Source organism: Bradyrhizobium sp. P3_C3, assembly GCF_056402655.1.
This window is the reverse complement of the sequence record NZ_JBFUGY010000006.1, coordinates 114,389-229,731: the sequence shown is the minus strand read 5'-3', so window position 1 is coordinate 229,731 and position 115,343 is coordinate 114,389. Positions and strand designations below refer to the sequence as shown.

Here is a 115,343-nt window from a genome sequence, read left to right as displayed (position 1 = left end):
TGGTGCGCTGATCATGCCCGGCCGTCTCGACATCACCTGGCTCGTGCTGATCGGCCTCGCGCTCGCGACGATCCTGCTTCCGCCGCTAATGCCGCGTCCGCTGCTCGCCAATGCACTTCTCCTGGTCCTTGCCGCCATCAAGGGCCACCGAATCGCGCTCGATTTCATGGACCTTCGGGCGGTGCCGGCGCTCTGGCGCGGTCTGGTGAGCGCATGGATCCTCATCGTGGTGCTGGTTGCCTGGCTCGCCTCCGCCGCCATCGCATTGATCTGACGCCGCCAACGCAGCGTTGATTGCGCCCGGACAAAGACCCGTCCGCGCCATCAAGCAAAATACAGCATCACTGCTTCCTCACGACTGGACTCACAACGGAAAGGACTGGCAATGGCTGAACGCCTGACCAAGTCGGCGGCTCGAAACGTCTTCTACGGCGGCTCGGCCTTCTTCTTCGCCATCTTCATCGGGCTGACGGCGCACAGCCATTACTATATGGCGACGACCTCGACGGATGCGGCGACGCTGACATCGTCGGTCGCGCGCGGCAAGCATGTCTGGGAGAAGAACTCCTGCATCAACTGCCACACTTTGCTGGGCGAGGGCGCCTATTTCGCCCCCGAAGTCGGCAATGTCTGGGATCGCTGGGGCGGCAATGAGGATCCGGCCGGTGCGCGCGAGACGTTGAAGGCCTGGATGCAATCGCAGCCCTCGGGCGCGGAGGGCCGGCGCCAGATGCCGCAGTTCAACCTCACTGACCAGGAACTGAACGATCTCGCCGACTTCCTGCAATGGACCAGCAAGATCAAGCGCCAGGAGTGGCCGCCGAACAAGGCCGGCTGACGCCTTCCTCTTTCAGGGCCTTGCCTCCTTCAAGGCCTTGCCTCTTTCAAGACAGAGAGAACCCGAAATGAAATATCAGACCCAGAAAGTCGCGATGCTGTATTTCTACGGCGCGCTGACCCTGTTCCTGGCGCAGGTCCTGTTCGGCCTCCTCGCCGGGACCATCTACGTCCTGCCCAACACGCTGTCGGTGCTGCTGCCGTTCAACATCGTCAGGATGATTCACACCAACGCGCTGATCGTGTGGTCGCTGATCGGCTTCATGGGCGCGACCTACTTCCTGCTGCCCGAGGAAACCGAGACCGAGCTTTACAGCCCGCTGCTCGCAAAGATCCAGTTCTGGATGTTCTTCGGCGCAGCCGGTGTGGCCGTGGTCTGCTATCTCTTCCACTACCACGAAGGCCGCGAGTTCCTCGAGCAGCCCTTCATCATCAAGGTCGGCATCGTGGTCGTCTGCCTGATGTTCCTGTTCAACGTGACGATGACGGCGCTTAGGGGACGCAAGACGACGGTCACCAACATCCTGTTGTTCGGCCTGTGGGGTGTTGCGATCTTCTTCCTGTTCGCCTTCTACAATCCGGCCAATCTCGCGGTCGACAAGATGTACTGGTGGTATGTCGTTCATCTCTGGGTCGAGGGCGTCTGGGAGCTGATCATGGCGTCCGTGCTCGCCTATCTGATGATCAAACTCAACGGCATCGACCGCGAGGTGGTCGAGAAGTGGCTCTACGTCATCATCGGCCTTGCGCTGTTCTCGGGCATTCTCGGCACCGGCCACCATTTCTACTGGATCGGCGCGCCCGGTTACTGGCAGTGGATCGGCTCGCTGTTCTCCACGCTCGAGGTCGCGCCCTTCTTCACCATGGTGATCTTCACGGTGCAGATGACCTGGAAGGCCGGCCGCAAGCATCCGAACCGCGCCGCGCTGCTGTGGTCGGTCGGCTGCTCTGTGATGGCGTTCCTCGGCGCCGGCGTCTGGGGCTTCCTGCACACGCTGTCCTCGGTGAACTACTACACCCACGGCACGCAGGTCACCGCCGCACATGGCCATCTCGCCTTCTTCGGCGCCTATGTGATGCTGAACCTGTCGGTGATGGCTTATGCGATCCCGCAGATCAAGGGACGTGCGCCCTATAACCAGTGGCTCAGCATGACCAGCTTCTGGATCATGTGCACGGCGATGATGACCATGACTTTCGCGTTGACCTTTGCCGGCGTGATTCAGGTCCATCTCCAGCGCGTACTTGGCCAGAGTTACATGGACGTGCAGGACCAGCTTGCCTTCTTCTACTGGGTGCGGCTCGGCTCCGGCGTGTTCGTCGCGATCTCGGCATTGATGTTCGTCTGGGCGGTACTGGTGCCCGGCCGCGAGAAGCAGGCGACTGTCCCAGGCGCCCTGCAACCGGCCGAATAAACACAAGGCGGCCGCGCAAGTCGCGGCCGCCTTTCCAGAATGATTTCCGGAGAAGAACCATGACAGCAGCACTTCACGCCTTGTCGGCACCCGCGCTCGTGCTCCCGGCTTACGTTCCGAGCGGCAACGAATGCGCGCTGTTCGAGCACGCCTGGCGGCATCAGCTGCCGGTCCTGTTGAAGGGACCGACCGGCTGCGGCAAGACGCGCTTCGTCGCCCACATGGCAGCACGGCTAGGACTGCCGCTTCACACCGTCGCCTGCCACGACGATCTCACCGCCGCCGATCTTACCGGCCGCTACCTGCTGAGGGGCGGCGACACCGTATGGACCGACGGTCCGCTGACACGGGCAGTGAGGGAAGGCGGCATCTGCTATCTCGACGAGGTCGTGGAGGCACGCAAGGACGTCACGGTGGTGCTGCATCCGCTCACCGACGACCGCCGTATCCTGCCGCTGGAGCGGACCGGCGAGGAGCTGGTCGCGCCGAAGAGCTTCATGCTGGTGGTCTCCTACAATCCCGGTTACCAGACGTTGCTGAAGGCTTTGAAGCCGTCGACGCGCCAGCGCTTCGTTGCCATCGAGTTCGGCTTCCTGCCGCCGGAGCAGGAGATCGCGGTGGTGGCGGCCGAGAGCGGGCTGGCACCCGACTATGTGCGGCCGCTGGTCCTGCTGGCCGGCCGGCTGCGCGCGCTGAAGGGGCACGACCTGGAGGAGGGCGTTTCGACCCGTCTCGTGGTCTATTGCGCCACCCTGATTGCGGCCGGAGCCTCAATTACGGATGCGGTGCTGGCCGGCATGATCGAACCGCTCACCGATGACGCAGACGTCAAGGCGGCGCTGCTCGACGTCGCGCGCGCCGTGATGTCCTGAGGGTGATCCGATGCTCGATTTCCTCGAGCTTGAAGAAACCGTCGGCCGTGCCTGGCATCGCCTGGTTGGGGGTACCGCGAGCTATCCGGCCTATGCAGAACACGCGGTGTCGCTCGCGGAGGTGCGCAGCCGGATCGCGATTATGTTCCGCGCGCTTGGTGGGGAGACGGGCGTGCAGATCGCGAGCGCGAGTGCCCGCCGGACTGGGCATCGGCTTGGATGGCGGCAGCGCATCGGGCTCGGCGACGAGCGGCTCGCGCAACCCGGGCGCGATGCCGCGACGATCTTCCTGCCCGACAGCATCGCGATCTTCGCCGATCGCGGGCTGAATGCTGCGCTGTACCGGTGGCTGGCCGCGTGGTTTGCCTTTGCACCGGTCGACGCGATCGCCGAGGCCGATCCGTTGCGGCGCGATCTGTTGATGCTGCGGCGGGCCAGCGAGATCGCGGTGCTTGTGCTGACGGAATGTCCCGGCCTTGCCGAGGACTACGCCCGGCTGGCCGCGGCCACGGCCATGGCGCGGCCGCACCGGCCATTGTCGCGCATCGAGCAGGACATGGAGCAGATCGTGCTTGCTCTGCTCGGCGCCGATACGCCGCCGGTGGGAAAGCTGTGGCCGGCGATGATGGGGACGGGGCCACTGCCGGACAAGGCGCCGCCCGGCTATCGTTCGATCCTGCCATGCCCGCTCTGGGGCGATTGCTGGACGCGCGAGCTGTCGCCCGCACATGCGGGCGACGACGCGTGCGTGCCGACCGCCGCGCCAGCGCCATCAGACGATCGCAAGCGTTTCGCCGTCCGTGAGCGCGAAGACGGTACCAATCGCCGTGATCCTTTCGTACTCAATCGCTTTGAAAAGATCCTCGCGATGGCCGAGATGATCAATGTCGACCGCCCGGCTGACGACAGTGAGGACGAGGATGCGCAGAAGGCAGCCGACGATCTCGAGGAGATCACGCTCAGCCGCCGCAGCGGCAAGCCGGCGAGCCGGCTCAAGTTCGATCTCGACCTGCCGCCGGAAGCCCTCGATGCCTCGCCATTGAACGCGGACCTAAGCTATCCCGAATGGGATTATCGCAGCGGCTCCTATCTGCCCGATCATTGCCGCGTGCTCGCGGGTGCGGCCTCCGAGCTGGGTGAGGGCTGGAGGCCTGATGACGCCATGCGTCGACACATCCGCCAGGTGCGCCGCCGCTTCGAGGTGTTGCGGCCGCGTCATGAATTAATGCGCGCCCAAGCCGATGGGCACGACCTCGACCTCGACGCACTCGTGCGCGCGCGGTGCGATCTCCGCGCCGGAAGTGGCGGGGGCGGTCTCGATCGGGTCCATGTGGCGATGCGACCGCGAGGGGACGATCTTGCCGTCACGCTGCTCGTGGACGTCTCGCTCTCGACGGACGCCTGGGTCGACGGTTATCGGGTGCTCGACGTCGAGAAGGAGGCGTTGCTGGTGCTTGCGCACGGCCTGTCGGCCTGCGGCGATCACCACAGTATCCTCACCTTCACCTCACGCCGGCATTCCTGGGTGCGGCTCGAAACGGTCAAGGCCTTCGGCGAGCCGATGAGTGGCGCGATCGAGCGCCGGATCGGCGCGCTGAAGCCGGGCTATTACACACGGATCGGTGCGGCGGTACGTCACGCCTCGGCCGAGCTGGCGCGCCAGCCGCAGCGCAAGAAGCTGCTGCTCGTTCTCACCGACGGCAAGCCGAACGACGTCGATCATTACGAGGGGCGCTTTGCGGTCGAGGACACCCGCAAATCCGTGCAGGAGGCGCGGCGGCTCGGCATCGCGGTCTTCGGCGTGACGGTCGATGCGACGGCGCAATCCTACGTCCCGACGCTGTTCGGCCGCAGCGGCTACGCCATCGTCGGCAACATCCGCCGACTGCCTGCGGCGCTGCCGGCGATCTATCGACAGGTCGCCCATTGACCCCGGAGAACCCGCATATGTCCTCCACCGGGTGAACTATTGCTCAAAGCATGGGTATATGATCGAATGGCCGGATGGACCGAAGCCGGCAAAGGCCCGATCTCGTCATCTTCGACTGCGACGGTGTGCTCGTCGACAGCGAACTCTTGAGCTGCCAGTGCTTGGTAGACGAGCTGTCCGGATTTGGGATATCGCTGACACTCGCGCAGGCGCTAGAGCTGTTTCTCGGACGAAGCACGAACGCGGTCACGCAGCATTATCGCGAACTCGGCCAGGCGGTGCCGGCCGATTTTCCCGTCCGGCTGAAGTCGCGCGTACTGATCGCCTTCGAGAAGGCGCTCCATCCGATTCCCGATACCGATACCGTCCTGTCCGGCCTGCGCGTGCCGAATTGCGTGGCCTCGTCGAGTGATCTCGACCGCGTCGCGCTGTCGCTGAGGGTGACCGGTCTCGCGCCCCATTTCGGCGACCGGATCTACACGGCGCAGATGGTCACGCACGGCAAGCCCGCGCCGGATCTCTTTCTCCACGCGACGGAGAAAATGGGCGCGCGACCTGCGCGCACGCTGGTGATCGAGGACAGCGTCAGTGGCGTGCTGGCCGCGAAGGCTGCCGGCATGACCGTCTGGGGATTTGTCGGCGGCAGCCATTATCGCGGGCGCGACGGCCAGGCTATATTGTCCGGCGCCGGGGCCGATCGGGTCTTCGCGCGCATGAGCGATTTCTGGGAGGCATAGGCCGCCATGGCCGTCGAGAACGAAAAGTCCAGACTCGACGATGCCGCGCGTGCCGGCTGGCTTTATTTCATTGCCGGTCACACCCAGGACGAGATCGCAAAGATGCTCCAGGTCTCGCGGGCCTCCGCGCAGCGGCTGGTCTCGCTGTGCCTCGCCGAGCGTCTCATCACCTTCCGTCTCGAACATCCCATCGCCGCCTGCATGGAACTGGCGGCACGCCTGAAGGCGCGCTTCGACCTCAGCCATTGCGAGGTGGTGCCGGCCGATCCTGCCGCGCCGCAGGCCACGGCAGGCATCGCCGAACGCTGCGCCAATCTGCTGGATTCGACGTTGCGTTCGGAAACGCCCGTCATCGTCGCGCTCGGCACGGGCAGGGCGGTGCGCGCCGCGGTCGAGCGCGTGACGCCGATCGACCGGCCCAACCACCAGATCGTCTCGCTGGTCGGCAACATCTCCGCCGACGGTTCGGCGAGCTTCTACGACACCGTCGGCCGGCTCGCCGACCGCACCGGCGCGCGGCACTATCCGATGCCGCTGCCGTTCCTGATGTCGTCGGAAGACGAGCGCAACAAGATGGTGCGGATCGAGCCGATCGCGAAGGTCAAGGCGGTCGCGGCCAAGGCTGACTTGCGCCTCGTCGGCATCGGTCAGATGGACCAGAAGGCGCAAATCCACATCGACGGCTTCGTCACCCGCGACGAACTGTTCGAGATGATGCGGCAGGGCGCGATCGGCGAAATCACCGGCTGGGCCTATGATTCCAAGGGCCGCTTGCTCAAGGCCGGCACCAACAAGCGCCTCACCAGCATTCCGCCGGAGGTGCCGGCGAAGACCACGACGATCGGCGCCGCGGTCGGTGCGGCCAAGGTGCCCGCGATCGCGGCCGCGCTGAACGGGCACCTGATCAACGGCCTGATCACGGACGAGGCGACGGCAAGGGCGATTTTGGAGCGGTAGGGCGCTACGGCCACTTGCGCCAATGTCATCATCCGCGAAAGCGGATGATCCAGTACGCCGCGGCCTATCCGGTGCGAAACCAACTCACGACACGGCGTACTGGATGCCCCGCTTTCGCGGGGCATGACAGCTCCACGTGGGGGGACAGATCCTCCCGCACCGCAGCACTCATAAGTTGCGGGAACGTCCGCGCGCCTGCTTGACAAGCGCTGCACCTCGTCCGAACATACGCCCAACGCGTGGGCATATGCTCAGAAGCGCGACCCTAGGGAGGTCACCGTGAAACACGTCCTCGGCGCCGTCTGCGGCGCGTCTTGCCTGTTGCTGGCCGTCCCTGTGATGGCCGAAACGACCCTGACCATCGCCACCGTCAACAATGGCGACATGATCCGCATGCAGGGGCTGACCAGCGAATTCACCAAGAAAAATCCAGACATCACCGTCAAATGGGTGACGCTGGAGGAGAACGTGCTGCGCCAGCGCGTCACCACGGACATCGCCACCAAGGGCGGCCAGTTCGACGTCCTCACCATCGGCACTTACGAGGTGCCGATCTGGGCCAAGAAGGGCTGGCTGGTGCCGCTTGCCAATCTCGGCGCCGATTACGACGTCGCCGACCTGCTGCCGAAGATCAGGGACGCGGTCTCCGTCGACGGCAAGCTCTACGCCGCGCCGTTCTATGGCGAGAGCTCGATGGTGATGTATCGCACCGACCTGTTCGAGAAGGCCGGCCTGAAGATGCCGGAAAAGCCGACCTGGGATTTCGTCATCGATGCCGCCAAGAAGCTCACGGACAAGAGCGCCGGCACCTACGGCATCTGTCTCCGCGGCAAAGCCGGGTGGGGCGAGAACATGGCGTTCCTGTCGGCCATGGCCAATTCCTACGGCGCGCGCTGGTTCGACGAGAAGTGGGAGCCGCAGTTCAACACGCCGGAATGGAAGACGACGCTCACGACCTACGTCAATCTGATGAAGGAGGCCGGCCCGCCCGGCGCGAGCTCGAACGGCTTCAACGAGAATCTGGCGCTGTTCAACGCCGGCAAGTGCGCGATGTGGATCGACGCCACGGTCGCGGCGTCCTTCGTCACCAATCCGAAGGAGTCCAAGGTCGCCGACAAGGTCGGCTTTGCGCTAGCGCCGAACACTGGGCTCGGCAAGAACGCCAACTGGCTGTGGGCCTGGAGCCTCGCGATCCCCGCCGGCTCCAAGAAGACGGAAGCCGCCGAAAAGTTCATCGCCTGGGCCACCAGCAAGGACTACACCAAGCTCGTGGCGTCGAAGGAGGGCTGGGCCAACGTGCCGCCGGGCACACGGACCTCGCTCTACCAGAACGAGGACTATCTGAAAGTCGCGCCGTTCGCGAAGCTGACGCTGGCCTCGATTGATGCTGCCGACCCGAACAAGCCCACCGTGAAGCCGGTGCCTTACGTCGGCGTGCAATACGCGGCGATCCCCGAATTCCAGGGCATCGGCACGCAGGTGGGCCAGCAATTCTCCGCCGCGCTCGCGGGATCGATGACGGTCGATGCCGCGCTTACCGCGGCGCAGTCCGCCACCGAGCGCGAGATGAAGCGCGCCGGCTACATCAAGTGAACCCGAGCTCTCCCTCCTGAGCTCAAACTGGCGGCCATCCACCAGCCAGCCCCGAATGGATGGCCGCCTTCTTCCTCCCAGCGGAGACGCCAAGGATGGCAACCCGGCAGACGCAGTTTCTTGCGCGCTCGCTCCTGACGCCTGCGGTCGGGCTGCTCTTCATCTGGATGATCGTTCCGCTGGCGCTGACGATCTATTTCTCGACCCTGCATTACAGCCTGCTCGATCCCGGCTCCGAGGCGTTCGTCGGCCTGGAAAATTTCCGCTACTTCCTCACCGATCCCGCCTTCCTCGCCTCGCTCCAGAACACGCTGGTGCTGGTCGGCTCGGTGCTGGCGCTGACGATCCTGCTCGGCATCCCCCTGGCGCTGCTGATGGATCAGCCCGTGATCGGCCGCAACATCGTGCGGCTGATGGTGATCGCGCCGTTCTTCGTGATGCCGACGGTGAGCGCGCTGGTCTGGAAGAACCTGTTGATGCACCCGGTGTCCGGCCTGTTCGCCTGGCTCGCCAAGCTGGTCGGATTGACACCGATCGACTGGTTCACCGACGCGCCGCTGTTCGCGGTGATCCTGATCGTCGCCTGGCAATGGCTGCCCTTCGCGACGCTCATTTTGCTGACCGCACTGCAATCGCTCGACGAGGAGCAGAAGGAGGCGGCCGAGATGGATGGCGCCAGCGCGGTCTCCGCCTTCATCTACATCACGCTGCCGCACCTGGCGCGTCCCATCACCGTGGTGATCCTGATCGAGACCATCTTCCTGCTCACGGTGTTCGCGGAGATCTTCGTCACCACCGGTGGCGGACCGGGCCTGCAAACCACCAACATCGCCTTCCTGATCTATTCGCAGGCGCTGATCCAGTTCGACGTCGGCAGCGCCTCCGCAGGCGGCCTCGTTGCGGTCGTGATCGCCAACGTTGTCGCTTTCTTCCTCGTCCGCATCGTCGGCCGCAATCTGGAGGCTTGAAACATGGCGCGGATGGCGACGACGCAGCGGGTGGTGGTCTCGACGATCGGAGCGTGGTTCTTCGGCTTCCTGATCTTCTTCCCGATCCTCTGGATGGTGCTGGCGAGCTTCAAGACCGAGTTAGAGGCCTTCGCCATTCCACCGTCCTTCCTGTTCTTCCACTGGACCACGGAAAACTACGCGACCGTGCAGGAGCGCAGCGATTATTTCCACCACGCGATGAACTCGATCATCATCGCCGGCGGCTCGACCTTGATCGCGCTGCTGATCGCAATCCCCGCGGCCTGGTCGATGGCGTTCGCACCGACCAAGCGCACCAAGGACATTCTGCTCTGGATGCTCTCGACCAAGATGATGCCGCCGGTCGGCGTGCTGGTGCCGATCTACCTCATCTTCAAGACCTTCGGTCTGCTCGATTCCCGCATCGGCCTCGTCTTCATCCTGTGTCTTGGCAATCTGCCCATCGTGATCTGGATGCTGTTCACCTATTTCAAGGAGATCCCGCGCGACATCCTCGAAGCCGCGCGCATGGACGGCGCCACCATCGGCCGCGAGCTCGTCTATGTGCTGACGCCGATGGCGATCCCGGGCCTCGCCTCGACCATGCTGCTCAATCTGATCCTCGCCTGGAACGAGGCGTTCTGGACGCTCAACCTGACGACCTCGAACGCCGCGCCGCTCACCACGTTCATCGCCTCCTATTCGAGCCCGGAAGGGCTGTTCTGGGCAAAACTGTCGGCGGCCTCGACGTTGGCGATCGCGCCCATTCTCGTCCTCGGTTGGTTCAGCCAGAAGCAGCTCGTGCGCGGGCTCACCTTCGGCGCGGTAAAGTAAGAAGGGCTGCCGGATCATGGGTCAGATCACACTTCAGGACGTGCAGAAATCCTTCGGTCCCGTGCACATCATCAAGGGCGCCGATCTCGACATCGCCGACGGCTCCTTCGTGGTGTTCGTAGGTCCCTCAGGCTGCGGCAAGACCACGCTGCTGCGGTTGATCGCCGGGCTCGAGGATGTCAGCGGCGGCAAGATCCTGATCGACGGCAAGAACGTCGTCGACACGCCGCCGGCCAAGCGCGGGCTCTCGATGGTGTTCCAGTCCTACGCGCTCTATCCGCATATGAGCGTGCGCGGCAATATCGGCTTCGGCCTGAAGATGGCGGGTCTTTCCAAGGACGAGACCAACCGCAAGGTCGAGGCGGCGGCGGCGACGCTGAACCTCACGCCCTATCTCGACCGCAAGCCGCGCGAGCTCTCTGGCGGCCAGCGCCAGCGCGTCGCGATCGGCCGTGCCATCGTCCGCGAGCCCAAGGCGTTCCTGTTCGACGAGCCGCTGTCCAACCTGGACGCGGCCTTGCGCGTGCAGATGCGGATAGAAGTCACGCGGCTCCAGAAGCAGCTCGGCACTACCGCGATCTACGTCACGCACGATCAGGTCGAGGCCATGACCATGGCAGACAAGATCGTCGTGCTCAACGGCGGCAAGATCGAGCAATATGGCTCGCCACTGGAGCTCTATGAGCGGCCCGCCAATCTCTTCGTCGCCGGCTTCATCGGCTCGCCGAAGATGAACTTTGTCACTGGAGAGCACGCCTTGCAGAAGGGTGCGGCGACGATCGGCGTGCGGCCGGAGCATCTCAAGATCGAGCGCGACGGCGCCGGCGGCTGGCAGGGAACGATCGCGGTCGCCGAGCATCTGGGCAGCGACACCTTCCTTTATGTCGATGCCGGACCGCTCGGCATGCTGACGGCGCGCTACATCGGCGAATTGAGCCTGCATGCCGGCGACCACGTGTCGCTGGTGCCGGATCCCGCGCGCATCCATCGCTTCGACGAGAGCGGCAACGCACTTCGGGGCTGACAAGAAACGGCAAGAAACGGAAAAACCACCATGTACCTCGAAAAATTCAAGCTGAGCGGCAAGACCGCGTTCATCACCGGCGGCGGGCAAGGCATTGGCCTCGCCTGCGCGGAAGCGCTGGCCGAGGCCGGCGCGAAGGTCATCATCGGCGATCGCGACAGCAAGGTTGCTGACAGCGCGAAGGCCAGTCTGAAGGCGAAGGGTTTTGACGTCGAGACGGCGATCATGGATGTCACCGACACGAAGCGTGTGGCGGAGGTCGCGGCCGACCTCGTCGCCCGCCACGGCAAGGTCGACATCCTCGTCAACAATGCCGGCATCGCCCGCAGCGAGACGCCGGCCGAGACCGTCACCGATGAGCACTGGCTCAACGTCATCGACGTCAATCTCAACGGCACCTTCTGGTGCTGCCGCGAATTCGGCAAGCACATGCTGAAGGCCAAGAGCGGCGCCATCGTCAATGTCGGCTCGATGTCGGGCTTTATCGTCAACAAGCCGCAGGAGCAGTGCTTTTACAACGCCTCCAAGGCCGGCGTGCACCATTTGACCAAGTCGCTGGCCGCCGAATGGGGCGCGCGCGGCATCCGCGTCAACGCGGTGGCGCCGACCTATATCGACACGCCGCTCAATGCTTTCGTGAAAAGCACCCCGAAAATGTATGACGCCTGGATCGGCGGAACCCCGATGGCGCGGATGGGGCAGGTCGAGGAGATCGCCTCCGTCGTGCTGTTCCTGGCCTCGGAGGCCGCGAGCCTGATGACCGGCAGCATCGTGCTGGTGGATGGCGGCTACACTTGCTGGTAGGCTTGCGTCAAAACTGACGAGAGCGACCGGGAGCGACAATGCCGCGAGCGTATATCGGCGTCGACGTGGGGACCACGAGCACGCGGGCAGGGGTGTTTGACGAGGCGGGCACCCTCCTTGCCACCGCCAGGCATCCGATCCGGATCTGGCACGAGGCCGGCGACATCGTCGAGCAATCGTCGTCAGACATATGGGACGCCTGCGTAAAGTCGGTGCGGGCGGCGATGGCGGAAGCTGCCATCGCGCCCGACAGCGTCGGCGGCATCGGTTTCGACGCCACCTGTTCGCTGGTCGTCCTCGATCGGCAAGGCGAGCCGGTCACCGTCAGTGCCTCCGGCGACCGCCAGCGCAATGTCATCGTCTGGATGGACCATCGCGCTACGGCCGAGGCACGGCTGATCAACGAGACCGGGGACGCGGTGCTGCGCTATGTCGGCGGTTCGATCTCGCCCGAGATGGAGATGCCGAAGTTGCTGTGGCTGAAGCGGCACATGCGCGCGAGCTTCGATGCCGCCGGTCATTTCTTCGATCTGGCAGATTATCTGACCTGGCGCGCGACCGGGTCGCTGCAGCGCTCGACCTGCACGGTCACCTGCAAGTGGAACTACCTCGCACACGACGGCGGCGGCTGGAGCGCGCCGTTCTTCAAGCGCATCGGCCTCTCCGATTTCGTCAGCGAGAAATACGCCCGCATCGGCACCGAGATCGTCGCGCCCGGCACGCGGCTCGGCGAAGGCCTCACCCGAGCTGCGGCTGCGGAGCTCGGCCTGTCGCCGGGCACGCCGGTCGGCGCCTCGCTGATCGATGCCCATGCCGGCGGCATCGGCGCGATCGGCGGACGCGACGGATCGGGCGGAACGAGCGATGTCAGTGACCGTCTCGCCTACATCATGGGGACGTCGGCCTGCATCATGGCGACGACGAAGGAGCCGTGTTTCGTGCCCGGCGTATGGGGCCCTTATTATTCCGGCATGGTACCTGACTTCTGGCTCAACGAAGGCGGCCAGTCGGCTGCGGGCGCGGCGATCGACCATCTCCTCAAGTCGCATCCCGGCCATGTCGAGGCGAGCGCGGCGGCGCGGAGCGAGGGCGTCGACCTCATCGAGTACCTCGAGCGGCGCATCATCGCGCGCGCCGGTGACGCCAGCCGTGCCGCGCTGCTCGCCCGCGACGTCCATGTGCTTCCCGAATTCATCGGCAACCGCTCGCCCTACGCCGACCCCGACACCCGCGCGGTGATCGCGGGCCTCGATCTCGACAGCGACGTTGGTGCAATGGAGCGGCTGTTCGTCGCCGGCCTCTGCGGTCTGGCTTATGGCCTCGCCGAGGTGATCGAGGCCTTTGCCGCGCACGGCGTCCATTCCAGCATCATGATCATGGGCGGCGGCGCGAGCCGCAGCCCGCTGGTGCGGCAGATCATGGCGGACACCACCGGTCTCACCGTCGCGCTGCCGCAAACGAAAGAACCCGTGCTGCTGGGCGCCGCGATGCTCGGCGCGGTGGCCGGCGGTGCCTATGCCTCGATCGGCGAGACCATGGCGAAGATGTCGGCGCTGGGACGGAAGAGCGAGCCGACCGCGCCCGGCATGGCCGCGTTTCATGCCCGCAAGCGCGAGGTCTACAAGCTGCTGCGCGAGGTCGATCGCGGCAGCCGTGCCGCAATGCGCGACATCGCCAGAGGTTGAAACGGATGCTGATTTCCTGCGGCGATGCGCTGATCGATTTCGTGCCGACGCGAAACATCGAGGGACGCGAGGCAGTGATGCCGGCGGTCGGCGGCTCCTGCCTCAATGTCGCGATCGGCATGGCGCGGCTGGGCGCGCCCACCGGTTTTATCGGCGGCGTCTCGAACGACATGTTCGGGCGCATGATCGCCGACCACGCCACAGCCTCTCACGTCGAGTTGGGTCTCGCCACCCGCAGCGATCACCAAACCACGCTCGCCTTCGTGCGCATCGTCGCGGGCGAGTCTCACTATGCGTTCTATGACGCGGAGACCGCGACACGAAACTGGACCTACCGGCGCGGCACAATTCCGTTCGCGACGGTCGAGGCCGTCCATGTCGGGTCGACCACGCTGGTGAACGACCAGGGCGCCGCCGAGACGAAAGCCCTGATCGCGGACGCGCGCGCGTCGTCGACGATCTCCTTCGATCCGAACTGCCGCCCCAATCTGGTCAAGAACAAGCCGGCCTATCTCGCGCGCATGGCCGAGTTCGCAGGCCAAGCTGATCTCATCAAGATGTCGGATGTCGATTTCGCGTATCTCTTCGGCGAGGAGCCCCACGAGCAGCGCGCGAAGGTGCTGTTGGGGCAGGGCACGAGCCTCGTCGTCATCACCCGCGGCAACAACGGAGCCATTGCCTGGCACGCGAGCGCAGGGCAGGTCGAAGTTCAGGCGCCGAAGGTCGAGATCGCCGACACCATCGGCGCCGGCGACAGTTTTCAGGCTGCGCTCCTGTTCGCCCTGCACAAGCAGGGCCGCATCAGCCGGCAGCAGCTGAAAGACATCGGCGTGGACGAGCTTCGCCGCGCGCTGTCCTTTGCCGCCAATTGCGCCGGCATGACCTGTACCCGCCCAGGTGCCGATCCGCCGTGGAGCCATGAAGTCACGTGGGACGTCTAGCGCGGCTGCGCATCACAGCCGTGCCACGACCTTCTCGGCGCATTTGAGGAAGGTGCGGATCAGCGGGCTCTGCGAATCCCGCCGCCAGCACACGGCGATATCGATGGAGTCGGCGGCATCCCGCAGCGGCCTGAACACGATGCCCTGCGGCGCGCCGAGCTTCGCGCAGGCCGGCAGGATCGCAAGCCCTTCGCCGGCGAGAACGAGGCTCATCGCCGAATGCACCGTCTCCACCCGGCTCGCGATCGGCATCACGATCTGATGCCGCCGCAGCAAGGCCGCGACCGCGGAGGACGCGGGGTCTTGCTCCGGCGGCGGCAGCGCGATCAGCGGGCGGCCCTGGAGTCGCGCCATCGGCACGGCGCTCAGGCGCGCAAGCGGCGAGCGCTTCGGCATCGCCAACATGAACGGCTGTGCGCCGATCCGCGCCACCTGGATCTCGGGATGGTGGATCGCCGGCATGCACAGCGCGACGGTGACGCTGCGGTCGAGCAGACGCGACTCGCGCGTCGAGGCGCTGAGCTCGGCGAAGTCGAGGTCGACGCCGGGAATGGATCGCCGCAGCTCGGGGATCAGGCGCGGCAGCATGGCGTTCGCCAGCACGAACATGTATCCGACCGAAATCCGCCCGCGGCTGCCGGCCGCGACCGCCCGCGCGGCTTCGACCCCGTCGGCCGCAAGCGCCAGCGCCTCGCCGGCGCGCACCAGCAGGGCCTGGCCGGCTTCAGTCAGGTCCATGCCGCGCGTGCCGCGGCGGAACAGCGGCGCGCCAACCTCGGCCTCTAACTTGCGGATCTGGACCGACAGCGGCGGCTGTGCCATCCGCAGCCGTTCGGCGGCCTTGCCGACGCTGCGCGCCTCGGCCACGGCGACGAAATAGCGAAGCCGGTGAAGATCCATTGGCATACCGAAAACGTATGGGTTGACCATCAAAATGGTATTGGACGCTGAGTTAACAGAAGTGTCATTCTCGCTGTCAATGCCATCGGCCAACGAGGGCCGGCTTCGGAGCGATGATTTGACGATGAACGGCGATCCCTGCTTGCTGTCCGCAACCGAGCTGCGCGGCCTCATTGCCACGAAGAAGATTTCGCCCGTCGAGATCACCCGTGCCGTGCTCGCGCGCGCCGAGGCGCTTCAGCCCGAGCTGAACTGTTTCATCACGCTCTGCGGCGACGAGGCGATGGCGCAGGCGCGCGCGGCCGAGCGCAAGGTGATGGCGGGCGAGCCGCTCGGCCTGCTGCATGGCCTTCCCGTCACCGTCAAGGACATCGTCAACACTGGCGGCGTGAAGACCACTTTCGGCGCCATTCCTTACAAGGACAATGTGCCGGCCGAGGATGCCGTTGCGGTCGCAAAACTCCGCGCGGAAGGCGCGATCCTGATCGGCAAGACCACGACCCCCGAATTCGGCAGCAAATGCCTGACCGACTCGCCCTTGTTCGGCCGCACCCGCAATGCGTGGAGTGCAGAGCGGTCCTCCGGCGGCTCCAGCGGCGGCGCGGCCGTGGCGGTGGCGAGCGGCATCGCGCCCCTTGCGATCGCGACCGATGGCGGTGGCTCGACGCGAATTCCTGCCGCCTGCAACGGCGTGGTCGGGCTGAAGCAGAGCAACGGCGTGATCGCGCACAGCCAGGCGCTCGACGCCTTCGGCAACCAGACCTATGTCACGCCGACCACGCGCACCGTCGCCGATACCGCGCTGATGATGCAGGCGATGGCCGGCGAGGACTCCTGCGATCCCTGGTCGATCGGCGTGCCCGTGCCCGATTTCATCGGCACCGCCGCGCCGCGCGGCGATCTGCGCGGGCAAAGGATCTTGTTCTGTGCGTCGCCGCCCGGCCGCCCGGTGTCGTCTGATGTCGCGGCCAGCTTCAAGGCGAGCCTCGACCGGCTGGCCGGTCTCGGTGCCGAGCTCGAGGAGTTCTCCGGCGAGGGGTTTGACATCGAGCCGATCTGGCGCGCCATCAACCACACCGTCTGGCGTACGCGTTTCGCCAAGCTGGTGGCCGAGCACGGCGATGTCCTCAGCGAGGCCTTCGTCAAGCAGGTCGCGCTCGCGACCAATGTCAGCGGCGTCGCCTATCAGGAGGCGATGTTCGCGCGCACCGCGCTGTTCCGCCGCGTGCAATCCCTGCTTGCGCACGGGCATCTTTTGGCGATGCCGACCCTTACCCGCACCGCGCTGCCGATCGACCAGGACCTGTTCGGCACCATCGAAATCGACGGCAAGCACTTCGACAGCGTCCGGCCGCACTGGTTCCCGTGGACCATGCCGTTCAACATGACCGGGCACCCCGCGATCAGTCTTCCCAGCGGCTTCGGCCGCGACGGGCTGCCGATCGGGCTTCAGCTCGTCGGGCGCTTCCGTGCCGATGCCGAATTGCTGCGGGTGAGCGCGCTGTTCGAGGCCTCGCACGATCTTCTGTCCCGCCGGCCCGGCTGAGGTGAGGCACATGCCGCAAAGGACTTGCCTCCGGCGCCCGGACATGTTGATCGTGCGGCGGATGAGCCCTGAAGCCGAGCGCGCATGAGCGTATTCTTTCTTCGACGTCTGCTGACCTTGCTGGCGACGCTGGTTGGCGCATCCGTGATCATTTTCCTGGTGCTGGACGCTCTTCCGGGCAACGCGGCGCAGATGCTGATGGGCGCCGATGCCTCGGCCGACGCGGTGCGTGCGCTCACCGTCAAGCTCGGGCTCGACCAGCCGCTGGCGGTTCGGTATCTGCAATGGATCAAGGGCCTCCTCGTCGGCGATCTCGGCAACAGCTATGTCTATGGCACGCCGGTCGCGAGCCTGATCGCGGAGCGGCTGGTGCTGACCGTTCCGCTCGCGATCATGTCGATGCTGATCACGGTGACGCTGGCGCTCTCGGCCGGCATCTACACCGCGGCCAACCACAACAAGCTCGGCGACGTCGGCGTGATGTCGTTGACGCAAGTGGGCATCGCGCTGCCGAACTTCTGGTTCGCGATCCTGCTGGTCCTGCTGTTCTCGGTGCGGCTGCAATGGCTCTCGGCGGGCGGCTTTCCCGGCTGGGAGGATGGCATCTGGCTCGGCATCAAGTCGCTGCTGCTGCCGGCGATCTCGCTCGCCGTGGTGCAGGCCGCGATCCTCGCGCGCGTCACGCGCTCGGCCGTGCTCGAAGTGCTGCGCGAAGACTTCGTTCGCACGGCGCGCGCGAAGGGTCTCGGCAAGCGCGAGGTGCTGTGGAGCCACGTGCTGCGCAACGCCATGATCCCCGTGATGACGGTGATGGGGCTGCAATTCGCCAATCTGCTCGCCGGCACCATCGTGATTGAGAACGTGTTCTACCTGCCGGGCCTCGGCCGCCTGATCTTCCAGTCGATCGCCAACCGCGACCTGATCGTGGTGCGCAATTGCGTGATGCTGCTTGCGACCATGGTCGTCATCGTGAATTTCGTGGTCGACGTGCTCTACGCCTTCATCGATCCCCGCATCAAGGTCCACGATTTGTGAGCGCGCCACTGACCACTTCGGTCGACGCCCCGATCGCAACGCGTCCGCTGCCGGCCCGCACCTTCTGGGCCCGCGCGCTGCGTCACCGCAGCTTTGTGCTGGGCGGAGCGCTGAGCCTGCTGGTACTCGCCTCGGCGCTGCTGTCGCTGGTGTGGACGCCGTGGTCGCCCTACGAGATCGACATCGCCTCGAAACTCCGGCCGCCGTCGGCGGCGCACTGGCTCGGCACCGATTCCTTCGGCCGCGATATCGTCTCGCTGCTGCTAGCGGGCGCGCGCTCGACCATTCTGGTCGGCATCATCGCCGTGAGCATCGGTCTCACCTTCGGTGTCTGCCTCGGCCTGATCGCGTCGGCCAAGCGCGGCTGGACCGAAGAGATCATCATGCGCTTCTCCGATTTCACCTTCGCCTTTCCGGCGGTGCTCTCCGCAATCATGCTAGCCGCGGTCGTCGGGCCGGGCATGGTGACCTCGATCATCGCGATCGGCATCTTCCAGATCCCGACGTTGACCCGGCTGACGCGCGGCTCGGCCAACGCGATCTGGGCGCGCGAATTCGTGCTGGCCGCGCGCGCCTCGGGGAAGGGCAAATTCCGCATCACCATCGAGCATGTGCTGCCCAACATCCTGTCGATCCTGATCGTGCAGGTCACCATCCAGTTCGCGCTCGCGATCCTGGCGGAAGCCGCGCTGTCCTATCTCGGCCTCGGCACGCAGCCGCCGCAACCGTCCTGGGGCCGCATGCTGAACGATGCGCAGACGCTGCTGTTCCAGTCGCCGATGCTCGCGGTCTATCCGGGCGCGGCGATCGCCATCGCGGTGCTCGGGCTCAATCTGCTCGGCGACGGACTGCGCGATCTGCTCGATCCGCGACTGGCGCGGGAGCGATGACGATGGGGGAGCGCTCAACCCTGCCGCTGATCGAGGTCGCCAATCTCGGCGTTCGCCTCAACACCAGCCGCGGACCCGCGCGGGCCGTGCGCGGCGTCAGCTTCACCCTCAAGCGCGGCGAGACGCTGGGTCTCGTCGGCGAATCCGGCTGCGGCAAGTCGGTGACGGCGCTGTCGCTGATGGGCCTCTTGCCGGACAGTGCTGTCGTGACCGGCAGTATCAGGCTTGACGGCAGCGAGCTCGCCGGTCTGTCGGATGCGGATTATTGCAAGCTGCGCGGCAACCGCATCAGCATGATCTTCCAGGAGCCGATGACCGCGCTCAACCCGATGCACACGATCGGCCATCAGGTTGCCGAGCCGCTGCGGCGTCACAAGAAATATTCGGCGGCGCAGGCGCGGCGTGAAGCGATCGCCTTGCTCGACCGCGTCGGATTGCCCGACCCCGCAAGGCGGATCGACGCCTATCCGCACCAGTTCTCCGGCGGTCAGCGCCAGCGCGTCACCATCGCCATGGCGCTGGCCTGCGAGCCCGACCTCCTGATCGCGGATGAGCCGACCACGGCGCTCGACGTCACCATCCAGGGCCAGATCCTCGATCTCATCGCCGATCTCGTCGAGGAGCGCGGCATGTCGATGATCCTGATCTCGCACGATCTCGGCGTCATCGCCGAGAACGTGCAGCGCATGATGGTGATGTATGGCGGCACGGTCGTCGAGAGCGGGCCGACCGACGAGGTGTTCCGCCGCATGGGCCATCCCTATACGCAAGGCCTGTTCCGCGCCCGGCCGAAGCTCGGTGCGCGCAAGGGGACGCGGTTGACGACGATTTCGGGGACGGTGCCCGAACTTGCGGACTTGCCTGCCGGCTGCACTTTCGGCGACCGTTGTCCGCTGGTCGAGGACAAGTGCCGCGTGGCGCTGCCGCCGATGGTCGAAGTCGGTCCCGGTCACGGCGTGCGCTGTGTGCGCACCGATGTCTCCATGGCCGCGAATGTCGGAGCGCTGCCCGCATGACCGCAGCACCGCTTCTCGATGTCAAAAATCTCGAGCAGCGCTACACGCTGCCGCGCGAAAGCCTGTTCCGCCCGCCGGGCCAGGTGCGCGCGCTTAACGGCGTCAGCGTGCGGGTCGATGCCGGCAAGAGCCTCGGCGTCGTCGGCGAGTCCGGTTCGGGCAAGTCGACCTTCGCGCGGGTGGTGATGGCGCTGGAGCGGCCGACGTCGGGGCAGGTCGCGCTGCTCGGGCGCGATCTCAACCGCATCTCGCCCGATGAGCTGCGCCGCGCGCGCCGCGATTTCCAGATGGTGTTCCAGGATCCTTACGGATCGCTCGATCCGCGCCAGACCATCGCGCGCATCGTCGCCGAGCCGCTCACCGTGCTGGAAGATGCCGACCGCACCACGTTCCGCGCCCGCGTCTCCGCGGTGCTCCGGCAGGTCGGCCTGCGCGACGCCGACATGGATAAATATCCGCACGAATTTTCCGGCGGCCAGCGCCAGCGCATCGCGATCGCGCGCGCGCTGATCACCCAGCCCAAGCTGATCGTCGCCGACGAGCCGGTTTCCGCGCTCGACGTCTCCGTGCAGGCGCAGGTGCTCAATTTGATGCAGGACCTCCAGGAGCAGTTCGGCCTGAGCTACATCCTGATCAGCCACGACCTCGCCGTGGTCGACTATCTCTGCGACGAGGTCGCGGTGATGTATCTCGGCCGGATCGTCGAGCAGGGCAGGCCGGAGGACCTGTTCGAGCGCTGTGCCCATCCCTATACGCGGGCGCTATTGGATGCCGTGCCGCGGGCGCGTGCCGGCGGCGGCCGGCGCCGGCGCGGGGCCCAGGCGATCGCCTCGCAATCGGTGACTGCTGCCGGATGCCCCTATGTCGCGCGCTGTCCGCTGGCCGACCAGCATTGCCGCGAGGTTCCGCCCTTGCTACGCAAGGTCGGCGATGCCCATCTCGCCGCCTGCCACAAGGCGGAGGCCGTGATGGCATTGCCGCACGCGGCCATGGAAGGTTAGTGTCCCCCATGGAATTGGCGTAGGCTGAGACAAGAGAAGGCCGGGGAGTTACGCATGTTCAGGAAATTATCGATCGTCGCGTTTGCCGCTGCGCTTGTTGCAGCACCGCTGCCGGTGCAGGCGCAGAGCAAGAAGGACAGCGTCGTGATGGCGATGGCGCTGGAGCCGCCGGGGCTCGATCCCACCATCGCCGCCGCGGCCGCGATCGCCGAAGTAACGCTCTACAACATCTATGAGACGCTGACCAAGATCAACGAGGACGRCTCCGTCTCGCCCTTGCTGGCCGAGAGCTGGACGGCCTCGCCGGACCTGAAGACCTACACGTTCAAGCTGCGCAAGGGCGTTAAATTCCAGAACGGCGAGGCCTTCGATTCCGCGGCGGTGAAGTTCTCGTTCGAGCGCAACGCGATCGCGACCAGCACCAACAAGGACAAGAGCCTGTTCCAGGCTTTCGAGAAGGTCGACGCGCCCGACGCCGACACCGTCGTGATCACGGTGAAGTATTCCGAGCCGAACCTGCCGTTCCTGCTCGGACAGGCGAGCGGTTCGATCGTCGAGCCGAAGAGTGCAGCCACCAACGGCACGCAGCCGGTCGGGACCGGGCCCTATCAGCTCGGGGCCTGGGCCAAGGGCTCCTCGATCACCCTGACCAAATGGGCCGACTATCGCAACGCTGCCGCGATCAAGCTGTCGAAGGTGACGATCCGCTTCATCTCCGATCCGGCGGCGCAGACCGCGGCGCTGCTCTCGGGCGACGTCGATGCGTTCCCGCGCGTTGCGGCAGCGCGCGCCATCGGACAGTTCAAGGCCGATCCGCGCTTCAACGTCATGGTCGGCGGCTCCCGTGCCAAGACCATCGTCGGCATCAACGAGCGCAAGAAGCCGCTCGACGACGTCCGCGTGCGCCGTGCCATCCTCGCCGCGATCGACCGCAAGGCGATGGTCGACGGCGCGGCTGATGGTTTCGGCACGCCGATCGGCAGCTTCTACGTGCCCGGCGCGCTCGGCTTCGTCGACACCACCGGCATCAACCCCTACGATCCCGAGAAGGCCAAGAAGCTGCTGGCGGAAGCCGGCGTCACCACGCCGCTCGAACTGTCGCTGAAGCTGCCGCCGCCGTCCTATGCGCGGCAGGGCGGCGAGATCCTCGCGGCGCAACTCGCCAAGGTCGGCATCATCGCCAAGATCGAGAACGTCGAATGGGCGCAGTGGCTGTCGCAGGTGTTCGCCGGCAACGGCCCGCACAATTTCGACCTCACCATCGTCAGCCATGTCGAGCCGTTCGACCTCGTCAAGATCACCGAGCCGGACTACTACCTCGGCTACAACAACGAGGCCTTCAACGCGCTCTACAAGCAGATTGTGTCGACGCCTGACGAGGCCGGCCGCGCAAAGCTGCTCGGCGATGCCCAGCGCATGCTGGCCACCGACGCGGTCGCAGGCTTCCTGTACCAGCCGCAGCTCATCACCATCACTAACAAGAAGCTGAAGGGCGTCTGGAAGGACGTCCCACAATACGAGAACGATTTTTCGACCTGGTCCTGGGAGTAGGGGCCGTTCGATCAAGTCGAACCTGTCGCTTCAACGTTGACCTCTCCCCATCGGGGAGAGGTCAATCTTTTTTGGCGGCTCAAAACAAAAACCTGAAAAACAACCCCATGCACAGTAGCCGGGGTTAGATATTTCAATGGCTTGCGCGGTCCGCTCGATGGCTTGCTGAGCCATGCGATGCGGTTGACCCGTCGGGCAAAACACCGGCAATATACGACCATCGCGGCGTCATGGTTCGGGACGCGCCGTCAGGCGAGGCACGCCATGAAGAAGCCATCCCGCCGCGATGCTGGCATCGCCGCGGCTGCCGTCAGCGCTGAAGCACCGATCACCCTGAAGCTCGACAATGCGCCGATGAGCGATATCGCTCATGCGCTGGCCGGCGGGCAGGTCACTGCCACGGCGCTGACCAAAGCTTACCTCGCGCGCATCGAAGCCTATGACCGCAACGGGCCCGCGCTCAACTCCGTGCGCGCGCTCAATCCCGACGCGCTTGGGATCGCGGGCAAGCTCGACGACACAAAACCATCGGCCAGGCGGCCGTTGGCGGGCATCCCGATCCTGGTGAAGGACAACATCGCGACCGGCGACAAGCAGCCGACGACGGCGGGCTCGCTCGCGCTGGAGGGCGCGCGCGCCAGGAGAGACGCCACAATCGTCAAGCTGTTGCGAAAGGCCGGCGCGGTGATCCTGGGCAAGGCGAACCTGACGGAGTTCGCCAACATTATCGCGACCGACATGCCCTCGGGCTATTCGTCGCTCGGCGGCCAGGTGAAGAACCCTTACGCGCCGGCGCTGATGGGCGATCACGGCATTCCGGTCGTGCAGCCGGGCGGATCAAGCGCGGGTTCGGCGGTCGCGGTGGCCGCCGGTCTGTGCGCGGCCTCGATCGGTACCGAGACCTCCGGCTCGCTGCTGTATCCCGCCAGCCAAAACGGCCTCGTCACCGTGAAGCCGACCGTTGGGCTGGTCAGCTGCGCTGGCATCCTGCCGATCTCGCACAGCCAGGACACTGCAGGGCCGATGGCGCGCACGGTGCGCGACGCGGCGATGCTGTTGAACGTGCTGGCAGCCGAAGACCCACTCGACCCCGCGACCGAGCGGCAGCGGCGGCCGGTCGACTACACCGCCGACCTCGCGACCGACGCGATGAAGGGCGCGCGCATCGGCGTGCCGAGCGACCCGGCCGATCCGCTGAACGATCGCTACTACGGCAAGTTGCCGCCCAGATCGGCCAAGGTGATGGTCGACGCGATCAAGGTGCTGGAGGATCTGGGCGCCATCATCGTGCGTGCCAACATGCCAACATCTGGCTGGATCGGCGGGCCGGGTACGAGCATGAACGTGCTCAATCGCAATCCCCTGAGCCGCAATAGGGGTAATCCGGCGACGCCGCCGATCGTCTTCCTCTACGAGCTGAAGCACGATCTCAATCTCTACCTCAGCGATTGGGCGACGAACACAGAGATGAAGACCATGGCCGACATCGTGGCCTTCAACGAGGCGAACGCTGAGACGGCGCTGCGGTTCGGCCAGGACCTGTTCCTCGCCGCCAACATGACCAGAGGCGATCTCAGCGAGCGCGAGTACAAATCGGCGCGGGCCATGGACCTGCTCTCCGCCAAGACGCGCGGTATGGACGCCTACATGAACCAGCACAAGCTCGACGCGGTGCTGTTTCCCGGCGCCGCAGGCTGCGTGATATCAGCGAAGGCGGGCTATCCCAGCGTCATGGTGCCGGGCGGTTTCATTTCGGGAGCAGACGACAAGGACACGCCTGACTATCCGCTCGGCGTTACCTTCGCAGGCCGTGCCTGGAGCGAGCACAAGCTGCTGCGTCTGGCCTACGCCTATGAGCAGGCGACCAACATGCGCAAGCCGCCGCCCGGCTTGCCCGCGCTTTAGATGTCACTGGCCGAGAGGATCAGGCGGAGAGCCCTGCTCGCGTCGGACCGCGTCTCCGGCTAGTTCCGAAAGTTCAGAGTGACAAATTGCGCGACATGCCCAAGGCGTCGACAAGAAAATCGATGAACAGGCGGGCTCGCAGGGGGAGTTGTCGTCCGAATGCGTGCAGGACGTAGACCGGTGTAGTGAACATCGGTATGTCCGGCAGCACGACATTCAATCGTCCGGCGGTGAGCTCGTCCTCGATTGCGATGCGCATGAACTGCGTGATGCCAACGCCTTTTATGACCGCCTCGATCAACGACTGGGCATCGTCGCTATCGAAGGGGCCATCGGGGATGACCCGTGTGCCGTCCGCAAAAGTAAATGCTTGCGGCCGGCCGCCAAGCAGATGGCGAAGGCAGGCATGCTGTGTGAGATCGTCGATCGACTGCGGGATTCCTCTCCGCTGAAGGTATTCCGGCGACGCGCCCAGAACATATTGCAGGACACCTAACGATCGGCCGATCAAGTTTGTGTCTTCCAATTCGCCAATTCTGACAGCGAGGTCGAAACCCTCGCGGATGAGATCGACACGGCGATCCGTGACGCTGAGATCAAGCTTGATGTCCGGATAGCGCTCCAGGAACGAGCCCGCCCATGCGGAAATCAACGGGCGTCCAAATGTACTCGGCACAGTGACCCGAAGCACGCCGCGGACGTTTCCTGGAACCTGCACGACGTCGTCGGCTTCCTCTATCGCGCGCAGATGGGGAGCGACGTGCTCGTAGTAAGCGGCGCCTTCGGACGTTGGGCTGAGTGTGCGCGTTGAGCGCTGCAGCAAGCGCACGCCGAGGCGTTGTTCGAGGCGCGAAACGCTTTTCGATACCGCCGAGGGGCTGGCGCCGATCGATCGCGCGGCGCCGGCGAAAGAACCCGCGTCAACCGTCCGCACGAAGGCCAGCAGACCGGCCGTTCTTTCTAGAATCGTTGTCATTCAGGACTTTTGATCGCGAAAGAACCGAACGAAAGACGGCTAATCGGCCATTTATGAACGAATAGTCTGACTTTCGCAATGGGGGCCCCGGCAACCGAGTTGGTCTTCCAATGCCCTCCATCGCTGAAGTTCGTGCAAAAAAGGAAAAGCAGTATGTCTGCGCAAACCAAGCCAACGATCGTTTTCTGTCACGGCATTTGGGCCGATGGCTCCTGTTTCAGCAAAGTCATTCCAGCATTGCAGGCCGACGGGTACGAAGTGATCGCCGTTCAATATGGCCTGGACTCCTACGAGGAGGACCTGGCGACGGTGAAGCGCACACTCAATCGTGTTGGCAGCCCGGTCCTTCTCGTCGGCCATTCCTATGGCGGCGCCACCATCACGGGCTCGGGCACCGATGAACGCGTGGTCGGTCTCGTCTACATTGCAGCGGTCGCTCCGGATGCCGGCGAGACCGTACAGGACCAGCTCGACAAGTATCCGTCGGATATCTTCTCACGCGTCGAGGTCGCCGATGGGCGTGCCTGGATGCTTCCGAGCGGCACCGAGTTCTTCGCAGGAGACCTCTCCGCGGAAGACCAGAAGCTGGTTTGGGCCACCCATTATGCGCCCGTCTACAATCTGTTCCAGCAACAGAAGCTCAGCGCCGACAAGATCGCGTGGAGGTCGAAGCCGAGCTGGTACATTCTGGCCACGCAAGACCATACTGTGCATCCGGATCTGCAACGCTGGGTGTCGAAGCGCATGGGAGCGACGGTCACCGAGGTGGCGAGCAGCCACGTGCCGATGCTCTCCCAGCCAAATGTGGTTATCGACGTGATACGCAAAGCCGCGGCCGCCGTTCAAAAAAGCTGATCGCGACAAGCATACATTGCCGGACACGAAGGAGAGGTCGTTCGCGAGGCGACCTCTCTTGTTCATGGACTGGTGTGCAACGGCCGCTCTTGGCCCTTCGCAGGCGCGGCGTTGCTCGATGCTGATTTCGACTTGTGACCCCAAGCTGGCGTGTTGGGGCATTGGCGCGGTGTCGGCTTTTGACCCACAGCGGACATTTTCCGAACGAATGAGCATCAACGTATTGGAAAATGCTCATGAAATCGGATTTCGATTGTAGTTCAGCGCGATTTGGCCTGACAGATGCAAGCCGTTCGTTTTTCCGTAGTCCGCTGAGACTATTTCGTGAAATGATGACCCAGCTTCCCGGGTGTCTATTTGGCGCCCTTTCGCGCGTGGGTGGTTCACATGAACATTCGATCAAGTGTATTGGCCGCCGCTCTGACGGGCTCGATATTCGCACTGACGCCAAGTGTGTCGCAGGCGGAATGGCCTGACATCCGCGAGGCCAAGGCCATCGCCGAAGAAGGCTTCATCTACGGGCTGCCGATCGTGATGAACTACGCCGTCATGTACGAATATGCCGTCGACAGGAACTCTGGGCAATTCAAGGCGCCGTTCAACCAGATCAAAAACGAGGCGCGTGTCTATACATACAAGGACACGGCCGTAATAACTCCCAATAGCGACACGCCCTATTCGCTGTTATGGCTCGATCTGCGCGCCGAGCCGATCGTTCTTTCCGTGCCGGCTGTTGACAAGAGTCGCTACTATTCAGTGATGCTTTGCGACGGCAACACGTTCAACTACGGATATATCGGTAGCCGCGCGACCGGAAGCGAGGCCGGAGATTATATGGTGGTTGGGCCGAACTGGCAGGGTGCCACTCCGCCTGGCATCAAGAAGATGTTTCACTCCTCGACACAATTTTCCGCCGCCGCCTACCGCACCCAGCTCTTCCATCCGGCAGATATGCCGAACGTTGAGAAGGTCCAGGCCGGCTATAAGGTGCAGCCCCTGTCGGCCTACCTCAAGCAGCCCGCGCCCCCCGCTGCAGCGGCCGTCGACTTTCCCAAGGCTAATGCGGAGTTGGTGAAGAAGAACTTCTTCGAGTATCTCGACTTCGCTCTCCAATTTGCGCCGGCCGGGCCGGAGGAAAAGGAAATCCGCGCCAAGCTCACGCGCATCGGCGTCGGCCCCGGAAAGACCTTCGACTTCAAGGATCTTCCGCTGACCCACAAGATTGAAATCGGGCTAGGGATGAAGGACGGCGAAGAGAAAGTTGAAAAGTATCTTGCTAGTGGACAGAAAGACGTAAATGGCTGGAAAATCGGATCGCTGTTCGGAGACCGGCAATTCTACAGCGGCGACTGGCTGAAGCGCGCTGCCGCAGCCAAGGGCGGCATCTATGGCAACGACGCAATCGAGGCCGTCTATCCAATGACGAAGGCGCTTGCTGATGGCGAGGTGCTCGATGGTTCCAAGCACAAGTACACAATCACTTTTTCCGCCGGACAATTCCCGCCGGTAGAGGCTTTCTGGTCGGTGACGATGTATGATGGCAAGAGCCAATTGCTGATCGAGAATCCGATCAACCGCTACCTGATCAACTCGCCGATGCTGCCGGACATGAAGAAGAATGCCGACGGCTCTCTCACGTTGTATATCCAAAAAGATTCGCCCGGCGTCGACAAGGAATCCAATTGGTTGCCGGCGCCGAATGACGAAATCTACCTCGTGATGCGTTTATATTGGCCGAAGACAACGGCGCCTTCGATCCTGCCGGCCGGTGGGGGCTCATGGCAGCCACCGGCCATTGTGCGCGCAGCCAACTAAGCAATCTGAGGTGATCGAGTGATGCTGGMCAAGGTCCGCTTGTGGCCCGTCGCAGACGTGGCGTTGCTCGATGCTGATTTCGGCTTGCGACCCCAAGCTGGCGTGTTGGGGCGTTGGCGCGGTGTTGGCCTTTGACTAAGCGCAAGCCGGTATCTGGGCCGCCAAGCGGCTCGCGTCGCCCAATTTCCGACGTTCCGTCCACCGCTGCCGGAGGTCGACATCATCCGACCGATCGTATGCCTCGCGGGTCAGTATTTTGGTTCGAGGCCACGTAGTCGATCTCGCCATACGTAATCCCGATATCCTTCAGCTCCTGATCACTTAGGCTGTAAAGATCGCGCCGCAGCCGCTCCCATTTCCGCCACTCTTGAAAAGCGTTCCAGCAATTCCTGAAAACGCTGACATTGCGTCGCTGAGAGTCTGTCGTCTGGACCAAGCCCGTTGTCTGATAAATCATGCTCATCGCAGCATCCTCGGGCACCTTGTTTCCACCCTGGCATGCTGCCAAAATCCGGCCCAGCGCGCTTGATCTGCTGCTTACATTTTCCTTACGGAGAGCTTATTCTTTATTTTCCAAGGTGTTGCCGGGCCTGACCGGAGACCGTCCAAGGGATTTCGCGTCTTGCGCTATCTCTTCGAAGACTACCAACTGGATTCCGGCCGCCGCGAGCTGTACCGCGACACAAACGTCGTTGCCCTGGCGCCACAGACCTTTGACTTTCTGGACTACCTCATCCGCAACCGTGAGCGCGTGGTTTGCAAGGATGAGCTCATCACAACCATTTGGAAGGGGCGGTGCGTATCGGATGCCGCGCTGACGACCCGCCTGAATGCCGCCCGGTCCGCAATTGGCGATTCCGGGGAGAAACAGCGGTTGATCAAGACGCTGCCAAGGAAGGGCTATCGCTTTATCGGTATGGTGCATGAGGCTGACGGCGCCCCCACTGTGGCGGTCACAGAAATCCAGAAGGAGACGGCTAAACCCGCCCTCCCACTTCCCGACAAACCGTCGCTGGCCGTTCTGCCATTCACCAACCTGAGCTCCGATCCGGAGCAGGAGTATTTCGCCGACGGCATGGTCGAGGACATCATCACTGGCCTTTCAAGGTCCAAATCGTTGTTCGTCATCGCGCGACAGTCCACTTTTACCTACAAAGGCAAGGCTATCGACATCAGGCAGGTCGGGCGCGAGCTGGGCGTTCGGTATGTGCTCGAAGGCAGTGTGCGCAAATCCGGCGATCGGGTTCGCATTGCCGGGCAGTTGATCGAGGCCACGACGGGTGCTCATCTCTGGGCGGACCGGTTCGACAGCCAGCTCAAAGATATCTTCGATCTGCAGGACCAAGTGACGAGTAGCGTGATTAGCGCACTCTTTCCTCAATTGGAGCGCGCCGAGATCGAGCGCGCAAAACGCGAGCCAACCGAAAATCTTCAGGCCTACGACTACTATCTGCGTGCACTCTCGAGCTTCTATGAATTCACCCGCGAACAGAATATTGAAGCCCTCAGACTGATCCGTTTTGCTGTCGAGATCGATCCCGGATTGGCCTCAGCATACGCGCTTGGTGCTTATTGCTATCTGCAACGAAAGATCTTCGGCTGGACGATCGACGCGGATGAGGAACTGAACGACACCCGACGGTTGGCAAGGCGTGCAATCGAGCTCGATAAGGATGATCCAACCGTACTGGTGAGAGCCGGGCAGGCAATTGGCGCCGTATTATATGAGATCGACGATGGCGTGGCCCTCGTCTCCCGAGCGCATGAGCTTAACCCGAACCTGGCTGTCGCACGGTATACGATCGGCTGGGAACACATACGGCGCGGTGACATAGAGGCGGCGCTTAAGCAGTTCCACGCCGGGGGCGTTTAAGCCCCATGGATCCGTTTCTTTTTCTGCTGCAGACCGGAATAGCGTTTGCGCATTTCTTGACGGATCGATACGAGGACGGATCGTCATGGGCCAAGTCGGCTGTGCTGCACCGGCCCAACTATCTCAACGCACAATTCATTCTGGCGGCATGCCACGCAATGTCTGGAAGGGTCGAGGAAGCCCGGATGATCGGTGCACGCCTGGTGGAAGCGAGGCCCGCTCTCCGCGTCTCCACACTCGCTCCAAAGCTCGCTCGATTTTACGGGCCGGAATACCTCGAAAGGGTCATGCGAGCTTGCTCCATCATGGGTCTGCCCCCATGAGCGCGCGCGGTTGTCGGGAAAGACCGGTCTCATTCCAATTCCCATCGACCGCGCAGTATGGAATGTCCGTTTGTGGCCCTTCGCAGACGTGGCGTTGACCGACGCGGCCCTGCACGCGGATGGCGCGTTGTCGCATGCGCTATCCGCTCCCACAATCGATCTCTTGCGAAGAAACGAGCGTTAAGCCTTCAGGTCGGTGATCCGCATAATCGCGACCACATTCCCGTCGTTGAACGCCTGTTCTTTTGTTTCCTTGTTGCAGGTCCAGACAAAATTCTTCTTGCCCGTAAAGGTCTTTCCGTCCTGCTCAAGCCGAAGCTCCCCTTCGGTGATATGGCAGACCATGGCGTTCATCATCGGGGGCCCCATGGTCTTTGACCCCGGCTGCATAATGATATCGCGCATTGAGACGGTCTTAAAACCTGGGATCAGGGATGGTGTTTCGCCTTCATATTCACGCACCACGACACCTGGCCAAGGCGTCATATCCTTGTAGCCTGTGGCTTGAGCGGCGGCTGGCTTGACCATGGCAGCCGAACCCGCTGCCAACGCGATTCCCAGTGCGGACCTTCGATCGATCTTGCTCATCGCTTTCTCCCGACGTTACCGAACGAGCCGCCGCGTAAGCAGCGCGCAAAGTTCGTGGTGAACGATGGTACGAAACCGAAAAAAGAACGGCTTCTAAGAGAGCGTGCTTGCCGATGGCACCAGTGCTGCTCGTTTGCCCGGGCGGTGATTTCGGCACGTCCCGCTTCAAGGGGCAGTGGCATTCTACGTCACTTGACGCATCCGGGAAACAGGTGGCGTCACACGAAGGCACCGTGGCCCCCTCAGCAATGCCCGGAATTGGCCCTTAGCGGACAGATCCGCGTTCTGAACTGTTGGATCGCTTTTGCCGCTTGGCGGACCTGGCCATCAGCTCAAATGTCCGCTTTGGCCCATAAGCGGCCATCGTCTCCTTACAGCTGTAACCGTCTCCCCCAGAGGAGACATCGTTCGGTAGCGCGCGCCGCTCCATTCTTGGCGTGGCCCGCGCGAACACAAGCGCAGCCACGCGTCCGTCCGGAAGCCTGCATTGGGTTGCGCAGGATGGATTGCGACAGCGCATTCGCAACCGTGACGAAAGGGTTCTACGATGTCTTATAATTTTCTGCTGGCGTCGTGGGGGACCCTCGGGAATTTGAGCCCGCTGCTGACTGCGGCGCGGAGGTTGCACCGGAATGGACATCATATCCGGGTGATGGCGGATCCGGCGATGCGCTCTGAAGTCGAGGCCTCCGGCTTTGCATTTGTCGCATGGCGCCGCGCCCCGACCGGAAAGGCTGCGGATCCGGTGGACGTCTCGGATGTGAAAGACTTTCTACGCCAGGCCATCTTTGATCCTGCCGCGCTCTATGCCGCCGATGTCCGGGATGAGATCGGCCGTATGCCGACGGATGCCGTTCTCGTGCTTGACGTGCTGTTTGGCGCTGCGCTCGGGGCGGAGGCGTCTGGCGTGCCTTTCGCTCTTCTGTCCCCTCATGTCAGCATTCGGCCCCTGCCGGGAATGCCGCCGGCTGTCAGCGGATTGGGCCAACCGAAAACGCCGGAAGAGCGCGCTGAGGTCGACGCCGCCAATGCCAAGCTTGCCGAAACACTCAATGTGTTCCTGCCTGGTCTCAACCGCGCGCGTGCCGATCTGGGTCTTCCGCTTCTGGCAGATGTCTTCGATCTGTTCGATCGGGCCAACCGGCTTTTGCTCGCGACCAGTCGAGCGTTCGACTTTCAAGCTGACTCGCTGCCCGACAATTTCCGCTACGTCGGACCGCTGCTCGATGTGCCGAACTGGTCCAAATCTCGGCAGACTGAGGCGTGGCGAGCGCCATGGTCGGCTCAGTCGGGTCGTCCTCGCGGGCTGATCGCATGCAGCACGGGCGCGCAAGGTCAGCGCGAACTGTTTCAGCGCATTATCACAGCGATGGAAGCGGTCGAGATCGATGCCCTTGCAACAGCCGGTCCCAATGTCGACGTCGCCGATCTCAGGGCTCCGAACAATGTGCATTTGGTCCGCGGCGCTCCCCATGACCTCGTCATGAAGGATGTTTCCGTGGTGATCTCGCAAGGCGGCCACGGAACGACCACGCGTTCACTCATCAACGGACTGCCGCAGCTCATCCTGCCAATGGGGCGGGACCAGGCTGCCAACGCCGCGCGCGTCGAAGCGAAGGGGGCAGGGCTTCAATTGCCTCCAACCGCCTCCGAAGCGGAAATTGCCGCGGCGGTGAACCGATTGATTGCAGAGCCGGAATTCAGGAAGGCGGCCCGTCTGCTCGGCGAGGCCATGAAAGTCGATATCGATCGGTCCGGCCTCGTCGACGAGATGGAGGCGATCGCCGCCATTGGCCGCGCGGCGAGACAGCAACCGAAGAAACAACCGCTTCGAAAATCTGCCTGACGGATCGCAAGGCGAATGAGCGGCGCACCGTTCGTGAACGATGCGCCGCTCGTTGGTTCATGCCGCTTTGGCGTCGACGCTGCCGATCCAGTTGCGGGCCAGCGTGACGTCGGCCTGCGACAATTGATGGCCCGCCGGCAGGACCTTGTGGTCGACACGCGCTCCCGCTTCCGACAACAGCGCCGCAAGCTTTGCCGAATTGCTCGCCGGCACGATCGGATCGGACTGCCCGGACAGCAGCAGAATCGGCTTGCCACCAAGCTCCGCCTTCGGCGGATCCGACAGCGGCACCATGGCACGCAGCAGGATCGCGCCTGCCAGGACGTCCGGCTTCAGCAGCAACAGCGCGGCTGCGATGTTGGCGCCGTTGGAGAAGCCGACCCCAACCGGCGCGGCGATGCCGTATTGCTGCCGCGCGTCCGCGACGAAGTCGGCGAGCTCCAGCGCGCGCCGGCGCACGTCGTCCTCGTCGAACACGCCCTCGGCGAGGCGGCGGAAGAAGCGCGGCATGCCGTGCTCGAGCACGCGGCCACGCGGCGAGAGCAGCGCGGAGCCGGGCGAGATCATCTTGCCGAGCCCGAGCAGGTCGTTCTCGTCACCGCCGGTGCCGTGCAGCAGCAGCAGCGGAGGGGAGCCCGCGCTGGTCGCGGGCTCGAAACGATGGATGAATGTGCTCTCGGTCATGACGCGCTTTCTTCCAGGCTCGGCAGAACATTTTCGATCTGCTTGCGCTGCGCTTCGAGGAAACTCGGCAGCTTCAGATCACGTCCCAGCGTTGCGACCGGTTCGTCGACGGCGAAGCCGGGGATATCGGTCGCGATTTCGAACAGCACCCCGCCGGGTTCGCGGAAGTAGATCGAGCGGAAGTAGTTGCGGTCCCTCTGCTCGGTCGGATGCAGGCCGTGATTGCTCACGAGCTTTTGCGCCATCCGGCCCTGCTCGGCGTCATCGGCCGCGCGGAAGGCGATGTGGTGGACGGAGCCGCCGCCCTGATGTCCGCGCAAGAAGCCCTTGGCCTCGTAGATGTCGACGACGCTGCCTTCGGCATCGCCCGGCGCCTTGAAGCGGATCACCGAGCCCTCGCGTCCGGTCTCCTTGAAGCCGAACACGTCGGTGAGGACGGCAGCCGTCTTCGCCGCGCTGTCGAGCAGCAAGGTCACGCCGTGGAAGCCGCGGATCGCGTGCTCGGCCGGGACGTCGCCATTGCTCCAGCCGGGCTCGTTCTCGGCGCCGGGGACACCCACAAGCGCGAGCGCCATGCCGTCAGGGTCGGTGAACGGCAGCACGGACTCGCCAAAGCGCTTCTCGAGCGCCTCGTAGGCAATGCCCTTCTCGGTGAAGCGCTGCGTCCAGTAGCCGAGCGAGCGCTGCGGCACACGGAAGGCGGTCTGATGCGTCTCGCCGACGCCGCGGCGCCCGGCCGGCACGCCGGCCCAGGGGAAGAAGGTGAGGATCGTGCCGGGGCGGCCGGTCTCGTCGCCGTAATAGAAATGATAGGTACCGGGATCGTCGAAATTGACCGTCTTCTTGACGAAGCGCAGGCCGAGATCCCGGGTGTAAAAGCCGAAATTGCGGATGGGATCGCCGGCGATCGCGGTGACGTGGTGCAGTCCAGACATTGTCGTCCTCCAGAATTCGGGGAGCGGTCTTGCTCTGGGTGGAAATATCGTTCCGCTTTGGATTGGAGACAATCCATGCAAATATGACGTCTATGTCTACGATTTGGAAACAATCGCCGGGGCCGGCCCTTGGATAAGGTCGCCAGCCTCCGGGCCTTCGTGAAGGTGGTCGAAAGCGGCAGTTTTGCCGAGGCGGGCCGGCAGCTGCGGCTGTCGCGCTCGGCGATCAGCAAATACATCGCCGACCTCGAGGAGAGTCTCGGCGTCCAGCTCCTGAACCGGACGACGCGCCACGCCAGCCCGACCGAGAACGGCCAGCGCTATTTTGAGCGCGCGGTCGTGATCCTCTCGGAGATCGAGGCCGCCGATCAGGCGGTGGCGCAGGCCCAGTCGGCGCCGCGCGGCCTGCTACGGGTCAACGCGCCAATGTCGTTCGGCACGATGCGGCTTGGACCGGTGCTCGCCGATTTCATGGCGCGCTATGGCGAGCTTCAGCTTCAGATCGTGCTCAGCGACGATCTGCTCGATCCCGTCCAGGATGGCTTTGACGTGACCTTGCGGATCGCGGAATTGGAATCGTCGAGTTTGATCGCGCGAAAAATCATGCCGGTAGCGCGCATGATCTGCGCTTCGCCGGATTATCTCGCGCGTCACGGCACGCCAAAGCATCCGCAGGATCTGCGCGAGCATGCCTCGCTCACCTACGGGTTCCTGCTGACCGGCAATCAGTGGAAGCTCACAGGCAGCGACGGTGATCACTGGATCCAGCCGGCCTGGTCGCTCTGCGTCAACAACGCCGAAGTGCTGCGCGACGTCGCGATCAAGGGCAGGGGCCTCGCGCTGCTGCCGGAGTTCATCGCGGCCGATGCGTTGAAGAAGGGCGAGCTGCGGACGGTGCTGGACGACTATTCCGCGCCGCCGCTCGCGCTTTATGCGGTGTATCCGCCGACTCGGCATCTTTCGGTGAAGGTCAGGCTGTTTATTGATTTTCTGGTGGAGCGGTTTGGGCGCGAGGACGAGGCGGCGTCAGGCCGGCCGAAATGATCCGCGCGGAAGAGCCGGGCCGAGATATGTCGGCTCCGCTCGCCATCAGCGTCTGCTTATTTGGGCGTAGCCGACTGGATTTGCTCGCGCTGAGTTCTTGGCATTTTGACCCGAAACGGACGTTAAGCTCCAAGCCTGCTTTCTTATGGTACAGGGTAGCCTTAGCTGAAAATTCGTGCGGGGCTATCCAGCAGATGTCCATCATAGAGGAAATGATTGCTTCGCTTAACGCAAGTCATAAGGCTGAGAATGTGCTTGAAGGGCCTGAGCCGCAGCCCTTGTTGAACCATACCGTTCTGGATCAATGGAACGGGCAGAGCGGGTTAGCTAGGGATGTGTTGTACGATGCGTTGGCGCTCGAACTAGCGTCAGGATTTAACAAAAGTACCCTTGATTTCGATTTCTGTGATCGGGTCGTAAACGAACTGATGGGCCTTATGGGGCGGGAGCCGGATTTGCCTCCTCTATTTTGGGACGTTTACTTGGCCTTCGACGCGGGCGAGTTCTATCGTGATGACCGCAGCATCAACCCGGTAGACAGATTTACGGGGCCTCGGATTGCGGAGATTGTTCGAAGGTTTACTTCAACTTTTGACTGAGCGGGCCTTCCCTGCCGTCCGCTTGTGGCTCTTCTGCGACCTCTGGCGAGATCCACCATTCCCCCACTATTGGCAGATTACCGGTCATCAGCCGTGCCTGACCCAAGCACCCCGATTTATGGGAACACCGCTTAGCTGGCCGAACGCTGCTCAGCAGTCCGGAGCAGATCGTCGAGCGCACTCATCGAGGCCTCGCGAAGCGCCACGAGTTCGCGCGCGGCGCCCTGGCATTCGGGTGGGGACATCGAGGGCGCCGCCAGTTCGATTTCGCGGCTGCGCCCGAACAGGCGGACGAGGCCGAGCGCGCTGGCGGCGCTGCCGAGCTGGTGCGTGAGCCGCGCAAGCTGCTTGTGATCGCCAATCGCTGCCGCCTTGGCGATGTCTGCGATCAGCTTGCCGCTGGTCTCCCCCAGCAAATGATGGAGCTTTTCGATTTGCGCGGGGCCGAGCAGCTCGCGCTGGTCGTCGAGGAAATGCCGGTCGATCAATGCGCCTGCAGCGAGTTGCGCGGCGGCCGGCTCATCCGGGGCGTCCTCGATCGCCTCGCGTAGCGCGTTGATCAGGATCGGCTTGCTGACGATTTTGGCGATGCCGGCGCCGGCGAGCCGCTCGCGGGCGCTGGTGGAGACGTCGGCGGTCACCGCGATGATGCGCGGCATTTTTGGCAGACCGAGCTTGCCGATCCGCGAGGCCGCCTCGACGCCGTCCATGTCGGGCATGTGCAGATCCATCAGGATAATGTCGAACGCCTGATCGCGGGCGAGCGCAATGGCCGACGCGCCGTCTCTCGCAATCGTCGCGCGATGGCCTAGCCGGTTCAGGATCGCTTCGCCGACCTCGCAATTGACGGGATCGTCGTCGACCAGCAACACGCGGAGCTGCCGCGACGGCGGCGGGACCGCGCCTTGCGCGACGCCGCTTGCGGCGTGGCCGAGCGGCACCTGAAGCGTGAACGTGCTGCCCGCGCCCGGCGTGCTCTCCACCGTCAGCTCGCCGCGCATCAGGCGCGTGAGCCGGCGTGCGATCGCGAGTCCGAGGCCGGTGCCGCCGAACCGCCGCGCGATGCTGTCGTCGGCCTGGACGAAATCGTCGAAGATGCGCTCGTGCATGTCGGGCGCAATGCCGATGCCGGTATCGCGAACGGTGATGCGCAGCAGGACATGATCGTGGCGTTGCTCGGCGGCCGCCGCGAGCGCAATCCCGCCGTGCGGGGTGAACTTGATGGCATTGCCGATCAGATTGAGCAGGATGCGGTTGAGTCTGACCGGATCGCCGTGCACGGATGTGTCGGCCGTCGCATCGCAGGCGAGGTCGAAGGTCAGGCCCTTGCCGAAGGCTTGCGGACACATCAGCTCCGCGGCGGTCTCGATCAGCTGGTGGAGGCGGAAGTCGCGCGTCTCCAGCGTTTCGGTGCTGGCCTCCAGGCGGGCATATTCCAGGATGGCATCGACCAGCGCGATCAGCGTTTCGCCCGATGCCTCCGCGGTCGCGAGGTGGCGGCGCTGTGCCTCGCCGAGGCTGCGGTCGTCGAGCAGCTGCAGCACGCCCATGACGCCGTTCAGCGGCGTGCGCAGCTCGTGGCTGACGACGGCGAGGAAGCGCGACTTGGTCTCGTTGGCCAGCACGGCGGCCCCGCGCGCGCGCTCGGCCGCGTCATGCTCGGCCAGGGCCTGATCGCGGGTCTTTTCGAGTTCGGCGGTCCGCTCGGCGACCTTGCGCTCGAGCGTCGCATAGGAGTCGCGCAAGTGAGCGGCCATCCGGTTGAACTGGTCGCCGAGCGCTTCCAGCTCGTCGCCGGTCTTGATCGCGAGCCGCAGGCCGAGATCGCCGCTGCCGATCCGCCGCGCGCCCTGCGTCAGGATCTGGATCGGCACGGTCATGCGCCGGCTGAGCCAGAGGGACACCAGGACCGCGCAGGCCAGCAGGACGACCAGGAGAAACGTCGCGCGTCCGATCGATGCATAGATCGGGGCGTAGGCCTCGCTGAGCGGAAGCTCGACGAACACCAGCCAGCCGAGCGAGGGGACCGTCGCATAGGTCGAGAGCACGCGCTGGCCTGACAGATCCCCCTTGACCAGGCCGCCCGAAGGCGGCCCCACGCCGTCGAGTGCGGCGCGCACGTCGGCATGCCCGGAGAGATCGGTCCGTTGCAGCGCCGGCCACAGATCGGGATGCGCGATCAGGACTCCCATGCGGTCGACCACATAGGCCTTGCCGGTGTTGCCGACCCTGATCCCGGCGACGAGGTCCCAGATGAAGCGCAGATTGACGTCGGCCACGATCACATTGGGATTCCGCCCGGTCCCGCGCGTGGCGAGCGTCATGAACGGCTCGGTGTCGCCGAGGAAGTAGACCGGCCCGTAATAGGCCCGGCTTTCATTGGCACCACGGAAGGCCGGCGAAGCCGAGAGATCGGCCTTGCTGCCGACCCTGTCCGCGACACGGCGCGACACGCGCACCTGCTCGCGGCCCTGCGAATCGAGCTCGGCAATTTCCGCGATCGCGGGCGAGAGGCGCAGGAGCCGGATCGCGTTCAGGCGGTCGTCTTCGTTGCTCGACAGCTCCGGAGGCAGCCGCGAGAGCCATCTGATCTGGCTTTCGATCTGGCCGATGAACTGGCCGATCTGGATGGCCGCGCTTGCTGCCTGCTCGCGCTGGGTCGCCGCGAGAAGCTGCTTCTGCTCGCGATAGGAGAACCAGACGTCGAAGCCAGTGTTGATGGCGAGCGCGGCAAAGGCGAGGGCGACGATCGAGTAGAGATATTTTCGGAACAACCGGCCCGGGGGCGTCCGCAAATGTCCCTGGTCGATCGCCTCGTTCACTCGCGGATCTCGTCGGCGCGCGCCAGCAGCGTGAATGGAATGTTCAATCCGAGCGAGCGGGCGACAGTGCGGTTGATCAGGAGCTCGTATTTCCGCGGCGATTGCACCGGCAGATCTCCGGCCTTGGTGCCGCGCAGGATGAGATCGACGTAATCGGCCGAGCGCACCTCCAGCGTCGGCCCGTAGCTCATCAGTCCGCCCGCATCCATGAAATAGTGGAACGGATAGATCGTGGGGACGCGATGTTTGGCTGCCGCCGCCACGACCGCCTGACGGTGGACCACGAGGAAGCTGTCGACCAGCGCAACCATCGCCGCCTTGGGCGGTTCGGAAAAGCGCCTGATGACTTCGTCGATGTCCGTTGGCGCGTTGACTGGCGCGGGGGCCACGGACACCCCTGATGTCGCGGCCTCCTGCTCGATCGATTCGAGGAAGAAGCGCCCGGCGCGGGGCGTGGTCGCCGGGTTGAAAAGGACGCCGACGCGCGCGAGATCCGGCACCGCCTCCCGGATCAGCTGAAGCCATTTGCCGCCCATTTCGGCGGTGCTGTTGGTGAAGCCGGTGACGTTGCCGCCGGGATGCGCGAGGCTTTCGACGAAGCCGTTGCCGACGGGATCGTTGGCGGTCGCGAAAACGATCGGGATGGTTTTGGTGGCGGCAAAGACTGCGGCGGTTTCGATGGTCGAGCCGGTCAGGATCACGTCCGGCTTGAGCTCGAGCAACTCCTGGACCGCGGTCTTGAGCTTGTCCGGTCCGCCGAAGGTCGAACGAAGCTCGAGGCGGAAGTTGACGCCTTCGACCCAGCCTCGCTGCCTCAAGCCGACGATGAGACCACCCAGGCGGGAGGTCGGGCTGTCGGTCATGCTCCGTCTGGTCAGTTCGTCGTCGAGCGGCAATCCCGTCAGCGAGGCAACGATCCGCATGCGATCTGACGTTGCGCCGAGCGCAATCCAGCCTGCGGCGGTTGTGCCTGCGAGACGAATGAAGCCGCGGCGATCGAGCGCGAACGCGGAAGGCCGTTCGGTCATGGAATTCTTTGCACGATGGTCTGTCCCAGCCGGATGCTTAACGCGAAAGGGCGGTGTCCACAATTGATGAAAAAATGCGCTTATGAATGTTCATTCGCAGCATTCGGCAGTCCGATACCGTATTCCTACCCGGCCAAAGAGTCGCTGTTTCGAGCTTTGTCTGCTCCGTGACGATCTGCAACGCATTGTGGCGTTGCAACATTTCCCGTCTCGTTGAGACGACGGTTCGGAGAAGTCGATTTCTGAGCGGCTGATTTTTTGAAGCGTTGTTTCAGGTTTGTTTCGAAGGTTTTCGATGCGCAAAATCTATCTTCTTCCGGCCCTCGTGGGCCTGCTGACCTCTGTTGCAGCCGGGCCGCTCGCGGCTCAGGGAGTGGTGCCGAAGCAGAAGGCTGCGCCGGCACCCAGAGCCGCCGCTGCCGGTGCGGCGCCAGCTGCCGCCGCCGGTGCGCCGGTCGCTGCTGCGACCGAGACGCCGACCACCGGTGCGGACGACAAGACGACCAAGGCGATCGACGGCTTTCGCTCCGCCAAATTCGGCATGAACGAATCCGACGTGCGCGCGGCGATGACCAAGGACTTCAGCGCCAAGCCCGACGCGATCAGGCCGCAGGACAACGCGTCCGAGCTGACGCACAGTCTGCTGCTCTCCGTTCCCGAGCTGCTGCCGAACGGCGGGACTGCCGAGCTCTCTTATGTGTTCGGCTACAAGTCCAAGTCGCTGATCCAGATCGGCGCGGTCTGGTCGAAGGGGACCGACACGGCGATGACGCCGGAGAAGCTGTTCTCCAACGCCAACATCCTGCGCGCCCATTTCATGGGCGAAGGCTTCAAGCCCGATTCGATCGCGATGAACATGCCCGTCGCCGGCGGCATCGTGATGTTCCGTGGCAGCGACGCCAAGGATCGCTCGGTGATCCTGCTTCTGCAGGGCACGTTCGAGAACAAGGAGAACAACCAGCGTGTGCTGACCCCGACCAGCCTGCTGCTGTTCTACGTGGCCGACGCCAAGAGCCCCGACATCTTCAAGCTGCCGCCCGGCCAGTTCTGATGCCGGACGACCTCACGACATTCTCCCACCCGGTTGTGGATCGGCGCGAATGCCGATGAAGAGGATATGAAATGCGCGGACCATCTGCGACGCGACACAATGACGAGCTGACGACGCTGCGGAGGCTGGCACGCTTCCGCTCGATGTCGCTGCTCTGCGCGATGCAGATGGTCTTCCTGCCGGTGTTCAGCGTCCGCCTGCAGGCGCAGACGGCGAACGTGATCACCCCGGACGGCCGCACCGGGACGAGCCTTCAGACATCAGGCAGCGTGACCAACGTCACGACGTCGACGATTTCGGGCAACAACGCCTTCAACTCGTTCTCGCAGTTCAGCGTCGGGCAGGGCAACACCGTCAATCTGCAACTGCCGACCGGCACGCAGAACCTCGTCAACATCGTTCGCGACGCCCCGGTCTACGTCAACGGCACGCTGAACTCCTACATGAACGGCGCGATCGGCGGTAACGTCTATTTCGCCGACCCCCAGGGGTTCGTGGTCGGCCGCAGCGGCACGGTGAATGTCGGCAGCCTCAACGTCTCGACGCCGACACGCGAGTTCACCGACAGCCTGATCGGCGCAGGCGGGCAGATCAACCAGTCGGCGGTCGGCAATCTGATGGCGGGCTCGTTCCCTGTCTCGCCCGACGGCAACATCCGTATCTATGGCCGCATCAACGCGATCGACGGTGTGCGCCTGACCGGGCAGAACGTCTTTGTCGGCGGCGCCAGCCAGCGCGACATCGCCAATCTCGACCACGCCGCGAAGTTCGCAGCCTCCGTCAACTCCAAGGGCCTGCGCAGCGCCAGCGCGATCACCGTGAGCAACGGCTCGATCCATATCGGCGCCGTCAACAACGCCAGGATCAACGGACGCCTCACTGCGCAGAGCAAGAGCGCGACGCCGAGCAACATCACGGTTCAGGCCGGCAACAACATCGATGTCGGCAAGAAGGCCAATCTCAACATCGCAAGCGCAAACGGCAATGCCGGAGAGATCCGCCTGAAGGCGGCGCAGAACCTGACCGTCGCGGGCGGCGCCAGGTTCGATGCCAGTGCGAAGACGGGCAATGCCGGTCTCGTCGACTTCAGCGCGAACGGGATCATCGACATTGGGAAAGGCATCAAGGTCGATCTCAGTGCGGACAACGGCAAGGCCGGCACGCTGCTGATCGACCCGACCGACGTGGTCGTGGGTGATGCCGCTCAGGGCGACACCGGCGTGACGCTGTCGAACAGCTCCATCGTGAATGCGCTCGCCGGGCTCAGCGCCGGTGCCGACTACCTCATCCAGGCCGATCATTCCATCACGCTCGCCGCGCATGCGATGATCGATGCCCGCCGTCTCGATGGCTCCGGCCATTCGACCGGCAACGCCAACAACGTCATCATCGACGCGCCGAACATCGAGATCATGAATGGCGCGCAGATCCTGGCCCAGTCGGTCAACTTCGGCGGGACCACCTACGCCGACGGCAACGTGACGCTGAGGGCAACGGCGAGCGACATCAAGCTGTCCGGCCAGGCCACCGCCGCGACGGCGATCACGGTCGACGGCAAGATTACCGGCGGCATCGTCTCGATCACCGCAACCTCGACGGCCGTGTCGAGCTTCCTGAACGGTTCTGTGGCCGGTGATTTTGCGCTTGTCGGCTCGACGCTTGCCGCCTCGGTGCTCGGGCTCAATGGCGGCTATCTCGCCGCAAGCGCTACGGCGACCATCAACATCAACAGCCATGCCGACATCAACGGGCGCGGCGATGTGACCATTTCGGCGCACGCCACGGAGACCGCGTCGAATCCGGCGGTCGCCTCCACCTTGCTCGGCAGCCTCACGCCGGTCGCGGCCGGCGTGGTCGTCGGCAAGATCGACGGCACTGCCACGACCAACGTGGCCTCGGGCGCGACGGTCAACGCCGGCGGCAACCTCGAGATCAAGGCGCTCAACGATGCGACCATCGCCATCTCGGCCCTCGCGGCGTCGACGAGCGCGCAGATTGTCCCGACGGTGGCCTATTCCACGGGATCGGTGACAACGACCGCCAACGTCGCGACCGGCGCGCATATTGCTGCCGGCACGGTGAACGCGAGCGGCAGCACCCTGAAGGTGCGCGCGATCAACAACAACTCGTTCTCGACCAGCGCAACGTCGGTTGCGGCGCCCGGAACGGGGGCGAGCGGTGCTGTCGGCGGCGCGTTCGCCATCAGCGACATCACGACGTCCGTGACCGCGACGCTCGGCGCATCGCTCGGAACCGATACCGCCAACCGGATGAACGGCTCCGTTCTGGTCGAAGCGACGTCCGATACCACGCTCAATTCCACGATGGCTTCGTCCATCGCCGGCCTCCCGGCACTGATCGCGGCAATCGAAAGAGGACTGCGTGCCGTCACCGCGCCGACGTCGATCATCAGGGACCATATGGGCTCGCTGATGCCGTTGAGCTTCGATTTCAAAGTCGCAGGCGCGCTCTCGCTGGCCAACAGCACGCAGAGCGCAACCGCTGCGATCGCGCAGAATCCGAGCGGCGGCGCGCCGAGCATCTATGCCAGCGGCAACGTCGCCGTCGCCAGCAACGTCATCGATCGCGGCGTTCGCAGCAATGCGACGTCCAGCGCGATCACGAAGGACCCGGTGTCCGGCGAGAGCACCGCGATCAGCGCGGCCGTCGCCTGGGGCAATTTCACCCACAATTCGAACGCCTATATCGGCGGCGGAACCCTGGTCAACGCGGCGAATATCGCCGTCGATGCCACCACCGAATTGCCGATCACCAACACCTGGCTGAAGTGGGATGGTTTGGGCGCGGTGCTGAGCCACCTCAACGGCAATCTCGGCGTCGGCGGCAACATCCTGACCAGCTACGCCAATGCCACCGCGGACGCTGGCGACACGATCGGCATCGCCGGTTCGCTGAACCATTTCGTCGTGAACAACAACACGACGGCGTGGGTGGCCGGCAACGCGAGCCTGACGGCAACCTGCGCGACCGCGGCCTGCGGCAGTGGCACCGGCTGGTCGGTCGGGATGGACAATGGCGACGTCCATACCTACAACGCCAGCCTCCAGATCGCGGCCACCACGACCACGGCGTCGATCGACGCCGCCGGCAATGTCGGCACGCTCGGCTTCCTGTTCGGCAACACCTCGGGCGGCTCCTCGGTCGGCGGCGCGCTCAATCTCGTCCAGTTCAACACCAATACCATCGCCGGCGTTTCGGACCGTGCGACGCTGCGTGCTGCGGACGACATCGCCGTCAACGCGATCACTTCCGACCGGTTCGTCGCTGTCGCACCGTCGTCCGGCAAGGCTGCCGGCACGCTGGCGCTGAACGGCATCACTTCGCTCGGTTTCCTGAACAACACGACGCACGCGTCGATCTCGAGCCAGGCCACCGTCTATGCCCCGACCGTCGGCATTCTGGCGCAGCAGGATCTGTCGGTCGTGACGCTGTCCGGCGCGATGAGCTATAACGGGAGCGGCGGTTCGGCGGTCGGCTTGTCGGTCGCCTATCTCGGCGCAAATACCGACACCTCCGCCTATATCGGCGACAACCATTCCGACATCCGGCCCGGCGTGTTCAGCGCCAACGATCCGTTCGCCGGCACCAGCGGCGGAAGCGGGGCGGTCAATGTCGACAATCTGACACTCGGCGCGACCACTTCGGGACGCATCACAGCGGCCGCCGTCGCGGCAGCCGTCTCCGACCCGGCGTCGTCGAGTTTCTCCGACAAGGCAGGCGCTGCCGGCGCCGCCTCGACCGGAGGCACCGCCGGCGTGACGACGGCGGCGGGCAAGATTGGTTCGACCTCGGGATCGAGCACGAGCGGCTTCAGCCTCGATCTCGCCGGCAGCTCGTCAGTGAGCGACGTCTCGCTCGGCACCAGCGCCTATATCAGGAACACGACGGTCAACAAGTACACCACGACCGGCGCCGTGCTGACCAACACGATCGTTCAGGCGCTGAACGACACTATGCTCAACAATGGTTCCGGCTCCGCGGCGCTCAATCTGGCCGGAGGGTCTGCCACGGGGGCTGCGATCGGCGGCGCGATCGCGGCGGCGATGTCGAACAATGCGACGCTCGCCTATATCTACGGCACCACCATGAACAACCAGAGTTCGGTGACGGTGCAGGCGCTCAATGGCGGCTCGGAGACCGTCGTTGCCATCGGCGTGGCGGGATCGAAATCCAATTCAGCGTCGCTGTCGGCCTCCGTCGGCATCATCACTGACAGCGCCAACGCCTATATCGAGAGCTCGACGATCACGGGGCAGGCGTCCGGCGTCAACCGGGCGCTCGAGGTCGATGCCTACCAGACCACGAACATCGCGATCGGCGGCGGCTCTCTCTATATATCGGGCGGCCAGGCCGGAGTCGGCATCGGGCTGACCTATGCCTCGATCGCCGATCCCACGGGCGGAAACGCGACCGACGCGCATATCCGCAGCACGGCGATCTCGAATTACGACACCCTGTTGGTGATGGCCGACAGCGCCAGCGTGATTGCGGCCGGTGCGGCCTCAGGCGGGGGCGGGGCCAGCGCCAACGGACTTGCCGGCGCGATCGTCGTCAGCGAGATCACGCCGACCACGACAGCCTATATCAACAGCGGCTCGACGGTGAGCATCAATGTCGGCCGCGTGACGGTGCTGGCGGACAGCGGCGCGGTGTCGGCGCTCGACACTGCGCTCGGCAACCTCGTCAAGAAGTCGAACAACAATCTTCTCGCGTCGGATACCTGCACGGTCGCCGGTGGCACGGGCGGGCAGAACTGCATCGACTTCAGCGCGGCTGCGCTCAACGGCGGCACGGGCAACGGTCCGGGAGCCAGCATCGTCTCCGTTGCGGGTCTCATCCAGGCGGGCAAGAACAATGTCGGCGCCTCGATCGTCTACAACACCATCGCAACCACGCATTCGGCCTATATCGCCAACGTCCTGATGACCGCCGGCAGCAACGGCAATGTCAGTGTGAGCGCGGTCGACTCCTCCAAGATCCAGGCGGTCACGATCGGCTTTGGTCTGGCGACCGGACAGTTTGCGGGCGTCGGCGGTACCACGATCAGCAGCATCTCCAATACCGTTACGGCGGCCATCGGCAACGGCCAGTCCAGCGCGACGCAATCGTCCGTCACGGCCAAGAACATTTCCGTCAACGCGACCGACAATTCCAGCATCACCGGAACCGCCGCCGTCGCGGGCGCCTCGACGCAAGGCAGCGCCGCGGGCCTGGCACTCGTCTACAGCAGCATCGCCAACAATGTCAGCGCCGGCGTCACCGGGTCCAAGCTGACCGCCTCGGGCAGCGTCGCCGTCGGTGCGAACTCGAACGCCAACATCTCGACCGTCGCCGTCGGTATCGCGATGTCCTCGCAGGTCGGGCTGGCCGGTTCGGTCGCCACCAATCTGATGGGCACCAACGTCACCGCCAGCATCACCGCCGCCGGCACCAATGGGATCAACGGCGCCGACGTCACCGCCACCAACAACGTCGCCGTGATCGCCGGCAACAACGACAAGGCGGCCGTGTTTGCCGGTGCCGTGTCGATCAGCAAGGGCGCAGCCGGCGGCGCAGGCTCGCTGGTCACCAACCAGATCACGGGAACCACCGCGGCCTATATCAGCGGGGCGAACACCAAGGTCGATGCGCTCGGGACCAGCACCACCGATACGCTGTCGGTCAACAACGGCACGCTGGTGCATGCCTTCGATCTCGGCACCGCCCACGCGCCGACCGACTCTACGCCCGATCTCGCCGAGAACCAGGACATCCTGCGCGGCCTTGCCGTGGTCGCGAGTTCGCACCAGGCGGTCGTGACCAACGTCGCCTCGGTCGCCGCGAGCAGCGGCATCTCCATCATGATCAACCCGATCACCAACGTGATGAGCGGGCAGACCCGGGCCTATATCGACAGCGCTTCCATCGACACGCGCCTGACCTCGTCGACGCTGGCGCCGCAGATCGAGGTCGCGGCGTCGAGCTTCTCCTATTCCGGCGCGTTCGGTGCCGGCATCGTGGCTCCGACCGGCAACGGCGGCGGCGGTGCGACCATCATCAGCACCACGATGCAGCGCAGTACGTTTGCCTACATCACCAACTCGACTGTCGGCGGCGCGCAGTCGTCGAGCGCGACGGTCGGCGCCGTCACCGTGAAGGCCAATGCCGAGCAGGACGCGTCCTCGATCGCGATCGGCTTCAACACCGGCTCGGTCGGGCTGAACGTCTTCCAGGCGACGACTGAAGCCTATGTCGACGGCGGCGCGCTGACGGCCGCATCGCTGACGGTGAACGCCACCAACAACACCGGCATCTTCTCGGCGAACGGCTCCGGCGCCTATGGCAGCCAGGCCGCGATCGGCGCGGCGTTCCTGGTCCAGGTCTCGTCGAACCGCACCGAGGCCTATGTCGGCGACGAGTTCCACTATCAGGGCAATGGCGCCGCACACACGACCGCGCTCAATCTGAGCGGCGCGCTCGACGTCGAGGCCACCACCAAGAACCGCTTCGAGGCCTATGCGATCGGCGGTGCGCTCTCGACCGGCACGGCGGCGATCGCCGGCATGGCGAACATCGAGATCGCCAACAACACCACCATCGCCGGCGTCTACGACACCAATTTGCAATCGGTGACGGGCGGTTCGGCAGGCGCGGTCACCATCAACGCGACCGAGGACGTGGCGATCAAGGAGATCGCCGGTGCGCTCGCGGTCGGGGCCAGCGGGGCAGGGGTCGGCATCGGCGCCGCCGCCAACGTCATCAGCTTCAAGAGCCAGACCATTGCGGAAAGCCGCAACAGCAATCTGAACTCGGCTGGCGCGATCAACGTCAATGCGCTCAGCACCAAGGAGGTGCTGTCCTACGCGGTCACCGCGGGCATCGGCGGCAGCGTCGGTATCGGCGCGACGGTCGGCGTCATCATCATCGGCACCAACACCGCCGATGCCGACACCCAGGGCCAGCAGACCGGCCAGCTCAATCAGGGCAACAACGGCACCATCGCGTCCGTGAACAACGGCACCAACCACACGCAAGGCAGCAACGCGGTCGCCAGCGGCACGGCCGGCAATCCGAACGGCGCCAATGTCAGCTCGACCTACGACGTCAGCAGCGTGCTGAGCGGCGGCAACGACGCCGTCGTCGCGCAGATCGCTGGCGGCAACGTCACGGGCACGCAGGTCAATGTCACTGCCACCAGCGCCAATGCGGCCAAGATGTATCTGCTCGGCGCCGGCTTTGCGAAGAATGTCGGCATCGGAGCGGGCATTGGCTACACCAGCGTCAACAGCACCGTGCTCGCCAATCTGAGTGACTACGGACGCAACGGCTCCGGCGTGCTGGTGGCTGCAGATACGCCTTTGGCCGTCTCGGCACCGATTGTCACCGTTGCGGCGGTGGTCAAGGACGCGACCACCGGACCTTATGCCGGCAAGACCATCGACACCGAGGCGATCGCCGGCGGTGCGGCGCTTTATTTCGGCGCCGATGCGGCTGTTGCGGTCGGCAATGTCAGCAACTCCGTGGTGGCGATGCTTGGCGGCCAGATCACCGGCACGGGCGGCACCGGTACCGGCGCCGCGGTCATGGCGCAGGATTCGACGACCCAGGTGGTCTTCACCGGCGGCGTCACCGGCGGCGCCGTGGCCGTCGGCGCTTCGGTCGCGTCGGCAAGCCGAACGAGCTCGGTCGCTGCGAGGGTTCTGAACGGCTCCGCCGTCAACGTCACGACTCTGGCAGTTGGAGCAAGCGGCGCCGGCACCTTGACCACGACGTCCACAGCACTTGGCGGCGGCATCGTCGCGGGCGTCGGTGCGGATGCGGAGGCCCACGAGAACTCGTCCGTGTTGGCGGAGATCGGCAGCAGTGCCTCGATCACGACGTCGGCGGCCGGCGTCGGCACGCTGGTGTCGGCGTCGATCGCGCCCAACCTGTCGAGCGAGGCAATCGGCGTCTCGGTCGGTGGCGGTGCCGTCGGCGTCGCCATCGCCAAGTCCACGGTCGGCGCCACGGTTACGGCCGATGTCGGCGACAACGTCAGCTTCTCGGGCGGTGCGCTCGCGGTAACCGCCATGGCGCTGGTTCCGACCGTCGGCACCACGACGTGGGCCAAGGCGCTCGCCGGCGGCGGCGGCTCGCTGATCGGCGCACAGGGCAGCCTTGCCGTGGCGTCCGAGAACGCGACGGTGAGCGCCTATGGCGGGACGGGGATCCGGCTTCCCAACGCCGACGTCACCATCGCGGCCGAGAACGACAGCGCCCAATACGCCGAGGGGACGGGCCTTTCGAGCGGCTTCCTGGCGCTCGGTGCGACGGTCGCGCAAACGTCGTCGAACGCGCACACCTATGCCTATCTGGGTGCGCCCGCCGATATGGATAATCTCAATCACGGCAATTACACGGGCATCCTCCGGATCACGGCCACCGGCACGGATACCAACGTGTCCAACGCGACGGTCGGCGCGGGCGGCACCTATGCCGGCGCGGCAGCGGTCGCGACCACCAGCTCGACCGCCGTGACCAACGCGCGGTTCGACGGCGGCACGGCGGATGACACGCTCTATTACGGCGGCCTCCGCATCAATGCCAAGCACACCACGAATTATGCCGCCAGCGGCGACGCCTATCAGGCGTCGACGGCCGGTGTCTCCGCCGGCAAGGCGCAGAACGACGTCGACTCGACCACCACTGCCGAGATCGGAACGCACCTGATCATCAATTCGGCGGGCGGCAACATGGTCGTCATCGCCAACGACATCGTCAACCAGGGCGGCGGCGGCGCGCGGTCGGGCTCCGGCGGCTCGTTCTCGGGTGCAGCCGCACTCAGCACGTCGACCGTCACCCAGCACGTCAACACAAATATCGGGGCCGGCACGGTCCTGAGCCTCAACGGCGATCCGCGGACGTCGGCGGCGTTCATCAATATCGAGGCCTACAACACGCTGAACACCAACGATACGGCGAGCCTCGCCACGGCCAGCTTCTTCGCCGGCGGCGGCGCCGAATCCAACATGACGGCGAACGCCACGCTCGCGGTCAACATCAATGCCCGCGAGCTGTTCAGCGTGGGCAAGATCTATATCGGCACGGCCGCGAAGATGGCGGCGGCGAACAACGCCAATGCCAGCCTCTACGGCGCGATCGCGGGCGTCGGCGCCAGCACCAACAGCTGGGTCCACGCCAACCAGTCCGTCAATGTCGGCGACAACGCGAAGATCGCGGCCTGGCGCGACATCACCATCTATGCGGGCCTCGCCGGTGACGGCAGCGTCTTCAGCAGCGTGCAGGCGACGGCAACGACGGTCGTCTACAACAACACCGCTATTCCGATCTCCGCGCTCTATCGCGGCACGGCCAACGCCGACGACACCACGAGCCTGACGCTTGCGCCCACCTCGAGCGTGCTCGGTGTGCGCGACATCTACCTGGGCGCAACCCAGGGGCAAGTCACGGCGGCCGGCAACGGCAGCAACTACAATCCGTATCTGGACATCTTCAGCGCCAAGAACAGCGACAATCACAGCCACACCAGCGGAACCGGCGATGTCGCGCTCAATGGCACGGTGGTGGCCGGCGTCAACAACGATGTGACGATCACGATCGAGCTCGGTGCGGCCGCGCCGACACTGAGCACGACCAGTCCGTATACCCTGCTGGCAAACGGCTCTTCGTCGGTCCTCGAGCTCGTCCCCGACGTCAATCATTTCAGCCCGGTGATGAGCTGGAACCACCAGACGGTCCAGTATGCCGTCGTCGGCAACTTCAATCCCTACCAGCTGGTGGTCAACCAGCTGGCGACGCTGACCGGCCTGACCGCGGCGCAGGTCCGCTCGCAGCTCGCGGCGGCGACGCCCACGTCGCCCGCGAGCATGTCGCCGTCCGGCACCGATCCGACCGGCGACATCCAGCGCCAGATCGACACGCTGATCAAGCAGGCGCCGTTCACCTCCGACGCGCCCGGCAACGCCTTCGCGTTCGGCGACATCCTGGTGTCCGCCGGCAACGTCTCGATCCTGGCGCAGAAGCTCACCGGCAACAGCGGCACGAATCCTGCCGCGCCCGCGGTCATCGCGCGCAGCTCGCCCTTGATCAAGATCGAGAACAAGGGTCTCGACTTCATGAGCCTGGGCAATCTCACGGTCGCCGATGTGACCGGAGGAAACATCACTTACCGCCAGATCGACCATGTCGACCCGAATTCGCACTCCAACGTGACTTTCACCGCGATGCCGAGCGCCTCGCCGGTCATCGACGTCTCCGCCACCTACAACCGCCTGGATCCGGACTCTGGCCAGGGTATCGACCAGAACGGCAACGTGCTGACCCGCACGCCCGACATCTATTTCAACGGCGCCGTCAACAACGCGAACGGCCTGCTCAAGATCATCAACAATCTCGGCAGCGTCGTCGCATCGCAGTCGCTCAGTGCCGCGACCGTCCAGATCGTGGTGCCCAAAGGCACCTTCACCTTCCTCGGCGGTATCGGGAGCTTCTACGACAGCGGCAGCGCGGTCACCTCGCAATGGGCCACCACTGAAAACAGGCCGGAAGACACGCTGACCGCGGTGATGACGGCGGCGACCTATCTCGGCGCCTACGGCGACTACTATACCGCTCCGCATATCGCTTCGGGAACCGATCACCCCTATTTCTATTACTGCTGCACCGACGGCAGCCACGGCGTGTATCAACCCGTCGGCAACGCCGACGCCAGCACGATCTTCACCGCGCGCATGCTGATGACGTATTACGACGGCACCTCGCTCTATTCATCGATCTTCCTGCCGGTGGGCAGGGGTACGCCTGGGAACACCAGCACTCCCGATGCCGGCAGCGTGCCTGACATCGCGACCCTCAAGATCATCGAGGGGCAGTCGCAGGACTCGTCCAATGTCGTGCTCGCGCAGTGGAAGAAAACGACTTATGACGGCCGCAACGTCTACACCGATAGCGGTCCGTACAAGACGCCGTTCAACTGTGCGTCAGCCTGCGACAGCTCGGGCTTCTTCCAGGTGATCAACATCCAGCCGGATGCGATCACGCCGAAGACCGCGGACGCGCCGGCCACCGCGACTGCCACCCGGACCATCAGCGGCCAGGCGGTCATCATCTCGGCGTCGGTGATCAACATCAACGGCACCATCCAGGCCGGCTCGAGCAGCAATTACTCGGTCGACATCGGCGCCGCGGCGTACGATGCCATCTACGGCAGCAACGGCCTCAAGAACCGCAACGGCGGCGCGGATTTTGCCGCGGCCCAGGCCAATGCGCGGAACGGCGTCTATTACGACATCTCGGGCTCCGTGACGGCGTCGGCCAGCGGCGACGCCAAGATCGGGGTCAGGTACAACGCTCTCACCGACCAGCTCATCATGAATGGCGTGGCGCAGGGCGCCGGCGGCTACGTCTACCTCAACGGCAAGATCATCTCGACCTCGACCGACAGCACCCAGACCCAGGGTAACATCGAGATCAAAGGCGGCGCCGGCACGGTCACCGTCAACAACACCAGCGGGCTCCAGCTGGTCACCAACACCATCAATACCAGCGTCACTGCCCAGAGCGTGGTCGAGATCGTCGACCAGCTCAAGGGGAAGACGACGTGGTGGGTTTACGATCCCAAGGCTGCAAGCAGTCAGCAGGTGTCGCGGTACGAGACCAACAGTGTCACTGCGGCCGCGATCGACCCGTCGATGCTTACGGCCAGGACCGGTACGGCGGGCGTCCAGTACCGGACGCAGGAGAACATGCTCTATCAATGGGTCGACACCGCGACGCTGGATCGTCTACCCACCAGCACGCAGTTCGACTACGGCTGGAGCTTCACGCCCAATCAGGTCACCGGCGAGAACTGGACCCGCTCGACCAACCTGGTTTCAGGCACGCAGAGCAGCAACTATCAGAAAGTCACCACCGCCACAGGCAGCTATCACTGGGCGGGAGGCGTGAACCCGGATGGGAGCCCCGTTGGACTCAACACCCATTCCAACGCGTGCTGCGGCGCGGACGCCCAGTACAACTGGTACCAGGCGATCTATGATCACCTGACGCTCACGCTGACCAACACGGTCAAGGCGTCGAACCCGATCAACATCAAGTTCATCGGCGGCAGTAGCAGCGACGTCGTGGTCAATTCGACCTCGGGCATCGTCATCAACGGGTCGATCAACAACCAGCAGGGCACGACGACGCTTGCCGCCACCGGCGCCAACTCGTCCATCACGGTCGCCGCCAATGCCAACAACCCGGTGATCTCGGGGACGAGCGTGACGCTTCGGGGTGACGGCGGTATCGGCACGCTCGGCACCACCAAGGCGCCCGTCCAGGTGCAGCTCTATGGCGGCAGCCTGACCGCGAGCTCGATCGACCGCGACATCGCGATCTCGGCCATCGGCGCGCTGTCGATCAACCAGGTGAAGGTGAACTCGGCAGGCGCGACGCCGCAGGGCAGCGTCTTCCTCTCGGCGACCGGCGACATCAACTCGGCGTCCGCCTACAACGTCGCCAATCCCGTCGTGATCGGCAAGAACATCGAGATCAACTCCACCTCCGGCGCGATCGGCGCGACCAGCGCCGTCGTCAACGGTGCGTCCACCCTGACCAACATCAATCCGCTGGTGATCCAGGCGACCGGCACGGTCCAGGCCAACAGCACTGTCGATGGCGGCGTTCTCGACAGCGCCTCGGCCACCGGCACCTACATCATCCAGTCCAAGGGCGATCTGCGCCTCGGCACGGTCCAGTCGACCGGCGGTCCGGTGTTCCTCGAGGCGGCAGGCTCCGACGGCAACCAAGCCAACATCCTGAACGGACGCGCGGCGGTTGGTCTGACCCAGGCGCAGAGCCAGCATCTGCAGGACGTCTGGGCGAGCCTCGACCTGCTGAGCGGCAACGCCGCCACCAATGCCGTCAACAGCTACCAGTCGATGGTGACGTCGGCCTACAACGACTACTTCCAGCTCAAGAACATCGCGTTCCAGGACGGCAGCACCTACAATCCGACCTCGGTGGGGCTGACGGTGCTGCGGGCGCAGGTGGCTGCCAAGCTCGGCATCATCGATCCCGCCAATGTCACGACCACGCAGATGCAGGTCGAGGCCACGACGCGGTTCCTGCGGGACCAGTTCCTGCTCGGCAAGATCACCACCGACCAGCTCAAGAGCTCGCTGACGACATTGCTCGGCACCGCGCCGGCGGATCCGCTGGGGACGGTGTTCGGCACTTCGCTTTCGACGACGCTGTTCACGAAACTGTTCGACGGCGTGGCAACCGCCAATCAGCGAATGCCCAGCAACACGGCGCTGCAAACGGCGCTCAATACCTACAATGCGAGCTACAGCTATACGCTGGCGTCGACCGAGCGGGTCTATAGCATCATCACCGCGGGCTCGCAGTGGACGCAGAGCCAGCTCGCGTACACGGTGTCGTCGTCGGCCGTCGGCGCGGCGCCGCCGCCGATCGACGAGAACGTCGTGGCCAATGTCAACGCCAACCAGATCATGCTGTACGCGCCGCGCGGCTCGGTCGGCAATTCGGCCGCGCCCCAGACGTTCACCTTCACCAGCGTCGATTCCTCGTCGCTGACGCCGGAGCAGAGGGGATTGCTCGCCACGGCCGGTCCCGGCCAGCTCACCGTCGGCGCGGTCACGGACCCGACGACCCATGTCACGACCTATACKGTCAGCCTGTCGCAGCAGAACCTCGTCGTCGTCGACAACCCGATCGCGATCTCGGCCAAGGCGCTGTCGAATATCTATCTCGGCAGCAAGAACAGCCTCGCGCTCGGCGGCGTCACTGCGAACTACGGCCCGATCGCGGCCGCGCAGGCCAACGGCATCGAGGTGACCGGCCGCGGCGACGTCAAGCTCGACGCCGTCAACAGCATCTCCGCCAACGCAAGCGGGGCCGTGATATCAGGTGATATCGGCAACCTGACCCTGATCGCCGAGCACGGCAATGTCGGTGCCCCCTCGGGAACCGCCGGAAGCAACCCCGCGAACAATACGAACGCGCTCCAGATCGCGTTCGCGGATCCGTCCAACGACCAGCTCGACCAGGTTTCGTCGGCGCAGGGCATCTACCTGAAGCAGACCACCGGCGATCTCATTCTCGGCAACATTGCCGCCGGCAATGCGATCCAGCTCGCTGCGACCGGCAGCATCTATGCCGAAGCCGGCTTCACCGACCGTTCGGCGATCCATATCCTCGGCGCCGACCTCGATCTGCGCGCCGGCGGCAACATCGGCTTCAACGGCTCGACCTTCCAGCCGCTGCAGGTGAATATCTCCGGCGCGGTGACCGGCTCGGCGGTCGGCGACCTCAGCATCCTCGCCGTCACCGGCGATCTCATAGTCGGCACGAGCGGCACCTATGGGACGCTGACGGCCGGCGGTGCGCTGACGCTGAACGCTGCGCGCGGCGGGCTCACCGTCAATGCCGACATCACCAGCGGCGGCCTGATGCAGCTGCTTGCCAACCGCGGCATGAATTTCGCTGCCGGCACCAGCGCTGCGCCGGTGGTTGCGACCAGCAGTTCGGACGGCGTCACCCTGGTTGCCGCGACGCTGACGATGGGCGCCTATTCGGCCATCAACGCGGCCGGATTGATCTCGGTGACCACCACGGGCGATGCGACGATCGGCCAGCTGAATTCGTCGCTGTCTTATGCGGCGGCCTCGAACGCGCCCTCGATCATCGTCACTGCCGGTGGCGTGGCTTCGCTGGGCGCGATCCTCGACAATGGCGACGGCCAGACCAGGTTCGTCGCGTCCGGCGCGGGCGCCGAGCTGTCGCTGAGTGCATCGAACGGTATCGGAAGTGCCACGAGCCGGCTCGCCTTCAACGCCGTACAATTGTCGGCGAGCGCGAGCGCCGGGGGCATCTACCTGAAGGCGCTGACCGACACCGAGGCGAGCCTGCTCTCCGCGGTGAAGGGCAGCGTGGACATCATCGGCACCGGCGCGCTGACGCTTGACCAGGTGCTGGCGGGCACGGCGACCGGCGCGAGCGGCAGCTTCAGCGCCGTCGCGAACAACGGCAGCATCGTCATCGGGACCGCCGACAGCAGTGGCTCGCAGACGGTCCACGCGACCCAGAACGTGACGTTCAAGTCGCTGACGACGACCGGAAATGCCGGCGACGTCGGCAACATCAACGTCACCGCCGACAACGGCTTCATCCTGGCGCAGACCGTGGTATCGGGTGGCGTGACCACGCTGGGCTCGGTCTCGGCCCACGGCTCGGCGACGCTGCTTGCGGCCACGACCATCACCGGCAACACGCTCGCCACCACGACCGGCTTGGCCGTGCTGACCGCGACCGGCCCGATCGACTGGAACACGCTCAACGTCGGGACGACGCTGGGCGCGACGGCAAGCCAGGGCAGCATCACCTTCCAGACCGCGCAGAGCGGCGGCACGCAGACCATCCGCGCCCATGACAATGTGAAGTTCAATGCGCTGACGACGACCGGCATCACCGGCGATGCCGGCAGCATCAACGTCACCGCCGACAACGGCTTCATCCTGGCGCAGACGGTGACGTCCGGCGGCGTGACGAGCCAGGGCTCGGTCTCGGCCAACGGCTCGGCGACGCTGCTTGCCGCCACGACCATCACCGGCAACACGCTCGCCGCCACGACCGGCTGGGGCCTGCTGACCGCGAGCGGTCCGGTCAACTGGAATGTCCTCAATGTCGGCACGACGCTGGGCGTGACTTCAAGCCAGGGCAGCATCACGTTCCAGACGGCGCAGAGCGGCGGCACGCAGACCATTCACGCCCACGACAACGTCACCTTCAACGCGCTGACGGCGACGGGCATCAACGGCGACGCCGGCAGCATCAACGTCAATGCGGATAACGGTTTCATCCTGGCGCAAACGGTGATGTCGGGCGGCGTGCCAACGCTGGGCTCGGTCTCCGCCAATGGCTCGGCGAGGCTGATCGCGGCGGGGACCAACACCGGTCATAACCTCACGGCCACGACCGGCAACGCAGTCCTGAGCGGCACCGTCGTTCGTTGGGATAATCTTAGCGCGGGCGGCACGCTCGACGTCACCGCGACGGCCGGAGGGATCACCGTTGGCACCGCCATCAGCGGCGGCACGCAGACCCTGCATGCCGTCAACGATATCGTCTTCAGCCAGCTCACCACGACCGGTATCCCGGGCGATGCCGGCGACCTCTACGTCAAGTCCGACACGGGCTCGCTCCGCGGCGGATCGATCACCGCCAACGGCGAGACGCGTTTCGATGTAGCCGGATCGGTCTCGTTCGACCGGATCAGTGGCGACATCGTCAAGATGACGTCGTCGGGTGACCTGACGATCAACTGGGTCAGCGTCGTCCGGGAGCTCGACCTGGCGGCAGACACGATCAACGTCAGGGGCGAGCAGATCCGTTCGAATCCGGCGATCCCGCTGATCATGAACATCACCGGCTATAACGGCGGCGTCGCGAAGTCCGCCAACATCTCGATCGACCCGGACAGCATCATCGTCAACCAGTTCAGGGTGGTGGACGCGAACTTCTGGACCGACGCGCATGCGGTCACGATCCTGAACGGCTATGTCCCGGGCCAGCTCATGCTCACCACCGCCACCCAGCAGGTGTTCCTGAACAACCGGACGCTGGCGCCGACCAACGGGCCGACGCTCCAGCTCTACCAGCCGGGCGGCGTGTTCACGATGAGCCAGATCGGCAACGCCAATGTCAGCAACGCCTACGTGGTGTTCTACACCGGCGACGTCGCGGCGAGCGTCACCAATTACGGGCCGACGCACACCTGCTGCTACGACTTCACCGGCGCCAGCATGGTGCGCAACATCCCGGTCGACGGCGAGGGCAAGGAGAGCATCGAGACCTGGCTCGCGAAGAAGGATGGCGGGACGTTCTATTTGCTCGGTCTCTCCGGCCAGGCGCGGCTCGATGCGCTGCTGACGCCGCGTCCGGTCGAGACCATCGGCTCCGGTCCCGCCGTCAACATCGAGGGACTGAGCGACCTGCGCAAGCTGCGCCGTCAGGGGCAGCGCGTGGGTCGCCCGGGCTGGAAGGATGCGGCGGTCGAGACGGCGAAGCCGTCCGTTGGCCGTCTCGCACAGGCATGGTAACGAGATTCGGGATGCGGATTTGGGGGGCAGCGTTGGGGGTGGGGCTTGCAGCTTGCTGCATCGCCCCTTCGCGCACGCAAGTGCCCTCGATCAATCCCGGCGTGATCCAGAACGACGTCGACCGGCAGCGCCGCCAGCTCGAACGGCAGAGCGCGCCGCCCAAGCTCACCGGTCCCGCGGTGATCGGCGGTGAGCGGGAAAAGTCCCAGCTGCTGAAGCCGGGGGGGCCGAAATTCCGCCTGCGCAAGGTCGAGTTCGACGCATCCAAGTTCATCACGCCGGCAGAGCTGGACGAGATCGCGAAGAAATATGTCGGCAAGAACGTCGACATCGCCGCGCTATTGCAGCTCGTTGCCGACATCAACGCCATCTACACCGAGCGCGGCATCGTCACGGGCATCGCGACGCTGCCCGATCAAGACGCCAAAGGTGGTGTGGTCAAGATCAAGCTGACCGAGGGCCGGCTCCAGAAGACGACCATCGAGGGCAACAAGCAGACCCGCACCGATTACATCCTTCAGCGCGTGAAGGAGCCCGAAGGCGAGGTCCTCGACGTTCCAAAACTCAATCGCGACGTGATCTGGTTCAACCGGACCAACGACGTGCAGATCAAGGCGCTGCTCCGGCCCGGCACGAGCTTCGGCCTGACCGATCTCCAGTTCGCGGTGATCGAGCCGCCGATCGACACCCTGCAGCTCTTCACCGACAACCAGGGTGCCGAGAACACCGGGCGCTGGGAAGGCGGGGCCTTCTACAAGCGCCACGGCCTGTTCGGCGTCGACGACCGCCTGACCTTCTACGGCGTCCGCGCCGACGGCAATCTCAACGGCAACGCCGCCTACAGCATTCCGGTCAATCCCTGGGGTGGCCGCGTCGGCGTCAGCTATACCGAAGGCAAGATCAAGATCATCCAGGGACCGTTCGTCGCGCTCGACGTCACTGGACGCTCGAGCCAGGCCGCGGTCAATTTCAGCCAGCCGGTCTGGGTGACGCAGAACTGGCTGATATTGCTCAACGCCGCCGAGACCGAGGGCAAGACGGTCAGCCGCTTCGCCACGGTCTCCGTGACCGACGACCACTACGACAAGGCCACCGCCGGGCTCTCGGTGACCAATTCAGGCAACACCTATTCGATCACGGTCTCGCCGGCGGTGAACTACATCACCTGGCATGATTATGTGCTCGGCAACAACCGCGCGTTCAACATCTATACCGGCTCGCTGATCGCGACCAGTGCGGCGGGGCCTCAGAATTTCAGCGCCAACGTGCTGGCGAGCTGGCAGTACACGCAGGAAAAGCTGCTGCCGGGCGACCAGATCTTCTCGATCGGCGGTCCCACCACCGTGCGCGGCTATCCCTCCAACTCGGCATCCGGCGACAGCGGCTATTATTTCAACGCCGAGCTGCACTACAATTGGTCGTCGTGGCTCAAGGGGTTCGACACCTACATCTTCACCGACTGGGGCGCGGTGTATTCGACATTCCCGGGGATCACCGAGCTCGCTTCGGTCGGCGTCGGCTTCTCATGGACCTATGCGTCGTTCATGACGCTCGAGGCGAATTACGCGACGCCGTTGAAGATGGCCGTCTCGACCCAGAACCATTACGAGGCCTATGGCCGCGTCATCTTCCGGCCGTTGTTGATGTTCCAGAAGCCGGAGAGCCCCGCGCCGGTGGCGGCTGCCGCCGGCAAGAGCAGGTCGTAGCGACAAGCCGCCGCTCTCTCCGTCGTCATTGCGAGGAGCCCGCGACAAAATTGCAAAGCAATTTTGCGCTGGTGCGACGAAGCAATCCAGAATCCCTCCGCGGAGACAGCCTGGATTGCTTCGCTACGCTCGCAATGACGGAGGATGGAGCGGGGGCGGCGACTAACGCCGCAGCGTGAATTCCTCCGCGCCGCGGCGATGTTCCCACTTGGCCTGCTCCAGCTCCGGCTGGTCGCACTCGGTCTCGGGATAGCCGATGCAGAGATAGGCGATGAATTTCCAGGTCTCAGGCACGTCGAGAGTGGTGTGAACGCGCTGCGGATTGAGGATCGACACCCAGCCGAGGCCGATGCCGTCGGCGCGCGCGGCGAGCCACATCGCGGTGATCGCGGCGACCACGGAATATTCCGTCGTCTCCGGCATGGTCGCGCGGCCGAGGCCGTGGCCGATGTCGCTCGCCTTGTCCGCGAACACGGCGAGGTGACCGGGCGCCTGTTCGAGACCGGACAGTTTTAGTGTGGCATAGCGCGCGGCGCGTTCGCCGGAGTAACAGTTCAGCGCATCGGCATTGCATGCCCTGAAGTCGTCGATCACGGCGCGGCGTCGTGCGGCATCTTCAACGACAACGAAGCGCCAGGGCTGGCTCAGGCCGACCGAGGGCGAGAGACAGGCGGTCTCGATCAGGCGGTCGATGGCGCCGGCCGGCAGCGGATCGGCGCGGAAGCGGCGCACGTCGCGGCGCCACACGAACAGCTCGTGCAAGTGCTGGCGGAAGGTGTCGTCGAACTCGACCATGAGATCAGCCTCCCATCCGGAAGGATGCCGCCACCAGCAGAATGAGAATCTCGCCGATCTGCTCGAATGCGCCGAGGATGTCGCCGGTCTGCCCGCCGATCTGGCGGATGGCAAGCCGCGCCAGCATCAAGCCGGCGAGGGACAGCAGGATCAGGCTGACCAGCGCCTTGCCCGGTCCGAGCGCGAGCGCGAGGGCGAGCGTTCCAACAGCGAAGGCGATGGCGACGCTGCGGCCCGGCGGCGATCCCGCGCTTGCCGACAGTCCATCAGGCCGTGCCGGCGGGACCAGCGACATGAAAGCCGGCACGCCCGCGCGGGCGGCCGTGTGCGCGGCGCACAGCGCGAGCGCGACGGCCCAGGGATTAGCGATTGCCGCGAGCGCGCTCCAGCGCAGACCGAACGAGAGGATCAGCGCGCAGACGCCATAGGTGCCGATCCGGCTGTCGCGCATGATCTCGAGCTTGCGTTCGCGCGTCCGGCCGCCGCCGAGCCCGTCGGCGGTATCGGCAAGGCCGTCCTCATGCAGCGCGCCGGTGATGAGCGCGGTCGCGGCCAGCGCGAGCAGGGCGGCGAGGTTCGGTGTCAGTCCGAACCGGCTGGAGACCTTGTAGACCAAGGCGCCCGCGAGGCCGACCAGCAGCCCCGCGACGGGGAGTGCCCAGGTTGCGCGCGCGACGGCGCCGTCAGCCGCGGACTTCGACGATGCGACGGGGAGGATCGTCACGAACGATGCCGCCATCCTGAGATCGGCGATAATCTCTTTGAAAAGCTCGGCGCGCGGCATCATTTCAGTTTCATCGGCAGGCCGGCCACGACGAACTCGACTTCGTCGGAAACCGCCGCGATGACCTGGTTCATGATTCCGGCGGCGTCGCGATAGCTGCGCGCCAGCGCGTTGTCGGGCACGATACCGAGGCCGACCTCGTTGGTGACGAAAATGACGGGGCTCTTCTGGCCGCCCATGAAAGCGGCGAGCTTCATGAGTTCGTGTTCCCAGTCACGCCCCGCATGCATGATGTTGGAGAGCCACAAGGTCAGGCAATCCACCAGCCTTGGGCCGGCGCCATCGGTCTCGATCAGAGCTTGCAGGAGATCGAGTGGTACCTCTCGCTCGATCCAGTCGACGGCCGCGCGCTTGGCTCGATGCTTGGCGATGCGCACCTCCATTTCGGCATCGAGCGCCTCGGCCGTCGCGATGTAGATGGGCTGGCCCGGAAAGCTGCGCGCGCGCTTTTCCGCGTGGGCGCTCTTGCCCGATCGTGCTCCGCCGGTGATCAAGATGACGGCCATAAAGGTCTCCTGTGGGCCTGACTAATCACCAATCGCGGCCAAAGACAAAGCCGAAATCAGGCGGCCGGGGGCTTGCGCTCCGCCTTCGCTTTGCGCAACAGGGGCGTGACAGGAGGTGGACGTGGGTTTTGCGGGGGCGATGGCGGTGGCGATGGCGGTGGATGCCCTCTCGGGCTGGCCGTCGTGGCTGTTCGCGCGGATCGGCCATCCCGTGACCTGGCTGGGCCGGCTGATCTCTGCCATCGACGCCGCCTGGAATCGGGATTCCGATCCGCCGGCATTTCGCCGCGCTGCGGGCGTTGCCGGAGCGCTCGTCGTCATCGCGCTTTCGGTCGCGCTCGGCTGGATGCTTCAGTCCTTGCTCCCGTGGGGCTGGATCGAGATCGTGCTGGTCGGCGTCCTGGCCTGGCCGCTGGTGGCGCTGCGCTCGCTGCATGACCATGTCGCCGCTGTTGCGACGCCCTTACACGCGGGCGACATCGTCGCCGCACGCGAAGCGGTGTCGCGGATCGTCGGACGCGATCCCGCGACCCTCKACGAAGCCGGCATCGCGCGCGCGGCGATCGAGAGCCTCGCCGAGAACGCCTCCGACGGCATCGTGGCGCCGGTGTTCTGGGGCGCGTTGTTCGGACTGCCCGGCATTTTGGGCTACAAGGCGATTAACACGCTGGACTCCATGATCGGCCATCGCAGCGAACGCCACGAGGCTTTTGGCTGGGCCGCCGCGCGCATCGACGATGTCGCAAACTTCATTCCGGCGCGCCTGACCGGCTTTCTGTTCGTGCTGCTGGCAGCGCGGCGATCGGAGGCGCTGTCCTGCATGACGCGCGATGCCCGCCGTCACCGTTCGCCCAACGCCGGCTGGCCGGAGGCGGCCATGGCCGGGGCGCTTGGTGTGCGGCTCAGCGGCCCCCGCATCTATCACGGCAGCGCGACCGATGAGCCCTGGCTCAACGAAGGCGCGCGCGATCCGCTTGCCGCGGACATCAGCCAGGGGTTGACGATCTACCGCCGCGCCATGCTGCTGCTCGCCGGCCTCCTTGCGATCCTGGCCCTCGCGTGAAAGAACGGGGCATGCGCGAGCACGGTGGAAATCTCGATCTGGCCCAGCAGCGTTTTGGCGGACGCGCGGAAGACTGGATCGATCTGTCGACCGGGATCAACCGGCTGCCTTATCCCGTGGGCGAGGTGAGTGCGCGTGCATGGAACGCGCTGCCGTCGCGCGCGGAGATCGAGAGCCTGCATCTGGCCGCGCAGCACGCTTACGGCACAAGCGCGCCGATCGTCGCGATGGGCGGTGCGCAGGCCGCCATTCAATTGCTGCCGCAACTCGCGCCAGCCGGCCGCGCGCGCATCCTTGCGCCGACCTACAATGAATATGCCGGGGTCTTGTCGGCTGCAGGCTGGGAAGTCCAGGAGGTCGGCGAGCTCGACGCGCTGGCGGGCGCGGATCTCGCCGTCGTCGTCAATCCCAACAATCCCGATGGCCGGCGTTTTGCGCCACAGGATTTGCTGGCGCTGCTGCCGCGCGTCGGCCGTCTCGTCATCGACGAGAGTTTTGCCGATGCTGCCCCGCAGCTGTCGCTCGCATCCGAGGCGGATCGACCGGGATTGCTGGTCCTGCGCTCGTTTGGAAAGTTCTATGGTCTCGCCGGCCTGCGGCTTGGGTTTGCGCTCGGCCATGCGGCCGACATCGCCAAGCTCGCGGCGGCGTCAGGTCCGTGGCCGGTGTCGGGAGCGGCGATCGCGATCGGCTGCCGCGCCTTGCGTGACGACGCCTGGGCCGAGGCGACGTCAGCGCGGCTCGCACGCGACTGTGCCCGCCTCGACGACATCGTGCAGTCGGAAGGCTGGCGGCTCGTCGGCGGTGCACCACTGTTTCGTCTCTACGAGACGCCTGATGCGCTTGCTGCGCAGGAGAAACTGGCGCGTAGCCAAATCTGGTCGCGCGTATTCGCGAAACAGCCGGCATGGCTGCGCCTCGGGCTTCCCGGCAGCGAAGCCGAATGGACGCGCCTTGCCGAGGCGCTAGCGCGCTAGCGCCAGCAGGCCGCCGACGTCGAGATGCAGTTCGATGTGATCGGCGAGGGCGTCGAGCGCGCTCTCGACTCTCGCATGATAAGGCTCATCACCTGCCGGAATGTCGAGCTTTGCGAGATACGCCTTGCGGAAATCATCCGAGGTGAACAGGCCGTGCAAATAGCTGCCCTGCACGCGCCCATCGCTGGAGATCGCGCCCTCCGGCTCCCCATTCAGTTTCGCAAACGGGCGGGCGCGATCCGGCCCATCGGTGCGGCCGATGTGGATTTCGTAGGCCTCGATCGGCTGGTCCGTGGCGGCATGCACGGCCGCGACGCGCGTCAGCGTCTTCTGCGGGCTCATCATTGTGGCGACGTCCAGAAGTCCGAGACCCGGCGTGTCGCCGGCGGGGCCTTCGATGCCGTCGGGGTCGGCGACGCTGCGTCCGAGCATCTGATAGCCGCCGCAGAGCCCGAGCACATGGCCGCCCCGGCGGTGATGCGCCAGCAGATCGATGTCCCAGCCCTGCGCGCGCAGGAAGGCGAGATCGCCACGGGTGGATTTCGAGCCGGGGATGATGACGAGCCTGATATCGCCGGGGATGGCTTCGCCCGGCCGCACCATCACGAGATCGACGCCGGGCTCGAGTTTCAGCGGATCGAGATCATCGAAATTGGCGATCCGTGACAGCACGAGGCAGGCGATCTTGCACTGGCCGGGCTTGCGCGCGTCGCTCAGGCCCAGCGCGTCCTCGGCCGGCAGCTCGCCGGCGCGCGCGAACCAGGGCAGCACGCCAAGGCCGCGCCACGCGGTCTTCGCTTCGATCAGCTTGTAGCCGTCGTCGAACAGCGAGGGGTCGCCGCGGAACTTGTTGATGACGAAACCCTCGATCATCGCGGCATCGTCGGGGTCGATCACCGTCTTGATGCCGACGAGCTGGGCGATGACGCCGCCGCGGTCGATGTCGCCGACCAGCACGACGGGCACGTCGGCCTTGCGCGCAAAGCCCATATTGGCGATGTCGGCGTTGCGCAGGTTGACCTCGGCCGGGCTGCCGGCGCCTTCGACCAGCACCAGATCGGCGCGCGCCTTCAGCCGCTCGAAGCTTTCCAGCACCGCGCCCATCAGCGACGGTTTCATCGCCGCATATTCACGCGCGCGCGCGGTCGCGATCCGCTTTCCCTGCACGATGATTTGTGCGCCGACATCGGTTTCGGGCTTCAGCAGCACCGGGTTCATGTCGGTGTGCGGCTCGACGCCGGCGGCCAGCGCCTGCAGCGCCTGGGCGCGACCGATCTCGCCGCCGTCGACGGTCACGGCCGCGTTGTTCGACATGTTCTGCGGCTTGAAGGGCAGCACGCGCACGCCGCGCCGCGTGAACGCGCGGGCGAGGCCGGCGACGATGAGCGACTTGCCCACGTCCGAGCCGGCCCCCTGGATCATCAATGCGCGCGCCATGGTGTTTTCAGAACCTGGGGCCGTGCTCAGAACTCGACGCCGGCTTGCGCCTTGATGCCGGAGCGGAAGGGGTGCTTGACCAGCGTCATCTCGGTAACGAGATCGGCGATCTCGATCAGCTCGTCCTTGGCGTTGCGCCCGGTGAGCACGACATGCGTCATCGGCGGCTTGTGCGTTTTCAGGAATTCGACGACCTCGGCGATGTCGAGATAGTCGTAGCGCAGCGCGATGTTGATCTCGTCGAGCACGACCATGCGCAGGTTGGAATCTGATATCAGCTCCTTGGCCTTCGCCCAGCCGGCCTGTGCTGCGGCGATGTCGCGGGCGCGGTCCTGCGTCTCCCAGGTGAAACCTTCGCCCATCGCATGGAACTGGCAGAGCTCGCCGAAATGGCCGGTGAGCAGGCGCCGCTCGCCGGTGTCCCAGGCGCCCTTGATGAACTGCACGACCGCGCAGGGGAAGCCATGGGCGACACAGCGGACGATCATGCCGAAGGCGGAGGAGGACTTGCCCTTGCCGGCGCCGGTGTGGACGATGATGAGGCCCTTCTCGCCGCTCTTGGTCGCCATGATCTTGTCGCGGGCGACCTTGATTTTCGCCATTTTCGCGGCGTGGCGGGCTTCGGTTTCCTCGGCCGTTTGGGTATCCGGTTCAGGCGTCATCTGACAGGGTCCTTCGGCTTGACAAGAGGCGGCCGGGGGCAAATGGTGGCCCGGCGTTGGTTCCTGTCCTATGACAGGCGAAGAGGGAATGCGATAGGGTCCGAATCGACAAGATTCGGCTCCAAACTGCAGCCGCCCCCGCGACCGTGACCGGAGAGATGCCCGAGGCCACTGATCCCCCGCAGGGGATCGGGAAGGCGGGGATCGAAGGGCCAAAAGCCCTGCTCCGCAAGCCGGGAGACCTGCCAGCGCGGACGAGTTTTGGACCGGCGGACGGGGTGTTCCGCGACGGGGAAACGGACCTTCGGGGGAATGGTCCGTGTGCCTCTTCGCCTCCCGCTGTTTATCCTGGAAGAGGCGATGACCGTCACACTTCACGTCTGTATTACCTGCCGTGCCGGCCAGACGCTCGACGAGGGTGAGACGACGCCCGGCAAGCGCCTGCATGGCGCGATCCTCGATGCCGGCGTGCCCGAGGGCGTCAATGTGGTTCCCGTTGAATGCCTGTCGGCATGCAGCCAGGGTTGCTCGGTTGCGCTCAGCGCGCCCGGCCGCTGGTCCTATGTCTATGGCCGCCTGTCAGAGGCCCATGCGAGCGACGTGGTCGCGGGTGCTGCGGCCTATGCCGCCGCGCCCGATGGCCTCGTGCCCTGGCGCAGCCGTCCCGAAATCTTCCGCAAGCAGTCGCTTGCCCGCATTCCCCCCATTGCCGTGTTGCCGGAGGCCGCCGAATGAACTCGCTCGCAAAAGTCCCCGTGACGGTGGTCACCGGTTTTCTCGGCTCAGGCAAGACGACGCTGATCCAGCATCTGCTCGCAAACCCCGACGGCAAGAAGCTCGCGGTGCTCGTCAACGAGTTCGGCAGCGAGGGCGTCGACGGCGAGATCCTGAAATCCTGCGCCGACGCGAACTGCCCCGAGGAAAACATCGTCGAGCTCGCCAATGGCTGCATCTGCTGCACCGTTGCGGACGATTTCATTCCAACCATGGAAAAGCTCTTGGCGCGGACGGTGCGGCCCGATCACATCCTGATCGAGACTTCTGGCTTGGCGCTGCCAAAACCGCTGCTGAAGGCGTTCGACTGGCCTGAGATCCGCTCGCGCATCACGGTCGATGGCGTGATTGCGCTGGCCGATGCCGAGGCTGTCGCCGCCGGCCGTTTTGCGCCGGACCCGGCTGCGGTGGAAGCGCAGCGCGCGGCGGACGAAAATCTCGATCACGAGACGCCGCTGTCGGAAGTGTTCGAGGACCAGATCGCCTGCGCCGATATCGTGCTGCTGACCAAGGCCGATCTTGCGGGCGCCGCAGGGATCGAAGCGGCCAAAGCCGCCATCACCGCCGAGATGCCGCGCCGCGTGCCGATGCTATCCGTCACCGATGGCGTGATCGATGCGCGTGTCATCCTCGGCCTCGGCGCTGCCGCAGAGAACGATCTCGCCGCGCGCCCCTCGCATCACGACGGCGAGGAGGATCACGAGCACGACGATTTCGCCTCCGTCGTGATCGATCTTCCTGAAATCAGCGACATCGACGCGCTGGTCGCGTCGGTGCAGCGTCTTTCGCGCGAGCAAAACGTGCTGCGCGTCAAAGGCTATATCGCGGTCGCGGGCAAGCCGATGCGCCTGTTGCTGCAAGCGGTCGGCGAGCGCGTGCGCCACCAATTCGACAAGCCTTGGGGCGCAGCTCTCAGGCAGTCGAAGCTCGTCGTGATCGGCGAGCACGGCGATATTGACGAGGCCGCGATCAAGGTCGGACTTGGGCTTTCAGGATCTGGTATCTGATGCACGTCGTCTTCCGCGAGAGCCGCGGTCTCGAGGAGACCGCGACGCCAAGGGACATCGGCCAGGACCCGGCCGATCTCGTGGTGCTCTCGTACTCGGATTCCGACCTTGCCGCGTTCGCGGCCGGCTGGCGGCGCGGCCGTAACAGTCTGCCGTCGCTGCGGCTCGCCAATCTCGCGGAGCTGCGGCATCCGTTGTCGGTCGACACCTATATCGAGCGCACGCTGTCGCAGGCGCGCGGCATCCTGGTGCGCCTGATCGGCGGTGAGTCCTATTGGCCGTACGGGCTCGCGGCCCTGCAGCAGCTGGCGAAGGACCGCAATATCGTGCTGGCCGTGCTGCCGGCCGACGGCCGCGACGACACGCGGCTCGATGCCTACTCGACCCTGCCGGTTTCGACGCTGCGCCGGCTCAAGGTGCTCTGCGACACCGGCGGTTCCGTTGCAGCCCAGGCCGCGATTGCGCAGCTCGCGCTGGCCTCGGGCCTTTACGCGGGCCCGGTCGTCGGCGAGATGAACGTGCCTGAGATGGGCTTTTACGATCCCGCGCGTGGCGTCATTGCTGCGCCGATGACAGGCGAGGGAAAGCCGCTCGCGCTCGTGACCTTCTATCGTTCCTATCTCACCGCCGCTGATACCGGGCCGGTCGACGCCCTGATCGCGGCGCTGCGCGAGCGCGGCTTTGACGCGCACGGCGTGTTCGTCACCTCGCTGAAGGCTCCGGGCGTTGCGGATTGGCTGCGGACGTATTTCGCGACGAATCCTCCCGCCGCGATCGTCAACGCGACGGCGTTCTCGGCGATAGGCGAGGACGGCACGACACCGTTCGATGCTGCATCGTGTCCCGTCTTCCAGGTCGCGCTCTCATCGGCGCGGCGCCAGGACTGGGCAGAGTCGCTGCGCGGCCTGTCGCCCGGCGATCTCGCGATGCATGTGGTGCTGCCGGAGGTCGACGGCCGCCTGTTCGCGGGCGTGGTGAGCTTCAAATCGGCCGCGGAGCGCGACCCAGATCTGCAATTTTCGCATCTGGCGCACCGGCCCGATGAGGAGCGCGTGAAGGCCGTCGCCGCGCGCGTTGCGGCCTGGCGGCGCCTCGCGGAGACGCCAGTCGCCGAGAAGCGGGTGGCGCTCGTGCTCTCGAACTACCCGGGCCGTCCACATCAGATCGCGCATGCGGTTGGTCTCGATGCGCTTGCGTCGGTCGAGGCATTGCTGTCTGACCTGACAGAGGCCGGCTTCGATGTTGTGCCGGTCTCCGCACTTGGCGAAACGTTGCTGAAGCAGCGACTGACCTGGAACGTCGCCGATTACCGCGCCGCGCTCTCGCGTCTCCCGCAAGCATTGCAGGATGATCTCGCGCAAGCCTGGGGCGCGCCGGAGGATGACCCGAGCTGTCGCGACGGTGCATTTCAATTCGCGGCCATCGCAAGTGGCCAATCGATCATCGCGGTTCAGCCCGAGCGCGGCGATGCCGCCACGCGCGATGCCGACTATCACGATCTCGCCCGCACGCCACGCCACGCCTATGTCGCGTTCTATCTCTGGCTCCGGCAGCAGGACATCGACGCCGTCGTGCACATGGGTGCGCATGGCACGCTGGAATGGCTGCCCGGAAAATCCGTGGCGCTGTCGTCCGCGTGCTGGCCCGAAGCGCTGATCGGCGATCTCCCGGTCATCTATCCCTTCATCGTCAACGATCCCGGCGAGGCCGCGCAGGCCAAGCGGCGCTTGGATGCCGTCACCATCGGCCATCTGCCGCCGCCGCTGGAGCAATCCGTGGTGCCGGACGGCCTGCGCCGGCTCGAACGGCTGCTGGACGAATATTCGACCGCCGATGGCCTCGACCCCGCCCGACGTCAGCGTCTGATCGCCGCGATTCGCGACGAAGCGCGTGCGGCGGGTCTTGAGGACGATCTTGGTCTGGATGCCTCGGCAGCACCGGCGGAAGCGATCCCACGGATCGATCGCTTCGTCTGCGATCTCAAGGAGAGCCAGTTCGGCGACGGCTTGCACGTGTTCGGCCGCGGCGCCTGCGCCGATGCGGAGCGCGATGCGTTGCGTTCCGCCCTGGCGGGACAGCGCGTTGCGCCGGGGCCATCGGGCTCGCCGTATCGCGGACGCCAGGACGTGGTGCCGACCGGACGCAATCTCTTTGCCGTTGATCCGCGCGCGGTGCCGACGCCGTCGGCGCATGCGCAAGGCATCAGGCTCGCGGAAGAGCTGCTGCGTCGCCATTTGCAGGATCACGGCGACTGGCCGAAAGGCCTCGTGGTCGATCTCTGGGGCTCCGCGACGATGCGGACCGCCGGCGAGGAGTTTGCCATGGCGCTGCATCTCGCCGGCCTTGCGCCGCGCTGGGATCACGCCTCCGGCCGCGTCACCGGCTATGACATCATCGCACCGGCGGAGCTCGGGCGCCCCCGTATCGACGTCACGCTGCGCGTGTCGGGCCTGTTCCGCGATGTCTTCTCCGGCCTTGCGCAATTGTTCGAGGCCGCCGCCGAGGCGCTCGCAACGCGCGAGGAGGAGGGCGACGAGAATCCCTATCGTCACCGCGCCTCGCGTGTGTTCGCGCCGCGCCCCGGCCAATACGGCGTCGGCCTCTCCGCGATCCCGGATGCCTTCACGGCCGAGACGCGCGATGCCGCCGGCGAAGCCTGGCTGTCGGCATCGTCCTGGGCGTTCTCGGCGGACGGTGCGATGCAGCCGGATCGTGCCGGCATCGAGACGCGGCTCGCATCCGCCGATGCTTTCGTGCACGTCCAGGACTTGCCGGAGACCGATCTTCTGCTTGCCGCCGACTATGCCGCACATGAAGCCGGCATCGCGGCGGCTGCAGCGCATCTCGGTGCGGCAGGACCATCGCTCTATCACCTCGATACGACGCGGCCCGAGCAGCCGCACGCGCGGACGCTGACCGAGGAAATCTCCCGTGTCGTCCGTGCACGCGCGGCCAATCCGGCCTGGATCGCCGGCATGATGCGGCACGGTTTTCGCGGCGCCGCCGAGATTACCGCGACGCTGGAGCACATGGCCGCCTTCGCGCATCTGGCCGGCGCCGTACCGCCGCATCTGTTCGATCTCTACTACGATGCGACGCTCGGCGACGCCGATGTCCGCAGCTTCATGGCCCGCGAGAATCCGGCGGCGCTCGCCGCGATGGAGACCTGCTTCACACGCCTGCACGAAGCCTCGCTCTGGCGAACGCGCCGCAATTCGATCGCGGCTGCGCTGAAGGAGGCTTCATGAGTGCGGCCGCGATCAAGGGCTGGTGTCCCGGCGCGTTGCGCCCGATGCAATCGGGCGACGGGCTCGTGGTTCGCGTGCGCCCGTTCGGCGGAAGGCTTGAAGCCGCGCAAGTCGCCGGTCTTGCCGAGCTCGCCGAACGCTACGGCAATGGTCTCATCGATGTGACGAGCCGCGCCAACCTCCAGATCAGAGGCGTCAGCGAGCAAGGCCATCGCCGGCTGCTCGATGGACTCGCGTTGCTGCGGCTGCTCGACCCCGATACCGACATCGAAGCCCGGCGCAACATTTTGGTGACGCCGTTCTGGAACAGCGGTGATGAGACACAGGCGCTCGCCGCGGAGCTTGAGGAAGCGCTCGCCGACAGCACGCTCGATCTCCCCACAAAGTTCGGCTTCGCCATCGACGATGGAAAGTCGCGCGTACTCGCCGGCGACTCCGCCGACGTGCGCATCGAGCGCGATCACGGCGGCCGGCTCCTGGTGCGGGCCGATGGCGCAAGGCTGGGCCGCTCGGTCGCGCGCGGTGAGACCGTAAGTACGGCGCTCGCGCTCGCGAACTGGTTCATCTCGTCCGGCGGCGCGAAGGGCGGGCGAGGGCGCATGGCGGCTCATATCGCGGCCGGCGCAGAATTGCCTCAGTCGTTGAGCGGCGAAACCGAGCCTGCTCCGGTCATGGCCGCGTCACGACCCGGCCACTATCCGCATGGTGCCCTGGTCGGCGTCGCGTTCGGGCAGATGCTGCACACGACGCTCCATCAATTTTCCGGCTGCGGACATGCGCTGCGCATGACGCCATGGCGAATGGTGCTGAGCGAGGGCAAGCGCGAGATGCCGAGCGGGGCAGGCCTCATCACCGAGCCTTACGATCCGGCGTTGCGCGTGATTGCTTGTAGCGGCGCCCCGCGTTGCCGCGAGGCGCATGCGGATACCCGCGCGCTCGCTTCCGCCCTTGCGCCGCGCATCGCCCTCGATACTCGCCTTCACGTCTCCGGCTGCGCCAAAGGCTGCGCGCGTTCCGGCGCGTCCGCGGTGACGCTGGTTGCGACCAGCGCCGGCTTCGATCTCGTCCGCGACGGCTCGACCCGCGATGAACCCGTCCTGCGCGGTCTCAACGGCGCCGACATCGTCAGCGATCCCTCCATCCTGGTCGGAGGCCACTGATGCCGCACACCTACGAGACCGACGGCGCGGCGATCTACCGGCAATCCTTCGCGACCATCCGGGCCGAGGCCGATCTTGCCCGCTTTACGCCGGACGAGGAGCAGGTCGTGGTGCGGATGATCCACGCCGCCGGCATGGTGGGCCTCGAGGCGCATATCCGCTTCACATCAGGCATGGCGACTGCTGCGCGCGCCGCCTTGCAGAGAGGCGCCCCGATCCTGTGCGACGCGCGCATGGTCTCGGAAGGAATTACGCGCGCGAGACTGCCTGCGGCCAACGCCGTGATCTGCACGCTCGGCGATGAAGCCGTTCCCGCGCTCGCGCAGTCCATGCGCAACACGCGGTCCGCAGCGGCGCTGGAGTTGTGGCGGCCGCATCTCGACGGCGCAATCGTTGCGATCGGTAACGCGCCGACCGCGCTGTTTCATCTCCTCAACATGCTCGAGGACCCGGGCTGCCCGCGCCCTGCGGCGATCATCGGCTGCCCGGTCGGCTTCGTCGGCGCGGCCGAATCCAAGGCTGCGTTGATGGCCGATCCGCCGGTGCCGGCGCTGACAGTCGAGGGCCGCCTCGGCGGCTCCGCGATCACGGTCGCCGCCGTGAATGCACTGGCGAGCCGGAGCGAATAGCCATGGGACGCATCATCTGCTGCGGTCTCGGCCCCGGCGATCCTGATATGATGAGCGTGCGCGCCGACCGGACGGTGCGGGCTGCGGAGCATGTCGCCTATTTCCGCAAGAAGGGCCGGCCCGGACAGGCTCGGCGGATCGTCGAAGGCATGTTGGCCTCCGACGTTACCGAATACGCAATGGAATATCCTGTTACGACGGAGCTCGCTTTCGATAGCCCGGAATATGTGCAGCTGCTCGCCGGCTTCTACGACGAATGGGCCGAGCGGCTGGCGCGGCTGGCACGTGCGGTGGACGTCGTCGTGCTCTGCGAGGGCGATCCTTACTTTTACGGCTCCTTCATGCATCTGCACACGCGCCTGCAAGGCCGTGTCGAGATCGAGGTGATCGCGGGGATTCCCGGCATGGTCGGCTGCTGGAACGGCGTCGGCCGGCCGATCGCGCTTGGCGACGACGTGACGACGGTGCTGATGGGTACGCTTCCCGAAGACGAGCTCGAACGGCGCATGCGCGATTCCGATGCGCTTGTCGTCATGAAGACCGGCCGCAATCTTTTAAAGGTGCGTCGCGCGCTGGCTTCCGCGGGTCGGCTGGACGATGCCTGGCTGGTTGAGCGCGGTACCATGCCGGGCGAGCGCGTGGTGCGGCTCGCCGAGATCGATGCCGCCGACTGTCCTTACTTCGCGATCGTGCTCGTGCACGGCAAGGGCCGGCATCTGGACGCCGCCGAATGACGGGCACGCTGACCATCGCGGGCCTCGGGCCGGGCAGCGATGCGCTCGTGACGCCCGAGGTCTCCGCCGCCCTTGCTGCCGCCACCGACATTCTGGGCTATGCGCCCTATGTTGCGCGCGTGCCGCCGCGGGCAGGGCTCACCTTGCACCCCTCCGACAATCGCGAAGAGCTGCAGCGCGCGGGCGAGGCCCTGCGGCTCGCGGCCGAAGGCGGGCAGGTCGTCGTCGTCTCCTCCGGCGACCCCGGCGTCTTCGCGATGGCGTCGGCCGTGTTCGAGGCGCTCGAACAGGCGCCGCAATGGCGCGAGCTTTCCATTCGCGTTTTACCCGGTATCACCGCGATGCTGGCGGCGGCTGCGCGCGCCGGCGCGCCGCTCGGCCATGATTTCTGCGCGATCAATCTCTCGGACAATCTCAAGCCGTGGGCGGTGATCGAGAAGCGCCTGCGGCTGGCCGCGGAAGCCGATTTTGCCATTGCGATGTACAATCCGCGCTCGGCAAACCGGCCGGAGGGTTTTGGCCGCGCGCTTGCGGTGTTGAAGGACGCCGGCTGCGGCGAGCGCCTCGTGATCTTCGCGCGCGCGATCAGCGCCGCCGATGAAAGGATCGAGACCGTCACGCTGAACGAAGCGACGCCTGAGATGGCCGACATGCGCACGCTGGTGATCGTCGGCAATGCGCAGACGCGCCGCGTCGGCCGCTGGGTCTATGCCCCGAGGCAGGCGCGATGACCGAGCCATGGCATGATCTTGGCCACGCTCTCAACCCGCAGCCGTTCGGGCAGTTTTGGCCGCGCGATCATGATCACGGGCAGGCTAAGCATCCGGGCTGCGTCGATCTTGGCGCGTGCGCCGTCGCCGCCGGAATTGCGGGCGACAATCCATGCGATGCCGCGCGTGCGCATCATTTCGAGCTCGCCGTCGAACGTGAACGGCCCGCGCGAGACGATCACGTCCGCAGCGAAGGGCAGCGGCGCCTCGGGCGGGTCGACGAACCGCAGCGTGTAGGTGTGCTCTGGCTTGCTCGCGAATGGCGCGATGTGCTGGCGGCCGATGGCGAGGAACACGTTTGCGGGCGTCTCGGGCAGCGCGGCGGCTGCGGCGGTGACGTCGGCGACTTCGACCCAGTTGTCGCCAGGCGCCTTCGTCCAAGGCGCACGCTCGAGTGCGATCAGCGGCGTGCCCGTTTGCGCGCACGCCTGGACCGCGTGGCGGCTCATCTCGGCAGCGAAGGGATGCGTGGCGTCGATCACATGCGTGATGCGCTCACGGCGAATATAGTCGGCAAGCCCGCTCACGCCGCCGAAGCCGCCGATGCGGGTCGGCAGCGGCTGATCGGCGGGCGCGCGGGTTCGGCCGCCATAGGAATACACGGCGTCGATGCGCGCGCGTGCGACTTCCGCGGCGAGCAAGGTCGCATCGGCGGTTCCGCCCAGAATGAGGGCGCGTGTCATGGCTGATCCCTGGCTGACCATCATCGGTATTGGCGAAGATGGCCTTGCCGGGCTGTCCGAGGCAAGCCGAAAGGCGCTTGCCAAGGCAGAAACTGTTTTTGGTGGCGAGCGTCATCTCGCGCTTGCTGATGTGGAGGGGCGCGGTCGCCCGTGGCCGGTGCCGTTCGACGCGGAGGTCGTGTTGAGCTGCCGCGGGCGGCCGACGGTGGTGCTCGCCTCCGGCGATCCGTTCTGGCACGGCGCGGGTGCAAGTCTCGCCGAGAAGCTCGATGCCATCGAGTGGATCGCGCATTCGGCGCCATCGACCTTCTCGCTTGCCGCCGCGCGGCTCGGCTGGCGCCTCGAAGCCATCGCCTGTCTCGGGCTTCATGCCGCGCCGTTCGAGCGTCTCGTGCCGCATCTGGTCCGAGGTGCGCGCATCATTTGCCTTGTGCGTGACGGCAAGGCGGCCGGTGATCTCGCCAAATGGCTGAGCGAGCGCGGGTGGGGCGCCTCGGCATTCTGGACTCTCGCCGCGCTCGGCGGGTCGCGCGAGAGCATCGCTGAGCATCGTGCCGACAGCTTTGTGGGCGGTCTCGCCGAAAACCTGGTCGCAGTAGCGGTCGAGGCGAGGGGCGGCCAAGGCATTCCGCGCAGCTCCGGCCTGTCAGACGATCTCTTCATTCACGACGGCCAGATCACCAAGCGGCCGGTGCGCGCGCTGGCGCTCTCGGCGCTGGCGCCGCGTCCCGGCGAGCGGCTGTGGGATATCGGCGCCGGCTCGGGTTCGATCTCGGTCGAATGGGCGCTGTGCGGCGGGACGGCGAGCGCCATCGAGACGCGCGAGGATCGCGCCGCGAATATCCGCAGCAATGCTGCAGCGTTCGGATTGGCGCATCGGATCACGATCGTAACGGGGGCCGCGCCGGACGCTCTCGCCGGACTGGAAGCGCCGGACGCGGTCTTCATCGGTGGCGGTCTCGATATCGCAATGTTCGATGCCATCTGGTCGCGGCTTCTGCCGGGGACGCGGCTCGTTGCGCATGCGGTGACGCTGGAGACGGAAGCGCTGCTCGGCGAACTGCACCAGCGCCACGGCGGTGAACTGATGCGGGTCGAGATTGCCCATGCCGCGCCGCTCGGCCGCTACCGGTCCTGGGAAGCGTCGCGGCCCGTGGTGCAATGGAGTGCGGTTCGATGAAAGTCGCCGGACTCGGATTCAAAAAGGATGTCACGCTGGCTTCGCTGCGCGAGGCGCTGCTTGCGGCCGGTGGTTTCGAAGGCCTCGCAGCGGTCGCGACTGTCAGCGACAAGGCCGACGCTGAAGCGCTAAAGCAGCTCGCGTGCGAATGCGGTGTGCCGATCAAGGCAGTCTCGGCTGAAGCGTTGGCCAACATCCACACGCCGACGCAGTCAAAACTCGTCGCGGAAAAGTTCGGCACGGGCTCGGTCGCTGAAGCCGCGGCGCTCGTTGCCGCTGGTCCTCGCGCGCGATTGATTGCGACGCGGGCGGTCTCGCGGGATCGCACCGCGACCGCCGCGATCGCGGAAGGAGACGGCGCATGACGGTGCACTTCATCGGTGCCGGGCCAGGCGCTCCGGATTTGCTGACGTTGCGCGGACGCGACCTCATTGCGGCCTGTCCGGTCTGCCTCTATGCGGGCTCGCTGGTGCCCGAGGGCGTGCTGGCGCATTGCCCGCCCGGTGCGCGCATCGTCAACACCGCGCCGCTGTCGCTCGACGAGATCATCGCGGAGATCGCGGCCGCGCATGCCGACGGCAAGGACGTTGCCCGCCTGCATTCCGGCGATCTCTCGATCTGGTCGGCGATGGGGGAGCAGCTGCGACGTCTGCGCACGCTCGGCATTCCCTACACGGTCACGCCGGGTGTTCCGTCGTTTTCGGCTGCAGCAGCCGCGCTGGAGACCGAGCTGACGCTGCCCGGTCTTGCCCAGTCAGTCGTGCTGACGCGCACGCCGGGCCGTGCCAGCGCAATGCCTGAGGGCGAACAGCTCGCGGCGTTTGCCGCCACCGGTGCGGTGCTCGCGATCCATCTGTCGATCCATCTGCTCGGCAAGGTCGTCGCCGAGCTGACGCCGCATTACGGCGCGGACTGCCCGGTCGCGATCGTCTGGCGCGCGAGCTGGCCGGATCAGCGCATCGTTCGCGCCACGCTGGCGACGCTCGATGCGGCCGTCGGCACCGAGATGGAACGCACCGCGCTCATTTTGGTTGGCAAGACGCTCGGCGCTGCGGATTTTGACGAGAGCCGCCTCTATGCCGTCGACTACGACCGCCGCTATCGGCCGGTCGGTGCCGAACCGCGCTTTCCGGAGGCATCGTGATGCCGGCAGGGCTCGTCATCTCTGCGCCGGCCTCCGGCGTCGGCAAGACCACGCTGACGCTGGCGCTGGCGCGCGCCTGGCGCAATCGGGGATTGAACGTGCAGTGTTTCAAGAGCGGACCCGACTATATCGATCCCGCCTTCCATGCCGCTGCGACGGGGCGCGCTTCCGTCAACGTCGATAGCTGGGCAATGGATCGCGAGACGATTGCTCATCTCGTCGGTCGCGGCACTGATGCCGATGTCGTGCTCGCGGAGGGCTCGATGGGCCTGTTCGACGGCGTCGCCGCGCGCGGCGTCTCCGGCACCGGCGCCACCGCCGACATTGCGGAGATGCTGGGCTGGCCGGTGCTGCTGGTGATCGATCCCTCCGGACAGGCGCAGACGGCGGCGGCGATCGCCGCAGGCCTTCGTGACTATCGCGCGGGTGTGCAGCTTGCCGGCGTGGTGCTCAATCGCGTCGCCAGCCCGCGGCATGAAGATCTCGTGCGGCGTGCACTCAACGACGCCGGCATCGCCGTGTTCGGCGCGCTGCCGCGCCATGCCGAGATCAGCCTGCCGAAACGGCATCTCGGCCTGGTGCAGGCCGAGGAGCAGGCCGAGATCGGCAAGCTGATCGACGAAGCCGCGCGCTTCGTCGCCGAACACGTCGATCTCGATGCGGTGCTGCGATCGGCAGCAGGCTGGTCGCCGCAGCCGGCGGCAAGCGGCATCAATGTGACGCCGCCCGGGCAGCGCATTGCGTTGGCCCGCGATGCCGCGTTCTCCTTCATCTATCCGCACATGCTGGAAGCCTGGCGCGCGGCTGGCGCCGAGATCTCGACATTCTCGCCGCTTGCCGATGAAGCGCCTGACGCGAGCGCCGATGTCTGCTGGCTGCCCGGCGGCTATCCCGAACTCCATGCCGGCACGATCGCGGCCAATGCCCGCTTTCGCAGCGGCTTGCGCGCGTTCGCTGACACACGGCCGGTGCACGGCGAATGCGGAGGCTATATGGTGCTGGGAACCGCTCTGACCGACGCCGACGGCAATCGTCATGAGATGACGGGCCTGCTCGGACTGGAGACGAGCTTTGCCAAGCGCCGCATGCATCTCGGCTATCGTCTCGCTGCGCTCGCCGCGCCGATGCCGGGCCATCAGGCCGGCGCGCGCCTGCGCGGTCATGAGTTCCACTATTCGACGATTATCGCGCAGCCGGATACGCCGCTGGCGGTCGTGCACGATGCAACAGGCGCGGTCATCGCCGAGACCGGCTCGCGCCGCGGTCATGCCACCGGCACGTTCTTCCATCTGATCGCGGAGGATCGGTGAGCGGTTTTGTCACTTTCATTTCGGCCGGCCCCGGCGACCCCGAGCTCCTCACGCTCAAAGGCGCGGCGCGGCTGCGCGATGCCGACGTCGTGCTCTATGACGACCTCGCCTCGGGCGCGATCCTCGATCTGGCCCGGCCCGGCGCCAATCTCGTCGCGGTCGGGAAGCGAGCAGGGCGGCCCTCGACCAAGCAGCACCACGTCAACCGCCTGCTGGTCGACTATGCCGCGGCCGGTGTCCGTGTGGTGCGGCTGAAATCGGGCGATGCCGGTATCTTTGGCCGGCTCGAGGAGGAGCTGGAGGCGCTGCGCGAAGCCGGCATCGGCTACGAGATCATTCCCGGAATCACCTCGGCCTGTGTCGCCGCCGCGCAAGCCGGCATTCCCCTGACCCGGCGCCACACCTCGCGCCGGGTGCAGTTCGTGACCGGGGCCGATGTCACCGGCGAGCTGCCGCAGAATTTGAACTGGGCGGCGCTGGCGGATCCCGAAGCGACCACCGTCGTCTATATGGGCCGGCGTACCTTCCCGGCGCTTGTCGCAAAATTGATCGAGCACGGCCTCGCCCCTGATAGCCCGGCGCTGTTCGCCGAATCCCTCGGTCGTCCCGACGAACGGCTGGTCCGCACCACCATTGCCGAGCTGGCCGAGCAGCTTTCGCGGGGCGGCGCTGCCTCGACGGCCGCCGTGATCCTGTTCGGCGCGCTGGCGGGCGATTATCCGTCATGACCGTCCCGGCCGCCCTTCGCCCCTTGACGCCCGGCGGGCGAAGGGGGCACACAAGAGACGCATGGTGCTCGAGGCGGCGCAAACCGCCGGAGCATAATCGGGAATGGGGGTGGGCGGACAGTTGCGCCGCCCAAAACCCCAGCCGCCCCCGCGACTGTAAGCGGTGAGGGACTCCGATCAGCCACTGGGCCGCAAGGCCCGGGAAGGCCGGAGAACCCCAGTGAACCGCGAGCCAGGAGACCGGCCGTGCATGTCTTGTGGCCAAGGCCGTCGGGTGTGACGGCAGGAAGGAACTGAACCATGCATATCGAACCCGGAGTCGTATCGGGCGCCAAGCTCGTGTTGAGTTACGCAACCGGCATCGCCGTCGGCGGCGTTGCGCTGAAGCTCGCGGTCGAGACCGTGCGCGAGCAGGGCATCACGTCGTTCGCGGCGCGGACGCTCGCCACCACAGGCCTCGTGTTCGTCTTCTTCGAGATCCTGCCGCACTTCCCGGTCGGCGTCTCCGAGGTGCACTTCATCCTTGGCTCGACCCTGTTCCTGCTGTTTGGGGCGGCGCCCGCGGCCTTCGGCCTTGCGTTCGGACTGTTGTTCCAGGGCATCTTCTTCGAGCCGCCCGATCTGCCGCAGTTCGGCATGAACGTCACCACGCTGCTGGTGCCGCTGTTCGGGATCCAGGCGATCGCCGCGCGGATCATTGCCCGCAACACCGCCTATGTCGATCTCAGGTATCGCCAGGCGCTGGCGCTTTCGACCACGTATCAGGCCGGCGTCATCGCCTGGGTCGCGTTCTGGGCGCTCTATGGCTCGGGCTTCGGTGCGACCAACCTCGTCAACATCGCGACCTTTGCGGCCTCCTACGCGCTCGTCATCGTGATCGAGCCGCTCGCCGATCTCGGTGTGCTGGCGCTGGCGAAGTCGCTGCGCGGCGTCACCGCGCCCGGCCTCGTCACGCCGCGCCTGCACAACGCGGCTTAAGAGACAAGGGGCGGCCGTCATGGCCGCCCCTGCACGCGCGATGCTCACGCTCTCCCTGATAGGCATCGGTTGCGGCGATCCCGAGCAGCTCACGCGCGCCGCCGTTCAAGCCATCAACGCGGCCGATCTCATCCTGATCCCGCGCAAGGGGAGGGCGAAGTCCGATCTCGCGGATCTCAGGCGGACGATCTGCGCGGATGTGCTCACCAATCCAACGACGCGCATTGCCGAGTTCGACCTTCCCGTGCGCGATGCCGGTGAAGCGGATTATCACAAGGGCGTCGACGATTGGCACGATGCCGTGGCCGCGGCCTGGTCGCAGACGATCGCGAGCCAGCTCGGTGATGATGGCAAGGTCGCGCTGCTGATCTGGGGCGATCCCTCACTGTACGATTCCTCGCTGCGCATTGCGCGGCGGCTCGATCCCTTGCCTGATATCGACGTCGTGCCCGGCATCACTTCGATCCAGGCGCTGTGCGCGGCGCATGCGCTGCCGCTCAACGACATCGGCGAGCCTTTCCTGGTCACGACGGGACGCCGCTTGCGCGAAGGCGGCTGGCCGCAGGGCGTCGACACCGTGGTGGTGATGCTCGACGGCGGCACCGCGTTCCAGTCGCTCGATCCAGCCGGGCTGCACATCTGGTGGGGCGCCTATCTCGGCATGCCCGATCAGATCGTCATGTCGGGCGTTCTGGCCGAGATCGGCCCGCACATCGTCGCCGCGCGACAGGATGCGCGCGAGCGGCAAGGCTGGATCATGGACAGCTACATTCTCAAGCGCAGGCCGTAAGCGAGGCAGCATGCTCCCCGATTGGGTCACCCGGAAATGCCCAGATGTCTCCGCTGTCCATCGCGAGGTGGCGCTCGCGCGGCAGGCGCAACTCACAAAACCGGCCGGCGCGCTCGGCCGGCTGGAGCAGCTTGCGGTCGAGCTTGCGGGCCTGCAAGCGACCGAGCAGCCGCGCGCCGCGCGGGTGCCGATCATCGTCTTCGCCGGCGATCACGGCATCGTCGCGCAGGGCGTGTCGGCCTATCCGCAAGGAGTGACCATCGCGATGATGGCGAATTTTGCCTCGGGCGGTGCCGCGATCTCGGTGCTGGCGCGTGAGCTTGGCTCAAACCTTGAGGTCGTCGACGCCGGTACGCTGGCGCAGGAGGAGATGGCCGGAATCGTCACCGACAAGCCGCGCCGGGGCACGCGCGACTTCAGCGTGGAAGCCGCGCTCACCCCCACGGAGCTGGCATTCGCCTTCGAAGCCGGTCAGCGCGCAGTCGCGCGCGCGGCAGCCGGCAGGCCCGATCTTCTGATCTTCGGCGAGATGGGCATCGGCAATACCACGACGTCGGCCGCGATTGCGGCGAGCCTGCTCGGCATCAGTGCCGAGGAGATCGCGGGCAGCGGTACCGGCGTCGACGCGGCCGGCCGCGCGCACAAGGCGGGTGTGATCGATGCGGCGATTGCGCATCACGGCATTGCGGGCGCTTCGCCGGAAAAAATCCTGTGCGCCGTCGGCGGCCTCGAAATCGCGGCGATTTGCGGCGCCATCATTGCGGCTGCGCAAGCCCGCATTCCCGTGTTGATCGATGGCTTCATCGTATCGGTGGCGGCGCTGGCGGCGGTGCGGCTGAACCCGTCGTGCCAGCCATTCCTGCTGCCGTCGCATCAATCGGCGGAGCAGGGGCATCGGCTGGTGCTGCGTGCGCTGAACGTGCAGCCGTTGATCAGCCTCGATCTCAGGCTCGGCGAAGGATCGGGTGCGGCCATCGCGCTGCCGCTGGTGCGGCTCGCGTGCAGCCTTCACAACGGCATGGCGACCTTCGCGCAGGCCAATGTACCGGATCGCCCGGCCTGACCCGGCTCAAGCCGCGCGCTGATTGACCGCGACGACGCGCCAGCCGGTGGCGAGCCGGTCGATCCGGGTCAGTGAAAACGGATCGATCACGAAGCGCAGGGCCGCTTGTGGTGTCAGGTCCAGCGCAATGCAGAGTGCGGCGCGGATGGTGCCGGAATGGACGACGAGCGTTGCTGAGCCGGCGCCGATTTGCGCGAGACCCAGCCGCACACGCGCGACCTGATCCTCAAAGCTTTCGCCGCCCGGCGGCCGCGCGTGCGCCGGATCGCTCCAGAACTGCGCATAGGCCTCGCCGCCGGTCGCGGCGAGCCCGTCATGCCGCCGGCCGGTCCAGTCGCCAAAATCCTGCTCGCCAAATTCGGGCACCAACGCGGGTTCGAGTCCCAGCGCGCGCGCCGTCTCAACCGTGCGTCGCGCCGGGCTCGCAAAGCTCGCAGCATCTGGCGGGAGCCTCTGCCGCAACGCCTCCAGTTGCACGCGATCGCCGAGATCGGCGGGCGCGTCGGCCGCGTGGATCGTCCCTTTGACGCCGTCGACGGGCGCATGCCGTATCAGCCAGAGGAAGGTCTCGCCTTCCATGCCTATCTCCAAGGAAGTTGGTCGCTGTGGTAATAACGTCGTACCGGCACATTGACTCTGTCTTGTTGGTAATCCTAGATGGCTTTGACGGTTTCCCCGAGTGGGGATGAAAAGGGAATGCGGTGCGGGGATTTTGTCCCCAATGCCGCGGCTGCCCCCGCAACTGTAAGCGGCGAATCTTGCGTCACGAGCCACTGGGTATCTCGGTCCCGGGAAGGCGATGCAAGGTACTGACCCGCGAGCCAGGAGACCTGCCGTCAGCCGTGGTCACACGCGAAGATGTCGGTCGGGGAGTACAGACATTCGGCTTCATCGGAAGGCTCAAAGGCCGGAGGTGGGACCTGGTTCGCTGTGACGTGCCACTGACGTCATACCGAGGTCCCGAACTGTGTCTTCCATTCGTCTTGTACGACCGCGTTGCTTCCTGCTCGCTTCCGCCGCGCTTACTTCATTYGCAGTCGCCGATCTGCCCGCAGCGCTGGCGCAGCAGGCCCGCGAGCCGCTGCCGCCGGTCGAGGTGTCGCCCGCCCAATCCCGCAAACCGGCAAAGCCGGCGGCCCGGGACGCGCAGAGCCCACGCCGCGCAGCATCGCGCAGGCCAGCGGCCGCATCGGCCGCGGCCAAGCCCGTCGTGCCGACCGCGGCGGCGCAGACGCCGCTCAACACCAATGTGGTTGCCGAGAGCGCCTCGCGCCTCGGCCTGACCGTGCAGGAGACACCCGCGACCGTCGAAGTCATCTCGGCCGAGACCATGCGGGAGCAGGGCTATCGCACCGTGTCGGAGGTTGCGCAGGGCGCGGTCGGTGTCACCTCCGGCGACAATCCGGCCGAGCCCGCGGCTTTCTCCATGCGTGGCTTCACCAACAGCCAGATCAACATGCTCTACAACGGCATCAAGATCGGTCCGCAGAACATGACCTCGCGGATCACGGATACGGCCAATCTCGCAGCCGTGGAATTTTTGAAAGGCCCGGCCTCGCTGATGTCGGGCGAAGGTGCCGCCGGTGGCGCAATCAACTTGATCACGAAGCAGCCACACACCGGGCCGATCCGGAATGAAGCCGACTTTTCCTGGGATTCGCTCAACTCGTTCGGCGTCCATTACGGCTCGGGCGGCAGCACCAATTTGCAGGGGCTCGACTACCGCTTCGACATCAGCCGCGCCTCGCTCAATGGCTTTGCCGACGACACCAATACCAAGACGCTGGATGTGTCTGGCCAGCTCAATTACCGCATCTCCGACAGTCTCAAGATCTGGGGCGCGATCGAGTACCGGGAAGATCGCTCGAAGGCCTATTGGGGCGCACCGCTGGTACCGATCGCCTTCAGCGGTTCGCATGCGACGAGCGGCATTGTTTCGGGTAATTACGTCTCGAACTTCAACAAAACGAATCTCGGTGCGATCACGATCGACGATCGTACCTTCAACACCAATTACAACGTTCTCGACAACCGCAACGTGGCACAAGAGGTGTGGCTGCGCGGCGGCTTCGAACTGAAGCTGGCGCCTGACCTGACGCTGAAGAGCCAAGCCTATGCCTATGGCGCGGAGCGTACCTGGTTCAACAACGAGATCGAGGCTTTCAATGCCAGTACGGGCCTGCCCAACTCGAACATGGTCGATCGCGAGCGCTTCTATGTTGCACATAGCCAACGCCTTGTCGGCAACATTACCGACCTGATTTGGGACGCTAATATCGCAGGCTTCGACAACCGCCTGGTCACGACACTTTCGTCCAGCTATCTCGATTTCGTCAGGCCGGGCGCGGCCAACTTCCCGGACGATTACGTCTCGCTCGTCAATCCCGACCGTGGCCTTTACGGCCTGCTCACGACGCAGCAGCAGACCGCGCGCATCGACAACGAGGCGCTGTCGTTCGAGGACCGGGTGAAGCTCACGCGAACCTTCGCGCTGGTCGGCGGCCTCCGCGTCGAGCATATCGGGCTTGACCGCAACTCGACCGACGCCGCCGGGCTGGAAAAGGCGAACTTCCCGTTCTCGAAGTCCTGGGTCCCGACGACGGGGCGCATTGGCTATACCTGGGACGCCGTTCCCGGCCTGACCTTCTTCAGTCAGTACGCGACCGGTGCTGATGTCTCAGCCAACAACATCTTCCTGCTTGGGCCAGCCCAGCCGCTCGACCTGACGACCTCGCGCACCTATGAGACGGGCGTCAAGCATCTGTTGTGGAACAACAGGGCGGAATGGTCGTTCTCGGCCTACGATATCCAGCGCAAGAACGTCTATGCGGCGGCTGGCGGCATGCAGCTCAACATCGCGGGACGGCAGGAGTCGAAGGGCGTCGAGCTCGCTGCGGCCATCCGGCCGATCGAGCCCCTGCGGCTCTGGGGCAACATCGCCTATGTCGATGCGCGCTACGCCGACTACAATTTCGTCGGCGGTTCGTTCTCCGGCAACACGCCGCCGAACGTGCCGCGTGTCGTGGCCAATGCCGGTGCGTCGTACCGGTTCTTCACGCCCTGGCCGGTGGAGCTCGGCATCACGGGCCGCTATGTCGGCGACCGCTACAACACCGATGCCAACGTCGTGACGATGAAGGCCTACACCGTCGCCGACGTCTACGCCTTCGTCGACATCCCGAAGACGGTGTTCAACGCGGTCGACCAGGCCCGTCTGGGCTTCCGCGTGCGCAACATCACCGACAAGCGCTACGCGATCTGGGGCGATCCGTTCTATCCCGACCAGATCCTGCTCGGTGCGCCCAGGACCTATGAGCTCTCGGCCGCGTTCAAATGGTAGGGCGCTGACCACATGATGAACGCGATCGTGCTGCTGCATCGCTGGCTCGGGATCGCGTTCTGCCTGCTGTTCGCGATGTGGTTCGCGAGCGGAATCGTGATGCACTTCGTCCCGTTTCCGTCGTTGACGGAAGCGGAACGTTTTTCCGGGCTCGCGCCGGTGGCTGGCGGAGAGGTGAGGATTGCGGTCGCGGATGCCGTCGCCGCGAGCGGGGTCGCGGACGCCACGCGCGTTCGCCTGGTCCAGCGGAGCGACGGGCCGGTCTATGTCGTGTCGGACCCGTCGCGTGTGCGCGCGGTCCATGCCTCCGACGGACGGGATGCATCGGTGACGTCCGTCGACGTCGCGGTCGGTATCGCGCGGGATCATGCCCGGCAACGCGGGCTCGATGCCGCGCGGGCGGCGATGACTTCGGGCGCGGATTATGATCAATGGAGCGTACCCAACGGCTTTGATCGACACCGGCCTCTGTTGCGCGTCGCTCTTGGCGATGCGGCCGGAACCGAGGTCTATGTCTCCTCGCGCACCGGCGAAGTCGTGCTGGATACGACCCGCAGCGAGCGCGGGTGGAATTTGGCCGGCAGCGTCCTGCACTGGATCTATCCGACGGTCCTGAGGAGCAACTGGTCCCTTTGGGATCAGGTGGTCTCGACATTGTCGCTGGTGGCTTTTATCGCCGCGACGCTCGGCGCGGTGCTCGGAATTACCAGGATCAGGATTCGAGGGCGTCGGGTCTCGTCGCCTTATCGCGGCTGGCACGCACTGCATCACATCATTGGTCTCGTCGCGACCGTTTTCGTACTGACCTGGAGTTTCAGTGGCTGGCTCTCGATGGATCACGGCCGGCTGTTCTCGCGCGGGGAGCTGACCCCGACCGAAGCAGGCGTGGTGTATGCCGCGCCGGACTGGACGACGGCCCCACCGGTCGGTCAGCCATCGGCTAGCGAAGTCGAATGGTTCGACGTCAACGGTGTTGTCTACCGGCGCGACCGGATCGGCCTCGCCAGTCAGACCTTAACCAAAACGGAGGAGGCGAGCCGCAGCCGGCAGCTGGCATTCCTCGGCGAGAAGGATGTCCATGACCTGACGACGCGCCTTGCGCCGGGTTGCGGCGCCCCGTCCGTTCTAGCCGACAATGACGACTATCTCGCGCACTCGGCTGTCCCCGGAGCGCCCGTCTATCGCTCCCGATGCGGCGACCTCTGGTTCGACATCGACGGTGCCGACGGCCGCGTGCTGCAAAGACTGGATGCCTCGCGGCGCGCCCATCGCTGGTTCTATAGCGCGCTTCACACGCTCGATTTTCCCGTTCTCATGGCGCATCCGCGTCTGCGCGATATCCTGGTCGTCGGGCTCTGCTTGCTGGGGCTGGCATTTTCTGTCACCGGCATCGTCATCGGCTGGCGGCGCTTGCGGTCGACCTTCGCGGCTTGAGCTGCGTATCGAACAAATCATATGCGCCATGCAAATTGCGGGTTGCGCGGGCGATGGCAGGCGCGGATGATCGTCCGAGGGGGGCGCCGCGGTGCGCTCTCTCAATGGGGCGATCGTGATCGATGTCAATTCAGCGCAAGCGTCTCGGCATGATGACCCCGTCGTCCAACTCGGTGCTGGAGCCCGTCACCAGTTCCATGCTGCATGGCGTGGCCGGCGTCACCGCTCATTTCTCGCGCTTCCGCGTTACCGAGATCGCGCTCGATGCCGCGGCGCTGAACCAGTTCGATGCCTCGGTGATGCTGCCGGCGGCGGATCTGCTGGCGGATGCCAGGGTCGATGCCATTGCCTGGAACGGCACGTCGGCAAGCTGGCTCGGTATCGGCCGCGACCGGAGCCTGTGCGAGGCGATCGCGGCGCGGACCGATGTCCCGGCGACGACCTCCACGCTCGCCTGTATAGACGCCGTCCGCGCGCTCGGCGCCGGACGCGTCGGCCTGGTCTCACCCTATACGGACGACGTGCAACGGCGGATCGGCGAAGTCTGGGCCGAGGAGGGGATCGCCCCTCATGCCGAGCGGCATCTCGGCCTGCGCGATAATTGTTCCTTCGGTGAGTCACGCCCGCGACGATCGCCGACATGATCCGCGCGGTCGCGGCGGACGGCGCCGATGCCGTCGTCATTCTCTGCACCAATCTCGACGGCGCCGCGCTGGCGGCCGCGCTCGAACGGGAGTTGGGCATCGCCGTGCTGGACTCGGTCGCGGTCACGCTGTGGCGGACGCTCGAACTCGCCGGTGGCGACATCGCGGCCCTTGCGGCGTGGGGCCGGATCTTCCAGACATCCGCGATCATCAAGTGACGGAGCCCTCCTGTGACGCAGCTCGATCTCGCCATTCGCGGCGGCACCATCGTGACGGCCAGCGACGAGTTTCGCGCCGATATCGGCATTCGCGACGGACGCATCGTCAACATCGCCGACCGCATTGAAGGTGCGGCGCGCGAGATCGACGCGACAGGTCTGCTGGCGCTGCCGGGCGGGATCGACAGCCACGTCCACATCTCCCAGGCCTCCGGACCCGATGTCGTGATGGCCGACGATTTTGCTTCGGCAACGCGCGCGGCGGCGGCCGGCGGCAACACCATGGTGCTGCCCTTCGCGCTCCAGGAGAAGGGGACGTCGCTGCGCACCTGCGTCGAGAACTACCGCAAGCTCGCCGAGGGCGAGTGCTACATCGACACCGCCTTCCACCTCATCATCTCCGACCCCACCGCAGTCGTGCTCGGGGAGCTGCCGGCTCTCGTCAAGGATGGCTACACTTCGTTCAAGGTGTTCATGACCTATGACGACCTCGTGCTCAGCGACAAGCAGTTGCTGGAAGTGTTCGACGTCGCGCGCCGCGAGGAGGCGCTGGTCATGGTCCATTGCGAGGGCTACGACGCGATCCGTTTCCTCACCGCCAAGCTCGAACGCGAGGGCCATATCGCGCCCTATTATCACGGCGTGTCGCGGCCGCAGGCCGTCGAGCGCGAGGCGACGCATCGCGCCATCAGCCATGCCGAGGTGATCGGCGTTCCCATCATGATCGTCCACGTCTCCGGGCGCGAGGCGATGGAGCAGGTGCGCTGGGCCCAGCAGCGCGGATTGCCGGTGCATGCCGAGACTTGTCCGCAATACATCACGCTGACGGCCGACGACATGAAAGGCCTGAACATGGACATGTCAGGCGCAAAGTATGTCTGCTCGCCGCCGCCGCGCGATGCCGAAAGCCAGCAGGCGATCTGGGAAGGCATCACCACCGGCGTGTTCCAAACCTTTTCGTCCGATCACTGCCCGTTCCGCTACGACGATCCCAAGGGCAAGCTGACGCCGAATTCCCGCACCTCGTTCCGCTGGGTGCCGAACGGCATCCCCGGCGTCGAGACCCGGTTGCCGATCCTGTTCTCCGAGGGCGTGTCGAAGGGGCGGATCAGCTTGCAGAAATTCGTCGAGCTGACTGCGACCAATCATGCGCGGATCTACGGTCTCTATCCGCGCAAGGGCTCGATTGGCGTCGGCTTCGACGCCGACGTCGTTCTATGGGATCCCAAATTGAAGAAGCCGATCCGGCAGGCCGACCTGCACCACGGCGCGGACTATACGCCGTGGGAGGGCTTTGACGTCACCGGCTGGCCTGTCACCACCATCGCGCGGGGCCGCGTGGTGTACGAGCAGGGCAAGATCGTCGGCGACAAGGGCGCGGGCGAGGTGCTCAGCCGCGGCAAGTCGAGCCTGGTGTGACGGAAAAATAATCGCATCGGGACGACGCCATGTCGTCTGTTGCGCATACCATCCTCGTGCTGCTGCGACATCATTGATCCCTTTTCGCCGGCCGCCTTTCGGTGTAGCTCTGCGCCCACTTGTTAGGCGGTCGGGCGCCAATGCTGATCGCCGCCGAAATCATGCAGGAGACACCAGGGATGTACCCGAAAGTTCAGATGTTCATCGCCGGCGAGTGGACCGACGGCACCTCCGGCAAGTCGGAGGACATCCTCAACCCCGCCACCGGCCAGCCGATCGGCAAGACCCCGCACGCCTCGCGCCAGGACCTTGACCGCGCGCTGGAGGCCGCCAAGGCCGGCTTCGAGATCTGGCGCAAGACCTCGCCGTTCGACCGCTACAAGCTGATGCGCAAGGCCGCCGACATCATCCGCTCGCGCGCCGCCGAGATCGCACCCGTGATGACCATGGAGCAGGGCAAGCCGGTCGTGGAAGCGCAGGGCGAGACCATGCTCGCCGGCGACCTCATCGACTGGTTCTCCGAAGAAGCCCGCCGCGCCTATGGCCGCATCGTGCCGCCGCGGATGGGCAACGTCTCCCAGCTCGTGACCAAGGAGCCGGTCGGCCCGGTCGCCGCGTTCACGCCCTGGAATTTCCCGATCAACCAGGCGGTCCGCAAGATCTCGGCCGCGCTTGCCGCCGGCTGCTCGATCATCGTCAAGGGCCCGGAAGAAACCCCGGCAAGCTGCATGGAGCTGGTGCGCGCCTATGCCGACGCGGGCATTCCGGCCGGCGTCGTCCAGCTGGTGTTCGGCGTGCCGTCGGAAGTATCCGAATATCTCATTCCGCACCCGATCATCCGCAAGATCAGTTTTACCGGCTCGACCGCGGTCGGCAAGCATCTGGCCGCACTCGCGGGCCTGCACATGAAGCGCGTCACCATGGAGCTCGGCGGCCACGCGCCGGCGATCGTGTTTGCGGACGCGGACCTCGACAACGCCGCCAAGATCCTCTCGGCCAACAAGTTCCGCAACGCCGGCCAGGTCTGCGTCTCGCCGACGCGTTTCCTGGTGCATGAGAGCGTCTATCAGCCCTTCGTCGACAAGTTCGTCGCGGCCGCCAAGAGCCTCAAGGTCGGCAACGGCCTCGACAAGGACACCCGCATGGGTCCGCTGGCGAACCCGCGACGCGTCGACGCCATGGAAGGTCTGGTCTCCGACGCTGTGCAGCGCGGCGCCAAGGTGCAGGCCGGCGGCAAGCGCATCGGCAACGAAGGCTTCTTCTTCGAGCCGACTGTGATCACTGACGTGCCGCGCGATGCCCGCATCATGAACGAGGAGCCGTTCGGCCCGCTTGCGCCGATCACCTCGTTCCGCAGCTATGACGAGGTGGTGGCCGAGGCGAACCGCCTGCCTTACGGCCTTGCGGCCTATGCCTACACGACCTCGACCAAAACGATGCAGGCGATCGGCTCCGACATCGAGAGCGGCATGGTGTCGATCAACCACCACGGCCTCGCGCTGCCGGAAGTGCCGTTCGGCGGCATCAAGGATTCCGGCTTCGGCTCCGAGGGTGGCCTCGAGGCGATCGAGGGTTACCTGAACACGAAGTTCGTGACCCAGGCGAGCGCGTAAGGAAGAGGCGCGTTGTCGTTCCGGGGCGCGCGAAGCGCGAACCCGGAATCCATCGCGCCGCGCGCAAAGAGGGGAAATGGATTCCGGGCTCGCGCCAAGTGGCGCGCCCCGGAATGACGCTGGATAGACCTGCGTTGCCTGACGGGCGAGACATGGACAACAGCCGTCACCCGAGCAAGCGCGTGTCCCTTGCCGGGATGCATATCGACCGGAATTCGGCGGTGCCGCTGCATCTGCAGATCGCGGCGCACATCCGCGACGGCATTTTGCGCGGCACCTTTCCGGCCGGAACGCAGTTCCTCGGCTCGCGCGAGATCGCGCGCGAACTGGGCTGCTCGCGCACGGTAGTGTTGACCGCCTGGGATCTGCTCTACGCCGAGGGCTATCTTGAATCGATGCCGCGCGGCAGTGTCATGGTGGCGTCAGTGGCGACCCCACATGCCGCGCCTTCATCCGCGACGTCGCCCGCGCCCAAGCCCGCCCACATGTCGGAGCGCTGGCGCTCGCTGCTTGCCTTCGACTACGAGACCAACTGGCCGTCGGAATTCAGCCCGGGCGCGCCTGACATCTCGACCTTCCCATTCAAGGACTGGTCGCGCCTGTTGCGCCAGTCCTGGCAAAATCCAAGAGAGCAGGAGTGTCTCGATCTTCCCTCGGAGGGCCATCCGCGCTTGCGGAGCGAGATCGCGAACTTCCTCGGCTCGGTGCGCGGGCTCGTCTGCTCGCCGGAAGAGGTCGTCGTCACCTCAGGCACATCGGGCGCGCTTGATTTCTGCAGCCGGATGATCCTCGATCCCGGCGACGAGGTGTGGGTCGAGGAGCCCGGCTTCGTCGAGGCCCGGTGGGCGCTCACGGCCGCCGGCGCGAAGCTCGTTCCAATTCCCGTCGATGACAAGGGCCTCGTCGTCTCCGAAGGTATCAGGCGCGCGCCGGGTGCGAAGCTGATCGTGGTCACGCCGTCGCATCAATATCCGCTCGGCGTCAGCATGGGGCTGGAGCGGCGGCTCGAGCTGCTCGACTGGGCCAACAAGAACGACGTCTGGGTGATCGAGGACGATTACAATTCGGAGTTCAGGCACCAGGACAGCATGATCGCCTCGCTGCGCTCGCTCGATCGCGAGGGGCGGGTGATCTATTTCGGCACCTTCTCGAAGATCATGATGCCGAATTTGCGGCTCGGCTACATCGTCGCCAACAGGCATTTCGTCGAGGGCTTTTCCAAGGGCCGCGCGCGCATCGATGTGCACACCTCCGGCATCGGTCAGCTCGCGCTGGCCGAGTTCATGCGGGAAGGGCACCTGCTGCGGCATCTGCGCGGGATGCGGCGGATCTACGCCGCACGCCGGAAGGCACTGATCGATGCGATCACAGCGCTGATGCCTGACGATCTCACCGTATCCTCCGCCGTCACCGGATTGCATCTGGTGGCGCTGTTCACTGAAGCAATGCAGGCACGCATGAGCGACCGAGAAGCGGCCGCGGTGCTGAAGCAGGCCGGCATCCACGTCCAGCCGCTCTCGCAAAACTTTCTGGAGCAGCCGACGCGGCAGGGCCTGGTGTTCGGCTACGGGCGGCTGCGGGTCGAGGACGCCGCGCTGCTGCTTGCGAGAATCGCGGCTCGCATCGGCAGCGGTCGCCGCAACGCACCATCCGACCCGGCAATATCCTCTCTTACTGTTCGTACAATAAAGAGAAGCTGAGCCGACCGTCGTGCATAGCTCGTAGGCATGCGGCTATCCCGCATCGCCGTTCAATCGCCTGCAAATTAGACAGATGTTTTTGAGTGTTCCGATTGCAGTGCAGCGGGCGTCACGATTTGCGCGGAGAAATCCTTGGTGCGCTGCACGTTTGTCGCGTGGAACGGTTCGCGTTCGTGTGCTCTCTGCGCGGGCATGGCTGCACCAAAACGTGCAGCCGGTGTTGCGCTGCATGATGTCGGTCCTGCGCTGGTCTAGTGGTTTGCGACAACTCTGGCCCTATCCCGAGCCCATCGCTCTGTCGCACGCTCGCAGGCGGTGGCATGACAGGGGATGATGATGAGCGCTCTCGGATCGGCATTGGACGTTGCGATGGACGGCAAGCACCCGGCGTCCGGTTCGGACGTCATCCGTAACTGACCCCGCACATGAGTTCCTCCGAAAATCAATGGGAAGTCGGCACCGATATCGGTGGCACCTTCACCGACATCATTGCGATCAGGCGCGACTCCGCGGAGGCGCGGATCGCAAAAGTGCCGTCGCGCCCCGACGCGCCGGTTCAGGCGATGCTGGAGGCGATCGAGGCGGTGGGCCTGCGCAAGAGCGAGGTCAAGCGCTTCGTGCACGGCACCACGCGCGTCACCAACGCCATCGTCGAGAACCGGCTGCCGAAGGTCGCGCTGGTCGCGACCGAAGGGTTCGCCGATGTGCTGGAGATCGCGCGCTATCGCCGCCGCGATCTCTATCGTCTCGACATTCCGCCGAAATCGCCGCCGCTGGTGCCGCCCGAACGATGCTTTGGGCTCGCCGAGCGCCTCGATCATGAGGGGCGGGTGCTGAAGGCGCTGGACGAGACCGAGATCGAGCGCCTGGTGGCCTGGCTGAAGCAGACCGGCGTGCAGAGCGTCGCCGTGGCGCTGCTTCACGCCTATGCCAATCCCGTCCACGAAAAGATGCTCGGCGAACGGCTCAAGGGCGTCGCCGCCCATGTCTCGCTGTCGCACGAGGTCAATCCCGAGGCTCGCGAATATGAGCGGACCTCGGCCACCGTGTTCAACGCGGCCGCGATGCCGATCGCGGTGGAATATCTCAGCGAGCTGGAGCAGCGGCTGCCGATCGGCGCCGGCTTGCAGGTGTTTCATTCGGCCGGAGCCATGGTCCCGATCTCGGCCGTGAAGCGCCGGCCGCTGGTGATGGCGATGTCGGGCCCCGCGGCCGGCGTCTCCGCATCGGTCAGCATCGCGCGCCAGCTCGGCACATCGCGCATGCTCACCTTCGATATGGGTGGCACCACGACGGACGTCTGCCTGATCGTCGATGGCCAGGCCGAGATGACCGACGGCCGCATGCTCGGCGACAAGCCGCTGCGCCAGCCGATGCTCGCGGTCCATTCCATTGGGGCCGGCGGCGGATCGATCGTGCGAAACGGTCCCGGCGGCCTGACGGTCGGGCCTGAGAGCGCCGGCTCCGAGCCGGGGCCGGCCTGCTATGGCCGCGGCGGCCTTGAGCCGACCATCACCGACGCCAATGCCGTGCTGGGCTATCTCAATCCCGAGACCAAGCTTGGCGACCGCATCGGCATCGACATCAAGGCAGCGGAACGCGTCATCGAACCGATCGCGTGCTCGCTGGGGCTGAGCCTGACCGAAACCGCGCTCGGCATCATCAAGGTCGCCAATGCGACGATGGCCCGTGCGCTTCGCCGCGTCACGGTCGAGCGCGGTATCGATGGCCGCGACTGCACGCTGCTCGCCTTCGGCGGTGGCGGTCCGATGCATGCCGCAGGCCTTGCCGATCTCTACGGGATTGCAGCGGTCGTGGTGCCCAGCGCATCGAGCGCGTTCTCGGCGCTGGGTTGTCTCACCGCCGATTTCAGCTTCCTCCAGCAGCAGACGCTACGCGCTGCCCTCGACGGTATCGATCTCGCGCGCGTGTCGGAGCGGATCGGGACGTTGATGGACGACGCTTCCGCGCCGCTGATCGCCAACGGTGTCGCCGAGGCGGAGATCCAGGTCGAGCTGGTGGCGCTGATGCGCTACGCGGCGCAGAATGATGCCATTCCGGTGCCGTTCACGTTGCCGCTCGACGTGACCACGCTGAAGAAGGACTTTCTGGCGCGGCACCACGAACTGTTCGGCTACGCGACCAGTGAGCCCTGCGTCATCGAATCCGTGCGCGTGCAGGCACGGCGCCCGTCGACGACGGTGGTGAGCCGGCCGGCGACTGCGGTGAGGGCGGTGTCGTCAGGCAAGCGCGCCTGCTCATTCGACGGCCTCCACGATATCCCGACCGCGATCATCGATCGCGCCAAATTGACCGATGTCGTCAGCGGCCCCGCGATCATCGAGGACGCATGGTCAACGGTGGTGGTCCCGCCGGGCTGGCAAGCTAAACCCGATGTATCAGGTAATCTGTTCCTGACGCGGAGGGCGGCATGAAGCTCGATCCGTTCGTCGTCGAGGTTATCAGGCACGGGCTCTCGGCCGCGGCCGAGGAAATGAGCCTGGTGATGACGCGCTCGGCGCGCTCGCCGCTGCTGCGCGAGGCCGGCGATCTCTCATCAGCAATCACGGATGGCCGCGGCGGCCTGGTCGGGCAGGGCCGCGACATCCCGATTCATCTCGGCGCGATGGCTTACACGATCCCCGAACTCTTGAAGGTCGTTCCGGTCGAGAGCCTGAACGACGGCGACGTGCTGATCTACAATGTCGGCGCGCTCGGCGGCAATCATCTCAACGACGTCAAGGTGGTGCGCCCCGTCTTCGTCGACGGCGAGATCGTGGCGTTCGCGGTGAGCCTCGCGCACTGGCCCGACATCGGCGGAACCTGGCCCGGCAGCTATTTTGCCAAGGCGATCGACACTTTCCAGGAGGCGATGCGGATTCCGCCGGTGCTGATCGCGACATCGGCCGGCGTCAACACGCCGATCGTGCAGCTGCTCAAGGCCAACGTCCGCGACCCAGAGTCCTGCGAGGGCGATCTGCTCGCCCAGATCGCCGCGACGAAGGCCGGCGAGAAGCGCATTGTCGAGCTCTGCCGCGAGCACAGCAAGGCGGTGTTCACGGCGACGCAGTCGCGCCTGCACGATCTCTCGGAAATCGAGATGCGGGAGGCGCTCCGCGACCTGCCGGACGGCGTCTACGAGGGCGAGGACTATCTCGACGACGGCAGCATCAACAATGCACCTGCGCGCATCCATGTGAAAATCACCATTCGCGGCGACGAGGCGACCTTCGACCTCTCCGGCAGTTGCGATCGCGTCTCCAATTTCTGCAACACGACGCCGTTCATGGCGCGCTCAGCTGTCGCCTATGCCGCACGCATCATGAGCGGGCGCGACATGCACCAGAATGCGGGCGCGCTCCGGCCTTTGACCATCATCACGCGCCCGGGCTCGATCCTAGAGCCGGGCTGGATGGCGTCCGTTGCCGCCGGCAACCACGAGACGTCCATGCGCATCGTCGATGCGATTTTTCGCGCGATGCAGGACACCATCCCTGAGCGTCTGTCGGCCGGCGGGGCGACCACCGCGGGCGTTTTGTTCTTTGCCGAGCCGCGTCAGAACGGTTCGTGGAAAATGCTCTACGAGGTCCACGGCGGCGGCGAGGGTGCGCGGCATGACCGGGCCGGCATGTCGGCAACGCGCGTGCATCTCTCCAATACGTCGAACACGCCGGTCGAGGTGATCGAGGCGAGCTACGCGATCCGCCTGGAGCAGCAGGCCATTCGCCGGCAGTCCGGCGGCGCGGGGGCTCATCGCGGCGGTGACGGCTCCGTTCGCACCTATCGCATCCTCGCACCCTCGATGCACCTGACCACCTGCATCGAGCGCATGGTGATTGCGCCGTTCGGCATGCAGGGCGGCGAAGCCGGCAAGGCCTGCCGCATCTCGCTGATCAGGCAGGGCGCGAACGTCGCCATCGACGGCAAATCGAACCTGGTGTTGCAGCAAGACGATCTCGTCACGATCGAGATGTGCGGCGGCGGCGGCTATGGCGCCGCGGCCGCCGAGTGAGGGGATTGCGATGAGCAGATTGTTGCGAACCGGGTTGAACGCAGGCGAAGCCGCGCCGATGGCCGTCGTCGGCGGCGAGGGCGTCTACTTTCACCTGTCCGATGGCCGCAAGCTGATTGACGGCAGCAACACCGGCGGCGGCCTCGGCCATCGCCATCCCGCGATGGTGGAGGCGATCCGCCGCGCGGCCGATACGCCTGTTGTCAACGAAGGCTGGACCTGGGTCGGCCGCGAGCAGGCCGCCGACGACCTGATGGCGACCGCGTTCAAGGGTGAAGAGGATTGGGTCGGCGCGGTGCGCTTCTGCATCAGCGGCAGCGAGGCCAACGACATGGCRCTGTCGCTCTGCCAGGCGCTGACGCAGCGGTCTGCGCTGGCGACGCGCGAGCGCGCCTATCACGGCATCACTGGCTTGTCGCGCAGCATGACGGTGCAGCCGCAATGGCACGGCGGCCTCGCGGTGCACGCAGGCGGCTCGAAGCTGCCGGCGCCGATGGCGCCGGTGCGGATTCTCCCGGCGCCGGATGGCGCCATCTACGGCGCGCCGGCCAATAACACGCCGCCCAGCGAATATCTGGCCGATGCCACGCGTCTGCTCTCGGACACGGCGGCGACCATCATCGACTACACCCAGGGCGGGATCTACTACGACGATGCCTATCAGGACGAGGTGGCGCGCTGCGCGCGGCAGGCAGGTTCCTACTGGATCGCGGACGAGGTCGTCACCGGCGCAGGCCGCGCAGGCCGCTGGTTCGCCTTCCAGGGCGCGGAGAGCCGCCCCGATATCGTGACGCTCGGAAAATCGCTCGGCGGCGGAGCGGCTGCGGTCGCGGCGGTCCTGGTGTCGAAAGACATCGTCGAGCGGCTCAAGGGCACGAGCTGGCAGAATTACGGCACGCTGCGCGGCCATCCCATCAGCATGGCCGCCGTCAGCGCATACCTGAAGGTCGTCAGCGACGACAAGATTCTGGAGCACGTCCAGAAGCTCGAAAAGCTGTTCACCCGCCGCCTGCTCGCGATCGCGCAAAAACATCCGAGCGTGCAGCGGGTGGCGGGGCAGGGGCTGCACTGGACGGTGGAGCTGCACGGCCCGGATTGGCGCGCCTGGCATGCCGACACCACCGAGGTGCCGATCGCCTCGCGCGTCGCAGAGCGGGCGTTGGAGGCGGGTGCCGTGATCGGCACCAGCGGCGAGCAGGCCTCGCTGTTCCTGGCGCCGCCGCTGGTGATCTCCGAGCACGAAGCCGAGCGGCTGCTGGATGCGCTCGACCACGGCCTCGATATCGCAGACGAGGAGCACGGGTGAGCGCTGACCCCGCAGCATCCTACCGCTCGCCGGCCTGGCCGGCGGACGAGCCCTGGCATCTCGCGATGCCGGAGGGGACGCTTTACGAGGCGCTGGCGCGTGCGGCGAAGGATCGCCCATCGCATCCGGCGACGGTGTTTTATGGTGCGAGCCTGAGCTATGCCGAGCTACGCGAGCGGGTCGATGCCTTAGCCAGCTTCCTGCAGAACGCTTGCGGCGTGAAGCGCGGCGACCGCGTTATGATCGCGCTGCAAAACTCGCCGCAATATGTCATCGCCTACTACGCGGTGATGCGGGCGGACGCCGTGATCGTGCCGGTCAATCCGATGAACAAGACGGCCGAGATCGCGTATCTCGCCGAAGACAGTGGCGCCAGGGTCGCGATCATTGGAAGCGAATTGAGCGAAATATTCGCGCCGCTGGTGGGCGAGGTCGTCGCGTATGCGGTCGTTGCGCAATATCGCGACGAGGTGCCGGCCGCCACGCCCTACACGCTGCCGTCATGCGTTACCGAGGCGCCGGCGGACGTGCCGTCGTCATCGGGCTGGTATTCCTGGTCGTCTGCGATCACGAAAGGCTTCCAGCCTGATCCGATGAGCGCGGGGCCGGACGATCTAATGATCCTGCCCTATACGTCGGGGACAACAGGCAAGCCCAAGGCCTGCATGCATACGCATCGCAGCGCGCTGTTCACGGCCGTCTTGCAGGCACGCTGGTATGGGCTCGACGGCGACGACGTGATGACCGGCTTCATGCCCCTGTTCCACGTCGCGGGCATGCAGGGCTCGATGAATGCCGCGGTGGTCACGGGCGCCACGCTGCTGTTGATGGCGCGCTGGGACAAGGATCTGCTGCCGGATCTGTTCGAGACCTACGGCGTCACGTTCTGGAACGCGGCACCGACCATGATCGTCGATGTGCTCGCCAGCGTCCGGTTCCGAGACCGGTGTTTTGCGAAACTCAAGGTGCTGACCGGCGGTGGCGCGGCAATGCCAACCGCGGTGGCCGAACGACTCAAAGGCCGCTTCGGCCTCGATTTCGTCGAGGGCTACGGCATGACCGAGACGATGTCGCCGACCCATCTCAATCCGATGGCGGCCCCGAAGCGCCAGTGTCTCGGCATTGCCGTGCACGAGACCGATGCGAGGGTCGTCGATCCCGAGACCTTGATCGAGCTCGACGACAATGTCGTCGGCGAGATTGTCGTGCACGGGCCGCAGGTGCTGCAAGGCTACTGGAGCAGGCCACAGGCCGACGCTGAGTCCTTCATCGAGCTCTCGGGAAAGCGGTTCCTGCGCACGGGCGATCTCGGCTATCGCGATGCCGACGGCTATTTCTTCGCGGTCGACCGCCTGAAGCGGATGATCAATGTCAGCGGCTTCAAGGTGTGGCCGGCCGAGGTCGAGGCCGCGATGTACCAGAACCGCGCCATCCGGGAATGCTGCATCGTCTCGGCCCCCGACGACTACCGCGGTGAGACCATCAAGGCGCTGGTGGTGCTGGACGAAGCGGCGCGCGCGACGATTTCGGCGGACGACATCGTCGGTTGGGCCCGCGGCGCGATGGCAAGCTACAAGGCGCCGCGTGCCGTCGTCTTCGTCGATGAGCTGCCGCGCACCGCAAGCAACAAGATCAACTGGCGGCTTTTGCAGGATGCCGAATGGGGGCGGACGGCATGAAAGCTGCTTGGCTGGAAAAACGGCGCAAGACCGCGTTATGCTGCGCGCGCCGGCACGCCCCTCAAGCTGCGATCCCCAGCCTCACCAAGAAATCAGGAACTCGCTGATGCGTATCGTCACTGTTGCCGCCGCCCAGATGGGCCCGATCCAGAAGGCCGACAGCCGCGAGGCCGTGGTCAGGCGCATGATCGCGCTGATGGACGAGGCAAAAGCAAAAGGCGCCGACCTGATCGTCTATCCGGAACTGGCACTGACGACGTTCTTTCCGCGCTGGTATTCGGAGGACCGGGCGGAGGCCGACATCTGGTTCGAGCGCGAGATGCCGAATGCGGCGACCAAACCGCTGTTCGAGCGTGCGGCGCAGCATCAGATGGCGATGAATTTCGGCTATGCCGAGCTGACGCCGGACGGGCATCACTTCAACACCGCGATCCTGACCGACAAGTCCGGCAAGATCGTCGGCAAATATCGCAAGGTCCATCTGCCGGGCCATGTGGACTACGACACCAAGCGGTCGCACCAGCATCTGGAGAAGCGTTACTTCGAGCCGGGCGATCTCGGCTTCAACGTCTGGCGCGAGCTGGGCGGCATCATCGGCATGGCCATCTGCAACGACCGGCGCTGGCCCGAGACCTATCGCGTCATGGGCTTGCAGGGCGTGGAGATGGTGCTGATCGGCTACAATACGCCGTCGGTGAATGCGGAGAAGAGCGAGGAGGGCGTCGAGAAGCGGCTGTTTCACAACCGTCTCTCGGTGCAGGCCGGCGCCTATCAGAACGCGACCTGGGTGGTCGCGGTGGCCAAGGCGGGTGTCGAGGACGGCCATCCGCTGTTCGGCGGCAGCCTGATCGTCGATCCCGATGGCGAGATCGTCGCCGAGGCCAAGACGGAGGGCGACGAAGTCCTGGTTCACGCCTGCGATCTCGACGCCACGACGTTCGGCAAGACCACGATCTTCAATTTTGCCCAGCATCGCCGCATCGAGCATTACGGCCTGATCACCAGCCAGACCGGCGCGGTGCCGCCGCCGGAGAAGTGACGCCGATGGCGGACAAGGGCACATCCGGCATTTCCTTGCGCGAGCTCGATCCGCGCGACCGCTACAAGCTGCTTTGCGGCGTGGTCGTGCCGCGGCCGATCGCGCTGGTAACGACGCTGGACGCGAACGGAGCGGTGAATGCCGCGCCCTTCAGCTTCTTCAATGTCTTCTCCGAAAGCCCCGCGCTGATCGTGCTCGGGTTCCAGCACAAGCCGGATCACAGTCCGAAGGATACGACACGCAACATCCATCGTGACGGCGAGTTCGTGGTTCACATGGTGGATGAGGCACTGTCTGCCGCGATGAATGATTGCGCGGTCGATTTTCCCTCTGGCGACAGCGAGGTCGCGGCGACCGGGCTTGCGACGCTTCCCTCAGTTGACGTGAAGGTGCCGCGCCTTGCGGCTGCACCATTTGCTCTGGAATGCCGCCGTCACGTCGTGCTGAATTTCTCGCCCGATCGCGAGCTGCTGGTCGGTGAGGTGCTCAGGGTTCATGCCCGAGAGGGCCTCGTCGACGAGGCCAACATGTATGTCGATCTCGAGGCCTACCGGCCGATCGGCCGCATGTTCGGCAATCTCTATACCACGCAGCGGGATACGTTTGCGCTTGCGCGCGAGAGCCACGCGCAATGGCTCGCGCGGCAGGACGCCGAAGAGCTGAAGGACGCCTAGTGAGCCGAGAACTGCACCGTACCCAGTGCCATGGTGACGGCCGCCTGTGTCGGGTCGATCACGGGAATGCCAAGCGCTTCTTCCAGCGGACGGCGATGGCGCGCCATTCCGGCGCAGCCCATCACGATGGCGCGGGCGCCATCCTCGTCGCGCAGCGCGCGGCCGACCTCGATCATCCTGGCGAGCGTGCCTTCGCCCGAGGCGGTTTCGGCAACGCTCATGTTGAGCGGCCGCTCGCCGGCGAGGCGCTCTGTCAGGCCCATTTGCCTGAGATAGCGCATGTGGCGTGGGATCGAGCGCTGGGCAATCGCGATGACGCCGAAGGTTTCGGCGCGGGCCAGCGCCGTCAGCACGCCACACTCGGCGATGCCGAACACGGGCCGGTCGGTGCCTTCGCGGCAGACCTGAAGCCCGGGATCGCTGTAGCAGGCGATGACGAACGCGGCCGAGCTGTTGTCGCCTTCGACCAGTTTTCGCAGCGGCATGGCGACGCCGTCGACGTCGGCCTGACTTTCAATGCCGAACGGACCCTCGGCCAGCGACTGGCAGACCAGTTCCGGCCCGCCCTCGAAGCCGAGCGGCTTCAAGGCGTCCTCCAGCCCTTGCGTGACCGCAGGGTTGGAGTTCGGATTGATGACGAGAATGCGCGGCCGGGGCATGTTGGTCTTCCCTTGAAATGGCGATCACGTAGCTCAGGCATATCATGGAGTGCCTCATGACTGAACCCACTTACGACCTGATCATTCGCGGCGGCCGCGTCGCCACCACGACCGACGTGTTCGAGGCCGATGTCGCGATCTCCGGTGAGACCATCGCAGCGATCGGCCGCGGGCTTCCGGCGGCCAAGCGCGAGATCGACGCACGCGGCAAGCTGGTGCTGCCCGGCGGCGTCGACAGCCACGCGCATATCGAGCAGTTGTCCGCGGCCGGCATCATGAATGCCGACACCTTCGAGAGCGCGACCGTCTCCGCCGCTTTCGGCGGCACCACCACGGTAATTCCGTTCGCGGCACAGCATGTCGGCATGAAGCTGCCGCAGGTGGTGGAGGATTATCACGCGCTGGCCAAGAAGGGCGCCGTGATCGACTACGCCTTTCACATGATCATCGCGGATGCGACCAAGGAGACGGTCGAGGAGCACATTCCTGCGCTGGTGAAGCAGGGCCATGGCTCGATCAAGATCTTCATGACCTATGACCGGCTCAAGGTCGACGACGAGCCATTGCTCGATATCCTCTTGGCCGCGCGCCAGTCCGGCGCGATGTTGTGCGCCCATGCCGAAAATCACGGCATCATCGCCTGGATGGTGAAGCGCCTGCTTGCGCGCGGCTACACCATGCCGAAATACCACGCCGTCAGCCATGCCCGCGTCTCGGAAGCGGAAGCCTTTACGCGACTGATCGGCATGGCGGCGCTGATCGACCAGCCCATCATGATCTTCCATGTGTCCACGGCCGAAGGCGCCAAGGTGATCCGCGATTCGCGCGGGCAGGGGTTGAAGGTCTACGCCGAGACCTGTCCGCAATATCTGTTCCTCACCGCAAACGATCTCGACAAGCCGGGCGCCGAGGGCGCCAAGTGGATGTGCAGTCCGCCGCCGCGCACGCATGCCGACCAGGAAGCGCTGTGGCAGGCGCTGTCGCTCGGCGATCTCCAGACCATCTCGTCCGATCATGCGCCGTATCGCTACGACGAGACCGGCAAGCTGCGCGCCGGACCCAATCCGAACTTCAAGCAGGTCGCGAACGGCCTGCCCGGACTGGAGCTGCGGCTGCCGCTGCTGTTCGACGCGATGGTGTCGAAGGGTCGGCTCGGCCTGGAAAAGTTCGTCGAATTGACTTCGACCGCGCCGGCAAAAATCTACAATCTGCATCCGCGCAAGGGCTCGATCGCGGTCGGCGCTGATGCCGATATTGCGATCTGGGATCCCAACCGCGAGACTGTGATCGCCGACGAGATGATGCACGACCTCGCCGGCTACACGCCGTTTGCAGGTCGCAAGCTGAAGGGCTGGCCGGTTAGCGTTCTCTCGCGCGGCCGGGTGATCATCGACGGCAACAAGTGCCTCGCGTCCGCCGGCAGCGGAAAATTCCTGGCGCGCAGCGGCGGCGAGGCGGCAAAGCCGACGGGGCGGCTCGTCGCCGACATGGATCCCGAGCGGAATTTCGGGGCGAAGCTGCTGTGATGGTGGATCGCGCGCGATGAAGATCGTCATCTTCGGCGGCACCGGCTTTGTCGGCCTCAATCTTGCCGAGGTGCTGCTCGCGCGCGGGCATGACGTTACGCTGTATGACCGCGCGGAGTTGCCGCCATCCGCGCGGCGATCGCTTGCTGACTACGGTGCACGGCTCAAAGCCGTGCAGGGGGATATCACCGACGCAGGCACCATCGACGCCCTCATTGCCGCGGGCTGCGATGCGATCGTGCTGGGCGCGGCGGTGACGGCCGGCGATGAACTCGAGCGAGCGTCGACCTCGCGCGTTCTCGAAATTAACGTGATGGCGCAAATCCCCATCCTGCTCGCGGCGATCCGTCATGGCGTTCGCCGTGTCGTCAATCTGTCGTCGGCATCGGCCTATGGCGCATCCGGTGGGCGGGTCGACATTCTGGACGAGGAGACGCCCTGCGATCCCATCTCGTTCTATGCGATCAGCAAGTTCACCTCGGAGCGCTCTGTCGCTCGCCATGCCGAACTCTTTGGCGGCGATTTCCTGAGCGTGCGTCTGAGCGCCGTGTTCGGTCCATGGGAGCGGCCCGGCTCGGTACGCGACACGCCAAGTCTCCAGTACCAGATCCTGGCTGCGTTTGCCAGCGGCGAGCCAGCAATTATGCCTGAAACGGGCATGAGGGACTGGATCTACGCTCCGGATGCCGCGGAAGCCGTGGCAGTGTTGATTGAAGCGGAGCGGCCACGCCATCGGCTCTACAACATCTCCAGCGGCGGGCTATGGCCGGCGCTGGAATGGGGCAAGACCTTTGCGGCGCTAAATCCCGGCCTGCAATGCAGGCTCGCGGCGGCCGGAGAGACGACCGCCATCAAGCTGCATGGGCCCCATCGCGCACCGCTCTCGGTTGCGCGGATGGCGGATGAGTTTGGCTGGCGCGCACGGTTCGGCTGTGCCGAGTCCGCCGCCGCGATGAGTGGCTGGCTGAAGCAGCACAAGGAGTGGATCTGAGATGCGGCTGCAGGGACGCACGGCCATCATCACGGGAGCAGCTTCGGGCATCGGCCGCGCCAGCGCAAAGCTGTTTGCAGAGGAGGGCGCGCGTCTCGCGCTGGTCGATCGCGATGCCGCGGGGCTTGAGGAGACGCTGGGCCTGATTGGCGAGGCCACGACACATGTCGGTGATGTCGGCGATGCCGCTTTTGCCGAGACCGTTGTCGGTGATGTCGTCGCACGACACGGCCGGCTCGACATCCTGATGACGGCCGCCGGCTTCTCCTGTGGCGGCACGGTGCTGACGACGAGTCCGGAAGACTGGGATGCGGTGTTCCGCGCCAATGTCGGGGGCACGTGGCTGTGGGCGCGAGCTGCTATACCGCAGATGCAGCGGCAGAAGGGCGGCTCGATCATCACGCTGGCATCGCAGCTTGCCATCGCCGGCGGCAAGGGCAACAGCGCCTATATCGCCGCCAAGGGCGCGATCGTCAGCCTGACCCGGACGATGGCGGTGGATTTCGCGATCGACGGCATCCGCATCAACGCGATTGCGCCCGGCGCAATCGACACGCCGATGCTTCGCCGCAGCTTTGCCCGCCACGCCAATTCGGACGAGGTGCGCGAAGCCTCCCGCAACCGCCACGCCATGAAGCGCTTCGGTCAGGCGGAAGAAATCGCTCAGACCGCGCTGCATCTTGCGAGCGATGCGTCGTCGTTCACGACCGGCACCGTGATGGTGGTCGACGGAGGCTGGCTCGCGGCATGAGCGTCACGCTGACAGAGCTCGAAGCGACCGTTCGTGCCGATCTCTCCATGATCGCGCATCCCGGCGCCTCATGGCTCGAACCGAAGATCGGACCGGACGGCAAACCTGCGCTGGATGTGCTGATCATCGGCGCCGGCCAGTCCGGTATCGCCATCGGCTTCGGCCTGATGCGCTCGCGCGTCAGCAACATCCTGCTGCTCGACAAGGCCGAGGAGGGGAAGGAGGGCCCGTGGCTCACCTATGCCCGCATGCCAACGCTGCGCAGCCCGAAAGATTACACTGGCCCGGACCTCGATATTCCCAGCCTGACCTATCAGTCCTGGCACGAAGCCCGTTTCGGCAAGGAGAGCTGGCAGGAGCTGAATCTGATCCTGAGAGAGCATTGGGCGGACTATCTGCTCTGGCTGCGACGCACGATCGGTCTGCCCGTGCGTAACGGCTGCGAGCTTCTGGAGATCGCGCCTGCGTCAGACGGTCTGCTCGCCGCGCGCGTGGGACGAGCCGATGGCGTCGAGACGCTCTATGCCCGCAAGATCGTGCTGGCAACGGGGCAGGAGGGCATGGGCGACTGGATGATGCCCGAGCCGCTGCGCGATCTGCCGGAGAGCTCAGCTGCTACTGGTGCCGACGACATCGACTTCGAAAGCCTGCGCGGCAAGCGTGTCGCGGTGATCGGCGCCGGCGCCTCCGCCTTCGAAAATGCGGCAACTGCATTGGAGGCGGGCGCCGCCGAAGTTCATCTGCTTTGCCGCCGCGCTCAGATCCAGGTGATCCAGCCCTATCGCTGGCTGACCTTTCGCGGCTTCCTGCGCCATCTCAGCGATCTCGACGATGCCTGGCGCTGGCGCTTCATGCGCAAAATCCTCGAAATGCGCGAAGGCTTTCCGCAGCCGACTTATGACCGCTGCGCGCGTCATGCCAATTTCACACTGCATGAAGGCGCGCCGGTCGAAGCTGTGAGGCAGACCGCGGGCGGCGTTGAATTGCAGACACCTCGCGGCACGATCACCGCGGATTTCGTCATTTGCGGCACCGGTATCGACATGAACTTTGCCGGCCGCGGCGAGCTGCGCCGCTTCGCCGGCAATATCGCGACCTGGGCCGATCGCTATCAGCCGCCTGCGAGCGAGCACAACGCGCGGCTCGGCCGCTTTCCCTATCTCGCTGACGATTACGCCTTCACCGAGCGTGTGCCGGGCGAGACGCCGTGGATCTCCGACATCCATCTTTTCGCCATCGCCTCCACCATGAGTTTTGGTCCGTCGGGATCGTCGATCAATGCAATGACGACGGCCGTTCCCAAGCTGGTCAATGGCCTGACGCGCGGCCTGTTTCGCGCCGATGTTGAACGCCACTGGGCTTCGCTCAGCGCCTACGACGTGCCGCAGGCCGTGGTTGCGCGGCCCGCGCGAACAATGGAGGAATCGCGATGATCATCCATGCACCGCCGCGACGAAGCGCCTCTGCGGGATTGGCGCGCAACTTGCTTCTTTCTTGACCTGCCTTGCTGGCGTTCTTGCCGAAATTTTGGGGAAAACGAATGCGTTTTGTGTCTTTCAGGCCCGCGGCCTCAGTCCTCGCCACCACTGCGCTGTTGCTCATTGCCACCGCGCCTTCGCAGGCACAGACCAGAGCGGAGACGTTGCGCTATGTCACGGGATCAGCGGTCAACACGCTCGATCCCAACATCCCCGGATCGACGCGCGAATCCTTCGCGCTGAGCATGAGCACATACGATCGGCTGGTGGCATTCGGCCGCAAGCAGCTCAACGGCAAATGGGTGTTCGATCTCGACACGATCACCGGCGAGCTCGCCGAATCCTACGACGTCAGCCCGGATGGCCTGAAGATCACCTTCCGCCTGCGCAAGGACGCCAAGTTCCAGGACGGTTCGCCTGTCACGGCCGAGGACGTCAAATGGTCGCTCGATCGCTGCGTCACCGCGCCGATCCTCGGCAAGGCCCAGTTGCTGACGGGTTCGTTGACGTCGGCGGACCAGTTCAAGGTGATCGATCCCCTCACCATCGAGGTGACGCTGCCAAAGCCCGACAAGCTTGCGCTGCCGAACCTTGCCACCGTCTATCCCCTGATCATCAACTCGAAGGTGGCAAAAGAGCACGCGACGTCGGATGATCCCTGGGCCACCGCATGGCTGAAGGAGCATACCGCCGGTAGCGGTGCTTATATGGTCGAGACCTTCAAGCCGGGCGAGCAGGTCATCATCAAGCGGGATGAGGCCTGGAATCGCGGTTCGGCCAACAAGCCCGCGTTCTTCAAGCGCGTGATTATTCAGTCCGTGCCGGAGCCGGCGACCCGCGCCAACCTCGTCGAGCGCGGCGATGCCGACCTCGTCGTCGATCTCCAGGCCAGCGACGTGCAGTCGCTCGAGGCCAAGGGCAAGCTCAAGGTGGTCTCGACCCCGCAGTACAATGCGATCACCTATGTCTCGATGAACAACCAGATGCCGCCCTTCGACAACGTCAATGTCCGCCGTGCCATCGCTTACGCGCTGCCCTATGACGACATGTTCAAGGCCGCGCTGTTCGGCCGCGGCGCGCCGCTGTTCGGCGCGAGCTGGCCGGACGGCAAGCCGCTGAACGGCATCTATCCGTTCCAGCAGCCGGTGAAGCTCGATCTCGACAAGGCCAGGGAATATCTCAAGGCCGCCGGTCTTCCCGAGGGTTTTTCGACCACCTTCAGCTTCAACGTCGGTCAGGCCGCGACCGCGGAGCCGATGGCGGCACTGGTGAAGGAGTCGCTCGGCAAGATCGGGATCAAGGTCGACATCCAGAAGCTGCCGGACGCGCAGATGTCGACGCAGATCAACGAGAAGAAGCTTCCCTTCTACACCGAAGGCATCGTAGCCTGGCTGCCGTCGACCGATTACTTCTACCGCAACTTCTACACCGGCAATCAGCGCTGGAATTACAGCTCGATCAACAACCCGGATCTTGCCGCAATCGCGCAGGAGGCCCGTTTCGAGCCGGACAAGGCCAAGTATGAGGACGCCGGCCGCAAGCTCAACGCGATGCATGTCGATCTGATGCCGCAGATCATGCTGTGGCAGCCGAACCAGGATGCGGTGATGGCGTCGTCGGTCGAAGGCTACACCTACGAGTTCCACCGCCAGGTCGACTATCGCGACGTCAGCCGCAAGTGACGTCGGACAACGAGAGGAGCTCTCAGAGGTGACGACCGGTCTTGGTGCAACCATGGTACGGGCGGGCAGGCGGCTTCTGTCGTCGCTGCCGGCGCTGTTCGGTGTGCTGGTGTTCACCTTTCTGCTGATGCGCGTGCTGCCCGGTGACCCCGCGGTGTTCTTCGCCTCGGGGCCCAATGCCGGCAAGGAGGAGATCGAGCAGATCCGCAAGCAGATGGGGCTCGACAGGTCGGTGCCGGAGCAGCTCGTGTTCTATCTCTCGGACATCGGCCACGGCAATCTCGGCCGCTCCATGATGACGGGGCAGCCGGTGCTGAAGGACCTGCGCGAACGGCTGCCGGCTTCGCTGGAGCTCACCTTCACGGCGCTCCTGATCGCGCTGATCGCGGCGGTGCCGCTCGGCGTGGTCGCGGCCTTGAAGCCCGGCTCGATCGTCGATCACGGCGTGCGGCTGTTCTGCGCGCTCGGCGTCTGCGTGCCGACTTTCGTCTCGGGCCTGCTGTTGATCTATGTCTTCTACTATCTGCTCGGGCTCGCGCCCGATCCGACCGGGCGGATCGACGTGTTCACTTCGCTTCCGCCGCAACGGACCGGGTTCCTGTCGATCGATTTCCTGCTGGCGGGAGATATCGAGGGCTGGTGGGCGGCCTGCAAGCAGCTGATCCTGCCGGCGGTGAGCATGGCCCTGTTCGTGATCGCGCCGCTGGCGCGCATCACGCGCGCCTCGATGCTGGTCTCGCTCGGCAGCGATTTCGTGCGCACCGCGCGCTCGGTCGGATTGTCCTGGCACAAGGTGGTCGTGACCTATGCGCTGCGGAACGCGATCCTGCCCGTCATCACCATTGCCGGCATCGTGTTCTCGACCATGCTGGGCGCGAATGTCCTGGTGGAGAAAGTGTTCTCCTGGCCGGGCGTCGCTTCCTATGCGCTCGATGCGCTCCTATCCTCCGACTATGCGCCCGTGCAGGGCTTCGTGCTGCTGATGGCCAGCCTGTTCGTGCTGGTCAATCTCGTGGTCGACATCTGCTACGGCATCGCCGATCCCAGGGTGTCGATCGAATGACCAGCGCAACTCTCCGCCATTCGGTCTGGATCCTGCGCGGCAATCCGCTCACCGCCGTTGCCGCGGCCGGCGTCATGCTGTTCGTCCTGGTTGCGATCTTCGGGCCGTGGATCGTGCCCTATGATCCCGTGGTCTCCAATGTATCGGAGGCTCTTTTGCCGCCGAGCGCGGCCCATCTCGCCGGCACCGACCAGCTCGGACGCGATGTGTTCAGCCGCCTCATCATCGCCGCGCGGCTCGATCTTGCCATTGCGGTTTCCGCGGTCGGCATCTCCTTCGTGATCGGCGCCGTCGTCGGCGCGTTCTGCGGCTATGCCGGCGGCAAGCTCGATCGCGGTGTCGGCCGCTTCGTCGATGTGATGATGGCCTTTCCGCTGTTCGTGCTGGCGATGGCGATGGTTGCCGCCTTGGGCAACCGGATCGAGAACATCGTGATCGCGACCGCGATCATCAATCTGCCGTTCTACATCCGCTTCGCGCGCGCCGAGGTCAACGTCCGCCGCAATGTCGGCTGGGTTGAAGCCGCGCGCGCCTGCGGGGAGAGCCATTTCTCGGTGGTGCTGCGCTTCCTGCTGCCGAATATCCTGCCGGCGATGGCGGTGCAGATCTCGCTCAATCTCGGCTGGGCCATTCTCAATGCGGCCGGCCTGTCCTTCATCGGCCTTGGCGTCAAGCCGCCGACGCCGGAATGGGGCATCATGGTTGCGGAAGGGGCGCGCTTCATCTCGACCGGGCGGTGGTGGCTGGTGGCCTTTCCGGGTCTTGCGCTGATGATGGCGGTGCTGTGCTTCAATCTCCTCGGTGACGGGATGCGGGACATTCTCGACCCGCGGATGCGCACATGAGCGAGGAGCTGCTAGGGATCAACGACCTCCACGTCTCGTTCTCGACGCGGCGTGGCATGGTCGAGGCCGTGCGCGGCGTGACGCTCACGGTCGAGAAGGGCGAGATGCTCGGCCTCGTCGGCGAGAGCGGCTCGGGCAAGTCGGTCACCGGCTTTGCAACGACGCGGCTACTCGATGCGGCCGGGCGCGTCACCGGCGGCAAGATCCTGTTTCGCGGGCAGGACGTCACAAAACTCAGGGGCGATGACCTCCGTCAGCTCCAGGGCGCCGCGATGTCGATGATCTTCCAGAATCCGCGGGCGGCGCTCAACCCGATCCGCGCGATCGGCCTGCAGATCGCGGATGCGATCCTCACGCATAAGAAGATATCGAAGGACGCCGCGCGCGCCGAGGCGCTCGAGCTGCTGCGCGCTGTCCAGATCCGCGACCCCGAGACGCGGATGAACGCCTATCCGCATGAGCTGTCCGGCGGCATGTGCCAGCGCGTGATGATCGCGATCGCGATTTCCTGCAATCCCGCGCTGCTGATCGCCGACGAGCCGACCACCGGCCTCGACGTCACGACCCAGAAGGTGGTGATGGATCTGCTCGCAGACATTGCCGCCGCGCGTGGCATGGCGACGATCCTGATCACGCACGATCTCGGTCTCGCCGCACGCTATTGCCGCCGCATCGCCGTGATGGAGCGCGGACGCATCGTCGAGGAAGCGAGCCCCAAAAAGCTTTTCAGCGTACCGCAACACGCCTATACCCGCCGCCTCGTTGCGGCATCGCCGACCGCGACGTCGCGGATCGAGGATCTCGTGACGGAGGAGGAGCGGGAACGGCACGCGACGATCGTCAGCAAGCCAAGGCAGGAGCTCCCGCACGGGACGCCACCGCTCCTCGAGGTGCGCAAGCTCGCCAAGCGTTTTGACCAGGGCTCCGCGGCGGTCGCGGATTTCTCGATGACGATGGCCGGCGGCGAGAGCGTCGGGCTCGTTGGCGAGTCCGGCTCCGGCAAGAGCACGACGTCGCGGATGATCTGCCGCCTGATCGACCCGAGCGAAGGCGATATCGTGTTCGACGGGCAGTCGATCGGCCATGTCGCCTCGCGCGACTTCCATCGCTCGCCGCTGCGCAAAGACATCCAGATGGTCTTCCAGGACCCGAACGAGAGCCTCAACCCTCGCTTCACGGCCTTTGACTGCATCGCCCATCCCCTGATGCGGCTCGACGGCATGCGGGCGGGCGATGCGCTGCGCAAGCGGGTGGAAGAGTGTGCGGAGCGGGTGGGCTTGCCGCTCGATCTGCTGCCGCGTTTTCCGCACCAGCTCTCCGGCGGCCAGAAGGCGCGCGTCGGCATTGCCCGCGCCATCGCCTGCCGGCCGCGGCTGCTGGTGCTGGACGAGCCGACCGCCGCGCTCGACGTCTCGGTGCAGGCGGTGGTGCTGCAATTGCTCGACCGTTTGCGCCGCGAGAATGACATCGCGCTGCTGTTCGTCAGCCACGATCTCAATGTCGTGCGCATGCTCTGCGACCGCACCATCGTGCTGCGCAACGGCGGCATCGTGGAGCAGGGGGAGAGCCGGGCGCTGTTCGACAATCCCAAGACCGACTACACGCGCAAGCTGGTCGAGGCGATCCCGCACATCGAGACCGGGCCGGCACTGGCGGTCGCACTTTGACGCCTGAACCGGTCGAGATCCCGAAGAGATCCCGCTGGCGAAGGCCCGGTTAGTGGCATACCATTTGCACGCCAATGGGTTCTGGTTTCACCTGCCTTTGGCCAACGATGGCCGGCATCACGGCACAACTGGGAGGATTTCATGGATCGCAGGACCGTTTTGAAGGGACTGGCCGGCGCGGGCGGTCTGGCATTGTCGGGCGGCCTCTCGGCCCCGGCGATCGCACAAGGCGCCTCTGCGCGCACCCTGCGCTTCGTGCCGCAAGCCAACCTCGCCAATTTCGATCCGATCTGGGGCACGCAATATGTCGTGCGCAACGCGGCGGCGCTGGTCTGGGACACGCTCTACGGCGTCGATGCCAAGCTGCAGCCGCAGCGTCAGATGGTCGAGTCCGAGGAGACCACCGACGACGGCAAGACCTGGACCTTCAAGCTGCGCCCGGGTCTCAAGTTCCATGACGGCGAGCCGGTGCTGAGCAAGGATGTCGTCGCGAGCCTGTCGCGCTGGGCCGCGCGCGATCCCATGGGTCTGATGATCCTGGCTATTCAGCAGGAATTGACTCCGGTCGACGACCGCACCTTCAAGTGGGTCCTGAAGCAGCCTTTCCCGAAAATGCTGTACGCGTTGGCCAAGAACAACGCGCCGTGCTCCTTCATCATGCCCGAGCGCATCTCGAAGACCGATCCGTTCAAGCAGATCACCGAATATGTCGGCTCGGGTCCGATGAAGTTCGCCAAGAGCGAATGGGTGCCCGGCGCCAAGTCGGTGTTCGAGAAGTTCACCGACTACGTGCCGCGACAGGAGAAGGCGTCGTGGCTTGCCGGCGGCAAGAACATCCTGGTCGATCGCGTCGAGTGGCTGGTGATGCCGGATCCGGCCACCGCTGCCGCCGCCTTGCAGAACGGGGAGGTCGACTGGTGGGAGAACCCGATCTCCGATCTCGTGCCCGTGCTGAAGAAGAACAAGAACATCAGCGTCGATATCGGCGATCCCCTCGGCAATATCGGCTCCTTCCGCATGAACCATCTGCACCCACCCTTCAACAATGTGAAGGCGAGGCGCGCGGTGCTGATGGCGTTGAGCCAGGAAGACTATATGCGTGCGCTTGTCGGCGACGACGATACGTTGTGGAAGTCGCTGCCCGGCTTTTTTACGCCGGACACACCGCTCTACACCGAGTTGGGCGGCGAGATCCTGAAAGGAAAACGCGATTTCGATGCAGCCAAGAAGCTGCTCGCCGAGAGCGGCTATTCCGGCCAGCCGGTCACATGCGTGGTCGCGCAGGACCAGTCGATCACGAAGGCGCAGGGCGACGTCACCGCGGATCTGCTCAAGAAGCTCGGCATGAATGTCGATTTCGTCGCGACCGATTGGGGCACGGTGGGCGCGCGCCGCGCGATGAAGACACCGCCGGGGCAGGGCGGCTGGAATATGTTCCACAGCTGGCACGCCGGCGCCGATTGCATCAATCCGGCCGCCTACACCGCCATCCGCGCCAATGGCGACAAGGCCTGGTTCGGCTGGCCCAACAGCCCGAACACCGAGAAGGAGATCACGGCCTGGTTCGACGCCAAGAATCTCGAGGAGGAGAAGGCCGCGATCGGGCAGGTCAACAAGGCGGCGCTCGAGGATGTCGTCTACGCGCCGACCGGCTTCTTCCTGACCTACACGGCATGGCGCAAGAACGTCTCCGGCATCACCAAGGGGCCGCTGCCGTTCTTCTGGAACGTGTCGAAATCCGCATGATGGTACGCTGAAGCCAGATGCTCTCTTACATCCTCCGTCGTATCGTCTCGACCTTGCCGGTGATGGCAATCGTCGCGCTGTTCGTGTTCAGCCTGCTCTACATCGCGCCGGGTGATCCCGCCGTGGTGATCGCGGGCGACCAGGCGAGCCCGGAGGATGTGGAGCGCATTCGCCAGAGTCTGGGTCTCGACCGTCCTTTCCTGATCCAGTTCGGAAGCTGGGTCTGGCGCATTCTGCACGGCGATCTCGGCACCTCGATCTTCACCAACCTTCCGGTCTCGACGATGATCGGACAGCGTCTCGGGCCGACACTGTCGCTGATGATGGTCACGCTGCTACTCACCATCGTGGTCGCGGTGCCGCTTGGCGTCGTGGCCGCGTGGAAGGCGGGGAGCCTGATCGACCGCGTCATCATGGCATTCGCCGTGTTCGGCTTCTCGCTGCCCGTCTTCGTCGTCGGCTATATCCTCGCCTATGTCTTCGCACTCGAGCTCGAATGGCTTCCGGTGCAGGGCTATACGCCGCTCACGGAAGGCTTCTGGCCGTGGCTGCAAAACCTGATCCTGCCATCGATCGCGCTCGGCTGCGTCTACATCGCGCTGATCGCGCGCATCACGCGTGCCACCATGCTTGAAGTCTTGCAGCAGGACTATATCCGCACCGCGCGGGCCAAGGGCCTCGGGCAAGGCGGCATCCTCTTCGTTCACGCGCTGAAGAACGCCGCGGTGCCGATCGTCACGGTGATCGGGATCGGCATTGCACTCCTGATCGGCGGCGCCGTCGTCACGGAAAGCGTGTTCGCGATCCCCGGCCTCGGCCGGCTCACGATCGACGCGATCCTGCGCCGCGACTATCCCGTCATCCAGGGCATCGTGCTTCTCTTCAGCTTCGTCTACGTCCTCGTCAATCTGATGATCGACGTCATCTATACGCTCGTTGACCCGAGGATCCGCTATTGACCGATACGACCGTCAATCCGCAAGCGCTGCCGGCCGGCTTCGTTCTCGCGCCGCAACTGCCTGAAATCCTGCGGCCGGTTAGGATCCGGCGCGGTTTCCTGGGATTCTTGCGCGGCCATCCGACCGTCGCGATCGGCGGCGCACTGCTGCTGGCACTCGTCTTCATCGCGATCTTCGCGCCGTACCTCTGGACGGTCGACCCGACTGCGCTCGCGCCCGCCAAGCGCACGCGGGCTCCGTCGGCACTCTACTGGTTCGGCACCGATGTGCTTGGCCGCGACATCTATTCGCGCGTGCTATTCGGTGCGCGGGTCTCGCTCACGGTCGGCCTGTCAGTTGCGATCTTCGCCTCCGTGGCGGGTCTCGCCATCGGCATGGTCTCCGGTTTCGTCCGCTGGGCCGACGGCATTTTGATGCGCTTCATGGACGGTTTGATGTCGATCCCGCCAATTCTGCTCGCAATCGCGCTGATGGCGCTGACGCGCGGCAGTGTCGGCAACGTCATCCTGGCCATCACCATCGCCGAGATCCCGCGGGTTTCCCGTCTTGTCCGTAGTGTGGTGCTGTCGCTGCGCGAGCAGCCCTATGTGGACGCCGCGGTCGCCTGCGGCACGCGCACGCCGATGATCATCCTGCGCCACATCCTGCCCAACACGCTGGCGCCGATGCTGGTTCAGGCGACTTACATCTGCGCCAGCGCCATGATCACGGAGGCGATCCTGTCCTTCATCGGGGCGGGCACGCCGCCCACCATTCCGTCCTGGGGCAACATCATGGCGGAGGGG

The 115,343-nt window shown here is 65.3% G+C and carries 86 protein-coding genes, 1 pseudogene and 3 riboswitches (2 of these 90 running past the window's edge); of the genes and pseudogenes, 71 read left to right on the top strand and 16 right to left on the bottom strand.

Annotated elements, in window-relative coordinates:
* From AC1DW2_RS09800 to AC1DW2_RS09730, 15 genes are all read left to right on the top strand, one after another.
* On the top strand, positions 1-11 hold the 3' end of the coding sequence (locus AC1DW2_RS09800; protein ID WP_166351576.1) for a cytochrome c oxidase subunit 3 family protein. It extends 565 nt beyond the left edge of the window; only the last 11 of its 576 coding nucleotides appear in the window; the start codon falls outside the window, past its left edge; it ends in the stop codon at positions 9-11.
* Positions 12-13: 2 nt separating this feature from the next.
* Positions 14-274: a cytochrome C oxidase subunit IV family protein gene (locus tag AC1DW2_RS09795; RefSeq protein WP_477005891.1), complete on the top strand. Its 261-nt coding sequence runs from the start codon at positions 14-16 to the stop codon at positions 272-274.
* A 111-nt stretch (positions 275-385) separates the two neighbouring features.
* Positions 386-838 (top strand): c-type cytochrome, encoded by a 453-nt coding sequence (locus AC1DW2_RS09790; protein ID WP_071915501.1) that lies wholly within the window; start codon positions 386-388, stop codon positions 836-838.
* Between the two features lie 67 nt (positions 839-905).
* Positions 906-2,252, top strand: a complete 1,347-nt coding sequence (locus AC1DW2_RS09785; RefSeq protein ID WP_477005890.1) for a cbb3-type cytochrome c oxidase subunit I — start codon at positions 906-908, stop codon at positions 2,250-2,252.
* A gap of 59 nt (positions 2,253-2,311) precedes the next feature.
* Entirely contained in the window at positions 2,312-3,124 is an 813-nt protein-coding gene (locus AC1DW2_RS09780; protein WP_477005889.1) for an AAA family ATPase, read from the top strand.
* 10 nt (positions 3,125-3,134) lie between these two features.
* The gene (locus AC1DW2_RS09775; protein WP_477005888.1) at positions 3,135-5,054 is read left to right on the top strand and encodes a nitric oxide reductase activation protein NorD; all 1,920 of its coding nucleotides are present in this window, start codon (positions 3,135-3,137) and stop codon (positions 5,052-5,054) included.
* Positions 5,055-5,128: 74 nt separating this feature from the next.
* Entirely contained in the window at positions 5,129-5,791 is a 663-nt protein-coding gene (locus AC1DW2_RS09770) for an HAD family hydrolase (RefSeq protein ID WP_477005887.1), read from the top strand.
* A gap of 6 nt (positions 5,792-5,797) precedes the next feature.
* Positions 5,798-6,748, top strand: coding sequence for a sugar-binding transcriptional regulator (locus AC1DW2_RS09765; RefSeq protein WP_014496591.1), 951 nt, complete (start codon positions 5,798-5,800; stop codon positions 6,746-6,748).
* 339 nt (positions 6,749-7,087) lie between these two features.
* The gene (locus AC1DW2_RS09760; RefSeq protein ID WP_441256852.1) at positions 7,088-8,341 is read left to right on the top strand and encodes an ABC transporter substrate-binding protein; all 1,254 of its coding nucleotides are present in this window, start codon (positions 7,088-7,090) and stop codon (positions 8,339-8,341) included.
* 95 nt (positions 8,342-8,436) lie between these two features.
* Positions 8,437-9,309, top strand: coding sequence for a carbohydrate ABC transporter permease (locus tag AC1DW2_RS09755; protein WP_085399441.1), 873 nt, complete (start codon positions 8,437-8,439; stop codon positions 9,307-9,309).
* Between the two features lie 3 nt (positions 9,310-9,312).
* The gene (locus tag AC1DW2_RS09750; protein ID WP_441268649.1) at positions 9,313-10,143 is read left to right on the top strand and encodes a carbohydrate ABC transporter permease; all 831 of its coding nucleotides are present in this window, start codon (positions 9,313-9,315) and stop codon (positions 10,141-10,143) included.
* Between the two features lie 16 nt (positions 10,144-10,159).
* Positions 10,160-11,167: an ABC transporter ATP-binding protein gene (locus AC1DW2_RS09745; RefSeq protein WP_071915494.1), complete on the top strand. Its 1,008-nt coding sequence runs from the start codon at positions 10,160-10,162 to the stop codon at positions 11,165-11,167.
* A 30-nt stretch (positions 11,168-11,197) separates the two neighbouring features.
* The gene (locus tag AC1DW2_RS09740; protein ID WP_477005886.1) at positions 11,198-11,971 is read left to right on the top strand and encodes an SDR family NAD(P)-dependent oxidoreductase; all 774 of its coding nucleotides are present in this window, start codon (positions 11,198-11,200) and stop codon (positions 11,969-11,971) included.
* Positions 11,972-12,009: 38 nt separating this feature from the next.
* The gene (locus AC1DW2_RS09735) at positions 12,010-13,656 is read left to right on the top strand and encodes an FGGY-family carbohydrate kinase (RefSeq protein ID WP_477005885.1); all 1,647 of its coding nucleotides are present in this window, start codon (positions 12,010-12,012) and stop codon (positions 13,654-13,656) included.
* 5 nt (positions 13,657-13,661) lie between these two features.
* The gene (locus tag AC1DW2_RS09730) at positions 13,662-14,597 is read left to right on the top strand and encodes a carbohydrate kinase family protein (RefSeq protein ID WP_477005884.1); all 936 of its coding nucleotides are present in this window, start codon (positions 13,662-13,664) and stop codon (positions 14,595-14,597) included.
* A gap of 12 nt (positions 14,598-14,609) precedes the next feature.
* On the opposite strand, the gene AC1DW2_RS09725 is transcribed toward AC1DW2_RS09730, so the two are convergent.
* Positions 14,610-15,497 carry a LysR family transcriptional regulator gene (locus AC1DW2_RS09725; RefSeq protein WP_477005883.1) on the bottom strand — a complete coding sequence of 296 codons (888 nt, stop codon included), beginning with the start codon at positions 15,495-15,497 and terminating at the stop codon, positions 14,610-14,612.
* A gap of 124 nt (positions 15,498-15,621) precedes the next feature.
* Between AC1DW2_RS09725 and AC1DW2_RS09720 the strand changes: the two genes are divergently transcribed.
* The 7 genes from AC1DW2_RS09720 (at position 15,622) to AC1DW2_RS09690 (ending at position 24,441) form a co-directional block, all read left to right on the top strand.
* Positions 15,622-17,043: an amidase gene (locus AC1DW2_RS09720; RefSeq protein WP_477005882.1), complete on the top strand. Its 1,422-nt coding sequence runs from the start codon at positions 15,622-15,624 to the stop codon at positions 17,041-17,043.
* 84 nt (positions 17,044-17,127) lie between these two features.
* The gene (locus AC1DW2_RS09715; RefSeq protein WP_477005881.1) at positions 17,128-18,078 is read left to right on the top strand and encodes an ABC transporter permease; all 951 of its coding nucleotides are present in this window, start codon (positions 17,128-17,130) and stop codon (positions 18,076-18,078) included.
* Entirely contained in the window at positions 18,075-18,968 is an 894-nt protein-coding gene (locus AC1DW2_RS09710) for an ABC transporter permease (RefSeq protein ID WP_166098018.1), read from the top strand. The genes AC1DW2_RS09715 and AC1DW2_RS09710 overlap by 4 nt, the downstream gene beginning before the upstream one ends.
* A 2-nt stretch (positions 18,969-18,970) precedes the next feature.
* Entirely contained in the window at positions 18,971-19,984 is a 1,014-nt protein-coding gene (locus AC1DW2_RS09705) for an ABC transporter ATP-binding protein (RefSeq protein ID WP_477005880.1), read from the top strand.
* Positions 19,981-20,985 carry an ABC transporter ATP-binding protein gene (locus AC1DW2_RS09700; RefSeq protein WP_477005879.1) on the top strand — a complete coding sequence of 335 codons (1,005 nt, stop codon included), beginning with the start codon at positions 19,981-19,983 and terminating at the stop codon, positions 20,983-20,985. The genes AC1DW2_RS09705 and AC1DW2_RS09700 overlap by 4 nt, the downstream gene beginning before the upstream one ends.
* 54 nt (positions 20,986-21,039) lie before the next feature.
* On the top strand, positions 21,040-22,536 hold the full coding sequence (locus AC1DW2_RS09695) for an ABC transporter substrate-binding protein (RefSeq protein ID WP_477005878.1): 1,497 nt from the start codon (positions 21,040-21,042) through the stop codon (positions 22,534-22,536).
* A 264-nt stretch (positions 22,537-22,800) separates the two neighbouring features.
* Positions 22,801-24,441, top strand: coding sequence for an amidase family protein (locus tag AC1DW2_RS09690; protein WP_477005877.1), 1,641 nt, complete (start codon positions 22,801-22,803; stop codon positions 24,439-24,441).
* A gap of 73 nt (positions 24,442-24,514) precedes the next feature.
* Here AC1DW2_RS09690 and AC1DW2_RS09685 read toward each other — a convergent pair whose 3' ends face one another.
* Positions 24,515-25,417, bottom strand: coding sequence for a LysR family transcriptional regulator (locus AC1DW2_RS09685; RefSeq protein ID WP_477005876.1), 903 nt, complete (start codon positions 25,415-25,417; stop codon positions 24,515-24,517).
* Positions 25,418-25,570: 153 nt separating this feature from the next.
* Here AC1DW2_RS09685 and AC1DW2_RS09680 point away from each other — a divergent pair, with 153 nt between their 5' ends.
* Both AC1DW2_RS09680 and AC1DW2_RS09675 read left to right on the top strand, forming a co-directional pair.
* On the top strand, positions 25,571-26,272 hold the full coding sequence (locus tag AC1DW2_RS09680; RefSeq protein WP_477005875.1) for an alpha/beta hydrolase: 702 nt from the start codon (positions 25,571-25,573) through the stop codon (positions 26,270-26,272).
* 387 nt (positions 26,273-26,659) lie between these two features.
* Positions 26,660-28,087 carry a DUF1254 domain-containing protein gene (locus AC1DW2_RS09675; protein WP_247308704.1) on the top strand — a complete coding sequence of 476 codons (1,428 nt, stop codon included), beginning with the start codon at positions 26,660-26,662 and terminating at the stop codon, positions 28,085-28,087.
* Positions 28,088-28,307: 220 nt separating this feature from the next.
* Here AC1DW2_RS09675 and AC1DW2_RS09670 read toward each other — a convergent pair whose 3' ends face one another.
* Complete coding sequence (locus AC1DW2_RS09670) at positions 28,308-28,550, bottom strand: DUF1127 domain-containing protein (RefSeq protein WP_441268635.1); 243 nt, start codon at positions 28,548-28,550, stop codon at positions 28,308-28,310.
* Positions 28,551-28,709: 159 nt separating this feature from the next.
* Here AC1DW2_RS09670 and AC1DW2_RS09665 point away from each other — a divergent pair, with 159 nt between their 5' ends.
* Positions 28,710-29,960, top strand: coding sequence for a winged helix-turn-helix domain-containing protein (locus AC1DW2_RS09665; RefSeq protein ID WP_477005874.1), 1,251 nt, complete (start codon positions 28,710-28,712; stop codon positions 29,958-29,960).
* A 503-nt stretch (positions 29,961-30,463) separates the two neighbouring features.
* Here AC1DW2_RS09665 and AC1DW2_RS09660 read toward each other — a convergent pair.
* A complete protein-coding gene (locus tag AC1DW2_RS09660) occupies positions 30,464-30,871 on the bottom strand; it encodes a hypothetical protein (protein ID WP_477005873.1) in 408 nt (135 codons plus the stop codon).
* A 547-nt stretch (positions 30,872-31,418) separates the two neighbouring features.
* On the opposite strand from AC1DW2_RS09660, the gene AC1DW2_RS09655 reads away from it, so the two are divergent.
* Entirely contained in the window at positions 31,419-32,717 is a 1,299-nt protein-coding gene (locus AC1DW2_RS09655; protein WP_477005872.1) for a glycosyltransferase, read from the top strand.
* Positions 32,718-32,774: 57 nt separating this feature from the next.
* Here the strand turns inward: AC1DW2_RS09655 and AC1DW2_RS09650 are convergent, their stop codons facing one another.
* Positions 32,775-33,401 carry an alpha/beta hydrolase gene (locus AC1DW2_RS09650; RefSeq protein ID WP_477005871.1) on the bottom strand — a complete coding sequence of 209 codons (627 nt, stop codon included), beginning with the start codon at positions 33,399-33,401 and terminating at the stop codon, positions 32,775-32,777.
* The gene (locus AC1DW2_RS09645) at positions 33,398-34,336 is read right to left on the bottom strand and encodes a ring-cleaving dioxygenase (protein WP_477005870.1); all 939 of its coding nucleotides are present in this window, start codon (positions 34,334-34,336) and stop codon (positions 33,398-33,400) included. The genes AC1DW2_RS09650 and AC1DW2_RS09645 overlap by 4 nt, the downstream gene beginning before the upstream one ends.
* Before the next feature lie 129 nt (positions 34,337-34,465).
* Here AC1DW2_RS09645 and AC1DW2_RS09640 point away from each other — a divergent pair, with 129 nt between their 5' ends.
* On the top strand, positions 34,466-35,380 hold the full coding sequence (locus AC1DW2_RS09640) for a LysR family transcriptional regulator (protein WP_477005869.1): 915 nt from the start codon (positions 34,466-34,468) through the stop codon (positions 35,378-35,380).
* Complete coding sequence (locus AC1DW2_RS09635; protein ID WP_477005868.1) at positions 35,377-35,979, top strand: hypothetical protein; 603 nt, start codon at positions 35,377-35,379, stop codon at positions 35,977-35,979. The genes AC1DW2_RS09640 and AC1DW2_RS09635 overlap by 4 nt, the downstream gene beginning before the upstream one ends.
* A 131-nt stretch (positions 35,980-36,110) precedes the next feature.
* Here AC1DW2_RS09635 and AC1DW2_RS09630 read toward each other — a convergent pair whose 3' ends face one another.
* Both AC1DW2_RS09630 and AC1DW2_RS09625 read right to left on the bottom strand, forming a co-directional pair.
* Positions 36,111-38,801: a hybrid sensor histidine kinase/response regulator gene (locus tag AC1DW2_RS09630; protein ID WP_477005867.1), complete on the bottom strand. Its 2,691-nt coding sequence runs from the start codon at positions 38,799-38,801 to the stop codon at positions 36,111-36,113.
* Entirely contained in the window at positions 38,798-39,829 is a 1,032-nt protein-coding gene (locus AC1DW2_RS09625) for an ABC transporter substrate-binding protein (protein ID WP_477005866.1), read from the bottom strand. The genes AC1DW2_RS09630 and AC1DW2_RS09625 overlap by 4 nt, the downstream gene beginning before the upstream one ends.
* A gap of 295 nt (positions 39,830-40,124) precedes the next feature.
* On the opposite strand from AC1DW2_RS09625, the gene AC1DW2_RS09620 reads away from it, so the two are divergent.
* The 3 genes from AC1DW2_RS09620 (at position 40,125) to AC1DW2_RS09610 (ending at position 59,691) form a co-directional block, all read left to right on the top strand.
* Positions 40,125-40,880: a hypothetical protein gene (locus AC1DW2_RS09620; protein WP_477005865.1), complete on the top strand. Its 756-nt coding sequence runs from the start codon at positions 40,125-40,127 to the stop codon at positions 40,878-40,880.
* 71 nt (positions 40,881-40,951) lie between these two features.
* On the top strand, positions 40,952-57,985 hold the full coding sequence (locus AC1DW2_RS09615; RefSeq protein WP_477005864.1) for a leukotoxin LktA family filamentous adhesin: 17,034 nt from the start codon (positions 40,952-40,954) through the stop codon (positions 57,983-57,985).
* 11 nt (positions 57,986-57,996) lie between these two features.
* Complete coding sequence (locus AC1DW2_RS09610) at positions 57,997-59,691, top strand: ShlB/FhaC/HecB family hemolysin secretion/activation protein (RefSeq protein WP_477005863.1); 1,695 nt, start codon at positions 57,997-57,999, stop codon at positions 59,689-59,691.
* Positions 59,692-59,853: 162 nt separating this feature from the next.
* Here AC1DW2_RS09610 and bluB read toward each other — a convergent pair whose 3' ends face one another.
* From bluB to cobU, 3 genes are read right to left on the bottom strand one after another with little or no spacing between them, the layout of a single operon-like run.
* Entirely contained in the window at positions 59,854-60,486 is a 633-nt protein-coding gene (bluB, locus tag AC1DW2_RS09605) for a 5,6-dimethylbenzimidazole synthase (protein ID WP_477005862.1), read from the bottom strand.
* Between the two features lie 4 nt (positions 60,487-60,490).
* Entirely contained in the window at positions 60,491-61,273 is a 783-nt protein-coding gene (gene cobS / locus AC1DW2_RS09600) for an adenosylcobinamide-GDP ribazoletransferase (protein WP_477005861.1), read from the bottom strand.
* Positions 61,270-61,776, bottom strand: a complete 507-nt coding sequence (gene cobU, locus AC1DW2_RS09595; RefSeq protein WP_063984439.1) for a bifunctional adenosylcobinamide kinase/adenosylcobinamide-phosphate guanylyltransferase — start codon at positions 61,774-61,776, stop codon at positions 61,270-61,272. The genes cobS and cobU overlap by 4 nt, the downstream gene beginning before the upstream one ends.
* Positions 61,777-61,897: 121 nt before the next feature.
* On the opposite strand from cobU, the gene cbiB reads away from it, so the two are divergent.
* Both cbiB and cobD read left to right on the top strand, forming a co-directional pair.
* Entirely contained in the window at positions 61,898-62,839 is a 942-nt protein-coding gene (gene cbiB / locus AC1DW2_RS09590) for an adenosylcobinamide-phosphate synthase CbiB (RefSeq protein ID WP_477005860.1), read from the top strand.
* Positions 62,840-62,850: 11 nt separating this feature from the next.
* A complete protein-coding gene (gene cobD, locus AC1DW2_RS09585; RefSeq protein WP_477005859.1) occupies positions 62,851-63,816 on the top strand; it encodes a threonine-phosphate decarboxylase CobD in 966 nt (321 codons plus the stop codon).
* Here the strand turns inward: cobD and AC1DW2_RS09580 are convergent.
* Positions 63,805-65,253 carry a cobyric acid synthase gene (locus tag AC1DW2_RS09580; protein ID WP_477005858.1) on the bottom strand — a complete coding sequence of 483 codons (1,449 nt, stop codon included), beginning with the start codon at positions 65,251-65,253 and terminating at the stop codon, positions 63,805-63,807. The two genes, cobD and AC1DW2_RS09580, sit on opposite strands and share 12 nt — an antisense overlap.
* 26 nt (positions 65,254-65,279) lie before the next feature.
* On the bottom strand, positions 65,280-65,915 hold the full coding sequence (gene cobO / locus AC1DW2_RS09575) for a cob(I)yrinic acid a,c-diamide adenosyltransferase (protein WP_477005857.1): 636 nt from the start codon (positions 65,913-65,915) through the stop codon (positions 65,280-65,282).
* 40 nt (positions 65,916-65,955) lie between these two features.
* A riboswitch (cobalamin riboswitch) is annotated at positions 65,956-66,179 on the top strand.
* A gap of 96 nt (positions 66,180-66,275) precedes the next feature.
* Between cobO and AC1DW2_RS09570 the strand changes: the two genes are divergently transcribed.
* Genes AC1DW2_RS09570 through cobJ form a run of 7 tightly spaced genes read left to right on the top strand, consistent with a single transcriptional unit; the run spans position 66,276 to position 74,198 of the window.
* Positions 66,276-66,650, top strand: coding sequence for a DUF1636 family protein (locus AC1DW2_RS09570; protein ID WP_028148471.1), 375 nt, complete (start codon positions 66,276-66,278; stop codon positions 66,648-66,650).
* A complete protein-coding gene (gene cobW / locus AC1DW2_RS09565; RefSeq protein ID WP_477005856.1) occupies positions 66,647-67,696 on the top strand; it encodes a cobalamin biosynthesis protein CobW in 1,050 nt (349 codons plus the stop codon). The genes AC1DW2_RS09570 and cobW overlap by 4 nt, the downstream gene beginning before the upstream one ends.
* The gene (gene cobN / locus AC1DW2_RS09560) at positions 67,696-70,944 is read left to right on the top strand and encodes a cobaltochelatase subunit CobN (protein ID WP_477005855.1); all 3,249 of its coding nucleotides are present in this window, start codon (positions 67,696-67,698) and stop codon (positions 70,942-70,944) included. Before cobW ends, cobN begins: the two co-directional genes overlap by 1 nt.
* Complete coding sequence (gene cobG / locus AC1DW2_RS09555) at positions 70,941-72,104, top strand: precorrin-3B synthase (RefSeq protein ID WP_477005854.1); 1,164 nt, start codon at positions 70,941-70,943, stop codon at positions 72,102-72,104. The genes cobN and cobG overlap by 4 nt, the downstream gene beginning before the upstream one ends.
* Positions 72,104-72,733 (top strand): precorrin-8X methylmutase, encoded by a 630-nt coding sequence (locus AC1DW2_RS09550; RefSeq protein ID WP_028148467.1) that lies wholly within the window; start codon positions 72,104-72,106, stop codon positions 72,731-72,733. Before cobG ends, AC1DW2_RS09550 begins: the two co-directional genes overlap by 1 nt.
* 2 nt (positions 72,734-72,735) lie before the next feature.
* Positions 72,736-73,467 carry a precorrin-2 C(20)-methyltransferase gene (locus AC1DW2_RS09545; RefSeq protein WP_071915457.1) on the top strand — a complete coding sequence of 244 codons (732 nt, stop codon included), beginning with the start codon at positions 72,736-72,738 and terminating at the stop codon, positions 73,465-73,467.
* The gene (gene cobJ / locus AC1DW2_RS09540) at positions 73,464-74,198 is read left to right on the top strand and encodes a precorrin-3B C(17)-methyltransferase (RefSeq protein ID WP_477005853.1); all 735 of its coding nucleotides are present in this window, start codon (positions 73,464-73,466) and stop codon (positions 74,196-74,198) included. The genes AC1DW2_RS09545 and cobJ overlap by 4 nt, the downstream gene beginning before the upstream one ends.
* On the opposite strand, the gene AC1DW2_RS09535 is transcribed toward cobJ, so the two are convergent.
* Positions 74,174-74,920 carry a cobalt-precorrin-6A reductase gene (locus tag AC1DW2_RS09535; RefSeq protein WP_477005852.1) on the bottom strand — a complete coding sequence of 249 codons (747 nt, stop codon included), beginning with the start codon at positions 74,918-74,920 and terminating at the stop codon, positions 74,174-74,176. The two genes, cobJ and AC1DW2_RS09535, sit on opposite strands and share 25 nt — an antisense overlap.
* Here AC1DW2_RS09535 and cbiT point away from each other — a divergent pair.
* From cbiT to cobT, 8 genes are all read left to right on the top strand, one after another.
* A complete protein-coding gene (gene cbiT, locus AC1DW2_RS09530) occupies positions 74,919-76,100 on the top strand; it encodes a precorrin-6Y C5,15-methyltransferase (decarboxylating) subunit CbiT (RefSeq protein ID WP_477005851.1) in 1,182 nt (393 codons plus the stop codon). The two genes, AC1DW2_RS09535 and cbiT, sit on opposite strands and share 2 nt — an antisense overlap.
* Complete coding sequence (locus AC1DW2_RS09525) at positions 76,097-76,465, top strand: cobalamin biosynthesis protein (RefSeq protein ID WP_477005850.1); 369 nt, start codon at positions 76,097-76,099, stop codon at positions 76,463-76,465. The genes cbiT and AC1DW2_RS09525 overlap by 4 nt, the downstream gene beginning before the upstream one ends.
* On the top strand, positions 76,462-77,244 hold the full coding sequence (gene cobM / locus AC1DW2_RS09520; RefSeq protein ID WP_477005849.1) for a precorrin-4 C(11)-methyltransferase: 783 nt from the start codon (positions 76,462-76,464) through the stop codon (positions 77,242-77,244). Before AC1DW2_RS09525 ends, cobM begins: the two co-directional genes overlap by 4 nt.
* Positions 77,244-78,554 carry a cobyrinate a,c-diamide synthase gene (locus AC1DW2_RS09515; protein ID WP_477005848.1) on the top strand — a complete coding sequence of 437 codons (1,311 nt, stop codon included), beginning with the start codon at positions 77,244-77,246 and terminating at the stop codon, positions 78,552-78,554. The genes cobM and AC1DW2_RS09515 overlap by 1 nt, the downstream gene beginning before the upstream one ends.
* Positions 78,551-79,282, top strand: a complete 732-nt coding sequence (gene cobA, locus AC1DW2_RS09510) for a uroporphyrinogen-III C-methyltransferase (protein ID WP_477005847.1) — start codon at positions 78,551-78,553, stop codon at positions 79,280-79,282. The genes AC1DW2_RS09515 and cobA overlap by 4 nt, the downstream gene beginning before the upstream one ends.
* A gap of 45 nt (positions 79,283-79,327) precedes the next feature.
* Positions 79,328-79,545: riboswitch (cobalamin riboswitch) on the top strand.
* Between the two features lie 37 nt (positions 79,546-79,582).
* On the top strand, positions 79,583-80,260 hold the full coding sequence (locus AC1DW2_RS09505) for an energy-coupling factor ABC transporter permease (RefSeq protein WP_063984424.1): 678 nt from the start codon (positions 79,583-79,585) through the stop codon (positions 80,258-80,260).
* A 40-nt stretch (positions 80,261-80,300) separates the two neighbouring features.
* Entirely contained in the window at positions 80,301-81,050 is a 750-nt protein-coding gene (gene cobF / locus AC1DW2_RS09500) for a precorrin-6A synthase (deacetylating) (protein ID WP_477005923.1), read from the top strand.
* Positions 81,051-81,060: 10 nt separating this feature from the next.
* Positions 81,061-82,113 (top strand): nicotinate-nucleotide--dimethylbenzimidazole phosphoribosyltransferase, encoded by a 1,053-nt coding sequence (gene cobT / locus AC1DW2_RS09495; RefSeq protein ID WP_477005846.1) that lies wholly within the window; start codon positions 81,061-81,063, stop codon positions 82,111-82,113.
* A gap of 6 nt (positions 82,114-82,119) precedes the next feature.
* Here the strand turns inward: cobT and AC1DW2_RS09490 are convergent, their stop codons facing one another.
* Positions 82,120-82,692 (bottom strand): histidine phosphatase family protein, encoded by a 573-nt coding sequence (locus AC1DW2_RS09490; RefSeq protein WP_477005845.1) that lies wholly within the window; start codon positions 82,690-82,692, stop codon positions 82,120-82,122.
* Positions 82,693-82,763: 71 nt separating this feature from the next.
* Positions 82,764-82,965: riboswitch (cobalamin riboswitch) on the top strand.
* A gap of 115 nt (positions 82,966-83,080) precedes the next feature.
* Between AC1DW2_RS09490 and AC1DW2_RS09485 the strand changes: the two genes are divergently transcribed.
* The 12 genes and pseudogenes from AC1DW2_RS09485 to AC1DW2_RS09430 all read left to right on the top strand — a co-directional run bounded on the left by AC1DW2_RS09485 (position 83,081) and on the right by AC1DW2_RS09430 (position 101,191).
* Positions 83,081-85,453 (top strand): TonB-dependent receptor, encoded by a 2,373-nt coding sequence (locus tag AC1DW2_RS09485; RefSeq protein WP_477005844.1) that lies wholly within the window; start codon positions 83,081-83,083, stop codon positions 85,451-85,453.
* A gap of 12 nt (positions 85,454-85,465) precedes the next feature.
* Complete coding sequence (locus AC1DW2_RS09480; protein ID WP_477005843.1) at positions 85,466-86,887, top strand: PepSY domain-containing protein; 1,422 nt, start codon at positions 85,466-85,468, stop codon at positions 86,885-86,887.
* 122 nt (positions 86,888-87,009) lie between these two features.
* Positions 87,010-87,749 (top strand): annotated as a pseudogene (locus AC1DW2_RS09475) (maleate cis-trans isomerase family protein).
* Between the two features lie 12 nt (positions 87,750-87,761).
* Entirely contained in the window at positions 87,762-89,168 is a 1,407-nt protein-coding gene (hydA, locus tag AC1DW2_RS09470; protein WP_477005842.1) for a dihydropyrimidinase, read from the top strand.
* Positions 89,169-89,347: 179 nt separating this feature from the next.
* Positions 89,348-90,781, top strand: a complete 1,434-nt coding sequence (locus AC1DW2_RS09465) for an NAD-dependent succinate-semialdehyde dehydrogenase (RefSeq protein ID WP_477005841.1) — start codon at positions 89,348-89,350, stop codon at positions 90,779-90,781.
* A 152-nt stretch (positions 90,782-90,933) separates the two neighbouring features.
* Positions 90,934-92,481, top strand: a complete 1,548-nt coding sequence (pdxR, locus tag AC1DW2_RS09460; RefSeq protein ID WP_477005840.1) for a MocR-like pyridoxine biosynthesis transcription factor PdxR — start codon at positions 90,934-90,936, stop codon at positions 92,479-92,481.
* 425 nt (positions 92,482-92,906) lie between these two features.
* Complete coding sequence (locus AC1DW2_RS09455; RefSeq protein WP_477005839.1) at positions 92,907-94,916, top strand: hydantoinase/oxoprolinase family protein; 2,010 nt, start codon at positions 92,907-92,909, stop codon at positions 94,914-94,916.
* Positions 94,913-96,493 carry a hydantoinase B/oxoprolinase family protein gene (locus tag AC1DW2_RS09450; RefSeq protein ID WP_477005838.1) on the top strand — a complete coding sequence of 527 codons (1,581 nt, stop codon included), beginning with the start codon at positions 94,913-94,915 and terminating at the stop codon, positions 96,491-96,493. Before AC1DW2_RS09455 ends, AC1DW2_RS09450 begins: the two co-directional genes overlap by 4 nt.
* Before the next feature lie 10 nt (positions 96,494-96,503).
* Entirely contained in the window at positions 96,504-97,799 is a 1,296-nt protein-coding gene (locus tag AC1DW2_RS09445; RefSeq protein WP_477005837.1) for a class-III pyridoxal-phosphate-dependent aminotransferase, read from the top strand.
* The gene (locus AC1DW2_RS09440) at positions 97,796-99,478 is read left to right on the top strand and encodes a long-chain-fatty-acid--CoA ligase (RefSeq protein WP_071915440.1); all 1,683 of its coding nucleotides are present in this window, start codon (positions 97,796-97,798) and stop codon (positions 99,476-99,478) included. The genes AC1DW2_RS09445 and AC1DW2_RS09440 overlap by 4 nt, the downstream gene beginning before the upstream one ends.
* A 106-nt stretch (positions 99,479-99,584) precedes the next feature.
* Positions 99,585-100,517, top strand: a complete 933-nt coding sequence (locus AC1DW2_RS09435; protein ID WP_028148445.1) for an N-carbamoyl-D-amino-acid hydrolase — start codon at positions 99,585-99,587, stop codon at positions 100,515-100,517.
* A 5-nt stretch (positions 100,518-100,522) separates the two neighbouring features.
* On the top strand, positions 100,523-101,191 hold the full coding sequence (locus AC1DW2_RS09430) for a flavin reductase family protein (RefSeq protein ID WP_477005836.1): 669 nt from the start codon (positions 100,523-100,525) through the stop codon (positions 101,189-101,191).
* On the opposite strand, the gene AC1DW2_RS09425 is transcribed toward AC1DW2_RS09430, so the two are convergent.
* Entirely contained in the window at positions 101,188-101,850 is a 663-nt protein-coding gene (locus AC1DW2_RS09425) for an aspartate/glutamate racemase family protein (protein ID WP_477005835.1), read from the bottom strand. The two genes, AC1DW2_RS09430 and AC1DW2_RS09425, sit on opposite strands and share 4 nt — an antisense overlap.
* 56 nt (positions 101,851-101,906) lie before the next feature.
* Here AC1DW2_RS09425 and hydA (AC1DW2_RS09420) point away from each other — a divergent pair, with 56 nt between their 5' ends.
* The 11 genes from hydA (AC1DW2_RS09420) to AC1DW2_RS09370 form a co-directional block, all read left to right on the top strand.
* On the top strand, positions 101,907-103,376 hold the full coding sequence (gene hydA, locus AC1DW2_RS09420; protein ID WP_477005834.1) for a dihydropyrimidinase: 1,470 nt from the start codon (positions 101,907-101,909) through the stop codon (positions 103,374-103,376).
* A 16-nt stretch (positions 103,377-103,392) separates the two neighbouring features.
* The gene (locus AC1DW2_RS09415; protein ID WP_477005833.1) at positions 103,393-104,367 is read left to right on the top strand and encodes an NAD-dependent epimerase/dehydratase family protein; all 975 of its coding nucleotides are present in this window, start codon (positions 103,393-103,395) and stop codon (positions 104,365-104,367) included.
* Between the two features lies 1 nt (position 104,368).
* Positions 104,369-105,118, top strand: coding sequence for an SDR family oxidoreductase (locus AC1DW2_RS09410; protein WP_477005832.1), 750 nt, complete (start codon positions 104,369-104,371; stop codon positions 105,116-105,118).
* Positions 105,115-106,551 (top strand): NAD(P)-binding domain-containing protein, encoded by a 1,437-nt coding sequence (locus AC1DW2_RS09405; protein ID WP_477005831.1) that lies wholly within the window; start codon positions 105,115-105,117, stop codon positions 106,549-106,551. Before AC1DW2_RS09410 ends, AC1DW2_RS09405 begins: the two co-directional genes overlap by 4 nt.
* Before the next feature lie 107 nt (positions 106,552-106,658).
* Positions 106,659-108,278, top strand: a complete 1,620-nt coding sequence (locus tag AC1DW2_RS09400; RefSeq protein ID WP_477005830.1) for an ABC transporter substrate-binding protein — start codon at positions 106,659-106,661, stop codon at positions 108,276-108,278.
* Between the two features lie 28 nt (positions 108,279-108,306).
* Complete coding sequence (locus AC1DW2_RS09395) at positions 108,307-109,341, top strand: ABC transporter permease (RefSeq protein ID WP_063984406.1); 1,035 nt, start codon at positions 108,307-108,309, stop codon at positions 109,339-109,341.
* Positions 109,338-110,186 (top strand): ABC transporter permease, encoded by an 849-nt coding sequence (locus AC1DW2_RS09390; RefSeq protein WP_477005829.1) that lies wholly within the window; start codon positions 109,338-109,340, stop codon positions 110,184-110,186. The genes AC1DW2_RS09395 and AC1DW2_RS09390 overlap by 4 nt, the downstream gene beginning before the upstream one ends.
* The gene (gene nikE, locus AC1DW2_RS09385) at positions 110,183-111,853 is read left to right on the top strand and encodes a nickel ABC transporter ATP-binding protein NikE (RefSeq protein WP_477005828.1); all 1,671 of its coding nucleotides are present in this window, start codon (positions 110,183-110,185) and stop codon (positions 111,851-111,853) included. The genes AC1DW2_RS09390 and nikE overlap by 4 nt, the downstream gene beginning before the upstream one ends.
* Before the next feature lie 141 nt (positions 111,854-111,994).
* A complete protein-coding gene (locus tag AC1DW2_RS09380) occupies positions 111,995-113,599 on the top strand; it encodes an ABC transporter substrate-binding protein (protein ID WP_477005827.1) in 1,605 nt (534 codons plus the stop codon).
* A gap of 17 nt (positions 113,600-113,616) precedes the next feature.
* Positions 113,617-114,558: an ABC transporter permease gene (locus AC1DW2_RS09375; RefSeq protein ID WP_063984403.1), complete on the top strand. Its 942-nt coding sequence runs from the start codon at positions 113,617-113,619 to the stop codon at positions 114,556-114,558.
* A protein-coding gene (locus tag AC1DW2_RS09370) for an ABC transporter permease (RefSeq protein WP_477005826.1) crosses the window boundary here: on the top strand, positions 114,555-115,343 show its 5' portion. 135 nt of this gene lie beyond the right edge of the window; 789 of the gene's 924 nt are visible here — the first part of the coding sequence; its start codon is at positions 114,555-114,557; its stop codon lies beyond the right edge, outside the window. The genes AC1DW2_RS09375 and AC1DW2_RS09370 overlap by 4 nt, the downstream gene beginning before the upstream one ends.

Bases quoted from the DNA above. Each gene is read 5' to 3' on its own strand.
- AC1DW2_RS09795 (WP_477005891.1), top strand. From the start codon at position 14: ATGCCCGGCCGTCTCGACATCACCTGGCTCGTGCTGATCGGCCTCGCG.
- AC1DW2_RS09790 (WP_071915501.1), top strand. From the start codon at position 386: ATGGCTGAACGCCTGACCAAGTCGGCGGCTCGAAACGTCTTCTACGGC.
- AC1DW2_RS09785 (WP_477005890.1), top strand. From the start codon at position 906: ATGAAATATCAGACCCAGAAAGTCGCGATGCTGTATTTCTACGGCGCG.
- AC1DW2_RS09780 (WP_477005889.1), top strand. From the start codon at position 2,312: ATGACAGCAGCACTTCACGCCTTGTCGGCACCCGCGCTCGTGCTCCCG.
- AC1DW2_RS09775 (WP_477005888.1), top strand. From the start codon at position 3,135: ATGCTCGATTTCCTCGAGCTTGAAGAAACCGTCGGCCGTGCCTGGCAT.
- AC1DW2_RS09770 (WP_477005887.1), top strand. From the start codon at position 5,129: ATGGACCGAAGCCGGCAAAGGCCCGATCTCGTCATCTTCGACTGCGAC.
- AC1DW2_RS09765 (WP_014496591.1), top strand. From the start codon at position 5,798: ATGGCCGTCGAGAACGAAAAGTCCAGACTCGACGATGCCGCGCGTGCC.
- AC1DW2_RS09760 (WP_441256852.1), top strand. From the start codon at position 7,088: ATGGCCGAAACGACCCTGACCATCGCCACCGTCAACAATGGCGACATG.
- AC1DW2_RS09755 (WP_085399441.1), top strand. From the start codon at position 8,437: ATGGCAACCCGGCAGACGCAGTTTCTTGCGCGCTCGCTCCTGACGCCT.
- AC1DW2_RS09750 (WP_441268649.1), top strand. From the start codon at position 9,313: ATGGCGCGGATGGCGACGACGCAGCGGGTGGTGGTCTCGACGATCGGA.
- AC1DW2_RS09745 (WP_071915494.1), top strand. From the start codon at position 10,160: ATGGGTCAGATCACACTTCAGGACGTGCAGAAATCCTTCGGTCCCGTG.
- AC1DW2_RS09740 (WP_477005886.1), top strand. From the start codon at position 11,198: ATGTACCTCGAAAAATTCAAGCTGAGCGGCAAGACCGCGTTCATCACC.
- AC1DW2_RS09735 (WP_477005885.1), top strand. From the start codon at position 12,010: ATGCCGCGAGCGTATATCGGCGTCGACGTGGGGACCACGAGCACGCGG.
- AC1DW2_RS09730 (WP_477005884.1), top strand. From the start codon at position 13,662: ATGCTGATTTCCTGCGGCGATGCGCTGATCGATTTCGTGCCGACGCGA.
- AC1DW2_RS09725 (WP_477005883.1), bottom strand. From the start codon at position 15,497: ATGGATCTTCACCGGCTTCGCTATTTCGTCGCCGTGGCCGAGGCGCGC.
- AC1DW2_RS09720 (WP_477005882.1), top strand. From the start codon at position 15,622: ATGAACGGCGATCCCTGCTTGCTGTCCGCAACCGAGCTGCGCGGCCTC.
- AC1DW2_RS09715 (WP_477005881.1), top strand. From the start codon at position 17,128: ATGAGCGTATTCTTTCTTCGACGTCTGCTGACCTTGCTGGCGACGCTG.
- AC1DW2_RS09705 (WP_477005880.1), top strand. From the start codon at position 18,971: ATGGGGGAGCGCTCAACCCTGCCGCTGATCGAGGTCGCCAATCTCGGC.
- AC1DW2_RS09700 (WP_477005879.1), top strand. From the start codon at position 19,981: ATGACCGCAGCACCGCTTCTCGATGTCAAAAATCTCGAGCAGCGCTAC.
- AC1DW2_RS09690 (WP_477005877.1), top strand. From the start codon at position 22,801: ATGAAGAAGCCATCCCGCCGCGATGCTGGCATCGCCGCGGCTGCCGTC.
- AC1DW2_RS09685 (WP_477005876.1), bottom strand. From the start codon at position 25,417: ATGACAACGATTCTAGAAAGAACGGCCGGTCTGCTGGCCTTCGTGCGG.
- AC1DW2_RS09680 (WP_477005875.1), top strand. From the start codon at position 25,571: ATGTCTGCGCAAACCAAGCCAACGATCGTTTTCTGTCACGGCATTTGG.
- AC1DW2_RS09675 (WP_247308704.1), top strand. From the start codon at position 26,660: ATGAACATTCGATCAAGTGTATTGGCCGCCGCTCTGACGGGCTCGATA.
- AC1DW2_RS09670 (WP_441268635.1), bottom strand. From the start codon at position 28,550: ATGAGCATGATTTATCAGACAACGGGCTTGGTCCAGACGACAGACTCT.
- AC1DW2_RS09660 (WP_477005873.1), bottom strand. From the start codon at position 30,871: ATGAGCAAGATCGATCGAAGGTCCGCACTGGGAATCGCGTTGGCAGCG.
- AC1DW2_RS09655 (WP_477005872.1), top strand. From the start codon at position 31,419: ATGTCTTATAATTTTCTGCTGGCGTCGTGGGGGACCCTCGGGAATTTG.
- AC1DW2_RS09650 (WP_477005871.1), bottom strand. From the start codon at position 33,401: ATGACCGAGAGCACATTCATCCATCGTTTCGAGCCCGCGACCAGCGCG.
- AC1DW2_RS09645 (WP_477005870.1), bottom strand. From the start codon at position 34,336: ATGTCTGGACTGCACCACGTCACCGCGATCGCCGGCGATCCCATCCGC.
- AC1DW2_RS09635 (WP_477005868.1), top strand. From the start codon at position 35,377: ATGATCCGCGCGGAAGAGCCGGGCCGAGATATGTCGGCTCCGCTCGCC.
- AC1DW2_RS09625 (WP_477005866.1), bottom strand. From the start codon at position 39,829: ATGACCGAACGGCCTTCCGCGTTCGCGCTCGATCGCCGCGGCTTCATT.
- AC1DW2_RS09620 (WP_477005865.1), top strand. From the start codon at position 40,125: ATGCGCAAAATCTATCTTCTTCCGGCCCTCGTGGGCCTGCTGACCTCT.
- AC1DW2_RS09610 (WP_477005863.1), top strand. From the start codon at position 57,997: ATGCGGATTTGGGGGGCAGCGTTGGGGGTGGGGCTTGCAGCTTGCTGC.
- bluB (WP_477005862.1), bottom strand. From the start codon at position 60,486: ATGGTCGAGTTCGACGACACCTTCCGCCAGCACTTGCACGAGCTGTTC.
- cobS (WP_477005861.1), bottom strand. From the start codon at position 61,273: ATGATGCCGCGCGCCGAGCTTTTCAAAGAGATTATCGCCGATCTCAGG.
- cobU (WP_063984439.1), bottom strand. From the start codon at position 61,776: ATGGCCGTCATCTTGATCACCGGCGGAGCACGATCGGGCAAGAGCGCC.
- cobD (WP_477005859.1), top strand. From the start codon at position 62,851: ATGCGCGAGCACGGTGGAAATCTCGATCTGGCCCAGCAGCGTTTTGGC.
- AC1DW2_RS09580 (WP_477005858.1), bottom strand. From the start codon at position 65,253: ATGGCGCGCGCATTGATGATCCAGGGGGCCGGCTCGGACGTGGGCAAG.
- cobO (WP_477005857.1), bottom strand. From the start codon at position 65,915: ATGACGCCTGAACCGGATACCCAAACGGCCGAGGAAACCGAAGCCCGC.
- AC1DW2_RS09570 (WP_028148471.1), top strand. From the start codon at position 66,276: ATGACCGTCACACTTCACGTCTGTATTACCTGCCGTGCCGGCCAGACG.
- cobW (WP_477005856.1), top strand. From the start codon at position 66,647: ATGAACTCGCTCGCAAAAGTCCCCGTGACGGTGGTCACCGGTTTTCTC.
- cobN (WP_477005855.1), top strand. From the start codon at position 67,696: ATGCACGTCGTCTTCCGCGAGAGCCGCGGTCTCGAGGAGACCGCGACG.
- cobG (WP_477005854.1), top strand. From the start codon at position 70,941: ATGAGTGCGGCCGCGATCAAGGGCTGGTGTCCCGGCGCGTTGCGCCCG.
- AC1DW2_RS09550 (WP_028148467.1), top strand. From the start codon at position 72,104: ATGCCGCACACCTACGAGACCGACGGCGCGGCGATCTACCGGCAATCC.
- AC1DW2_RS09545 (WP_071915457.1), top strand. From the start codon at position 72,736: ATGGGACGCATCATCTGCTGCGGTCTCGGCCCCGGCGATCCTGATATG.
- cobJ (WP_477005853.1), top strand. From the start codon at position 73,464: ATGACGGGCACGCTGACCATCGCGGGCCTCGGGCCGGGCAGCGATGCG.
- cbiT (WP_477005851.1), top strand. From the start codon at position 74,919: ATGGCTGATCCCTGGCTGACCATCATCGGTATTGGCGAAGATGGCCTT.
- AC1DW2_RS09535 (WP_477005852.1), bottom strand. From the start codon at position 74,920: ATGACACGCGCCCTCATTCTGGGCGGAACCGCCGATGCGACCTTGCTC.
- AC1DW2_RS09525 (WP_477005850.1), top strand. From the start codon at position 76,097: ATGAAAGTCGCCGGACTCGGATTCAAAAAGGATGTCACGCTGGCTTCG.
- cobM (WP_477005849.1), top strand. From the start codon at position 76,462: ATGACGGTGCACTTCATCGGTGCCGGGCCAGGCGCTCCGGATTTGCTG.
- AC1DW2_RS09515 (WP_477005848.1), top strand. From the start codon at position 77,244: ATGCCGGCAGGGCTCGTCATCTCTGCGCCGGCCTCCGGCGTCGGCAAG.
- AC1DW2_RS09505 (WP_063984424.1), top strand. From the start codon at position 79,583: ATGCATATCGAACCCGGAGTCGTATCGGGCGCCAAGCTCGTGTTGAGT.
- cobF (WP_477005923.1), top strand. From the start codon at position 80,301: ATGCTCACGCTCTCCCTGATAGGCATCGGTTGCGGCGATCCCGAGCAG.
- cobT (WP_477005846.1), top strand. From the start codon at position 81,061: ATGCTCCCCGATTGGGTCACCCGGAAATGCCCAGATGTCTCCGCTGTC.
- AC1DW2_RS09490 (WP_477005845.1), bottom strand. From the start codon at position 82,692: ATGGAAGGCGAGACCTTCCTCTGGCTGATACGGCATGCGCCCGTCGAC.
- AC1DW2_RS09480 (WP_477005843.1), top strand. From the start codon at position 85,466: ATGATGAACGCGATCGTGCTGCTGCATCGCTGGCTCGGGATCGCGTTC.
- AC1DW2_RS09465 (WP_477005841.1), top strand. From the start codon at position 89,348: ATGTACCCGAAAGTTCAGATGTTCATCGCCGGCGAGTGGACCGACGGC.
- pdxR (WP_477005840.1), top strand. From the start codon at position 90,934: ATGGACAACAGCCGTCACCCGAGCAAGCGCGTGTCCCTTGCCGGGATG.
- AC1DW2_RS09455 (WP_477005839.1), top strand. From the start codon at position 92,907: ATGAGTTCCTCCGAAAATCAATGGGAAGTCGGCACCGATATCGGTGGC.
- AC1DW2_RS09450 (WP_477005838.1), top strand. From the start codon at position 94,913: ATGAAGCTCGATCCGTTCGTCGTCGAGGTTATCAGGCACGGGCTCTCG.
- AC1DW2_RS09435 (WP_028148445.1), top strand. From the start codon at position 99,585: ATGCGTATCGTCACTGTTGCCGCCGCCCAGATGGGCCCGATCCAGAAG.
- AC1DW2_RS09430 (WP_477005836.1), top strand. From the start codon at position 100,523: ATGGCGGACAAGGGCACATCCGGCATTTCCTTGCGCGAGCTCGATCCG.
- AC1DW2_RS09425 (WP_477005835.1), bottom strand. From the start codon at position 101,850: ATGCCCCGGCCGCGCATTCTCGTCATCAATCCGAACTCCAACCCTGCG.
- hydA (WP_477005834.1), top strand. From the start codon at position 101,907: ATGACTGAACCCACTTACGACCTGATCATTCGCGGCGGCCGCGTCGCC.
- AC1DW2_RS09415 (WP_477005833.1), top strand. From the start codon at position 103,393: ATGAAGATCGTCATCTTCGGCGGCACCGGCTTTGTCGGCCTCAATCTT.
- AC1DW2_RS09410 (WP_477005832.1), top strand. From the start codon at position 104,369: ATGCGGCTGCAGGGACGCACGGCCATCATCACGGGAGCAGCTTCGGGC.
- AC1DW2_RS09405 (WP_477005831.1), top strand. From the start codon at position 105,115: ATGAGCGTCACGCTGACAGAGCTCGAAGCGACCGTTCGTGCCGATCTC.
- AC1DW2_RS09400 (WP_477005830.1), top strand. From the start codon at position 106,659: ATGCGTTTTGTGTCTTTCAGGCCCGCGGCCTCAGTCCTCGCCACCACT.
- AC1DW2_RS09390 (WP_477005829.1), top strand. From the start codon at position 109,338: ATGACCAGCGCAACTCTCCGCCATTCGGTCTGGATCCTGCGCGGCAAT.
- nikE (WP_477005828.1), top strand. From the start codon at position 110,183: ATGAGCGAGGAGCTGCTAGGGATCAACGACCTCCACGTCTCGTTCTCG.
- AC1DW2_RS09380 (WP_477005827.1), top strand. From the start codon at position 111,995: ATGGATCGCAGGACCGTTTTGAAGGGACTGGCCGGCGCGGGCGGTCTG.
- AC1DW2_RS09375 (WP_063984403.1), top strand. From the start codon at position 113,617: ATGCTCTCTTACATCCTCCGTCGTATCGTCTCGACCTTGCCGGTGATG.